Below are 115,343 nucleotides of genomic sequence, written 5' to 3'. Positions count from 1 at the left end.
GAAGGCCGAACTGCGCGCCCTGACCCCGGACAACTACATCGGTAACGCGATCGACCAGGCCAAAGACATCTAGGCAGGAGCAACACCATGGATATGCTTGCCGGGCTGACAGCCAATGAATTTCTGCGCGACTACTGGCAGAAAAAGCCACTGGTTATCCGCCAGGCGTTTCCCGGTTTTCAGTGCCCGGTCAGCCAGGATGAGCTGGCCGGACTGGCCTGCGAGGAAGCCGTTGAATCCCGCATCGTCATCGAGAACGATGCCGGAAAACCCTGGCAGCTTCACAATGGCCCGTTCACTCCCGATCGTTTCAGCGAGCTGCCGGAGCAGGACTGGACCCTGCTGGTCCAGGGCCTGGACCACTGGGTACCGGAAATCGCTGATCTGCTCGACAACTTCCGGTTCATCCCCAACTGGCGGCTGGACGACATCATGGCCAGCTACGCACCGACAGGCGGTAGCGTTGGGCCCCACTACGATATGTATGACGTGTTTCTGCTGCAGGCCCAGGGCCACCGACGCTGGACCTTCGGCGGACACTGTGACCACAGATCGCCCCGGGTAGAGGGTACACCCTTACGAATTCTGAGCAGTTGGGACGGTGAAGAAACCGTGACCCTGGCGTCGGGTGACATGCTGTACCTGCCACCGGGCGTTGGCCATCATGGGGTGGCGGAAGACGACTGCATTACCCTGTCTGTGGGTTTTCGGGCACCTACCGTCGACGACGTACTGACCAGCTTTACCGACTACCTGAGCCAGAAGGAAAAAGCGGCTGAACATCTGGATGACCCGGATCTTCACGTTCAGGAGAACCCCGGAACCATCGGCGCCGATGTAGTCGACCGTCTCGACGCCGTGATTCGGGAGCAACTCGGTGATCGCCGCAATCTGGCCCTTTGGTTCGGGCAGTTCGCCACCGCCCCCAAAAGCATGGACATCGTCGTTCCTGCCGACGAGCCGGCTGAGCCTGATGATCTGGCCGAAGCCATCCGGGCCGGCGAACAGCTGCGCTGGAACGAAGGCTCCCGCTTCGCTTACCATGAGCTGAATGATGAGACCGCCCTGTTTGTTGATGGCGAACAGTTTCTGCTCAAGGGCGATGCCCGTCCGCTGGCCCCCCTGCTCTGTGCCCGCTCCCGCATTGATATGGCGACACTGGCGGAATTTGCCGGCGACGAAGCCTTGCTGGGGCTGTTAACTAACCTCTACAACCAGGGCTCGATCTATTTCGAGTAAGCCATGGATCTGAGATTTCGAAAATACAGCTGGCAACTGGCACCCGGGTCGGTTCGCGAGATTCGCCAGCGGGTGTTTATCGATGAGCAGAAGGTGCCGCCAGAGCTTGAGTGGGATGACACCGACGAGATTGCTGATCATTATCTTGCCGTCGATGCGTCCAACCAACCCGTGGCCACCGCCCGCCTGTTTTCCGCCCTGGAAGAAACCGGCTACATCGGCCGCATGGCCGTGTTACCGGAAGCCCGGGGCAAAGGTGTTGGAGAAACCCTGCTCAGGCACCTGATCGCCGAGTCTGCCGGCCGTTACCAGGAACTCCGGCTCTCAGCCCAGGAACATGCCACTGGTTTTTACCAACGATGCGGCTTCCACATCTGTTCGCTTACCCCCTATGAGGATGCCGGCATTCCGCACCTCGACATGCGCTGTCTGGCACCGGATCTCGCCCATCGGGCCGGTGCAGGACGCAGCAACCCGTTAATCCTGGGAGCCGATGAGGAATCCTGGCTGTTTGACCAGCCCTCATCCTTCATGAACCTGATGGATTCCCTGGTTGGCCAGGCTGGCCAGCGCCTATGGCTTTACGACCGGATTCTGGACCATGAATTCTACGACAGGCATCGCCTGCGGGAATTGGTCTCTGCCCTCGCCCGTCGCCATCGACTGAGCGAGGTCCGTTTGTTGATTCACGACGACAAGCCATTAGTGCAACGACGACACCAACTGGTAGAACTGATGCGCCGGCTCACCAGCCGCATTGAGCTCCGGCTGGTGAACGAGGACTACCCCATGGAGGATCAGCCCTTCCTGCTGGTCGACCGCCAGGGCGTGTTGTACCGACACAGCTTTGACAAGACCGAGGGCTTTGCCGATTTTTCCGCCGGCCGGCGGGTCCGGCTGATGGAAGAGGCGTTCCAGAAAATGTGGGACGCCGCGCGCCCCTCTCTGGAGTTACGCGAACTACCGCTCTGAGTGGGACACCTGAACCGCCTGAGGTGACTCGAAACTGGCCCCGAATGGCGCAAATTCCTCATCCACTTCTTCCGCCACTTCCACAATCAGTTTGCGCAGCCACTGATGGTCCGAGTTGTGCTGCAGCAGCGGGCTCCAGGCCATCTTGAGTTCAAAGGGCGGAATCTCAAAAGGCGGCACCTTAACCACCAGATTTGGATTATCTTTTTGCAGCCAGGCTGCTCTCGATGGCAGCGTGGCGATCAGATCGTGTTGTTCCGCTAGCAGCATCGCCACCTGATAATGGCGCGTAAACACGGAAATCTGGCGCTTGCGCCCCATTCTGCCCAGTGCCTCGTCCACCCAGCCCAGGCGTTGAACATCCTTCGGATTCACCCCCACCCCGACACCAAAACCGGTCTTGCTGACCCAGATATGGCTGGCGTCCAGATAGGTATCCAGTGTAAACGGCTCTTTCAGGATCGGGTTCCGGGCGTTCATCAGGCACGCAAAGTATTCCGTCCAGAGGGTTTTCTGATGAAACGACTGGGGAATCTTGTCGAAACGGTTAATCGCCATGTCCAGGCGACCCTGCTCCACATCCAGAAAACTGACGTCACTGGGCGTCAGAACATCCAGCGTGACATGCGGTGCTTCCTGTCGGATACGGCGCAACACCCGTGGCATCAGGCAGGATTCCGCGTAATCACTGGCCATGATCCGGAACACCCGCTGGCTCTCACTGGCCGCAAACGGTGTTTTTTCCTGCACCGCCTGCTCGATATCCGATAGAATCCCGCGAACCAGTGGCTGCAATTCCCTGGCCCGCTCGGTGGCCGTCATGCCTTCACTGGTTCGCACCAGCAGGGGATCGCCAAACAGATCCCGCAGCCTCCGCAAACCGTTACTCATGGCCGGCTGAGTGATGCCAAGGTGATTAGCCGCCTTGGTTACATTGCGCTCCCGCAACAGCACATCCAGGTACACAAGCAGGTTCAGATCAACGCGGGAAATGTCCATAGGCAGCCAGACCTCACCGTCAGCAGCAGGGTGTATTATTCATTTCCGCAATATACAGGAATCTGAAAATTCACGTAATAAATGAACCTACTACCCTGATTACAACCTGAAAAGGACGGGATAGCGTATTTCTGCTAGGCTTTCAGGGCGTTACCGAATAATATCAAAACCAATAAAACAAGCCCTCGGGCCAGACGTTCATTCAATCCGGAGCCTAACCCCACACCATGGATACCACTACCATTGTGCTGCTGCTCGCCGCGATCGTCACCGTTTCCCTGGTTATTATCGTTTTCAGCCAGATGCGGGAAAAAGCGAGGATCGAACGCGTTCGCAAAATGACGGCTCAGGAAGATGCCTACAACAAGGCCTACCGCCTGCTTACCGAGATTCCCGGCCAATACCTCACGCCAGACCTCAAACTGTTGCTGCTCAAGCGTATGGAGGATGCCTGTCATGAACTGACTGCGCTGAAGAGTGATCAGCCAGTAAAACAGTGGCTGGAGAATATTGCGCAAACCAAGAAGCAGATTCTGGAAAAGAACGACCAGCGCCCACCCGTAAAAGTCGACTCTCCGGAAAAGTCCACCTACATCAAAGAACTGCTCCAGGCCTTGTTCAAGCTGATTGAGGCCATGCACAAAGCCGGTCGGATAGACTCTGCCACCGCCAAGAAGAATCTGAAGTATGTTCTGTTTCTGGTGCACAAAACCCACGCCGACCTGCACGTATTCCAGGCCCGGGATTTCATTCGCCAGAACCAGATCCGCAAGGCCATTCACGCTTACCACCTTGCCAGCACCGAAATGGGAAAATCCCGGGATAATCCTCTGGCCATGAAAGCGGTGAAGAGCTTCCGTACCCGCATCAAGGAACTTGAGGAAATGAGCACAGAAGGCAAGATGAATGAGGAAAACCATTCCAAGCTGGACAAGGAATGGGACAACTTCCTGCAGGATGACGATACCTGGAAGAAAAAAGCGGATTACGACGACTGAAAGCGGCCCAGTCAACGCTAATGATCTCAAGGATGACGCGCCATCGTGTTTAACAGAATCAGGCAACGGCTCTCCTATCGCCTCACCCGGGACACGGTCCTGGTGGCCATGGTGTTGGGCCTGGTACTGAACCTGATCCAGATCACCCTGGACTACTTCACCGCCCGGGAATCGATGGATCGCGAAGTTCGCGCCCTGATTGAAATCAGCCAGAGCCCGGCCTCCCAGATTGCCTACAACATTGATGTCCGGCTCGCGGAGGAGCTGCTCGACGGCCTCTTGCAACACCCTGCCACCATAGATGCCCGAATTATTGACAGCGATGGCCAGACCATGGCTGCGGCCAGCCAGAGCAGCCCGGTTTCCCGCTATCGCTGGATCAGCGATCTGCTGTTTGGCGCCAGCCGCGTGTTCAATGAGGAACTGCAGGTGCCGCAATTGGCGGATCTGCCTCTGGGCCAGCTTGTTGTAACCATCGACACCTATCATTACGGCATACAGTTTCTCACCCGGGCGACCAATACCCTGATTATCGGGCTGCTGAAAAGCCTTGCGCTCTCCGGTGTACTGCTCGCCATTTTCTATTTTGTGTTGACCCGGCCCATGATGAACGTCATCAACGCCCTCAGTCAGGTGCGGGCAAGTTCTCCGGAGAAAGTCCGGCTTCCGATTCCGGAAAACCACAAAGGTGATGAAATCGGCACCATGGTGGGCATCATCAACCAGCACCTGGAAAACATGGAAGTGAGCGTGGCCAAGCTGCGATCCGCCGAAAGCGCCATGAAAAACTATTCCAGCCAGCTGGAACGGGAAGTGGAGGACCGCACCCGGGAGATATCTGAAAAGAATGAAGCTTTGCTGCGCGGTAACCGGGCGCTGGTCCGCGCCAAGGAAGACGCTGTTCGCAGAGCTCGCGCCCGGGCCAACTTTCTGGCAAGCATGAGCCACGAAATTCGCACACCACTCAACGGTGTTCTGGGCATGCTGGGTCTGGCACTGGAAAGCGAGAAAGACGCAGGTCAACGCAATCGCCTGGAAATCGCTCTGAATGCCGGTGAGAGCTTACTTGGCCTGCTCAACGACATTCTCGACATCTCCAAGGTAGAGGCTGGCAAACTCTCCCTGGAAAGCATTCCTTTCAGCATGAGAAAACTGATTGAAGAATGCGCAACCCTGCACACTCAACAAGCCCGGCGCAAAGGCATTAACCTGGTTAACGAGACCGCGCCGGATTTGCCAGAACATTTTCTGGGGGACCCCACCCGTACCCGTCAGATTCTGAACAATCTGCTCAGCAATGCCATCAAATTCACCGATGCAGGCACAGTAAAGATTCGCACCAGCTGGTCCGGGGGCAGCTTGCGACTGGAAGTCATCGACACCGGGATCGGTATGTCGAGAGAAGGGCTTCACCGGATCTTCTCACCGTTTTCCCAGGCCGATACTGACACCACCCGCCTCTATGGCGGAACCGGGCTTGGGCTGACACTCTGCAGACAACTGGTGGAGCGAATGCATGGCCAGATTCTGGTGGATTCCAAGGAAGGCGCCGGAACCCACTTTACCGTGACCCTGCCGCTTCCGGTACACCAGGGCGATGAGCCGGCGATCGAAGCAGGCGTGCTACGACGCCTGAGCGATATTGGTATTGCCATGGCCCTGCCCCAGAGCAACCCTCACAGACTGGCCATCGAGTCCCAGTTGCGCTCCTGGAACATACCGGTGCGCAGTGCCAGTCGACATCCGGAAGGAATCCTGCTGATTGATGCCGCAAATTCGCCCCGGGAAAGCCTTGCCTTTGCCAATGACTGGCGAGGAGAAGGGGTGATTCTGGCCGATCAGTCCGGAACCGCAACCAGCAATCACCCCAGACACTGCGTCGTGGCACTGCCGCTGCGAAGGGACGACCTGTTCCGATGCCTCTGCGCAGCCGGCGGACTGGATTCGGGTGGGCAATCAACACGCCCGGATCGGTCGCTTGGCACAGGCCAGCCACCGATACCGGCTCTCAACATCCTGTTGGTGGAAGACAATCAGGTCAACCAGTTGGTGGCCAGCAGCCTGTTGAAGAAACTGGGGCACCGGGTAGATCACGCGGAGAACGGGCGCAGAGCCCTTGAGGCACTGCAAAACAAAACTTACGACCTGGTGCTGATGGACTGCCAGATGCCGGTTATGGATGGTTACGAAGCAACCCGTGCTATCCGCCAGAACCCCCAATGGCAGACGCTACCCGTCATTGCGGTAACCGCCAATGTGATGCAGGGCGACCGGGAGGATTGCCTGGCATCGGGCATGAATGACTACATCACCAAGCCCTACAATCGTGACGAACTCAGGGCGGTTATCGCTCGCTGGGCTCCACTGCCTCCAGAATCTCCAACAGACTCCTGAGCTCCTGTCGCAGTGACAGCAATCGCTCCGGATCAATATCCAGACCACACATAAGTCGGCCAGGCACGTTCGCCGCCTTGGCCCGCAGCGCCCGTCCGGCATTGGTCAGCCTCAGCCGAACCACCCGCTCATCCTCGGCGAGCCGAGCCCGTTGCAACAGATCCCGCTGCTCCAGGCGTTTAAGCAGCGGCGTCAAAGTGCCCGAGTCCAGTCTTAATCTGGCCCCCAGGTCGCTGACCCGCGGCTTGATTCCCTCACGGTCCGCTTCCCACATCACCAGCATGACCAGGTATTGGGGATAGGTCAGCCCCAGCTCCTCCAGTAACGGCCGGTACCTGGCAGTCACCGCCCGGTTCGCTGCATACAGTGCAAAACAGATCTGGTTATCAAGCGCCAGTATCTGATCGTTATCTGTCATGGTCAGAGCAATTTCTCGATATCGGCGCGGATGTCGGCCGGCTTCGCCGTTGGCGCATAGCGCCGCACAACCTGACCTTCCCGGTTGACCAGAAACTTGGTGAAATTCCACTTCACTTTCTCAGAACCCATCAGACCTTTGGCCTCACGTTTCAGGAACCGAAACAGCGGATGCGTGCCGTCACCGTTCACCTCAATCTTGGCGAACATGGGGAAACTGACACCGTAGTTCAGGGAACAGAACTGGCTGATGGCATCGTCGTTACCAGGATCCTGATTCATGAACTGGTTACAGGGGAAACCCAGCACCTCAAACCCACGCTCCCCCAATTCGTCATGGAGCGTCTGCAGCCCCTCAAATTGGGGCGTAAAACCACATTTTGAGGCCGTATTTACGATAAGCAGAACCTTGCCCCGATAATCGTCCATTGAAACTTCCTGCCCTTTGATATCTTTGGCACTGAAGCTGTAAATGGTTTCGCTCGCCATGAAATATCTCTCCTGTAGTGGCCGGCTCCGGCCGATTTGTATGAACGACTGATTTACATTGTGCACAATATAATTTCCCACAACAACACCGCAAATTGTCAGTTCGGGTCAGTCTGATGACACATCACTTCAAAGACGGTCCGTAAACTATCCTGATTTGGCCACAATTCCACACAATTGCCCCTGTTACCCCGAGGCGTCCCTCCGCTAGAATAAGGCTTTCGTTCAGAACCTTAGCGAAGGACCCAGGCTCCCATGCAGAACTTTTTCAAATCCGCCAAGCTCGACAATGTCTGTTATGAAATTCGTGGCGTGGTTCTGCGTGAGGCCCGCAGGCTCGAAGAAGAAGGGCACCGCGTTCTGAAGCTGAATATCGGCAATCCGGCAGCCTTCGAGCTCGACGTGCCGGAAGAAATTCAGCAAGACGTCATCTACAACATGCACCAGGCCCAGGGCTACGTGGAATCCAAAGGCCTGTTTTCGGCCCGAAAGGCCGTGATGCACTATTGCCAGCAGCGGGGCATCACCAAAGTCGATATTGATGACATCTACCTGGGCAATGGCGTCAGCGAGCTGATTGTGATGTCCATGCAGGCATTGCTGAACACCGGCGACGAAGTACTCATTCCGGCCCCGGACTACCCGCTCTGGACCGCCGCCGTCACGCTGTCCAGCGGCAAGCCGGTGCATTACCGCTGCGACGAACAACAGGACTGGTTCCCGGACATTGACGATATTCGCAAAAAGATTACCCGTCGGACCCGGGCTATTGTGCTGATCAACCCGAATAACCCGACCGGTGCCGTGTATTCAGAGGAACTGCTACAGCAGGTTCTGGAACTGGCCAGGGAACACAATCTGATCATCCTGTCGGACGAGATCTACGACAAGATTCTCTACGATGGTACCCAGCACACATCCATTGCCTCGATGGCGGACGATGTGCTGTTTTTCACCTACAACGGTCTGTCCAAGAACTACCGGGCGGCCGGTTACCGTTCTGGTTGGATGATCATCAGCGGAGCCAAACACAAGGCCCGGGATCTGATCGAAGGCATCGACATGCTGTCGAACATGCGCCTTTGCGCCAACGTACCGGCCCAACTGGCAATCCAGACCTCTCTGGGCGGCTATCAGTCCATCAACGATCTGGTGGCACCGGGCGGGCGTCTGTACGAGCAGCGCGAGACCGCCTGGCGCATGCTGAACGACATTCCCGGGGTGAGCTGCGTCAAGCCCCAAGGGGCGCTGTACCTGTTCCCAAGGCTGGACCCCAAGCACTTCCCGGTGGTGAATGACGAAAAGCTGGTTCTGGATCTGCTGCTTCAGGAGAAAATTCTTCTGGTTCAGGGCTCGGCCTTCAACATTGATGACAAACAGCATCTCCGGGTTGTTTTCCTGCCCAGAGCGGACACGCTGTCGGATGCCATGGGCCGTCTGGGCAATTTCCTTGAACACTATCGCCAGTAAACCGGAGTCAGTATGGCAGACATTCATGTCGAGGAATTCTACAAGGACGTGGCAATCGCCCTGGTTCAGCTCTACATGTCGTTTCCCCGGCGGGTAAACCTGTTCGTGGAGGATATCGCCGGGCCAGACGAGCCCGACGAATTCGGCCTGCACAGCAAGCGCCACATGGCCTGTTTCGGCGCCCTGCTCTGGCTGTCCGAAGAAGGCCTGCTCCGATACGTGGATACCATTCGCCAGGAAGCTCTGGATCAGGCGGTGCTGACCCGGGAGGCATTTGTTCGGCTCAGCGCCCCGGCCCCTCAGGCGCTTCTGAGGGAACTGTCGGCGGTTTCAAACGAGCCCGAATTGCCGCCTTCTGTTCAGAAAGACTTGTCCACCTATATTCATCTGCTGCGCTCCGCCCTGAAAAGCGGCAGTTCGAGCCGCATAAGTCTGGCGGTGCAATCAACCTTCTTCAACGATTCAGGCCTGCAACCCGTTCATTAAATGGCGTTAAGGTTCTTGAACCGCTGAACCGGATCCACATATATCGGTCAGAAAGGCGATACGTTTCCCGGTAAGCTGATACAGGAAAAAACCATGCGTATTCTGTTGTTTCTGGCCACCAACCTGGCCGTTATTCTGGTTGCCAGTTTTACCCTGCGACTGCTGGGGGTCGATAGTTATCTGGCACAACAAGGCATCGACTACGGCTCGCTACTGGCGTTTGCGGCGGTGTTCGGCTTCGCTGGTGCGTTTATCTCGCTGTTTCTCTCCAAGCCCATGGCGAAGTGGAGCACCAAAGCCAGGGTGATCGACTCGCCTCGCACGCCGGCGGAGCGCTGGCTGGTTGAAACCGTCGCGGAGCTGGCAAAGAAAGCCGGCATCGGCATGCCCGAAGTAGCGATCTTCCCTGCTCAGCAATCCAATGCCTTTGCCACCGGATGGAATAAAAACGACTCTCTGGTGGCGGTCAGCGAGGGGCTGTTAAACCGCTTCGACAAGGACCAGATCCGGGCCGTACTGGGCCATGAGATTGGCCATGTGGCCAATGGCGACATGGTGACTCTGACGCTGATCCAGGGCGTGGTAAACACCTTTGTTATCTTCGCATCGCGGGTGATCGGCTCGTTCGTGGACCGGGTCATCTTCAAGAATGAAAACGGCCATGGTATCGGTTTTTTTGTCGTGAGCATCGTGGCAGAAATCGTGCTCGGCATCCTGGCCAGCACCATCGTGTTCTGGTTCTCCCGTCGTCGGGAATACCGTGCCGACATTGCCGGTGCCCAACTGGCAGGGCGAGGCGCCATGATCAGTGCCCTGGCGCACCTGAAAAAGGAAAGTGAGGTTCCGGATCAGATGCCGGACACCCTGCAGGCATTCGGTATCAACCGGGGCGCCCGCGAAGGTCTGGCAGCAATGTTCATGACCCACCCGCCGCTGGAGGACCGAATTGCAGCGCTACAGAACGCCAAACTGTAATTACACGAAAAAGAGCGCCACACAGGCGCCCTTCTCTTTTGACGGGTAAGACACTCAGGGCGTCAGATCTTCAGTTTGAACCCGATGGCCCTGAAGCTGTCCTGAATCGACTTGCTGCTGCCCTTCAACTGCACTTTCAGGCTCGAGCATTCCCTGCGCACCGGGTAGTCCCTGCGTAGCCTGTCAAAGGCCTGCGCCCGTTCTTCAGGATTACCGTGCATGGTCAGCCGCAGGCGGGCGTCGTCCCGGCGCGGATCGTAACAAGCGCGCAAAGCAACCTGAACGGCCTCATCTTCATCAGCGCTGCTGGTAAAGGACACTTTACTGAGGGCCGGCTCCGGCAGAAATTGTCCGGCTTTCTTGCGCACAGGCAGCCCCAGATAACGACACAAGGCCTGGTAGATCATCTCCGTGCCTTGCATCTTGCCTTCCAGGCTGTAGCCGGCAATGTGGGGCGTGGCCAGCCACACCCGGTCTAGCAGGTCCGGGTTGATTCTGGGCTCATGCTCCCAGACATCCAGCACCACTGTGGGCGAGTCCGCCTGCTGAAGCCGGGCAAGCAATGCCTCTCCGTCTATCACCTCGCCCCGGCCGGCGTTGATCAACAACTGATCCTGCCCAAGCGCCTCGAGCTCGCTGCCCGCGATCATCCGGTTGGTGGGATGGTCTCCAGTTCGCGTCAACGGCGTGTGCAAGGTTACAACGTCACACTCCAGAGCCTCGGCCAGCGGCACAAACTCCTCTGCGTGCTCTTCTTCAGCTTCCTGCCTGGGCGGATCACAGAGCTTTACCGTGAAATCCAGCCGCTCCAGCATTCGGGCCAACTCACCACCGACATTGCCCACCCCGACAATCCCTACCGTCAGGGATGACCAGTCTTCAATACCCCGCTTTTCGGCGTACAGCGACAATACCGAGAGCACATACTCTGCCACACTGACGGCATTGCAGCCTGGCGCAGCGGCGAAACCGATGCCTTGTTCCTGGAGCCAGGTCTGGTCTATGTGGTCCGTTCCAATCGTGGCCGTACCAACGAACCGCACCCGGGCACCATCCAGCAACTGCCGGTCTACCCGGGTTACCGAACGGACCAGAAGTATATCGGCATCCCTTACCTGGTCCGGAGCCAGCGTCCGGCCATTTACCCGGCGAATCTCTCCGATGTCGCCAAAAAAGGAATCCAGTAAGGGTATATTCTCGTCCGCAACGATCAGCATAACAGTGGTCTCACCAGTGACTCTCAATGACGACGTGGTCTGGGCCCGCGACCGCTGTTGCCCTGCGGCCGGCGGCCACCCCGCTTGCGGGTAATCGGCGGGTTATCCATGGCGGCTGTCAGATTCTCATCAGGCACCGCCGTCTTCAGCTTCTGGCTGATGTATTTTTCAATCTCCGGCAGGGCAAACGCGTCCTCTTCACCAGCGAAGCTCACCGATACTCCGGTTTTACCGGCACGGCCAGTACGACCAATGCGGTGAACGTAATCTTCGGCATTGTCTGGCAAATTGTAGTTGAATACATGGGTCACGCCGTTTACGTGGATGCCACGGCCCGCCACATCGGTAGCAACCAGCACCTGAATCTGTCCCTTCTTGAACTGGTCAAGCGTTTTCAGCCGCTTGTTCTGGGCAATCTCGCCAGACATCAACGCCACTTTCACACCCTGGTTTTTAAGATCCTCTTCAAGATCACGGCACTGGTCACGACGGTTGGCAAAAACAATCGCTTTCTCTACTTCCGGCCGCTTCAGGTAATTCACCAGTACCGGCAGCTTTTCGTTATCGGACACCAGGAAAACGGTCTGTTCAACTCGTTCTGCAGTCTTCTGTTCCGGCTCGATTTCGACAAACTCGGCATTGCGGGTCCACATGGATGCCAGGTTGAGGACATCCTGGTTGAAGGTGGCACTGAACAGCAGGGTCTGGCGCTCATCCTTGGGGGTACACTTGCGGATGATGCGCTTGACGTCCGGGATAAAGCCCATATCGAGCATCCGGTCCGCCTCATCCAGAATCAGGATGTCGAGCTGATCCAGAAAAACATCCTGTGAGCCCAGGAAATCGATCAATCGGCCCGGGGTAGCCACCAGGATGTCGACAATTTCGTTCTGCAACTGCTCCCGCTGCTTGTCGTAGTTCATCCCGCCAACCACAGTAACCACATTGTGGCCAGTGTAATGACACAGCTGTTCGGCGTCCTTGGCAATCTGCATGGCCAGTTCGCGGGTGGGCGCCAGCGCCAGAACACGGGGCTCGGAGGCAAAACGCTCTTTCTCGTCGATCGGAGTTTCCAGCAAAGACTGAATCGCGGTAATCAGAAAGGCTGCAGTCTTTCCGGTGCCCGTCTGAGCCTGGCCAATGAGGTCTTCACAGGCCAGGGTCCAGGGCAGCGTTTCTGCCTGAATGGGCGTGCAGTACTCGAAGCCAATTTTGGAAATGGCATCCAGCAGTCGCTTGTCCAGATTGAGGTCGCTGAAGCGTAAATCGCCGGTATGCTTTGGTTCTGATGTCATAGGGGTTCAGGTATCCTTGATTGATCGTATTCCTGCTCTGCAGTTAACAGACGGGTCTTCACTCGAGCCCAGGTTTCATCTATCCGGGCACCAGTGCTGTAAAACTGCAAGAGCGAATCGTAGAACTGCTGTGCACGGCGGGGTAATCCACAGGCAAGGTAATCGCTCGCCTGGTTGAGCACATTCAGGCGGAATGCATCTCCATCGGCAGCGCCTCCGCCGGCGAGGTTGTCGACACTGATGTGAAAGCGGAAGCCGGCCGCCAGGGAAAACAGACACTCTATGGCCTGAGGTTTCACCTCCACCTGCTCAAACGCTTGCTGCTGTTCAGGTGTTCGTCCATCCGGACAGTACCAGTATCCGTAATCGTACATTGTGCGCCGATGCTCACCGGCAATGCACCAGTGGGCAATCTCGTGCAGGGCACTGGCAAAAAAACCATGGGCAAAGACTACCCTGGCAAGACCCTCGGGCTCGCTCACAGGGAGATATTCCGGTTCTTCGCTGCCCCTGACCAGAATCGTCCGGTATGATTCCCGGAACAGGTCATTGAACAGCATGATAAGATCGTCTGGATTGTGATTCATCGGTTGGCTATTGTGCGACTTTAACGCGTCCAATACCAGTGGGAACTTTCGCCACAGCATGGTGTCCACTGGCTTCGAACCAACTTCATGCATACCAGAATCAGGAAATGACCGTATCCATGTCAGCAGTCCAGGCCTTCAGTGCTCCTACGCGAAATCTGTTCTACCATCTTTTGCTTGTGTTGGCAGTGGTTCTGTCGCTGGCGTCTCCCGGCGCCAAGGCTCTGGGGTCCGGCAATGGCAGCCTGTTTGGTAACAGCGAATTTCTGCCGGTAGATGAAGCACTACCCTTTGATTACACCACTGATAACGGGGCTGTGGTGCTGGCCTGGAATATCACCCCCGGCCATTACCTCTATAAGAGCCGCATACAGATCAATGCCGTAACTGATGGTGTACAGGTTGGCGAACCCGGCTTTTCTTTGCCGGGCACGCTGACTGAAGACGAATTCTTTGGTGAGATCACCGTTTTTTTTGATCCGGTCCAGGCCAGGGTACCCATCACCCTGCCCGACGGTGTCCGGGAAGCGGAGCTTCAGGTGACGTACCAGGGCTGTGCAGAGGCCGGGCTTTGTTATCCCCCGCAGACCCGGGACATCTTCTATTACCCTGGTGGCGACGCTGCTGAGACCGCAGCCAACAGCGTGACCTCCGATACCGGTAATGCGGCGCCCGCAGATACCTCCACCGCGACCGGCCTCGCCGGCTTTCTGTCCAGCCAGTCGATCTGGATGATCGCCGGCGTATTCTTTTTGCTCGGTCTGGGGCTGACCTTTACGCCCTGCGTTCTGCCCATGGTACCCATCATCTCCTCCATGGTCTCCGGGCGTAATACAAGAACCACCAGCCACGCATTATTGCTGTCGGGCAGCTATGTGCTGGGCATGGCATTGACCTACGCCGCGGCGGGTGTCATTACCGGCCTGCTGGGCGCCAGCTTCAATCTCCAGGCGCAGCTGCAGTCGCCCTGGGTGCTGAGTGTTTTCGCTGGCCTGTTCGTGGTCTTTGCGCTGTCGATGTTCGACTTGTTCGAAATCCAGCTACCACGTTTTATTCGGGAACCCCTCAACGATGCCAGCCATCGCCTGACTGGTAGCCGTGTCGCCAGCATCTTCGGCATTGGTGCCCTTTCAGCACTTATTGTCTCGCCCTGCGTGTCTGCGCCACTGGCCGGCAGCTTGCTGTACATTTCCACCACTCAGGATGCCGTGATCGGCGGTGTGGCGCTGCTGGCACTGGGCCTGGGCATGGGAGTTCCCCTGATTCTGGTTGCCGTTGGCGGCCGGAAACTGCTGCCAAGCTCAGGGCACTGGATGACCACGGTGAAGCACTTCTACGGTGTCATGCTGCTGGCCGTGGCTATCTGGCTGGTTGAGCGCCTGGTACCGGTCTGGTTCAGCCTGACCATGTGGGGGCTGCTGATTGCTATTACTGGCGTGCAGCTGGGCGCATTCGATGCCGCCAAGGCTGGCTGGCAGCGCACCCGTAAGGGGCTGGGGCTGGTTATGTTTGCCTATGGCCTGGCCTTGCTGGCCGGTGCCGTCAGCGGCGCCAACGACCCGCTCAAGCCGCTGGCGCCCTTTGTGGCCTCCGCGGCGCCGGGACCAGTGGCGGGCGAGCTATCACATGCCAGCTTCCAGCGTGTTGAGGATCCGAACCAGATCCGCACATTGCTGGCCAATGCCAGTGACCGGGGGCAGCCCGTCATGCTGGACTTCTATGCGGACTGGTGTATTTCCTGCAAAGTCATGGAACGCAATGTGTTCAGCGATCCCCAGGTCATCCAGGCACTGTCACCCTACACCCTGCTGCAGATCGACATGACGGACAACACGCCCGCCCAGCAGGCCCTGCTGGATGAACTCGGCCTGTTTGGCCCCCCGGCAATACTGTTCTATCAGGCGAGCGGGTCAGAGCTCAGCAACGCCCGCGTGCTGGGCGAGATGGATCGGGATCAGTTTCTGGAGCACGTGGCCAACGTTGGTCAGAAACTCTGAGTCAGGCGTCCTGACAGCGGCGGATCAGAAACAGGAATTCACCGCCCGCTTCCTGCTGGCTGAGAAGTTCGTGCCCGAGGAACTGGCAGAACCTCGGGATATCCCGAGTGGTTGAAGGATCGGTGGCCACCACCCGCAGCACCTGCCCAATCTCAACATCGTGGATGCGATTGTGCAGCATCATGACCGGCTCGGGACAGAATAGTCCCCGTGCATCCAGTTCTGCGTGATAATCATGATCGGACACGCGTGACCTCCTGCAAGTAGCGTGATTTTTCTGAATCCAGTGCTAAATTATTGTTTATAGCAGCGAAAATAAAGGGAGATTGTCATGATTCGGGTACTTATTGAACGCCATATTGCCGAAACTCTGGAGTCGGCCTACGAAGACCGGGCCAGAAAAGTGTTACAGCAGGCCGTCAGTGCCCCGGGCTTTATCTCCGGTGAGACCCTGGTCGACTGCCGCGACCCGAACCATCGCATCACCCTGGCAAACTGGCGCTCAGAGGCAGACTGGGATCGCTGGTACCGCTCTCCTGAACGCCGGGAATTAATGGCGGAACTCACCCCCATGATGGACCGGGATGAAGCCATTACCGTGCTCCAGCACAGCGATATGCCGTGAATCCGGTGATCAGTCCAGGCGCTCGATGAAGCAGGTTATTTCTTCCCGGTCATGGTAGAGGTGCCGGGCCCGGAGCCGGCAATTGAGCTCGGCCTCTGCCAGCCCCTGCAGCAGTATGTCCCGGCAGATCAGCCACTCCTCATAACGTTTCTTCATAGGTAGCTTGAGATTGAACACGGTGTAGCGACACAGCTTGCCGCCTACCCAGTCCAGCGCCAGGCGCGCTGTTTTTCGGGGCTTGTCGACGATATCGCAGACCATCCAGTCCACGGCCCGCTTCGGGCGCCAGGCGTAGCCATCAGCCCGGACATGCTCAACATGCCCTGTGGCCATCAACTCTGGATTCATGGGGCCATTATCGACCGCCGTCACCATCATGCCCTGCTGTACCAGCTGCCAGGTCCATCCGCCGGGAGCAGCGCCCAGATCCACCGCTTTCCGGCCTCCACCCAGATAGTCCAGATAGCGATCTTCAGGAATAAAGACCTTCCACGCCTCTTCGAGTTTGAGTGCAGACCGGCTTGGCGCGGAGGCCGGCAAGCGTAAACGGGGTATGCCCTGCGGAAAAGGGGATCGATTATTGGCCAGGCTTAACCCGACAACGGCCGTTTCAAAATCCAGCAACAGCAGCTCCAGGCGGTCACCGTTGGCACTGGCCGAATCCGGCGCCAGCAAGCCCGCCTCCCTGAGTCCGCGGGACAGGGGTGCCACCCATTTTCGGGCAAAGTTACCCAGATCGCGGTCTTCATTGGTTTCCGTAAGCCGGGTTTCCAGTCGTGATACCCGGCTCCCTTGCCAATCGCAGCTCCGAAGGAATTCAATAACAGCTCCCACCCGGTCTCTGGTGGGTAACGGGCAATCGCCAATCACCAGAAACCAGTCCCGCACAAAGACCAGATGATCCAACGGAATCTTTTGCATCAATTCAATGGCGGATTCGGGCCCGCCAAGGGTAAACCGCACCAGCCCTGCGTTCCTGACTGGCTGAAAGTAGCCGAACAAGCCACAAGCCGCAGCCGAATCCATCAATTCCTGACCAGCCTCGGTCTCAAAGCCCGGGCGGCACATCAGCATTATCTGTTGCATTCCATAACCTTGTTGGTGACCACTGTCAGGATTCTGACGCACCGACAGCGACAAAACTTGAACGTGTTTAACGGCAGCATTTGTTCACGCTGGCTACACTTTCTGCTTCCCAACGTACCGCCTGGTGGAAAATGCTCCGACTCTGGAACCTGCTCACGGCCTGTTTTCTGGCCACGGCTGGCCTGCTGTTCAGCGGCCAGCTTGCAGCTATGGAACCGTGTCCGGCCCTCAATGCCGCCAGCCCGGACGCCCGCAGCGCTATCAATCACCACATCTGTTTTTACTCAGCCCGCCCGGGTGAACCGGCCCATGCTGCAACAGCACCTGAGGATCTGCCAGCCGAGTTGGCGTGGAGACCAGCCCGGGGCCATGACCTGGTATTCAGCCACACCGATTCCGTGTACTGGATCCAACTTAATGTCCGCAACAGCAGCGCTGAATCCGGTCTCTGGTACCTGAAGCTTCATTACCCGCTGCTGGACGAGGTGACGTTCTGGCAAAAAAGCCGCTACCAAAGCGGTTACAGCCCTGAAGACGCCCGACCTCCGCTGGCGACCGGCGATCTCTTCCCGTTTGCCACAAGGGGCATAGATTACCGTTATTTCCTGCTCCCCGTCACACTGGATGCCGGCGAAAACCGCTCCATCCTCATCCGGGTGCATAGCAGCGGCGCGCTGAATGTGCCCCTGGGCCTGATGACACCGGGCGAGGTCATTGCGGAAAGCAACCATCTCACCCTCATACACGGCCTGTTTTACGGCGCCCTGCTGATACTGGCGGCGTTCAACCTGCTATTGTTCATCAGTGCCGGCACCCGCTATTACTTCTACAACGCCTTTTATATAATCTCGATCGGGATGTTCCTGTTCGCCATGGGTGGATTTGCCAACCAATACTTCTGGCCAGAGAGCTCAGAACTGGCGAACCTCTCCATTCCGTTAACCCTGGCCGTTTGCGCGCTGGCGATGACTCTATTTGGCTGGTCTTTCCTGGAAGTCGGCCCCGACACTCTTTCTGTCAAGGCGCTGAAATCACTGGCCACAGTTGCCGTTGGCGCAGTAGCACTGACGCTCCTGATCCCGTATACCAAGTCCATCCTGATCAATACCGCCCTGGCCTTGACCGTCATTGTGGCGCTACAGGTTATTGCCTACGTTCGCTGGCGCCAGGGATACAGGCCCGCATTCTGGTATCTGGCGGCCTGGATGGTAATGGTTGTCGGGGCACTGATCTATGCCATGGCTGCGTTCGGGTATCTTGGCGATTATCAGGCCCGGGAAGTGATGATGCAGGCGGTTCTCGGAGGCCAGGTGGTCCTGCTGAATTACGCCCTGGTGCAGCGCTGGCGCCTGCTTAACCAGAAACTGCTGGATGTGGAACACCAGGCCCGGACCGAACTGGAACTGAAGGTCCATGAACGCACCGCCCAGCTCCGCAACACCATGCGGGAACTGGAACAGGCAAATCGGAAACTGGCATCGTTAAGCCTCAACGATGCGCTCACTGGCCTGTATAACCGGCGCCACATGGATAATCTTCTACCTGAACTCTGCAGGGAGGCCCGTCGGACCGGGAACCCATTAACTCTGGCCCTGATCGACGCCGATCATTTCAAACGCGTAAACGATACCTGGGGCCACGATTTCGGAGACCAATGCCTGAAACAGATCGCGGGCATTCTGGATGAGCACGTCAAAAGGCCAAGGGACGTAGCCATCCGTTTTGGCGGTGAGGAATTTGCCCTGCTACTCCCCGGAAACAATCTGGAAGGCGCGCGCACGCTCTGTCTCAGCATACTCAAGGCCATGCGGGAAACCGCCCTTATCGCTCCGGACAAAAAGCCTTTCCATCTGACACTCAGCGCCGGGATTGCCGAACTGGGTACGGGGGAGGAGCCATCTGACCTGTTCCGAAAAGCCGATGAAGCACTCTATCAGGCCAAGGGCGCAGGCCGGGATCAAATCATGCTCGCCAATCGTGCCTCAGTAGGTGATCAGAGCACGGCATCGTCGACAAACTGACGCGTCAAAAGCGCTGCCTGCGCAATCAGGTCTGACTGTTGCTCTGGCTGCCGTGCCAGCGGCTGAAAATCGTGATTTCCGCCGTCCAGCCAGCATAGCCGGGTAAGGCCGGGGATCTGACCCTGCGCCTTCAGTTCATCCGGTTTACCGAATGGGTCCCGGGTACCCTGAACCACCAGCAGTGGAACCGCGACCTTCTCCAGGTGTTCAGTGCGCCAACGATCCAGCTTGCCCGGCGGGTGAAACGGATAGCCATAACAGGCAACGCCATCAACCCCCTTACACTCCCCGGCAGCCAGCAGCGTGGCCATCCGTCCTCCCATTGATTTTCCGCCCACCAGCAGCGGAATACGGGTTCCGAGCTCCGCCCTGGCCAGGGATACCTGCTCTCGAAACGCTTCCAGCAATACCGGCTGCCGATCCGGAGGACGTTTGCGGCCATCCTCCCGACGCTTGACCATGTAGGGAAACTCGAACCGTACATTTTCTATGCCTTGCGCTGCGAGAGCCTCCGCTAACAGCTCCATGAACAATGAATCCATGGGCGCTCCGGCGCCATGGGCCAGTATCATTACGGCTTTGGCATCTTTTCCGTAGCCTTTGGTCTTAATTCTTTTCACCAATTTTTCCTCTCGCTCTCCCGTTGCCGATCAAATTCGATGACAGAATGGATCTGGCAAGCCATTAAAGCGTCAATAAAAAGCCATTGAATAGACTTGCAACTTACTGGCCAGCCTATTGATTCCAGCGGATTTGACGGATGTCATAACTTGATCTTGATCATTGCAAAGGAATAATCGTTTCTCCATACTTGCCCCCGCATAATTCCCCATCCTGAACCCATTGGTAAGGCTATGAGCACAGTAAATGCAAACCTGACATACAACTATAAGGTGGTGAGACAATTCGCCATCATGACAGTGGTATGGGGTATTGTAGGTATGGCTCTGGGTGTGCTGATCGCAGCACAGCTGGTTTGGCCATCCCTCAACCTCGACCTGCCCTTTACTCACTTCGGTCGCTTGCGGCCGCTGCATACCAACGCCGTTATCTTCGGCTTTGGCGGAAGTGCCCTCTTTGCAACGTCCTACTACGTCGTTCAGCGGACCTGCCAGGCTCGCCTGATATCCGACGGATTGGCGGCGTTCACCTTCTGGGGCTGGCAAGCGATCATTGTAGCTGCTGCCATCACCTTGCCGATGGGCCTGACATCATCCAAGGAATACGCCGAGCTGGAATGGCCGATTGATATCGCGATTGCGGTTGTCTGGGTGAGCTACGCCCTAGTCTACTTCGGCACGATCACCAAGCGCAGCACGCCGCATATATACGTGGCCAACTGGTTCTACGGCGGCTTCATACTGACTGTCGCCGTTCTGCACATCGGTAACAACATGGCTCTGCCGGCCACCGCATTCAAGTCGTACTCGGCCTATGCGGGCGTTACCGACGCCATGATGCAGTGGTGGTACGGTCACAACGCGGTAGGCTTCTTCCTGACTGCCGGCTTCCTGGGCATGATGTACTACTTCGTTCCCAAGCAGGCCAACCGTCCGGTTTACTCCTATCGCTTGTCTATCGTGCACTTCTGGGCCTTGATCGCTACTTACGTATGGGCCGGTGGCCACCACCTGCACTACTCTGCCCTGCCTGACTGGGCACAGACCGCAGGCATGGTAATGTCCCTGATTCTGCTGGCTCCGTCCTGGGGCGGTATGATCAACGGCATGATGACCCTGTCCGGTGCCTGGCACAAACTGCGTACCGACCCGATCCTGCGTTTCCTGGTGGTATCCCTGTCCTTCTACGGTATGTCTACCTTCGAAGGCCCGATGATGTCTATCAAGACCGTCAACGCTCTGTCCCACAACACTGACTGGACCATCGGCCACGTGCACTCCGGCGCCCTGGGCTGGGTTGCCATGATCAGTATTGGCGCGGTTTATCACCTGATCCCGAAACTCTGGGGCATCCAGGCAATGTACAGCACTGCGCTGATCAACGCTCACTTCTGGCTGGCTACCGTAGGCACCGTGCTTTACATCGCCGCCATGTGGGTGAATGGCATCATGCAAGGTCTGATGTGGCGCGCAGTAAACGAAGACGGCACCCTGACCTACAGCTTCGTGGAAGCGCTTGAAGCTTCCTACCCGGGCTACTTTGTACGCTTCATCGGTGGCGCGATCTTCCTGACCGGCATGCTGATCATGGCCTACAACGTGTACATGACCGTACGCCAGAAAGACGCCGTTGCAGAAGATAATGCTGCGGTTCAGGCGGCGTAAGGGAGAGAGACCAGATGAGACACGAAATAGTCGAAAAGAACCTTGGTCTGATGATCGTGCTGATCGTACTGACCATCAGTGGTGGTTTTCTGGCGGAAGTGGTGCCCCTGTTCTTCCACAAAGAGGTGAACGAGCCGGTCGAAGGCCTGGAGCCTCTGTCCGCTCTTGAACTGGAAGGCCGGGACATTTACATCCGTGAAGGCTGCCACGTGTGCCATACCCAGCAGATCCGTCCGTTCCGGGCTGAGACTGAGCGTTATGGTCACTACTCCGTTGCGGGCGAGTTCGTTTATGACCGTCCGTTCCTGTGGGGTTCCAAGCGTACCGGGCCGGACCTGGCTCGTGTAGGTGGTCGCTACTCGGATGCCTGGCAGCGCCAGCACCTGTACGATCCACGCAGCGTGGTACCCGAATCCAACATGCCTGCCTTCCCGTGGCTGTTCGAGAATCGTGTTGATCACGGTTCCATTGAGTCCCGGATGAAGACGCTGCAGACGCTTGGCGTGCCATACAGCGACGAGCAGATTGCCAACGCAGCGAATGAGATCGAAGGCAAATTTGAAATCGAAGCGCTGGTCGCATACCTGCAGCAGCTGGGTACTGTGATTTCAGAGAAGCGGTGATCCCATGGATATTAATGAGTTACGCGGCATTCACACGCTGCTGGTAATGGCAGCGTTCTTCGGAATCGTCTGGTGGGCGTACAGCGCCCACCGCAAGAAGGCCAACGACGAGGCAGCACACCTCCCCTTCGATGACGACGAAGTCGAAAAGCGTACTCTCGAACAGGAAAAAACGGAGAAGAAACAATGAGTACCTTCTGGAGCATCTGGGTCAGTGTGATCGTGCTCGGTACCGTTTTCGGCTGCTGGTGGCTCCTCTGGGCCACCCGCAAGAGCCAGACAACCGATACTGAAACCGACCGGACAATGGGCCATTCCTTTGATGGCATTGAGGAATACGATAACCCTCTGCCGAAATGGTGGTTCTACCTGTTCGTAGCAACCTGCATCTTCGCCCTTGGCTACCTGGCTCTGTACCCGGGCCTGGGCAACTTCAAGGGTCTGCTGGGATGGACATCCACCAACCAGTGGGAAGCGGAAGTGGCAGCTGCCGAAGAGAAATATGGCGAAATCTATGCCCAGTTCGGCGACACTGCCATTCCTGAACTGGCGCAGAACGATGACGCCATGAAGATCGGCCAGCGCCTGTTTGCCAACAACTGTTCGGTCTGTCACGGCACCGCCGCTCGCGGCCAGGTGGGCTTCCCCAACCTGACCGACGACGACTGGCTGTGGGGTGGTCAACCAGACCAGATCCTGCACAGCATTGCCCAGGGTCGTAACGGCAATATGCCTGCAAAGGGCGTCATGCCGAATATGACCAATGAGCAGGTCGATCAGGTGGTTAACTACGTGCTGAGCTTCAGTGGACGCGAAGAAGATGCCGAGGCGGCCAAAGCTGGCGCCCAGGTGTTCGCACAGGCCTGCGTTGCCTGTCACGGTCCGGAAGGCAAAGGTATGGAAGCCATGGGTGCGCCCAACCTGACCGACAATGTCTGGCTCTACGGTTCCACCTATGAGTGGATCAAGGAGACCGTGATGAACGGTCGCCAGAACCAGATGCCTGCACAAGGCGGTCGCCTGACCGACGACCAGATTCAGATCCTGGCGGCATACGTTTACAGCCTGTCTAACTGAATCCGACCCGGCCAGGCTCGCCCTGGCTTGGTCTTCTCAACCCTGTATCTGCGCCCGCGGGTACAGGCTTGAGAAGATCAGCTGACCCTCCGAGGCCCGCTCCCAGCTTTACCACTCACCGGGAGGTACCCATGAGCAACGAGATTCCGGTCAAACAGGTTGACCCGAACGGCGATTCCTCCAATAACAAGAAAAAGCCAGAAACCGTCGACCTGTACGCCAGTCGACAGAAAATCTACGTCAAGGAAGTCAAAGGCTTTTTCCAGCGAATCCGGAATGTCAGCTTGACCCTGCTGATGGGCATGTACTTTCTCTTCGTTTGGCTGACTCTGGACGGGCAGCCCCTGATTCACTTCGACCTGCCCGCCCGGGAATTCCATCTTTACGGCATTACCTTCTTCCCGAAAGATTTCTTTCTGTTATCCGGCATGCTGATCATTTCAGCGTTCGGTCTGTTTTTCATCACCACCCTGTTCGGCCGCGTGTGGTGTGGCTATACCTGCCCTCAGACCGTCTGGACCTTTATCTTCATGTGGATCGAGGAAAAAGTTGAGGGCAGCCGCAACAAGCGGATGAAACTGGACAAAGCACCCAACTCTGCCGAAAAAGTCACCAAGAAATCGATCAAACACGCACTCTGGCTGTTTGTTGCGCTGGCTACCGGCCTCACCTTCGTTGGCTACTTCTACCCTATCCGTGAACTGATCGTTGACCTGTTTACTTTACAGGCAAACGGCTGGGCCTATTTCTGGGTGGCCTTCTTTACCGTCGCCACCTACCTGAATGCAGGCTGGATGCGGGAGCAGGTGTGCCTGTATATGTGCCCGTATGCCCGGTTCCAGTCCGTGATGTTCGATCCCAACACCCGCGTTGTTTCCTACGACCCCAACCGGGGCGAGCCACGCGGCAGCCGCAAGAAAGGCGTCGAACCCGCCGAAGTTGGTCTGGGTGACTGTATTGATTGCGGCCAGTGTGTTCAGGTCTGCCCCACCGGTATCGATATCCGTGACGGCCTCCAGTACGAGTGTATCGGCTGCGCCCTGTGTATCGACGCCTGCGATGAAGTTATGGAGAAGATGAACTATCCCAAGGGGCTGATTCGCTACACCACTGAGAACGAACTGGAGGGTAAAACCTCCAAACTGCTACGGCCGCGTACCTTTGGCTATGGCGCAGTGCTCTTACTGATGATCAGCGCAATAATTTTCACCATTGCCACCCGGGTTCCGGCCAAGATGGATGTGCTGCGGGATCGCGGCGCGTTGTTCAGCTTTAACGGCGAAGGACGGGTGGAAAACTCGTATACCGTCAAGATCCAGAACATGTCAGAGGTACCACAAACCTTCAGCCTGTCTGTGGATGGCCTTGAGGACATGCGCATTCTGACAGACACCACGGTGACGGTGAGCAGCGGCGAGAACCTCTCCTTGCCCACGGTTGTTGACGTTCCGCCGGAAGCGCTGGTGGACACCAATAACGATATTCGTTTCTACGCCGAATCCCAACCGGATTCCTTGATTAAACTTGAAACTGAAAGCCGATTTGTTGGTCCGAAGCCCCGCTAACAAGAGGGCCCGACAATCGGCTCTGAAGCCATAAACCGAGACAAGACCGCAATGACTGATAACGCAACTCCTGCCCCTTGGTATCGCCAGCCGTGGTTCTGGTTCCTGACCATTTTCCCGCTGGCGTCGATCATGTGGGGGATTACCGCCCTGACCGTGTCTTCCAGCATGGACAATTCGCTGGTGACCGACGACTACTCCAAACAGGGCCGTGGCATCAATATGTCCATTGCCCGTGATGAAAAGGCGGCCGATCTGAAGATGGCGGGTACGCTGAGCCTGAATGGTCGTTCTGCAACACTGGATCTGAGCACCGTGAATGGTGCCGCCGATTACCCGTATCTGGTGTTCAACCTGTATCACCCGACATTGTCTGGTCAGGATAAAACCATCCAGTTTACCCAGGTTGCTCCTGGTCAATACCGGGGCCAGCTCCTTGAGGATGTCAGTGGTCGCTGGTACTACGACCTTCAGGGGCCAGACAACGACTGGCGGGTAAAGGGTGAGGTAAGGCTTCCTTCCTCCACCCCTATACGCATTAACGCAGAAGGCGACGCCCAAGGGTGACCACCCTGAACTGCTTCCATTGCGGAGAACCAGCGGATGGCGAACCCCCGATCACCCTGGAACTGCAGGGACAGCAAAGGCATTTTTGTTGCCAGGGTTGCAAGGCAGTGTGTCAGACCATCCACCAGGAGGGTCTGACCGGTTTCTATGAGTTTCGCACCGAACCCGCCGTTACGCCAAGAGAGCTGACCCGGTCAGAACTCGATCGTATCCGGGAACTGGATCACCCCCTGGTTCAGCAAGCCTTTGTGGCACCAGTCAAGGCTGGCCAGGAGGCACAGCTGCTGATCGGCGGTATTACCTGCGCCGCCTGCATCTGGCTGCTTGAGAATCACATGAAGCAGCAGCCAGGCGTGCAGAGCTTTACCGTAAACCACACCACACAGCGGGCTCGCCTGGTCTGGGCATCGGACAAGGCACGTCTCAGCGACCTTCTGATTGCCATCCACGAACTTGGCTACACCGCCGGCCCCTATCAGGCAGACGAAGCCGAACAGGCGCTCAAGGCAGAGCACCGCTCGATGCTCATTCGTCTGGCGGTGGCCGGGATCGGTTCCTTCCAGAGCATGATGCTGGCCTTTCCCCTGTACTTTGAGCTGGTCAGTGATCTGTCCACAGATTTTGTGGATTTTTTCCGCTGGTTCAGTCTGCTGGTTGCCACGCCGGTGGTGTTCTACAGTGCTCGCCCATTCTTTACCAATGCCCGCCGGGACCTGCTCTCCCGTCATCTGACCATGGACGTACCGGTGGCCATCGCCATCGGGCTTGCCTATGGCGCAAGCGCCTGGATCACGTTGATCGGCGGCGAGGAAGTGTATTTTGAATCCGTATGTATGTTCACCTTCTTCCTGCTGCTGGGCAGATACATTGAAGTTCAGGCTCGCTATCGCGCCGGGCTGAGCGGTAATGCCCTTGCCGGCTTCCAGCCCTCCGTTGCCGCACGGGTTCTGAACGGTGAGGCAGAGATCATCGCCATCCACCAGGTACAACCGGGCGATGTGATCCGGGTTCGGCCAGGGGAAACGCTGCCTGTGGATGGCGAAATCGTTTCGGGAGAATCCACTCTGAACGAAGCCGCCCTCACTGGCGAATATCTGCCGGAAACCCGGAAACCGGGCGACACCGTGCATGCCGGCAGCGTAAACGGGGAAAACCCGCTCGACATACGCGTGACCCATGCCGGCGCCCAGACCCGGCTGTCCGGTATCCTGCGAGTTCTGGATCGCGTGCAGTCCGAAAAGCCGCCGGTGGCCCGAATGGCCGACCGCATCGCGGGCAAGTTTGTTGGCCGGGTGTTGATACTGGCACCGGTAGTCTGGGCCGGCTGGTGGCTGGCCGGGGCCGACAATGCCTTTGACATTACGCTCTCTGTACTGGTGGTTACCTGCCCCTGTGCGCTGTCCCTGGCCACGCCAACGGCGATTACATCTGCCACGGTGCGTTTAAGAAGGCTCGGCTTCCTGCCCACCCGAGGTCACACTCTGGAATCCATGAACACCATCGATACCGTGGTGTTTGATAAAACCGGGACTCTGACCCGGGGAGAGCTTAGTCTGACCGGGCAAGCGGTGTTCGGTAGCCTGGATCAGGACACCTGCATCCGGATTGCCGCGGGGCTTGAAAAGCATTCAGAGCACCCGATTGCCAGAGTATTCCACGAGCAGCCTTCGCTAACAGTGACTCAGGTGCGTAACCACCTGGGCGGTGGCTTGTCCGGGCATTACCATGGCCGGGCGGTCTACATCGGGCACAAAGCCTTTGTCGCCGAGCACACATCGGCAATTGCGCCAGAGGGTGAAGACGCCCAAGGCATGGAAATCTGGCTCGCGACAGACAAGGAATGGCTGGCACGCTTCCGGCTGGATGACAAGATACGGGACGACGCGTCACAGGCCTTGCAGGCGTTACGGAAATCCGGAATAGAGACCTTGCTGCTTAGTGGGGATCGCTCCGGCCACGTACAGCAGGTGGCTCATGCACTGGGCATTGACCGAGCCATTGGTGAAGCCTCACCGGAGCAGAAGCTGGAAGTACTGGAACAGCTTCGCGCGGACGGGCACCGGGTGATGATGGTGGGTGACGGATTGAATGACCTGCCCTCCATGGCCGGAGCCGGTATTTCAGTGGCTATGGGTACAGCGGCAGACCTGACTCAACTGAAAGCCGACGCGGTACTGCTGAATGGCCAGTTGAATTCCCTGGTCGCCGCGATTGAAACCAGCAAGCAAACCCGGAAAATCATCCGCCAGAATATGATCTGGGCGTTCGGCTACAATGTCTGCGCCCTGCCCCTGGCCGCAGCGGGCCTGGTGGCCCCCTGGCTTGCTGCCATCGGCATGTCCCTGAGCTCACTGATCGTTGTGCTGAACGCCTTACGACTCAGCCGGTCCAACAAGAGCACAGCGCATCCGGAGGCCACCCTTGGCGCACCGGAAGCAGCCTGATACCTTGGGCCATACACTTATGAACAGGAGGTTATCGTGCAGATTGTCATGATACTGGTTCCGCTTATGCTCATCCTGGTGGCGCTGGGCGTCCTTCTGTTTTCCTGGGCCGTGAAGAATGGTCAGTACGACGACATGGACGGTCCCGCTCATCGCATTCTATACGACGATGACAAGGATATGATTCCCAAGGAAGCCCGCCGTACCGAACCGAAACCCGACGGCGAGAAAGACGAAGCGGACCAAACCGACACTGATACAGATAAGGGCTGACAGGATAGCGGATGCAGCCTGAACTCTACCTGAGCTACCCCAGTGCCTTCCTGATAGGGCTGCTCGGCAGCACCCATTGTCTGGGCATGTGCGGTGGCATCAGTGCATCACTGTCCATGGCCTTGCCCGTCGGCCAGGGCTTCCGCTTTCGGCAGACCCTGCTATTGCTGGCATTCAACTTTGGCAGGATTGCCAGCTACGCCCTGATCGCAACCCTGATTGCCCTGCTCAGCACCAGCGCCGCCAACCAATGGCGAGGTGCCGGATTGGCCCTGATGACCCTGGCCGGATTGCTGCTGATCATGATGGGGTTATCCATGGGGCAATGGTGGCAGGGTATTCGCTACGTTGAACGGGTCGGGGCGCCGGCATGGCGCTTCCTGTCGCCGCTTACCCGCAAATTCCTGCCGGTGCACAATGGCCGCCAGGCCCTCGCCCTTGGCGCCTTGTGGGGATGGCTGCCCTGCGGCCTTGTATACAGCACACTGGGATGGGCAGCACTTCAACCGACCGTCAGCAGCGCCGCGCTCACGATGATGTTCTTCGGCCTGGGCACCCTGCCGTCGATGTTGGCGACGGGCTTCGCCGCCAACTGGATAAGAGGTCTGAAAAGCAACCAGAGCTTCCGCAAGCTCAGCGGCCTGCTGTTAATCCTGTTCGGCCTCTGGACGCTGCCTTTCCAGGCCCTGCTGAATCACTGACGATCAGAGATTCAGCACGTCCAGCCTGCCAAAATCCTGCTGGGGTTCGGCCGTTTGAACGGCCTGACGTTTACCGCCAAGACGCCGACCTTCCTTGAAATCATACAGTTCCGGATCGGCCAGGTGCGACGGCTCGACATTGCAAAGGGCCCGGAACATGGTTTCCAGACGGCCAGGATGCTGTTTGTCCCAGGTCTGGAACATTTCCTTGATGACCTGTCGCTGAAGGTTTTCCTGGGAGCCACAGAGATTGCAGGGAATGATCGGAAAGTCCCGAAGTGACGCGTAGCGGGCAATATCCTTCTCCCGGGCATAGGCCAGAGGACGAATAACCGTGTTGCGGCCATCGTCGCTGTGGAGCACCGGTGGCATGGATTTGAGTTTGCCGCCGTAGAACATGTTCAGGAACAGGGTTTCCAGCAGATCATCCCGGTGATGGCCCAGGGCAATCTTGGTCACACCATGTTCCTCTGCGAAATTGTAGAGGATGCCCCGCCTCAGGCGTGAACACAGCCCGCAAGTGGTCTTCCCTTCAGGCACTTTTTCCTTAACAATACTGTAGGTGTCTTTCTCGATGATGTGATACTCGATATCCATCGATTCAAGATAGTCTGGCAGGACATGCTCGGGGAAACCCGGTTGTTTCTGGTCCAGGTTCACGGCAATCAGCTCAAAACGCACCGGCGCGCTCTTCTGCAGATTGAGCAGAATATCCAGCATGGCGTAGGAGTCTTTGCCACCGGACAGACAGCACATCACCTTGTCGCCGGCTTCAATCATCGAGAAATCAGCAATCGCCTGCCCAACTTCACGGCGCAGACGTTTCTGCAATTTGTTAAGCTCCAGTTTCTGGCGACGTTCGTAATCAGAAACAGGTGTCTTTTCAGGGCTGACAGTCATTGCTTCGGGCATTCGTTTTCACGCTCACAAGGTAAGTGAGCGGGCAATTATACGCGCCACAAACCATCAGGGACAGGATAGCAACATGGATATGTTGAAATTGACTTCACCACAAGCCACGGGCAAGCGCGCGCTCAACCGTATCCGGAATCGCCACGCCATTCTCAGGGCGGCCAGAGACTGTTTCCAGGAACACGGTTACGACAACACCACCATTCGGGACATCGTCCGCAGAACCGGTCTCGCCGCCGGCACCTTCTACAACTACTTTTCCAGCAAACAGGATATCTTCGCGGCCCTGCTCAGCGATTTCCTGACCTCGCTCAACAACGACATGAGCCAGCAGCGACAATCTGCATCCTCAACCCAGGAATTTGTCTACCGGGCCTATCTGGCGCTTTACAGCGCCACCGCGAAAAATCCGGTGGTGTATGAGCTCGCCCATCAAAATCAGCGCGCCCTCCGAAACCTGTTCGGCTCAGATATTCTGGGCCTGACCATGCTGTCCCTTGAGGAAGACGTTCGCAACGCCATGACCCGTGGGCTGCTGCCGGCAGTCGATGCGGACTATCTTTGCGCCGCGTTTTTTGGCGTGGCCTACGACACCAGCATGCTGGTGGCCAGGCGGGCACATCAGAAGCCGGAACTCGCCCAGGACGAAGCCAGAACAGCGGCTGAGTTTTCCACCCAGCTGTTTCTGGGCGGCTTCCCGGCCCTGACCAGGCTTTCAAGCGAAGGCTGACTGGCATACCATGATGGCCATGACCATCTCCGCAGATAACCAGATACTCGATGACTCACCCGAAGCCCGTGGTGAAGAGCGCAGCTGGCTACAGCAACAGGTGCAGCACCTGTTGGTTGCCGTGGAGCACGAGCTGCGGGCCGCAGGCCCGGCCGGGCTATCCGAGCTGGAGCTAATTCGGGCCTTGCAGGGCGAGCGCTGGAGCCTGATTGGCACCGTCGACTTTCACGAGCCCGATCGACTGTACCCGGTGCATTTCCTGCTGTTCCACGTACTCTACCGTCTGCGCGATCAGATTGCCCTGGAGGGCGAGAGCCTGAATATCTCTCCGCTTCGGCTCAGTATCGGGCAAATGGTGACGCGCACCGAATCAACGGCACTGCCGGATTCTACCGATGCCCTGCGTGAGTTCTATCTGGATCTGTCACAGTACTTTCTCTCCGAAGCCGCCATTCAGGAAATGATGGACAACTTCTGGGCCGGCAACACCCTGTCCCGGCCCGAGCACTCGGAAGCCGCCGAGGCGGCCAGGACGCTGGGTTTCGATGAATTACCGGGGCAGTTCGCTACCGTCAAGAAGCGCTTCCGAAAACTCGTGATGCGTGCGCACCCGGACCGGGGCGGTGATACCGGAGAAATCCAACAACTGAATCAGGCCTTCTCGGTTCTGAAAGCCCATTACGCCTAAATCATCCTACGAGATCCCGTGTGTCAGGAAACAAGACCATGCTTCGAATAAACAAACTGATTGCGTATCCCCTGATCAGTGCCCTGTTGCTGGCCGGAACACAGACTCAGGCCGACCTGGTGGTTCTGCAGTATCACCACGTGGATGACAGTACACCTCCGGCGACCAGCACGTCCCGATCATTGTTTGAGGCGCAAATGAACATGATCCGGGATCTTGACCTTGACGTGGTGCCGCTGGAAGCCGGCACCAGGGCGGCACTGGCCGGCGAACACCCTGACACCAATGAAGTGGCCATTACTTTCGATGATGCCTATGAATCCGTCCATACCTTTGCTGCGCCGTTACTGGACAGGCTCGGGCTTCCATACACTGTCTTCGTCAATACTGACGCAGTGGGCGCCAAGGGTTACATGACCTGGGAGCAACTCCGCACAATGGCAGACAACGAGCTGGCGACCATCGCCAATCACAGTACGGATCACGCTCACCTGGCACCCAGACGGGGTGAACCCGAAGAGGCATGGGAAAACCGGATTACCAGCAGCCTGGACGAGGCTCAGCAAGAGCTGAAGAACCGTCTTGGCGTGGAGGAACCTCTGTTCGCCTATCCCTACGGCGAATTCGATCAAGCCCTGGAACAGAAGCTCAGCGAGAGAGGCTGGCTTGGATACGGGCAACAATCGGGAGCTATCGGACAATACTCAGGTAAAACCCGTCTGCCCCGTTTCCCCATGGCCAATGCCTACGGCCAATTGGGCAGTCTGAAAGACAAACTGATGAGCAAGGCTTTTCCGGTACCGGCCAAAGACCTGCCCGACGGGGTGTTCGAGCAGAATCCGCCGCGTTTGAGGTTTACGCCCACCGATGCCATCAGCCCCTCCCGGCTTACCTGTTTCGCGTCCGGACTCGGTCGAATCAATTTTGAAGTGGTGGGAGATAGCATAGAGGTCCAAGCACCCAAAGCCATCAATAGCCGTCGGTTCCGATACAACTGTACCCATCCAGCGGGTAACGGCAGCTTCTACTGGCTGTCCCAGCAGTGGTTGAATCTGGACGCACCGGAAGACTGATGGTCGCCATCACTCCTCAAATGTCGTGATGCCGATTTCTCCGGTTTCAACGTGTGGAATCGCTTTGGGCGTGTCGCCCGCTTCCGTCACCGTTTGCCCAGCCAGGTCTTCCGGGCGGGTGAATACCACCAGCCAGCGCTCGCCCTGGCCGGGAAACGCCGGCACCCAGCTTTCCAGATACCCGCGACGACGCCAGTTTTCCGGTTCGTAGTTCATAACCAGATCCGTCACTACCCGCACGGGCTGAAAGTCCTTGTCGAGAAATGCCAGGCTTGGTACCAGCACGCCATTGTGGGCGTAGGAACGCAGCCGCATCACAAACCCGGGGACAAAGGTACTGGATGGCAGGGCAATCAGCCGATAGGGCGAATCACCCGTGCTGAAACGGTGGCGGGGCGTGTCTTCCTCAAAATCAACACCAAACTCACGGCCTTCCTGCCACTGCAGGAAATCCCGGGCAGGCAGGGTCTGGCAACAGCTTTCGGCAAATACCCGGAAAAACGAATCCGTTTCCTCAATCCCCAGTATGGCAAAGGCGTCGGGATCATAGCCCTCAACCGGCGTATGGTCATCTACAGTGACCGGCAGGTATACGCTGGCATCGCTGAGCATGACCGGCGCCTGATCCGCCTGTTTCTGCTCTTCGGTTCGCATATCCGGGGTGTAATAGCTGACACGGACAATGCCGTCGGCATCACGCCATGTGAAATAGGGTTGCCGCTGGCCAGGCCGGATAAACCCTTTTTTCGCCAGCTCCTCACCATCCGGATAATTCTCGGTGGTGTATTCGAGGTTTTCTTCCAGCTTTGCGGCGGCGCCGCGGTCGCTGCCAGAGGCCGGCCGATAAGCCTCAGACCCGGAGGCTTCGCCTGAGATGGCGACCGGCTCGGCATCCGGCTCACTTGGGGTGACGTCTTCGCGCTGGGCGTCGGGAATCCGGGAATAACGCACCCTGCCCTGCTCATCCACCCAGGAAAAGTAGCCTTCCCGCTCGGCAACGCCGCTGCTTCCGGTCTGGCAACCTGCCAGCAACGCGAGCGCAAACACACCGACCGCCAGTCCGCTGTATCGACCAAGTCCCATCACAGCCCCCCTGTCAGGATCAGAATTTGGTTCGGAAGCTCAAGCCTGCCATCACCACCCGCAGGGAAGTCTTGATGGTGAGGTCGGCATAGGGGTTATAGATGATGTTGGTGATGTTGTCGCAGTTCACGTTGCAACTGGTGTCGGCCGGAATGGTCTCAATCGATTGCAGATACGACAGGTTCATATCAATTTCCGTGTCCTTATCCCACTTGTACCCCATGCCAATACTGTACAGGTTCGCGCCCCCGAATGGCGCCATAATCGAGCGCTGGTCGTCCGGAATAACCGAGTCCCGGATTTCCACCCCGGCCCGCAGATCCAGACGAGATGATGCATGGAACTCCACACCAAAAGCCCAGTTCCACTGGCTCTTGAAACCCAACGGCAGGCGCAGGGTATCCGAGGTGGCATTGTCCGGCGACAGAATGCGTGCCGCGTTCAGGAACTCGAGGTTACGATCAAACTGGAAATTGAAGGCATCCCACTGGGCAAAATCCGTCCAGCCCACATCCGCGTTCACGGTCAGCTTGGGATGAACATCCACGCTTATACCGGTCTGAAAATGTTGTGGGTAAACCAGATCCATGCTGACATTGCCCGCCTCCCGCGGTGCACCTGAGGGCAGGCTCAGAATGGCCGATGATATGGCGCCCAGAATAGAGCCATTCACACTCTGCCAGAATCCGGACCAGTCATCGGTGTACTGTATCTCGAACTGCCCCTTGAGGTTCATGTCGGCTTCTGAGGTATAACTGGCCCCCCAGCGGAACCAGTCCGTCGGCTCCCACATAACGCCCAGGGCGTAGGTGGGCGAGATGGTTTCCTGCAGATTCAGGCTCATGGCCCCGATATCGTCCCAGGGGCCGACATTACCGCCGCACAACGCAAGCCAGGGCTGCAGGGGCTCGTCACCGCTTTCACAGTTAAAGGCATCCTGCAGAACCTCTGCCACCCCCATCAGCAGGTTTGGCGCCCGCATGTACTGGTCCGCTGCGAAGCCGAAATGCGAGAGATGAATGCCCGCGCCGACAGACCATTCATCATTGATCTCATACCCGACGGTGGGAGACAGGTAGGTGGTCCGCTGGAGGGTGGCCGCCTGGGGCTGGTAGCGACCGGGGTCGTTTTTATCCCGGTAGAAGCCTGCGGCCATCGGCAGATAAAATGCGTTGGCGAACGTCAGCTTCGAACCCGGCGGCTTTATACTGATACCCGCTGATGGTGCAACGGCAGGGCCAGGGGGCATACGAAGAATGCCGTAACCCGGCACATAAAGCGCCACGTTGTTGGTATGACTACTGCTGTTCGCAATCGGGTCGCGCTGCTTTCCGGTTAAAGGGTCTGTTTCGAGCCCGCTGATTCCGAATATCTCGTAATCTTCGTCTGCATAGAAGTCGGCATCAATATCCAGATAGATACTAAGCAGGTTCACCTCAAGCTGGCGCCCGTCGAGCTTGGTCAGGCCCGCAGGATTATAGTGAATGGCCATCAGCCCCGGGGGATCTGCTGTAACGGCGTTACCCAGTGCCAGCGCCTTCGGATGTATCGTCAGGTTCTGCGTCATCTGTGCCTGGGCCCCGCAGGAAACGCCTGCGACCATGGCGGCGGCCAGAAGATGTCGCTTGTGACTAGCTTGTCCCATGAAATCCTTCCCCTTCCCTTGAAACGTCCTCGACTTCAATCACTCTTTGAGGCCAGAGAAATTGATGGGCAGGGATACACCCAGGGAGAAGTCCGGCGCGTCCTCCGTCAAACCGATCCCGAGGCTGGTATTTACAATGGTCATGTCACTGAGACGGGTGCCCAGGGACATACTGAGGAAGCCAGTCATCTGGTCCTGGGCCACGGCCTGGTCACCGTTGGAGAAGGTCAGCACCGTCTCGTCGCTGTAGCTGAGCTGGCCAGACACGCTGAGAGAGATGTCATAGGAAAGCGAATAAGCAAAACCCAGGGACCCGGACAGGCCAAACCCCGGCTCGACTTCTTCCAGCAACCGGGCGCCCCGAACCTGCTCCAGGCCGTCGACGGTCAGATTGTAGGTCGCACTGACAGAACCGAAGACCACGACAGGGTCCAGTACCTTCGACATACTCAGGCCACCGCCCACGGAGTAATAGCCACTGCCGGTGGACAACTGCTCGTTGATGTCAATTTCGTAGGGACTGACGCCGGTTTTACTGTTCAGGGTGCCAAAGAAGGTGGTCGACATCTTGCCAGGCACATAGGCAAACGGCTGCCAACGTCCGGTGAAGGAGATGTCGCCGAAGTCGTAAACGTTCAGCTCGTCCTGGGTGTCGTACTTCACCACCAGTGGAACACGGGTGCCGATCGTCAGGTTATCCAGTAACCCGTAATCGTAGGAAAAGGCATTTGTGAAGTTATGGGTGGCCGATGGAACAACGTCCAGATTACGCACCGAGCCGTTCGATATTGCCAGATCCAGCCGTTGGTCGCCGGTATAGGAATAATCGAACGAATAGTTCAGGGAGTGGGTGCCCTTCTTCTGAAGTGAGTAGTTCTTTTCGGCAGCCTGGAACACTTCCTCCAGCTGTTTGGTAGAATCCTCATCCCCTTCCTGACGCGCCAGTGCCTCCCGCGCCTGATCCACATTCCCTTCCTGAGCCATGGCCATGCCCGGAAGCAGCCCAGCCGCGGAAACAAGGATAAAACCTCGCACAAACCAACGATTCATCCTGACTCCCTACTTTTATTTGTTTTATTCCTGCCCGATCAAACAACCGGGAAAATTAATGACGACGGTAATGGAGCTGTTTGCGGGTATTTTCCACGCTACCGTCCGGATTATTCTTCTGGCGTTCCAGCAAGTTCTGAATGCGTCTCTCCGTTGACTCGTGGAACGCTGGAATCTGCTGCATGGCCAGCAGAGTCATTGTCTGGTCATCCACAAAGCGCAGGTCTTCCTCTTTCAACTCAAGGTTATCCAGGGGTTTGTCGCTGCCCGGGAAGACAATGAACAGTACGTTGTCGTCCCACTTCTCCTGAAACTGCGCCACGGTGAAGGAAATGTTGCCAACCGCCGGGTCAGCCAGATACACACGGCCGTCCCGGATGGTTCTCAACACCACAAAGTGCTTGAAACCGGCGTGATCAATGGGAACGATCGCCGGATGGTCCAGCTCCATAAGGTCTTCTATTTCCGCTTTGAAACCACCAGAGGGATAGCCCAGCGCTGTGACCAGGCGTTTCATATCGAGCATCGAGAAAGCGCGGCGTTCAACGATTCGCTCGCTCTCGCCGTAGTGCAGCAAGCCTTCCATCACCTGCCGTTCAGTCAGAGACCGTCCAACATAAAAATTGAGCACTGTGGTCAGGGCCGCACTGCCGCAACTGTAGTCGTAAGCCTGCCGAACGATATTGCGGAATTTCTGTTCTACCAGGGGTTCGACCCGGGTATCCCATCGAAGCTCGACAGGGCTGGCATCCACCTTCTGCTCCAGAACAATCGTGCCACGATCGAATGGCTCGACCTCGGTGGCTTCCTGCACCATGGTGAACGTGAGAATGGATCCGGCCAGCACCAGCAGCATTTTGGAAAGTCCCTGTTTTTATTAGACGTGCAACTTATCGGGTTACATGTTGTTACCGTACGATACCGAAATCGTAACGGGCTTAAAGATAACTGTGCCTCAAATCTGTCGCTGCAGAAGGGGCCTCCGGGAACCTGTATGAGAACTGGTTCAAGACCGGAGGCAAAGCCATGAAGTGACGGGAAGTGTCAGAGCGTGAATACCAGCCCCAGCAACCCGTAAGTGATGAGAGTGACGACCACAATGCCCATCAGGTTCAGGGCAAAGCCCGCTTTGATCATGTCTGAAATCTGCATGTGACCGCTGGAGAAAACAATCGCGTTGGGCGGCGTGGCCACCGGCATCATGAAGGCGCAGCTGGCTGCAATGGCGGCGGGAACCGTCAGTAGCAACGGTGACACATCCTGCGCCATGGCCAGTGCTCCCAGCAATGGCAGGAACGCCGCAGCAGTGGCGGTGTTACTGGTCACTTCGGTGAGGAAGATAATCACGGCGGCCACAATTACCATCATGACGATGGTTGGCAATGCGCCAGCCACGCCCAGGCTGCCGGCAATCTGTCGCTTGGGCTGATCGCCCATGGCTTTGAGCGTCAGCAAGGCAATACGCCGATGCAGATTCCATCGCTGCATCGCCAGGCCCAGGGTAAACCCACCAAGAAACAGGAAGATGATCGGATTGGCATAAGGTGCCGTGGCCTGTCCTATGGTGCCGAGACCAAGCGCCGGCACCAGAACAATGGGCAACAGGGCTGTGGCCGGAATCGGTATCGCCTCGGTGGACCACCAGGTCGCCATCAACAGCATCAGCCCCAACGCCGCCCAGGCATCAGCGCTCATGGAGCCCGGTGCAGGCAAGACCAGCGTTGCCACGAGGAACGCCGCCCCCAGAATCAGGCCGATTACCTGACTCTTCGGCAGCCCGGAACGGGATCCGTCGTTGCGTTGCACTTCAGCCATTGTTCATCCTGTAGTTTGTGTGGAGGTTGTCAGTCTGCCGCGCAATCTACACAAACCGTGGTATATGGCAATACCTGAAGCCGCCTGGGGTCAATGTCATTACCGCACTGCTCGCACTCGTCGCCGATTCCCTGATCAATCCGCTCAAGGGCGTGATCAATCTGCTGGAGTTCCGCCCGCGTTTCCGCTTCCAGTGAATCCACTACCTCATCGTTCTGGGTCTGGCTCGCCTGCTCTTCGAAATCCTTTTCCAATGCACCCGCTTCCCGGCGCTGATGCGCCTGGTAGCGGGACAGCCTGGCTTCAAGGTCTGCTTTCAGGGTTTCCAGCTCGGATTTTCGGTTTGCCATCGGATGTCTCCCGGATCTATCTGTTATCAGATTAACTATAGACTAGGAGATAGGGTGAAAGCCGGTTTGACGCCTGTCAAAATCATGTCATCGAAGCTGAGCTAAACTACCTGTTCCGACAATCACTACAAAGGAGTTGTAACGAATGAATCAGGATATGATCAACAAGGCCAACCGCCTCAACGAAACCCTTTTCACCCAGTTCAGCAAGGCCGCCGAGATGCAGATGGATGCGTTTCGTCGTTATGCCGATGTTGCCATGGACCAGGCCAGAAAGGTCTCTGAGGTTCGTGATCTGGATGGGCTGAAGCAACTGACCACCGACCAGGCTGAGACCCTCAAATCCCTGAGTGACCAGTTCACCCAGGACTGGAAAGCCTGGCAGGATTACTTCAGCGAAACCCGTGATCAGGTGCAGAAGGTCTTCGAACAGGAATCGAGCGAACCAGCCAAAGAGAAAGCACCAGCCGCCAAGGCCAGCGGTTCCAAATCGGCAGCCTGACAAGCAACACCAAAACCGGTCGGAATGGCACTCATTCCGGCCGTTTTTTTATTCAGAGGCAGGAGAGCCCCATGTTCGGTCTGGATTTCGTGAGCAAAACCGCCACCCATCTGGTGAAAACCTTTGAGGACAACGTCCGCCAGGGCCAGCAACAGCTGGAAAAGTGGCTCGGTGACACCGGCATGATGGAGGACACCAAACTCTCCACACTGAGCGAAATCTCGGACGCCTACCGGACCATGGCCGAGGATCTGCTGCTACACCCGCTGCGGTTCGCCAGTGCTGAAATTGATCTTGCCCGCAAACACCTGGGGCTGGCTCGCTATACCCTGACCAGAATTACCGGCAAACCGATGGAACCGGTTGCCGAGCCAGATCCAGACGACCGGCGCTTCATGGCGGAGGACTGGCACAAGCATCTGTCCTTCGATGTGCTCCAACAGGCCTATCTGATCAACTCCCGAGCCTTTCTGAACTGGGTTGAAGGCATGGAGGGTCTGCCCGGCCCGGGTCGTGACCAGATGCTGTTCTACGCCCGCCAGCTGACGAGCGCGCTATCGCCATCCAACTACCCGCTGACCAATCCCGAGGTTCTGCGGATAACCTGGGAACGCAAGGGCATGAACCTGGTGGACGGCGCCCGCAACCTGGTAGACGATCTACGGCAGAACCCGAACCTGTTCAACGTCGCCATGACCGACCGTTCAGCCTTTGAGGTGGGCGGCAACCTGGCAACAACACCTGGCAAAGTGGTGTACCAGAATGAACTGATGCAATTGATCCAGTACTCGCCAACAACAGACACCGTGGCCCAGCGCCCGCTTCTGATCGTTCCTCCCTGGATCAACAAGTACTACATTCTCGACCTCACCGAACGCAATTCCTTCATTCGCTGGCTGGTAGACCAGGGCCAGACGGTGTTTGTGATTTCCTGGCGGAATCCCGGGCCAGCCCAGAAAAACAGGGGCTGGGACGACTACATGGAGTTAGGCCCGCTGGCTGCCATTGATGCTGTCACTGAAGCGACCGGCGAGCAACAGATGAATGCCATCGGCTACTGCATTGGCGGCACACTGCTCGGAACCACGATGGCCTGGTTGGCGAAAAAGCAACGTAACCCGATCGTCAGTACCACCTATCTGACCACCCTGCTCGACTTCTCGGACCCCGGCGGCATCGGCGTCTTCATTAACGATCACTCGATCCGCGGCATCGAGCGCACCATGGAACGCAAAGGCTACCTGGATGGCCGGGCCATGGCCTTCACCTTCAATCTGTTGCGGGAAAACGACCTGTTCTGGTCCTACTGGACCAACAACTACCTCAAGGGCCTGAAACCGAAAGCCTTCGACCTGCTCTACTGGAATACCGACGGCACCAATCTACCCGCCAGAATGCACAGCTACTACCTGCGGGAAATGTATCTGCATAACCGGCTGGTGCAGCCGGATGCCCTGACGATTGCAGGCGAAGGCATTGATCTTTCCGCCATCAGCGTGCCCTCCTTCTTCCTGTCCGCCCGGCAGGACCATATCGCTAAATGGAAGACGACTTATCGGGGAGCCAGCGTGTACGGCGGCAATGTGCGATTCGTTCTGTCCGGTTCCGGCCATATTGCCGGGGTCATTAATCCCCCTTACAAGGAAAAATATGGGTACTGGACCAATAACCAATTGCCAGGCTCAGCGGATGACTGGTTTGATAGCGCCGAACATCATCCTGGTTCGTGGTGGCCACACTGGCGTGAGTGGTTGACAGCATTCGAAGGAGAGCAAGTCCAGTCCCGTCAGCCCGGGGAAGGCAAGCTTGAGGCGATTGAGGACGCGCCGGGCAGCTACGTAAAAGTTAAGGCATCGGAAGCCGGGGGTTGATAGACTTCAACATAGATGAGCAAGGGCTCAGTTTTATTGAATCCTGCGCAACAGACAGACCAAGAATAACAGGAGCGCCCATGGGGCAGCCGCTTCCGATTTCACGCATTATGCACACGGGCTTCCTGCTTCAGTGTGAGCCGGACACAACCATCGCCGATGCGGCTGCCCGGATGTCCGAAAACTCGGTCAGTTCCATTTTGATTACCGATGGCGGAACGGTTGTTGGTATCTGGACCGAGCATGACGCCCTGGCGATCGACTTTGCAGATCCTGCGAAATTCCGGCAGCCGGTGAGCACAGTGATGAGCTCACCTGTGCTGTCCTTGCCCGAGACACTGGATGCCGGTGAAGCCGCGGTTCGTTTGCGCGATACCGGAAAACGCCATTTTCTGGTGACCAACGGCAGTGGCGAACCGGTCGGGATCCTGTCCCAGACCGATCTGGCCCTCAACCAGGGCCTGGAACCCTACCTGCGTCTGCGAGAAGTGCGGGCGGCCGTACCGCGCCCGCCACTGGTGGTTCGGGGCGACCAGTCCCTGGCGGAAGTGGCCAGTTACATGCATCGCCATCATGCCGATGCGGTGGTAGTTGATTGCGGAGAAGAAGGTCTGGGGATTCTGACCGAGCGGGATATGGTTCGATTTATTGCCCGCCACACCAGCAACACCCTGGTCAACGAACTGGCAACCCGGCCACTGCTGACTGTCAACGAAGACGACCCGCTGATTCACGCCCGCGATCTGCTGATAGATCATCGTATCCGCCACCTGGCTGTGGTCAATCACCTTGGAGAGGTTACCGGCCTGATCGGTTACCACGACATGCTGGCCGGGGCTGAGCAGATGTATCTCGACGATCTTCGGGAGGCCCTGGAACAAAGGGATCAGGCCCTGGCCAAATCCCGGCGTACACTGCAACTGGCAGAGCGCGTCATCGAATCGTCTTTTGAAGGCATTATGGTGACCGACAAGGATGTCTGCATAGAATTCGTCAACCCGGCGTTCACCCAGTTGACCGGTTACACTTCCGAGGAGGTCATCGGACGCTCACCGGAGCTGCTGTCATCCGGGCGCCATGACAGCGAATTTTACCGGCGCATGTGGAACTCTCTGGACACCCACGGCTACTGGCGGGGAGAAATCTGGAATCGCCGGAAAACCGGAGAGCTTTACCTGGAACTCCTGACCATTACCGCCATCACCGATGATGATGGCAACACCACACATTACGCGGGCCTGTTCACTGATATCACGCAAAATCGCAAGAACGAGGAACAAATCCGCCAGCTCGCTTACTACGATGCCCTCACCGGCGTGCCCAACCGGCGATTGCTGGAAGACCGGCTGGATCACGCCATTCGCCATGCCCACCGCAAGGAGATGCTGCTTGCGGTGATGTTTATGGACCTGGATCGTTTCAAGGAAGTGAATGACACCCTGGGCCATGCTGTCGGAGATGACCTGCTGCTTCAGTTCACCGCAAGGGTAAAAGACTGTCTGCGGGAAGACGACACCCTCGCTCGGCTTGGAGGCGACGAGTTTATTGTGCTGCTACCGGAGATGGAACAGCTGTCCGATGTGTTTGCCGTGGCCGACAGGCTGATTGAGGTAAACAAGCGGCCTTATCAGATCAACGGCAACCATATAAACGTGGGTTCAAGCATTGGCATCAGTCTGTATCCGGAAGATGGCACGACCGTACAGGAACTGATCAACGGCGCTGACATTGCCATGTATCGCGCCAAGCGGGATGGCCGGAACCGTTACAAGCTGTTCAACCCTGAAGTCTGCCAGAGCGCCTGAGCTCTGGCGGCGCCGGCCCGCCCAATTCCTACCTTTACTGCTTCATATCAAGCCCCTACAAATTGTTACCCGAACTTCAACTTTAGTCCCATTGTTGCCCGGGCAGTATCCGCTGACACTTGAGTTGCCCAATAAACAATCAAAATAACTGTTTGCAACGCAGCCATACCAGCTGTGCTGCCGTTACGGAGGCCAACGTAAATGAGACCAAGGAACGCGCTGATCTTTGCGACTGTCCTGCTATTATCCAGCACGACCGTCCTCGCCGATACCCTCAAGATAGGTTTGAATTACCCGCAGACTGGAAGATACAAGGACCAGGGCCTTCAACAACGGCTTGGCGCCTATCTGGCGGTGGATGAAATCAACCAGGCCGGCGGCGTTATGGGCCAGCCCCTCGAACTGGTGATTCGCAATACCCGGGGTGAACCAGACCAGGGCGCGAAAAATACCGCCGAGCTGATTGACCGGGAAGGCGCGCAGATGGTTTTCGGTGGTGTCTCCAGTGCCGTTGCTATTGCCTCAGGGAAGGCTGCCAGGGATCGTAACCGCATCTACTTCGGCACCCTGACCTATTCCAATGCCACCACCGGCGCCGAGGGACATCGTTATATGTTCCGGGAGCCCTACAACGCCTGGATGACGGCCAAGGCACTGAGCCAGTACCTCAATCGCAACCACGCCGACCAGAAGTTCTTCTACATTACTTCGGACTACACTTGGGGTTGGTCGGTGGAAGAATCGGTACGCAAGTTTTCCAATACCGAAAACACCGACGTTCACCAGGGCGTAAAAACCCCCTTCCCCCGGGCGTTGATCAACGACTTCCGCGCAGCGCTGGAACAGGCGCAGGAGAGCGACGCCAAAGTACTCATGATGGTGTTGTTCGGCGATGATATGGTCCGGGCTCTGAACCTGGCCTATGAAATGGGTCTGACCGAAAAAATGCAGATCGTCGTACCCAACCTGACACTGGGGATGGTCAGACAGGTTGGCCCGACCATTATGGAAGGCGTTGTTGGTGGTGCTCCCTGGGTCTGGAATCTGCCCTATGAGAACAACTACCAGCGCGGTAAAGACTTTGTTGAGGCCTTCTCAGACCGCTATGAAATGCGCCCCTCCTCCTCCGCGGCCTCAGCCTACAGTATCGTTTACCAGTACAAGGAGGCTGTTGAACGGGCCGGCAGCACCAACACAGACGCCGTTATCCGGGCCCTTGAGGGGCACCGCTACAGCTTCCTGAAAGACGAACAGTACTGGCGCGAGTTCGACCACCAGAATGTCCAGACCGTCTACGTCGTCCGGATCAAACCCCGTGAAACCGTGGTGGCAGACCAGTTCAGCTCTGATTACTTCGAGATTATCGACTTCCTGCCCGGTGATGAAGCCGCACAAACCCGCGAAGAGTGGGAGCAACGGCGCAAAGAGGCAGGTAAGCCCACCCGCCTGTGACCGGGTCGCTTTACCGGACCGGGCAGTTTCCTGATAATCGTTCCATGGCAGGCGTTATGGGCGATTATCAGGAGCACTCAGGCAGTGGCAAATAACAAAGGACTGGTTTCAGGCAACCCTCACACTCCCCCCACTCAATGCGATGTACTGGTGGTCGGGGGCGGCGTAAACGGCACCGGAATTGCCATGGACGCCGCAGGCCGGGGGCTTCGGGTCGTTCTGTGCGAGATGAACGATCTTGCCTCGGCCACCTCCTCGAGCAGCAGCAAACTCATCCACGGCGGCCTGCGCTACCTGGAGCACTACGAATTCCGGCTGGTCAGGGAAGCACTCGGTGAGCGGGAGGCCCTGCTACGAAACGCACCACACATCATGTGGCCCATGCGTTTTCGCCTGCCCCATCAGCCCCATCTGCGACCGGCGTGGATGATCCGCACCGGCCTCTTCCTCTACGATCACCTGGCCAAGCGCGAACTGCTGCCTGGCTCCCGGTCGATTACGTTCGGCCCGGACTCACCCCTCAAACCCGACATCAGCCGCGGATTCGAGTATTCAGATGGCTGGGTTGATGATGCCAGGCTGGTGGTGCTGTCTGCTCGCAAGGCCGCTGAAAAAGGCGCAACCGTATTGACCCGCACCCGTTGTAGCCGCGCCGAGCGCCGTAACGGGCAATGGCACGCCACCCTGGACGATCACCACCGGGACAAACAGTACAATATCCGCGCCAAGGTGGTCGTTAACGCCACCGGCCCCTGGGTCAGCAGCCTGTTCGGTGAAAGCCTGTCTATGCCAGCGCCCAAACAGATTCGCATGGTCAAGGGCAGCCACATCGTCGTACCCAGGCTCAACCAGGATACCGAAGCCTACATTCTCCAGAATGCTGACGAGCGCATTGTGTTTGTGATCCCCTACGAAGACGAGTTCTCCTTGATCGGCACCACCGATGTCGATTACGTGGGCGATCCGTCGCAGGCACGGATTTCCCCAAAGGAAACCGACTATCTGCTGTCCATCGTCAACCAGTATTTCCGCCGGCAACTGTCCGCCACCGATGTGGTCTGGAGTTACTCCGGTGTTCGGCCGCTGATGGACGACGAGGGCGGCACCGCCCAGTCCGCCTCTCGCGATTACTCATTCGAGGTTGATGATCAGGACGGACAGCCCCCTTTGATCTCGGTATTCGGGGGTAAGATCACCACCTACCGGAAACTGGCCGAAGCCGTCACCGATCAGGTCAGTCACTATTTCCCCGGTGCCGGCCGCTCCTGGACGCGTACGGCCGTTCTGCCCGGCGGCGACTTCGATACCCAGGAAAAACTGGCCACCGAACTCGCGGCCGATTTCCCCTGGCTGGAAGATGCAGTGATCCATCGCTTTGTGCGAAGCTATGGCACCAGCAGCTACCACATTCTGGAAGGTTGCCAGAACAGGGACGACCTCGGCCACTGGTTTACCGACACTCTGTCGCGTCGGGAGGTGGATTATCTGATGACCCACGAGTGGGCGATCACACCGGAGGATCTGCTCTGGCGGCGGACAAAACAGGGCCTGTATATCAACGATGAACAACAGCAGGCCCTCAGCCAATACATGCGGCAAGGTTAATGACAACAACACAACTGAACCCCGAACTGACCTTCGTTGACGCCAAAACCACAGCCCCCATTGCCCCGGTGGGGCTGATGGCCAGAGAAAAGTTCAACGATTTGCTACACATCCCCGAGCCGGTGAGCCTGTTACTGGTTACTGCACCGGCGGGCTACGGCAAAACCACCAGTATTGCCGAACGGCTTGACGCCCTTGAGGCAAGAACGGCCTGGTACCGGCTGGAAGAAAGCGACAACGACCCAGGCCGCTTTGCTGCCTACCTGGCGCGAACGCTGAACCGATCCGTTGCCCCGGAGCTCTCTGTTCCTGGCCGGTTGCGGAATGCCGGCTACGATTCCCTTGAAAGCGTCCTGAGCGACCTGCTGGGCGAGCTGCCTCAGGAAGAGGAGCCACTCTACCTGGTACTGGACGATTACCACCTGATCAGTAACCCGGATATCCATCAGGCCATGCGGTTCCTGCTTCGGCATTTGCCCCCGCATCTGACTCTGGTGATCATTTCCAGGACGCTGCCGCCACTTGGCATCGCACAATTGCGAATGAAGGGCCAGATGACGGAGATCACCAGCAAACACCTGGCTCTGGACGCCGATGAAGCTCAGCGTTATCTGGAACAGCGTTTACCCTTTGAGGTGTCCCGTGAGCACATCGAACGGGCCGTACGACGGGTTGAAGGCTGGATCTCGGCACTGCAACTGCTTTCCGCGTCCTCCCATACCAGTGTTGAGTTCAGCGAGTTCGTTGATCAACTGGAACTGGGAAACCATCACATCTTCGAGTATTTCGATGAACTGGTTGGCCAGAGCCTGACCGAGCAACAGCGACGCTTCCTGCTCAGAACCTGCATTCTCGACCGTTTCAATGCCGCCATGGTCATGCGGGTGATGGACGATAACGATGGCCAGTCCCTGCTCAACAGCCTGCTGGCCATGGGCCTTTTTATCATGCCTGCGGATAACGGCGGGCTGTGGTTCCGCTATCATCAGCTGTTTGCAGTGTATCTGCGCCACCTGCTCTCCTGCACAACCCAGGAGAACCAGCGTTCACTGCACCAACGTGCAACCGATGCCTGGCTTGAGCTGAATCACGCCGAGGAAGCCGCCAGGCACGCCGTAGCGGCCGCCGACCCTGAGCGTATACGGCAAGTGCTGGACGAACATGGCCGAAAGTTCTTTACCGAAGGCCAGTTCAGCCTGCTACAGAAGTGCCTGGATGCCCTGCCCCAGTCGTTTATCTCTGAAAACCCGACCTTCACCCTGCTCCGCGCCTGGGTGGCCCAGAGTCAGTACAAATTTGATGAGGTAGAGGATTGGCTGTCCGCCGCTGAAAACCATCTGAAAGCCACCATGAGTGAAGAACAGCAGAAGGCCATCCATGGCGAATTCAGTGCCATCCGGGCCCAGGTTGCCATGAATTACGGCAATGGCAACCGGGCCCTGGCACTGGCATCGGAGGCAGTGGAACAGGATGCACGCTATCTGCCCACCTCCCGGGTGGCCGCAGCCTCGGTGATGGGCGAAGCCCTGTTCGTTCAGGGCGAATTACAGGACGCCCTGGTCCGCATGGAAGACACCGAACACATGGCCCGCAGCCAGTACGCCCACCAGAACGTGATCTGGGCGTTGTGCCAGCAAAGTGAGATCAGTGTTGCCATGGGCCTGCTGCAGAAGGCCTACAACATTCAGGAAAAGGCATTCCGGTATGCGGAAGAGAACCGGCTGAACCACCTGCCCATCCTGGAATTCCTGTTCCGCATTCGCAGTCAGATCATGTGGGAATGGCACCACCTGGAAAGCGCCGAACGCTGCGCCCTGCAGGGTATCGAGATTCTGGAAGCCCAGGGCGAGCGTTGGTTTGTCCAGAGTTACACCACCCTGGCCAAGATTGCCCAGGCCCGGGGCCGCCAAAGCCTTTGCGCCGACTACATTACCAAGATCCAGAAAATGCTGGCTGCCGGCGATTATCACCTTGACTGGGTCGCCAATGCCCACGCCACCATGCTCAGCTATTGGGACGCCGTGCGTGATCAGGATGCCATCCAGCGCTGGCTGACCATTGCCCCGGCCTTTGAGGCGGCCACGGCCACCAACCATTTCCATCAGTGTAATGGCCGCAATCGCGCCCGGGCGCTGATGAGCCTTGGCCAGCTGGCCCAGGCTGAACCCATCCTTCAGTCCCTGCGGGAAGTCGCCGAACGAACCGGGCTCAAAACCGACCTGAACCGCAACCACATTTCGATGGCGCTGCTGTACTGGCAACTGGAAGACCGTACACAGGCGTTGGAACACATGAAGCTGGCCCTTGAGTTGGCCAGCACCACCGGTGCTGTAGGCAGCTTCCTGCGCCTTGGCAAGGTTCTGATTGTCATGCTCAAGGCGCTGATCAACGATGGTCTGATTGAAGGCATGGAACTGCAGCGGGCCGAAAGGCTGATCCAGCTTACACAACAACAGCGGGATTTCAGCCGGGCGATCCGGATTTCCCTTGATGAGGCCATCATCCAGGACATTATCGACCGGCCGGATGTCCCGGAGCTCATCCGTACCTCACCTTTGACCCGGCGCGAGTGGCAGATTCTCAGCCTGATTCACGCCGGCCTCTCCAACGACCAGATTGCCGAGCACCTGAAAGTGGCCTCCACCACCGTCAAAACCCACATTCGCAGCCTCTATCAGAAGCAGAACATCAGCCACCGTTCAGAAGCCATTGAACTGGCCCGGGATCTGCTGAGCAAAATCCAGGGGGAGTAGCCCGCCACCTCGCTCCCCCTCCCTACGCCCCTCTCCTCCCCCCCACCTACGCCAACAAATATTCAGGCAGGAGGATGAAGGGGCGACGCCTCCGTCGCACCATTGATGGGGTGTTATCTGGTGGGAACTCATATCCACCCCGATAAAAAGAATCCATCACCACCAGGGTGTAAGCGAGGCAAGATGATCAGAAATCCAGACTGGTGGCGTGGCGCCGTAATCTATCAGGTTTACCCACGCAGTTTTTACGACTCCAATGGCGACGGTATTGGCGATCTGCCGGGCGTAACCGCCAAACTCGACTACATCGCCAGCCTGAATGTAGACGCCATCTGGCTGTCTCCGTTCTTTACCTCTCCCATGAAGGATTTTGGCTACGATGTATCCGACTATCGAAATGTCGACCCCATTTTCGGCACCCTGTCCGATCTGGACAAGCTGATTGCGGAGGCCCACAAACGCGGCCTGAAAATCATGATCGACCAGGTCCTCAGCCACTCCTCAGACCAGCACCCCTGGTTTGCGGAAAGCCGTCAGTCCCGCACCAACGCCCGGGCCGACTGGTATGTCTGGGCAGACCCCAAACCTGATGGATCCCCGCCCAACAACTGGCTGTCGGTATTTGGCGGCTCGGCCTGGGCCTGGGACAGCCGTCGCAAGCAGTATTACCTGCACAATTTCCTGACCAGCCAGCCAGACCTGAATTTCCATAACCCGGAAGTCCAGGAACAGGTGCTGTCGGACGTAAAATTCTGGCTTGACCGTGGTGTGGATGGTTTCCGCCTGGATGCCATCAACTTCTGTTTCCATGACCAGCAACTGCGGGACAACCCGCCCAGTATGGCTATCAAGGAAGGCTCCATTGGCGTTCGCAAAGAAAATCCCTACGCCTACCAACACCACAAGTTCGACAAGACCCGACCGGAAAACCTGCAGTTCCTGAAAAAACTTCGGGCGCTGCTGAACCAGTACCCGGAAACCACAACCGTAGGAGAGATCGGCGACGACGATTCCCTGCAGACCATGGCCGACTACACCAGCGGCGGTGACAAACTGCACATGGCCTATTCGTTCGATCTGCTGACTGAACAGCATGGCGCCGACTTCTTCCGCAAAACCGTTGATGGTATCGAAAAGAAACTCACCGACGGCTGGCCCTGCTGGGCAATCGGCAACCATGACGTTGCCCGGGTTGCAACCCGCTGGAAGGCAGAATCCAAGGAGCAGCTGAAAGCCTACATGGTCATGTTGCTGACCCTGCGTGGCAGCGTCTGCATCTATCAGGGCGAAGAACTGGGCCTGACCGAAGCGGAACTGCAATACGAGGATCTGGTCGATCCATACGGCATCACCTTCTGGCCGGAGTTCAAAGGCCGGGACGGATGTCGTACGCCAATGGTTTGGCATCATAAGGAAAGCCATGGTGGTTTTTCTGATGCCCGCCCCTGGCTGCCGGTTTATGATGAACACTACAGTGCTGCCGTTGCGCTGCAGCATGCCGAGGAGAATTCGGTGCTCACAGCCTACCGGGCCTTCCTCGGCTGGCGGCGCACGCAACCGGAGCTTCTGAAAGGTGATATCGAATTTCTCGACAGCCCGAGGGACACTCTGGTGTTCACTCGAAGCCACGGTGAACAGACCCTGCTGGTTGCCCTCAACCTGAGCAACCGGCCGGCCACCATATCCTTGCCGTCCGCGGCCGCACCGGTAGAAAGCACACCGGAGTTCATCGGCGGCCAATGGCAAGGTAACGAACTTAAGCTGGAGCCCTGGGGCAGCGACATTGCCCGGCTCTGACTGGTGACTCTACCAACAAAAAGATTGACGTTATGGCCAGTGTAACTCTGAGAAACATCTGTAAAAGCTACGACGAAACCCAGGTTACCCGCAATGTAAACCTGGATATCCAGGACGGTGAATTTGTGGTTTTCGTCGGCCCCTCCGGCTGCGGCAAATCGACGTTACTACGCATGATTGCGGGCCTGGAAGACATCACCTCGGGTGATATGTATATCGGCAACGATCGGGTCAACGACCTGCCACCCAAAGCCCGCGAAGTGGGCATGGTGTTCCAGTCCTACGCCCTGTACCCGCACATGAACGTGGCGGAGAACATGGCGTTTGGCCTCAAGCTCGCCAAAACCAGCAAGGCCGAGATAGACCGCCGGGTTCAGGATGCCGCCACTCTGCTCCAGCTCGACAAACTACTGGAGCGGAAACCCAAGGATCTGTCTGGCGGACAGCGACAGCGTGTAGCCATTGGCCGCACCATCGTGCGTGAGCCCGCCGTTTTCCTGTTCGACGAACCACTTTCCAACCTGGATGCCTCCCTGCGGGTACAGATGCGCATTGAAATCTCCCGCCTGCACAAACGCCTGGGCGCCACCATGATTTATGTCACCCACGATCAGGTGGAAGCCATGACCATGGCCGACAAAATCGTGGCGCTGGATCACGGCTGCATTGCCCAGGTGGGCAAGCCCATGGAACTCTACCACTATCCGGCCACCCGCTTTGTGGCAGGCTTTATTGGCTCACCAAAGATGAACTTCATCGACTGCCAGGTGGCTTCTGCCAGCAGCCAGTCAGTGACTGTCACCCTGCCCGGTAATCATCAGTTTGAATTGCCTGTGAACGGTCACGGTCTGCTGGAGGGCGAGAACGTGACACTGGGTATTCGCCCCGAGCACCTGACCGAAAACCAGGAGGCCGAGATGCACCTGCAAGGTGAGGTTAACGTTGTAGAGCGTCTGGGTTATCAGACCCTGGTGCACCTGGACGTTAACAACGTGGAGGGCGTGCTGACCATGCGCACCAATGGCGGCAACCCCGTTCAGGAAGGCGCACCCATGACACTGGGGCTGAATGCCAACAAATGCCATCTGTTCCGGGAAGACGGCACCGCCTGCCCCCGCCTCTATAGGGAACCGTGCATCGACTTCTAGGGCCCTGCCCGCTTCTGATTTGATCTGCAGTACACTCTCCTTGGCCGGTATTCGTTACCGGCTTTTTTTTGTGCCCCCTACCTTGACCTCACTGGTGACAGCCGGCCGCACGCCCATGTGGGAGGCCCTTTCCAAAACACGCTGTGAATACATCCCTGTACGCTCGGCTCCGCCATCCCTGGCTCCGCACGGTTTTGGAAAGGGCCTCCCACATGGGCGCGCTACATCAGGCGATAGGAAACCGGAACCAAGGGGCTGTGCACCAATGTGTTCGCCAAGGTAAGACGCTTACAAAAAAGCCCGGTCAGCAGGGGGGATAACTCTGACCGGGTCGCGAAAGATAACGCGGGAAGACGCAGGTCGCGTAAGGAAGCCGTGCGGGATCTTCCGCTACGGCCTGGGAGAGCGGGCCCTCGCGGGCCCTGGGAGCAACAACAGAGCTAGCCTTTGACACCACCGGCGGTCAGCCCGCCGACAATCCACTTCTGGCAGTAAAGGAAAATCATGGTTATGGGCAGGCCGGACAACACTGCCGCAGCCGCAAAATCACCCCACAGGTAGTTCTGCTCATAGAGATACTGCTGAGCCCCCACGGCGAGGGTCAGCTTATCGGTATCCACCAGCAGTACCGAGGCCATCGGGTATTCCATGATGGTCATGATGAACGCCAGGATGAACACCACCACCAGAATCGGCACCGAAAGCGGCAGCAGAATGTATCGGAACGCCTGCCAGGTGGTGGCACCGTCAACAATCGCCGCTTCTTCCAGAGAGCGGTCGATGGAATCGAAATAGCCCTTGATGGTCCAGATATGCAGGGCCATGCCACCCAGTGAGGCCACAATCACGGCCCCGTGGGTATTCAGTCCCAACCAGCTCACATGATTACCGATCTGATCGAACAGTGCGTAAAGCGCCACCAGAGACAGCACCGGCGGAAACATCTGGAAGATCAGCATAGACTTCAGCACAAAACCTTTACCGGCGAAGCGCATCCGGGCAAAAGCGTAGGCACTCGTGGTGGACAGCGCCAGAATGAGCACCGACGAAACCACCGCCACCTTGATGGAATTCCAGAGCCACAGCAGGACCGGGAACGGCGGCTGAGTGGTGACGCCGGCTTCATCGGTATAGGGAATCCCGAGCGCCAGATACCAGTGCTCCAGGGATGGATTCTCCGGCAGTAAGCTGCCGGAGGCAAAATTACCACTACGGAAGGAAATGGAGATCACCATCAGCAGTGGGAACAGGATAATCGCAATGAACGCCAACATTCCCAGATGGGAGGCCAGCACACGATACCTGGTGGAGCGAGGTTGAACCATTGCCATGGAAAGCTCCTTACACCTTGATTTTGGACAGTTTCAGGTTGATCAGAGACAGCGCACCCACCACGATGAAGATCGCCGTGGCAATGGCCGCTGCCAGGCCAAAGTTCTGCCCGGAATCCTGGAATGCGATGCGGTAGGTATAGCTCACCAACAAATCGGTGGTACCTGCCGGTGTGCTGGCCCCAATGATGTCAGGGGCACCGCCGGTGAGCAGCGCAATCAGGACAAAATTGTTGAAGTTGAAGGCAAAGCTGGCAATCAACAGCGGCATCAATGGCTTGATGATAAGCGGCAGCGTGATGTTGAACAGATTGTTGATTGGCCCGGCACCATCCATTGCGGATGCTTCATACAGATCCCTGGGGATTGCCTGCAGCAGGCCCATGCACAACAGCATCATATAAGGGTAACCGAGCCAGGTATTCACAATCAGAATCATCGTTCTGGCCAGAGCCGGATCACTGAACCAGTCCGGGCGGACACCAAAAAGTCCTTCCAGTACCAGATTGATCTCACCGAAGTTCTGGTTGAACAGCCCCTTGAATACCAGGATCGAGATAAACGCCGGCACGGCATAAGGCAAAATCAGCATGGTGCGATAGAACCCTTTACCCCGTATCTGATCCCATTGCAGCAGATTGGCCAATACCAGTCCCAAAGCCAGAGTAAACAGCACCGTGGCCAGGGCAAAAGACAGGGTCCAGACAAAGATCTGCAGGAAGGGGCCACTGATGCTCGGGTCAGTGACCACTTTAACGTAGTTGTCCCAACCGATATTTACGGTCCAGCCCGGCACCAGCTTCTGACCATCCGCATTCACATAGAAACCCGTGTCGTGATTGGGGAAGTAGGTTTCACCGGTCTGGTTGTTGGTAAGCGTGCCATTGTCATGGCGGGTAAACTGGGGGTGAATGGCCGCAAAGGAACGCAGGCTCGCCTGGCTCAGTTCACGGTTATCGTCGGTCACGAGTTTGAGTTCCGAGAGCGACTGCCGCAACTGGATGATGTCGCGGATCGCCAACGGCTCTCCCTCAGGCATAGCGTCTGCGGGAAACACCGGGGCCCGGGTTTCTCCGTCAGCGAGGTCCACCGGCGGTGTCACCAGCGCCTGGTGCTCACCCTCCAGATAAAATACGTAGCCGCCCTCCCTCTCGAAGGCTTTGAAATCGTAACGAACGGCTTCCGACTGGTAGGTTCGGCTCAACAGGTTCTCGTTCACCTGCTCAAAGCTCAACAGGTTACTGGCACTGTAGTTAGTGAATCCGATACCGACGGTGTACATCAGCGGGAAAATCACAAATAACCCCATGCCAGCAATGGCAGGGAAAATGTACCGGTGCGCATACAGCCGTTTGCTGACAAATACAGCCACAGCCGAGGCCGTCAGCACCAGGAACAGCATGGCAAACACGAATTCGCGCTGCACATACAGGGCCAGAATCAGGTAGAGCGCAGCGGCAACCAGAGCGGCCAGGGCGCCCCACTTCAGGAATACTCGAATCATGGAAGATCTGCTTTCGAATGCGGGAGAGGACAGGGTTTCCGTTATCATTGTAGTCAGCCCGATTGGCACCGTCGCCCGGCCGGCGACGGCAGGTTCTCAGTCACATCAGGTGTCGGGCGGGGCCTTCCCTGGCCCGTAACCCGAGCGCCGGTCTCAGCGGGTAATGCGCTGGGCGGCTGCGTTCAGGGCATCTTCAACCGGCTGGCGGCCAGAGGTCATGTTCTGGAGCGCGGGCCCCATGGATGACCAGAATGCCCCCATGGCCGGCACATTGGGCATGGGCTCGCCCAGTTGGGCATTCTCGAAGGTGGCTTTGATGTTGGGATCCGAAGAAAGCTCATCCATGAACGCCTTGTTGGCAACTGCGCCCAGAGGAACATCGTCGTTCACCATCTTCAGGCCCTTGACCGAGAGCGCGTAATTCTCCAGAAATTCCACCGCCAGGTCCTTGTTCGGGCTCGCAGAGTTAAGCGTTGCTGCCATCACACCGACCATGGGCTTGCTCGGTTCGCCATTCACCGTTGGCAGTGTGGTCACACCGAAGTTGATACCACTCTTGCGAGCATTGGCCCAGGCCCAGGGGCCATTGATCATCATGGCGGTTTCGCCCTTGTTGAAGCTGGATTCCATAGCACTGTAATCCGCTCCACGGGGCATCACACCCTCTTCGATGAGCCGCACCAGCGCGTTGGCACCGGCCATGGCACCCTGGTTATTTACGCCGGTGTCACTGACGTTAACCGAACCATCGGCATTCTCGGCGAAAATATAGCCGCCATCGGCCGCCAGCATGGGCCAGGTGAAGTAGGTATTGTTGTAATCCCACAGAATCGCCCGTTTGCCGTCCTCCGCCAGGGTCTTGTGTACGGCGGGAATGTCTTCAAAGGCCGTTGGTGGCTCCGGCAACAGATCCTTATTATAGATCAGGCCTACAGATTCAACGGCCATCGGGTAGCCATACTTCTTGCCATCCACGGTGACGGCATCCCAGGTGAATTCGTAGTTGGCGTCGATCACCTCCTGGGACGGCTTGATCTCGGAAATGATGCCACTCTGGGCCCACTCGCCAACACGATCGTGGGCCCAGATAAAGATATCCGGTCCATTGCCGGTAGCGGCAGACTGCTGGAATTTATCGGTGGCACTGTCCGGGTGAGCAACCTCAACCGGAATGCCGGTTTCTTCGGTAAACCAGTCACCGACTTGCTGCAGGCCGTCATAGCCCTTGTCGCCATTGATCCAGACAACCAGTTTGCCCTCCTCAATCTCGGCAAGAGCTGGCGCAGCCATGCCCAGGCTGGCGGCAACCACAGAAATGGCAAGGGTGCTGCGAATAAAGGTTCTACGATTCATCAGGTTATTCCTCTGTGTCTGATTACTTTTTTGTTCTTGTCCGGCCTGCCACGAGGTTGCCTGGCCGGGTCTGACGCAAATCTTTCTTTTGCGAGTCTCCGCACTGTGTTGCAAAACGGTGCTGCAGGCATCACCCCTTATATCATTCCCCGAGGCGTAGTATGGGGGAGTAGACCGGCGTAGAAAATTCCTTCTCCCGGTGCGGGCCGAAGTCTGGTTACATGGCTGCAACAACAACCAGAACCCGTCCGGAGTATCGCGCCATGCAGCCATCCTTTACAACTACAGCCCTATCCACCGTTATTGCCGCCCTTGTGCTGAGCGGTTGCACCAGTACCAGTACCAATAGCAGCACGATACCTGCAGGGCCACAGACTCGCCTGCAGGGGGATACCTTCTGCGAAGCGGCGACCACAGAACTGGTCATCCCCGTCGCCGGCACCTTTTCCGACGGCCAACGGGTTCGCGACTATTACACCGGCCGTACCGCCGTTGTCCGTGACGGCCAGGTCACCATGGCCCCTGGAGAACAGGCCGAAGGACTGGTACTGCTGGAGGCGGCCAACTCAGAAACCGGACAGTTTACCTGGGGTGGCGCGACAGTGTACTTCGCCGTCACTGACCGTTTTGCCAATGGCAACCGGGACAACGACAATAACTATGGCCGAAAACCGGACGGGAAAGACGAAATTGGCACCTTCCATGGCGGCGACTTTGCAGGCCTGGCACAACGGCTCGATTACCTGCAGGCACTGGGCGTAAATGCTCTCTGGATTACGCCACCGTTTGAGCAGATCCATGGCTGGGTGGGCGGAGGTGACCGTGGTGATTTCCGGCATTACGGCTACCACGGCTATTACGCCCTGGATTTCACCGTGCCCGACGCCAACTTCGGTACCCGGGAAGAATTCCGGACTCTGGTGCAGCAAGCCCACCAGCGGGGCATTCGGGTGGTACTGGATGTGGTTATGAACCACCCCGGCTACAGCACACTTCAGGATATGCAAACCTTTGGCTTCGGCTCACTTTACGACGGATTCGAAAAGCACCTGCCCGAGCGTTGGGGAGACTGGAGGCCGGAATCCTGGGAGAACTTCCACGCCTACCACGCGTTCATTGACTATGATCATCCGGACTGGTCCGGCTGGTGGGGCAAGAACTGGGTGCGGGCCGGCATTACCGACTACGAAACGCCGCCGAATGCGTCCATTGATGAAGTGCGTGGTTCTCTGGCTTTCCTGCCGGACTTCAAGACCGAATCTGACCAGGCCGTTGGCCTTCCCGAGTTCCTGAAAAACAAACCGACCACACGAGCCACAGAACTGGAAGACGCCACTGTGCGTGACTATCTGATCACCTGGTTAACGGATTGGGTCCGGGAATTTGGTATTGATGGCTTCCGCGTTGATACCGCAAAACATGTGGAGCCAGAAGCCTGGGCCGAACTCAAGGCAGCCGCCCAACAGGCCCTGGAGGATTATCGTCGAGCTAACCCGGGCGAGGCCCTGCCCGCGGAGGAGTTCTGGATGGTGGCCGAGGTGTTTCCACATTCCGTTCAGAAAAGCAGCTACTTTGACGCTGGCTTCGACGCTGTGATCAACTTCGACTTACAGGAAGAGGCTGCCGCCGGGGCCCGCTGCCTGCCGGCCATGGAATCGGTCTATGCCGATTACGCCAACCGCTTGAATGGCGACGATCCCTTCAATGTCCTGAGCTACATTTCCTCTCACGACACGACCCTGTTCAGCCGTATTGCCGATGGGGATCCACAGCTGCAGAAACGCGCCGCTGCGGCCCTGTTGCTGACGCCCGGCGCTGTTCAGCTGTATTACGGCGATGAATCCGGGCGCGAGTTCGGACCCACCGGTTCGGATGCGCACCAGGGAACCCGTTCGCCCATGAACTGGCAGGCCATCGATTCAGGCCAGGTAAACAGCATCCTGGAACACTGGCGCATCCTGGGACAATTCCGGGAGCGCCATCCGGCCATCGGTGCAGGCAGCCATCGCATGATCAGCAAGAGCCCCTATGTGTTTTCCCGACAATACGGCGATGACCGCGTTATCATTGCCTTTGGAGCCCACCAGCCATGAGTGCAGAACACGGCACCTGGTTACCCGATACACCCCTGATACTTGGCACGATGCGCCTTCTCGACCACCCGGAACTGCTCCGCGCCCGGACTCTTGCGGGCTGGATCAGCCATCAGGTCGACCAGGGTCTTGACGTGTTTGACCACGCCGATATTTACGGCGATGGCGCTTGCGAGCGCCACTTCGGGGAAGCGCTGGCCACAGCGCCGGGCCTGAAACAGAGGGTACGTGTGGTCACCAAGGCGGGCATCGTACCGGGCCATCTCGACACCAGTCGCTGGCAGACCAAGCATTACCGGGCGGAGGCCGACTACTTGCGGCAGGCCATAGATGGAGCCCTGCAACGATTGCAGTTGGAACAGATTGATACCTTTCTGATTCATCGTCCGGACCCACTCATGGATGCCGGGGCGGTTGCGAGCATACTGGAGCAGGCCGTCGCGAACGGAAAGATCAGCCATATTGGCGTGTCCAATTTTCTGCCGGATCAATGGCGATGGCTGCAACAGCACACCTCGCTACCACTGGTCTGTAACCAGTCCGAGCTGTCGCTGGCCCATGCCGATGCGCTTTTCAACGGCCAGCACGACGCCATGCTCTGCGACCGGCTGAGGTGGCTTGCCTGGTCACCGCTGGCCGGCGGACAACTGGCGAATGCCGTGCCGGAGGAGCTGGTGAGCGAGGCGAGAGAGCAAACCGGCCTTTGCCTTAACGGCCTGGCCGTCGCCTGGATCCGTCAGTTACCGGGTAGCCCGATACCGGTGCTGGGCTCCCTGAAACCGGAAAGAATTGCGGCGGCTTCCGCCGGGGCAGGTACATCGCTGCCCCGCCCCTTATGGTATCGCCTACTGGAAGCGGTACGGAGCGCGCCGGTGCCCTGATCGAACATGAATTACCCGGCGAGCACCTCGGCCACTCGCTCCTGCAGGGCTGGTACTACCTCCAGTTCAAACCAGGGATTCTTTCGCAGCCAGAGGTTATTTCGCGGGCTGGGATGGGGCATGGGAATGATCGCAGGCCAGAACTGCTGCCAATGCCGCACATTCTCGGTTACCGCACGCCTTGCGCCTGGAATATGCCAGGCATGAGCGTATTGACCGATCAACAAGGTCAGGCGAATCTCCGGCAAACGATCGAGCAACGCCTGGCGCCAGGCCGGCGCACACTCCGGGCGCGGTGGAAGATCTCCGGATTTGCCTGTCCCCGGATAACAGAACCCCATGGGCAGGATGGCGAGTTTCTGTTCATCGTAGAAGGTATCGCGGGTAATGCCCATCCATTGGCGCAGCCGGTCACCACTGGGGTCATTAAACGGCAGACCGGTTTCATGAACCCGTCGGCCCGGCGCCTGCCCGACGACCAGAATACGGGAAGATTCACTAAGCTGGACCACCGGCCTGGGCTCGTGCGGCAAGGCGCCGGCGCAAATTCGGCAGGCCCGGACCTGCCGGACCAGATCATCAAACGACAGTTCCGCCAGAGTTCTGGTCATACCTCGGGATTGCCCAGTGCTTCCGCAGCCCCCAGCAGACCGGTATAGGCCTCGGTTACCACATAGACTGGCGTGAATTCCAGTAACGGGCGCATGCGCCCCTTGTCTTCAAAGCCGTTACGGAACGGACTCTCCAGAAAAAACTCGAGGAATCTGGGCAGAATGCCGCCACACAGGTATACGCCACCCAGACTCCCCAGCGTCAGCACCGCGTTACCTGCGGTACGCCCAAGAATCTCGCAGAAGTGCCGAAGGGTTTCCCTGGCCAAGGCATCGGAAGCGTCCACAGCCGCTGCCGTGATCTTCTCCGGAGCATCCAGCGGCGCCGCCACACCACGGATTTCGGCGTGGGCCTGATACAGGTTCAGCAACCCTTGGCCACACAGAATCCGCTCAACCGACACCCGCCCAAACCGGGACCGAAGAATGCGTAGCACGTCCATTTCCAGATCATCGGTGGGTGCGAAATCCACATGACCCCCTTCGGTCATCAGCGGCACCCAGCCATTGCGGATCGGTACCAGACCGGAAACGCCGAGGCCGGTACCGGGGCCCATCACCAGTTTCGGCCTGCCAGGGTCTCCCGGGCCGCCACAAACGTGCACCAGATTCGCGTCCGGTACATGGGGCACACCCAGAGCCATGGCAGTAAAATCGTTGATGACCTTGAAGGCCGACCAGCCAAAGGCCTGCCGCACCACCTCAGTATCAAAACGCCAGTGGTTGTTGGTCATTCTCACCTGAGTACCGCGCACCGGAGAGGCCACGGCCAGGCACGCCTGCCTGACGGACGCCACACCCGCACGCTCCAGATAGGCGACCACCGCCTGATCCAGGTTCTCGTAATCGCGGCAGGGCAACACTTCAATGGCCCGTGGTTGCACACTGCCCTGCTCTACCAGGGCAAAGCGCGCATTGGTTCCGCCGATGTCTCCCACCAGAGAGTAGTGTTCTGCTGTCATGCCTCGTGGTTCCAGAAAAAGCTGGCGCCCTGCTCAGGGTTGCTGGCCGAACGGCGGAGCCAACCAAACAGCTCGCGCCCGTAGCCGGTATGATACCCGGACAGATCAACCTTTGCAGGCGTGCGGGCGGCCAGGTCATCATCCTTAACTTTCACGCTCAAGATCCCCTGACGAGCATCCAGAACAACCGTATCGCCGTCTTCAATGAAGGCCAGTGGCCCTCCGTCCAGCGCTTCCGGATAAACGTGGATAGCTGCGGGTACTTTACCGGAAGCACCAGACATCCGGCCATCCGTAACCAGCCCCACCTTGTACCCCCTGTCCTGCAACACCCCCAGGTACGGGGTCAGCTTGTGCAGCTCGGGCATGCCATTGGCCCGGGGCCCCTGAAAACGGACCACCACAATGCAATCCCGGTTCAGATCTCCGGCTTCAAAGGCCGCCTTGAGTTCGTTCTGATCGTTAAACACCACCGCCGGAGCCTCAATGGTATGGTGTTCCGGGGCGACAGCAGACACCTTGATAACGCCCCGGCCAAGATTGCCCTCAAGTACCCTGAGCCCGCCGTCGGGCGCAAAAGGCTCGGAAACGCTGCTGAGCACTTCCGGCATGGCACTTTTCTCAACTGCCGGTTTCCAGACGAGCTTCTCATCGTCGAGTTCCGGCATGCGGGCGTACTGTTCCAGGCCATGACCCATAACCGTATGCACGTCATTGTGCAGGTATCCGCCAGCAAGCAGCTCGCGGATCAGGAACGGCGTGCCACCGGCTTCATGGAAGGCATTCACATCCTCCTGGCCATTGGGATAGATACGGGTCATCGAGGGCACAACCGCCGAGAGCTCGGCGTAGTCGTTCCAGTCAATGATAATGCCGGCAGCCCGGGCGATGGCTATCCAGTGAATGGTATGGTTGGTTGAGCCACCCGTTACCAGCAGCGCCACCAGAGCATTGACGATGCTCTTTTCATCCACCATGTCACCCAGCCCCAGCTCTCCACCGTGGGGTTTCGATAACCGGATAACCTGTTCCGTGGCTGCCCGGGTCAGCGCGTCACGCAGCGGCGTCCCCGGATTCACAAAGGCGGCGCCGGGCAGGTGCAACCCCATCACTTCAACCAACAGCTGGTTGCTGTTGGCGGTGCCATAAAAGGTGCAGGTACCCGGGCTGTGGTACGACTTGCTCTCGGCTTCCAGCAACTCCTCTTTGCCAATCTTGCCTTCGGCGTAGAGCTGGCGAATGCGCTGCTTCTCTTTGTTTGGCAATCCGGAAGGCATAGGGCCGGCAGGTACCAGGATGGTCGGCAGATAGCCAAAACTCAGCGATCCGATGAGCAGCCCCGGAACAATCTTGTCGCAGATCCCCAACAACAGAGTGGCATCAAACATGTTGTGGCTGAGCGCCACCGCCGTGCTCATGGCGATTGTGTCGCGGGAAAACAGGCTGAGCTCCATGCCCGGCTGGCCCTGGGTCACACCATCACACATGGCGGGTGTGCCCCCGGCAACCTGGGCCACCGACCCCATACCATGGGCCGCCTCGCGGATGAGGTCAGGGAACTTTTCGTAGGGTTGATGGGCCGAAAGCATATCGTTGTAGGCGGTTACGATTGCCACGTTGGCCTTGTTCATGAATTTTAGCGTGTCTTTATCAGCCTGGCTGCAGGCCGCAAAGCCATGAGCCAGGTTGCCGCAGGACAGGGAGCTGCGGTGGGGAGACTGAGCCTTGAGGGCAGTCATACGATTCAGGTAGTCCTGGCGGCTTGACCGGCTGCGCTCAATGATTCGCTCGGTCACCTTGGTGATGATGGGATGCATGGCGATCTCCCTTGTCTGTTTTGATTATAAGCTGGCTGCATTTAGATGTAAGTTTACTTACTTTTTTTCGTGAATCCAGCTGTTCAGCGTTCATTTGTTCGTTTTTTGTTGTTATATTTACTACATTGCTCACCACAACCAACAACAAAACCCTGCAAAGGAGCCAGAATCATGACCATCCGCATCGCAATTAACGGTTTTGGCCGAATCGGCCGCAACGTCCTGCGGGCTCTTTATGAAAATAACTACCGAAACCAGATCCAGGTAGTCGCCATCAACGACCTCGGAGACGCCGAAACCAACGCCCATCTGCTGAAGTACGACAGCGTCCACGGCCGGTTCAATGGCGTGGTCAGCCACGATGCCGAATCACTGACCGTTAACGGTGACCGCATCGCCATTACTGCCATCCGCGACCCGAAGTCCCTCCCCTGGCGGGATTTCCGGGTCGATGTCGTGTTTGAATGCACCGGGCTGTTTACCAGCCGCGATAAGGCCGCCCAGCACCTGACGGCCGGGGCCCGCAAAGTCATCATCTCGGCCCCCTCGGCCGATGCCGACGCAACCGTGGTGTACGGGGTCAATCACTCCACTCTGACCGCCGATCACCAGGTCATTTCCAATGCATCCTGCACCACTAACTGTCTGGCTCCGGTCGCCGAAGCGCTCCATCGCGTGGTCGGTATCGAGAGCGGGCTGATGACTACCATCCACTCCTATACCAACGACCAGAAACTGAGCGACGTGTATCATCAGGATCTGTACCGTGCACGCTCCGCCACCCAGTCCATGATTCCGACGAAGACCGGCGCCGCTGCCGCCATCGGCAAAGTCATCCCGGAACTTGCAGGCAAACTGGACGGGCTCGCGGTCCGGGTGCCAACGATCAATGTATCACTGGTTGATTTCGGCTTCATCGCTGGCCGCGATACCTCGGTAGCGGAAATCAACGAGACCGTCCGCGAGGCGGCCCGGAACAATCCGGTACTCGGATTCAACACCGAGAAACTGGTCAGCATTGATTTCAACCATAACGCACTGTCCAGCGTGTTTGATGCAAATCATACTCGGGTACTGGGGCGTCATGTAAAAGTCATGGCCTGGTACGATAATGAATGGGGCTTTTCCAATCGCATGCTTGATAATGCAATCGCTCTTGTCAAAGCCAATCAATAACCTGAATCAAAGGACACTCATCTATGCTCAGGCGCACGAAAATTGTCGCCACGCTCGGCCCCGCCACTGACACACCGGAGTCACTTGCCGCCATCATCAAAGCAGGCGTTGACGTTACTCGCCTGAATTTCTCCCATGGCAGCGCCGAAGAGCACATGGCCCGGGCGCGCCAGGTTCGCGAAGCCGCTGCAGCAGAGGGCCGCTTTGTTGCCCTTCTGGCCGACCTTCAGGGCCCCAAGCTGCGCATCGCGCGGTTCTCCGATAACAAGGTATTCCTGGAAGCCGGACAAACCTTCGTTCTCGACGCCAGCATGGACAAGAATGCCGGCACCGCAGAGCGGGTGGGCATCGACTACGAGCAACTGATTGAAGACGTTGCTCCGGGCGACATCCTGGTGCTGGACGACGGCCGCATCGAGATGGAAGTGATGTCGGTAGACGAGCACAGCATTACCTCCAAGGTGCTTATTGGCGGCCCATTATCCAACAACAAAGGCCTGAACAAGCGCGGCGGCGGGCTGTCTGCCGAAGCACTGACCGAGAAAGACAAGCAGGACATTGTCACCGCCGCCAAACTGGGCGCGGACTATGTCGCCGTCTCATTCGTGCGCACCGCCGAAGATATGCACATCGCACGCAGACTGCTGAGCGAAGCCGGCTCGGAAGCAGGCCTGGTAGCCAAAATTGAGCGGGCGGAGCTGGCACACGACGACCAGGCTCTGGATGAGGTCATCCTCGCCTCAGACGCCGTCATGGTCGCTCGGGGCGACCTGGCGGTTGAGATTGGCGATGCCGAACTGGTCGCGGTTCAAAAGCACATCATCGCCCGCGCCCGGGTACTGAACCGGGCAGTCATCACCGCGACCCAGATGATGGAATCGATGATCACCAACCCGATGCCCACCCGGGCCGAGGTGTCCGACGTCGCCAATGCCGTAATGGACTACACCGATGCGGTCATGCTGTCGGCCGAAACCGCAGTGGGTGACTATCCGAAAGAAGCGGTAGAGGCCATGGTACGCATTTGCCTGGGCGCCGAACGGCACCCCTCAATGCACCAGTCCAAACACCGGATTCATGAGAGTATGGAGCGGGTAGACGAAGCCATCGCCCTTTCCGCCATGTACGCCGCCAACCACCTCCAGGGTGTCCGAGCCATTATCTGCATGACCGAGACGGGCGCGACCCCGAGACTTATGTCCCGCATCAAATCCAGCCTGCCAATCTTTGCGCTGTCCCGCCATCACTCCACCCAGCACCGGGTGGTCCTGTTCCGCGGCGTGCAGACCATACCGTTTGATTCGGCCCGGATTGCCAATGAGCAGACCAATGCGGAGGCGGTGGAGCAACTGCGCAAGCGCGGCGTGGTCGACGAAGGCGATCTGGTGGTGATTACCAAGGGGGATTACGTCAATGCCCAGGGCGGCACAAACACCATGAAAATCGTGCGCGTTGGCAGCGACATCCGCTAACCGACCTGCAAAAAGCTTACCCCGGACACAAGAAACCCACCACAGCGGTGGGTTTCTTTGTTACTGGTTTACAGATCGCTCAGGCTTCCGCTGGCAATCTCCGAAACCGCTTGCCAGTCTTTACCGGCAATAGCCTCTGCCGGCGTGAGCCAGGACCCACCGACAGCACGGACATTCGGCAGCGACAGATAGTCCCTGGCTGTCTGCCGGCTAATGCCCCCGGTCGGACAAAAGACAACATCGGAAAATGGCCCACTGAACGCTTTCAGCGCAGGGATACCGCCCGCCACTTCCGCCGGGAAAAACTTGAACTCCCGATAACCCAGCGCATACCCCATCATCAGTTCGGACACCGTCGAAACCCCTGGCAACAGCGGCGCTTCTGAGGTAACACCGAACTCCAGAATGGCCTCAGTGACTCCCGGAGTAATCACAAACTGCGCACCGGCCGACTCCACTTGCCGGTACTGGGCAATACTGGTAACCGTTCCCGCACCAACCCAGGCTTCGGGAATGGCTTTTCTGACCTTTTCGATGGCACGCACACCATGCTCGGTGCGCAAGGTGATTTCCAGCACCCGGATGCCTCCATCCACCAGTGCTCGACATAGCGGGATGGCATCGTCCGGGTCTTTTATCGCAATCACAGGCACCAGGGGCGACGCCGCCAGAACGGACTGCACCCGCTCGCGATGATAATCCGACAGTTGATTCATGGTGATCTCCTAAAGCAGTTAGCGATGATGGCCGGGCAAGAAACGCGGCGTCACGGGCTCCAGAACACTTCCAGACCGGGTTTCAGAAAGGCCCGCACCGGCATTGCAAACACATCATCCAGAGCCGAACAGGCCCTTCGGAGCGTTTCCAGCTTGTCCTCCCCTTTCAGGTGCAGCGCGGTATAGCGCGCTTGCGCCAGCACCGCCCGGTTCAGCGTCACTCTGCGCTGGGGCTGGGAGTTCGGCGTCATCGCAGCCACCAGGTCGGTATTGGACTCATCCATGGCTTCGGGCAATTCCGGCGCATCCGGAAACAGCGAAGCGGTATGACCGTCACTGCCCATTCCCAGAATCACTACGTCCACCGGCACAGCGAGCACGGACAGCGCCTGTCGAACCGCCTCCAGTCCTTGCTCCGGAGTTTCCCCCGGCTGCTTCAGAGCCAGGTAACGGGCTTTCGCAGCCTTGCCCACCAAAAGGTTGTTTCTGACCAGGGTGGTGTTACTGTCGGGGTCGCCCTCCGGCACCCAGCGCTCGTCTGCCAGCACGACATCCACTCTGGACCAGTCCAGCGCCACCTCGGACAACGCCTTGAAAAAGGGTAAAGGCGTAGAGCCTCCGGACACCACCAAGCTCGCCCTGGGCGCCTGTTCAAGGCGGCGGGAGAGAACATCAGCGACGGTCGAGGCCAGGGCCCGGGCCACGCGCCCGGCATTGTCGTCGGCATGGAACCCGACCCCCTCAGGCAAGCGAATGTCAGGCATCTTCATACCAGCTCCTCCCGTCCCGCGTGATCATGGCAATGGAGGCGACCGGGCCCCAGGTGCCGGCGGCATAACGCTTGGGCGGCTCGCCACTGTCTCTCCAGTTGGCGATGATCTCGTCGACCCAGCGCCAGGCGTATTCTACCTCATCCCGGCGAACAAACAGGTACTGATTCCCCTTCATCACCTCCCAAAGCAGACGCTCATAGGCATCCGGAATCCGTTCCGTTTCAAAGGTTTCGGAGAAGGTCAGCTCCAGCGGCCCCTGCCGCAGTCGCATACCCTTATCCAGCCCCTGATCCTTGGTCAGGATTTTCAGGGCCATACCCTCGTCCGGCTGTAGTCGAATAATCAGTTTGTTGTTGGCCAGATGCTTCTGGTCCGGGTCGAAAATGTAGTGAGGCGCTGGCTTGAAATGGATGATGATCTGGGAAAGCTTCTCCGGCAGTCGCTTGCCTGTACGGATGTAGAATGGCACGCCAGACCAGCGCCAGTTGTCGATCTCGGCTTTCAGGGCCACAAAGGTTTCAGTGGCACTGCCCTTGTTGGCACCCTCCTCCTCCAGATAGCCCGGCACAGGCTTGCCATTGCTGGTGCCCGCGGTGTATTGACCACGCACAACATACCGATCCATCATGTCCGGGGTAATTCGCTTCAGCGCCTTAAGCACCTTTACCTTCTCGTCCCGAATGCTGTCCGCCGACAGGTCTGCGGGTGGGTCCATCGCAATCAGGCACAGCAACTGCAGCAAGTGATTCTGAATCATGTCGCGGATCTGACCGGCCTGGTCGAAATAGCCCCAGCGCCCTTCTATACCCACGCTTTCCGCAACGGTGATTTCAACGTGGGAGATATGATTCTGATCCCACTGGGAGGCGAACAGGTTGTTGGCAAAGCGCAGCGCAATCAGGTTCTGCACGGTCTCCTTGCCCAGGTAGTGATCAATCCGGAACAACTGGTTTTCGTTGTAGACCTCGCCCAGCTCATCGTTGATGACCCGGGACGACTCAAGATCGTGACCGATGGGCTTTTCCACCACCACCCGGGTTTTCTCATTACAACAACTGGTCGCTTTCATATTGCGGGCGATCACGCCATACATTGAAGGCGGCGTGGCCATGTAGACGATGAGCTCGTTGTTGGGTTCATCCCGCCACTCACGCAAAGCCCCATAGCCTTCAGGATCGGTGAAATCCAGCAATTGGTAATCAACCCGCTGCAAAAACGTGTTCGCCACTTCAGCATCAAACTCACTGTCTTTTACATGATGCCGAAGCTTTTCAAGCAGCTGCTCCCGGACTTCTGCTGTTGTTGCCTCCGTACGTGCAATCGCCAGAATGCGACTGCCTTGCGCGAGCAAGCCCGCACGCTCCAGCTGATACAGCGCGGGAAAAAGCTTGCGCTGAGCCAGGTCACCCAGCGCGCCAAAAAGCATGAGGTCACAACGGGTATTGGTATTGTTGACCATTGGTTCCTTCTCTCTTATATCCTGGTGGCGAGCCTATTAAATTGGCACGCCAACGCCTCGATGTAGTAATTTTAAACAAATAATGACATCGTATTTTTAATATTCCAAGAAAAACCTGCCATTTATGACATTTTTACTACCCCAATTCTGACGGAAACGCGGTATAATCCGCAGGTTTTCTCTAATAACGATCGCACAAGATGCAGGGAGTATTCTTCCATGGCCGCTAACCAGGCGCACCGTGACGACAATCTGCTTGAAGACATCCAGGCCCGCCTCGATACCCTGAACAAGTCCGAGCGCAAAGTTGCTGAAGCCATCCTGCGCGACCCCAGCGCGGCCACCCGTTACAGCATCGCCGCCCTGGCGCGAGCTGCCGATGTCAGCGAACCAACCGTAAACCGGTTCTGCCGAGGGTTTTCCGCCACGGGCTTCCCGGACTTCAAGATTCGCCTGGCCCAAAGCATCGCGACCGGCACCCCCTACGTCGGGCAAAATGTTGAGCCAGACGACACCGTTGCAGAGTTCGCCGACAAAATCATGCTCAGCACCATCGCCAGTCTCGACAAGGCACGCCAGTCGCTGGACCCAAAGGCCCTGGCGACCACCATTGACTATCTGATCCAGGCCAAGCAGATCAATTTCTTCGGCATGGGCGGCTCCGCGTCGGTGGCCCTGGATGCCCAGCACAAATTCTTCCGCTTCAACATTCCTGTCATGTCTTACGATGACGCTCTGATGCAACGGATGGTGGCGGCCGGCGCCCAGGTTGGCGATGTCATCGTGCTGATTTCCTACACCGGCCGGACCCGGGAAACGGTTGATATTGCCCGATTGGCTCGCGAAAACGGCGCCACGGTGATCGGTATCACCAACCCTGAGTCACCCCTGGCCGAGTGCTGCACCACGGTACTGGGGGTAACCGCTCCCGAAGACACCGAGGTCTACATGCCGATGTCGTCACGGATTATCCATCTGACCGTCATCGACATTCTGGCCACGGGGGTCACGCTGAAACGGGGCGCGGACTTCCTGGGCCACCTGAAGAAGATCAAGGAAAGCCTGAAAGCCACCCGCTTCCCGCAGGCCTGAAGGCAATAACGTCTGCTGCCTTTTTTCAAGGTAGCAGACACTTTCCGGGAAAGGATCATCCATCTACGCCCCTCCTCCCCCTTAAAACTCACCCCCCAAATTCTTCAAGGCGGAGGATGTACTGACTCCCGCGTTACAACACCATGAAATCCGGTTTCCCAATGTCTGATTGGCAGAAGCTGCACTCAAGGGAACCGGAAGCCTGACCGGGACCTAGAAACCGGAAATTCCGCGTCCCTGACATGCAAGAATGACAAAAACACAGGACTCAAACGATGCACAATAAAAAGCCTCTCTTCGCTAGCAAGCTCCCACTGGCAGCTGCCATCACCGCAGCGGTCATGGCAACACCGGCCATCGCGTTGGACTTCCACGGCTACGCCCGGGCAGGAGCCTCCACCAATATCGGCAGCGGCGGCGAACAAACCTGTTTCGGCAGTGGCGCCAGCGGTCACTATGTAGGCCGCCTGGCTGACGAATGCGACACCTATGCCGAGCTGTCACTGGGCGACGAGCTGTTCAGCCAGGACGGCAAAACCTTCCGCGTTGATTCCATGCTTGCCTACAGTGCTGAGCCCCAGGGCAACGATTACCAGGCACTGAATGGTGGCAACAACATCAGCGGTATCGACTTCGCCAACGAAGAAGTCACCCGCAACAACGCAGACCCGTTCGGCGGCGGTGAGATTGCCCTGAGACAGCTTTATGTGTCTGCCAAAAACGTCGTCGAGTCGCTGCCCGGCGCCACCCTCTGGGCCGGCAAACGCTTCTATCAGCGTAAAGACATCCACCAGATGGATCTCTACTACGTCAACAACTCCGGCTACGGCGCGGGTATCGAGAACATCAAGGCAGGTGCTGGCCACCTGTCCGTTGCCTATACCAATGCCGACACCAGCGACGGTGAAGGCCTGGTACAGAACAACAAAGTTGACGTTCGCTACGCCTTCCCCGTTGCCGGCGGCCACACCCTTGAACTGATCGGCATCTACGCCATGGCGGACCTGACCGACCAGCAGAAAGACGCCGGCATTGAAGACGAGAACGGCTATTTTCTCACCGCCGAGCTGTCATCAGGTGTTATGGGTGGCTTCAACAAGTTCGCCGTGCAGTATGGCGCCGACTCCATGGGCTTCGCCAATGCCGAAGGCAGCAGTGGCGGGCGAGTGGATAACGGCAACGTTGCTGGCTACTTCGAGTCCAGTTGGCGCGTGCTCAATCACGGTGTGATCAAATTGGGCAATAACTGGGATCTGGGGCATTCCGTTGTCTATGAGAAAGCCAAACCCCATGATGCCGGCGCCCGTGATGGTGAGCGCCTGAGCATCATCGCCCGACCGATCTACAACTGGTCAACCGTCATGAGTACCGCGATTGAGATCGGCTACAGCGATACCGACCGCCCCTGGTTCACCGAATCCCAGGACCTCGGGAAAGTGGCCATCGCCCAGCAATGGCAGGCCGGCCCTGGCTACTGGGCGCGCCCCGTTATCCGCGCTTACGCTGCTACCTTCTTCGGAGATGAAGCCGAGGCCGCACGCGGTGGCGAAGGAATCGATGGTGACATCCAGATCGGCGCCCAGATCGAAGCCTGGTGGTAAGGCTCTAAACTCCACACGCTCTACTTGGACCTCCTTCAGGGCCGGCATTTGCCGGCCCTTTTTTTTACCCCTAACCCAATGACATCTACGCCCTGCTGTCACCTACGGCTACGCCCCGAAAATCCGGCCCCGGAGGGATGTTCTCATGCATGCTTCGCGCAACCATGAAGAAGATCCGGAGCGGATCGTCCACCAACAAAAACAATTGGAAAGAGGATGTTGACAATGCCAGACCATAAACGACTCACGGGCGGCATAGTGCTGACCCTTGCGCTGACTCTCACCGGCTGCAACTCCGGCAGTAGCAGCGACTCACCGGCCAACGGCGGAAACACTGGCGCTGACGGCCTGCTCGAACCCGGGGCCAACGAGGCCCTGCTCTATTACAAACGACCGGATGCCAGCTACGACGGCTGGGGCCTGCATCTCTGGAACGATTCAGGCGCCGGTTGTGACGGCCTGGCCCAAGGCGTAGCTACCGAGTGGGACAGCCCGCGGCCTGCTGACGGGGTCAGCGATACCTATGGCGCTTGGTACCGGATTCCCATGCGGGAAGCCGGCAATTGTTTCCATTTCATCATGCATAAGGGTGACGACAAAGATCTCGGCGGTCAGGACCACCGTTGGCACTTTGAGGCACTGGGCCAGCGGGTTTTCACAGTCAGCGGCAGCCCGGAGTTGTCCCGCACACCCATTGAAACAGACAGTGTGGCCATCACTGGTGCGAGTGCCCACTGGGTTAATGAGAACACTCTGGTCTTTGCAGAGACAGAAAACCTGCCCCGGGTTGAGCTCCGTTACGATCACGACGCGAGCATTACCGTGAACGAATCCAGTACTCTGAGCGGCGGCAGCAGCCTGACACTCACCCCCACGACCTTGTCGCCAGCGACGGCAGAAAAGTTTCCGCATCTGGCAGACTGGCCCGCCTATGAAATACAGGCGGATCACAATACCATTCGATCGGCACTGAAAGGTCAACTGATCGCGGCCGCCTGGAACAGTAATGACGAGCTCGTGGTCGCCACGGGCGTTCAGATTCCGGGAGTTCTGGATGACCTGTTCGCCTACACCGGTGAACTGGGCGCCGTCGTTGAGGGAAGTAACGTCAACTTTGCCGTCTGGGCACCCACCGCTCAAACCATGAACATTCATGCCTTTGATGACAACGGCACCCTGCTGCCCGGATATCCGGTTGGGATGACCGAAACCAACGGCGTCTGGACTCACTCCGGTAGCCGGAGCGACTTGCTGGAGATGTACTACCAGTACGAGATCTCGGTTTATCACCCGAGAACCGGCAGCATAGAGACCACGCTGGTGTCTGATCCCTACGCCCTGAGCCTGTCTCGCAACGGCCAGTACGCGCAGGTGGTGGATCTGGCCACCAGCTACAAGCCTACGGGATGGGACAACCTGAACCCGCCCGCGCACACGGCACCGGAAAACACCGTGGTGTATGAGGTTCACGTCCGCGATTTCAGCGCCACCGACGAAACCGTTGAACCAGCCCTTCGCGGCAAGTTCAAGGCCTTTACCGGGCCCGCCGATGGCAGCGTCGACAGCGTGGCACACCTAAAGGCTATGGCCGATGCCGGTGTGACTCACCTGCACCTGCTGCCGGCCTTTGATATTGCCACGGTGAACGAAGATCCGGCCCGGATCGTGGATATTGACGATAACTTTGGCCAGCTGTGCGATCTGTCCGAGACTGCCGCAAACGATTACGCCGACCAGTGCCAGAGCGGAAAAACCATTCGTCAGGTGCTTGAGAGTTTCGACCCACTGACAGGCGATGCCCAGGCTCTATACAACACGTTCCGCAGCCTGGACAGCTTCAACTGGGGCTACGACCCGGTGCACTTCACCGTCCCGGAGGGAAGCTACGCCACCGAAGCCCAGGGCCCGGCACGCATCACCGAATTTCGTGAGCTGGTGATGGCAGCGGCCAACCTGGGACTCAATGTGGTTCTGGATGTGGTTTACAACCACACCAATGCCTCGGGCCTGGCAGACAACTCGGTGCTCGACAAGCTGGTACCCGGCTATTACCACCGCCAGAATCCTGAAACCGGGGCAGTCGAACAGTCCACCTGCTGCGAGAATACCGCCTCTGAGCACGCCATGATGGAAAAACTGATGATCGACTCGCTGGTCACCTGGGCCCGGCACTACAAGATCTCAGGATTCCGGTTTGATCTGATGGGCCACCACATGCTGAGCAACATGGAAAACGCCCTGGCAGCGGTGCAGAGTGTCGACCCCGACACCTATATCTACGGTGAGGCCTGGAATTTCGGCGAAGTTGCCAACAATGCCAGAGGTGAAAATGCCATTCAGGCCAACATGGCCGGAACGGGTATCGGTTCCTTCAATGATCGCCTTCGGGATGCGGTGCGTGGTGGCGGCCCGTTTGATGAAGGTGCCGCCATCCGGGCCAACCAGGGCTTCGGCAACGGCCTGTTCACGCTCCCAAACGACCGCAACAGCGGCAGTGACGAAGAGAAGAACCGCCTGCTGCAGGTGAGTGACTGGATTCGGGTGGGTATTACCGGCAGCCTTTCGGATTTCAGGTTCGAGACGGCCACCGGAGAAGTGAAATCCGGTGCCGAAATCGACTACAACGGCCAGGCCGCGGGATACACAACGGACCCTCAGGAAATCGTCAACTACGTGTCCAAGCACGACAATCAGACACTCTGGGACAACAACCAGTACAAGGCCGACTATACCGCCACTACAATGGAGAGAGCACAGATGCAGGTCGTGGCTCTGGCCCTTCCTGTTCTGAGCCAGGGCATTCCTTTCCTGCACATGGGGTCTGAACTACTGCGCTCAAAGTCCATGGAAAGGGACAGCTACGATTCCGGCGACTGGTACAACGAGGTGGATTTCAGCTACCAGTCCTCGGCCTGGAACAGGGGGCTCCCGCGCCAGGATAAAGATGGCGCCAACTGGGATCTGATCACCGAAGTGATCACCTCTGCCGGCAGCAACGCCAACCCCTCGTCGACGGCGATCGCCTACACCCGCGACCAGGTCATGTCGTTACTCCGGGTACGTAAAAACAGCGCTCTGCTCCGGCTTGAAACCGCTGATGACATCAAACATCGCCTGACCTTTCTCAACACCGGCCCAAATCAGATCCCAGGCTTGATCGCCTTCAGTTTGCTGGATGACGGCACCGATGGCCTTTCCGACCTGGACCCGGCCAACGACGAGCTGGTGGTGGTCATCAACGCCAGCAATAGCACACAGACCCTGAACAATGCTCCTGCGGGCAACTTCACCGTGACGGCGGACACATCGCCCGATCAAGCCGCAAAGGCGAGCAGTGGCGAATTCTCGGTGCCAGGCCTGTCGGTTGCCGTTTTTGCCCGCTGATTGACGGGCGCTAACACAGCCAGAATGCCGAATTTTGCTTCAGATACGAAAAAGGACCCGGAGTTCGGGTCCTTTCTTTTAATCGCTTCGGTCGATCAGTTCCGCTCAATCTCGGCTGTGTTGCGAAGGTACTGCTGGTAGGCGGTGTATTCACGCTGCCCCTCCAGCTGTGCCAGGAAACGCAACAGCTGCTGGTATTCCGCACCTTCCTGATCAACCTCACCCTCGTTGACGCTGGTCAGGACAATAACAGCAGCCTGGTCAGCCGTTACAGCGCGGCCAACGGTTGGCGAGTCACCATCCGGGCGGGCCATAGAAAACACTTCCTGCACCACGCGCGGGCTCAGGCCAGACACACTCCGGCCCTGATTTTCAAACTGCTGCCATTCACCGGCACCAAGTTCGTCAGCACTGGTACCGGATTCAAGCTGAGCCACGAGCTCATCAACACGGGCTGCCAGCGCATCCCGGGTTTCGGTTCTCTCCAGAATCCGACGAATCTCCGGTTCCACATCGGCCAACGCCAACTGGCGCGGTTCATGGTACTCGCGCACCCGGGCAACGACCGATACGTTATCACCCACATCGATCAACTCGGTGTTGTAGCCACCCTCAAGTACATCTTCAGAGAACAGTTGACGTACCAGACCCGCATGATCAAAGGGTGCTGCACCTCCGTCCCTGCTGACACCTTCGACCACCCGAATTTCCAGACCCAGCTCTTCGGCCGGGCCGGCAAGATCGTCGGCAGCGTAGGCCGCATCAGCCAGTTGCGAGCGAACTTCCGCAAAACGCTCACTGGCCCTGGTTCTGGCCAGCTCCAGTCGCAGCTCTTCACGCAACTCGTCAAAGGCAGGCACATCGGAACGACGTACTTCTTCCAGTTTGATCAGGTGAAGACCAAAGCTGGTCTCAACCGGGCCAGAAACCTCGCCTTCTTCCAGCGCAAACAGAGCTTCTTCAAAGGCTTCATCGTAGACACCACGACCGGCAAAACCGAGATCACCACCTTCCTGTGCAGACACGGTATCGACTGAGTATTCCTCGGCCAGGACGGCAAACGACTCACCGTCTTCAAGACGCTGCTGGATGGTTCCGAGAGTCTCCTGCCCTTCATCACCAGCCTCTACCAGGATGTGAGCGGCACGGCGTTCTTCACGTGCGTATTCTTCGGCGCGTTCTTCGTAATAGGCGCGCAATTCGTCTTCGGTAACCTCAAGGGATTCCGCCAGTGCCCCCTGGGACAGGGTAATGTAGGCAGCATCCACCTGCTCCGGCTGACGGAACTGGTCACGGTTCTCGTCGTAGTAGGCCTGTACATCGGCCTCGGTCACATCCACCTTGTCCTGAACACTACTGCCATCAAGGGTCAGCACGCGGAAGTCACGGGTCTGGTTCTGGATGGCCAGCAAATGGGCTGCGTTCTCAGGCGCCACAACACCGGTCTGGGCGATCGCCGCGCGAATCTGGTTGACCACGTAGTTCTTGCGCATGCTTTCGCGGAACTCGGCAACACCCATGCCCAGATTGCGCACTGTGGCTACAAACCGATCACGATTGAACTGACCATCAACCTGAAACTGCGGCATCTGGGTTATCAGGGAATCGATGTCGGCGTCGGTCAGCTCCAACCCCTGGCTCTGGGCATCCTGCGTGAGCACGGCCTGCTGTATCAGCGCGTCCAGTACGTCACGGCGAATCTGATCCTCGTCCAGCAGGGTTTGATCCGGATTCTCCATCTGCATCAGGCGCTGCTGGCTTTCCATCTGTACGGTGCGCAGAAACTCCCGCTCGGTAATGTCCTGACCGTTGATCGTTGCCACTTCTGGCTCCCCAGTGAAGCCGCCGATGATGGCGTCCATTCCCCAGATCGAGAGGGAAATAATCAATAGGCCAACGATAACCTTGGCGATCGTACTCTGGGCGTTATCCCGAATATCTTGAAGCATGTTGTTCTCGAATCCCTGTTCAAGGTTCTGCTGTTGGTAGTGGTGAGGCGAGAGCTGAATGAGCCACCGTTAACACGCAAAAAGGCGCACCCTTACCGGAATGCGCCTTGAATTCTGATGGCAGTTCCCGAAACCGGGAACTGCCAGAGAAAGAACCGTTACTTAACGGCGTCTTTCAGGGCCTTGCCTGCCTTGAATCCAGGCACTTTGGAGGCCGGAATCTTGATTTCTGCGCCAGTCTGCGGGTTGCGACCGGTACGGGCAGCACGCTCTTTCACAGAGAAGGTGCCAAAGCCGATCAGGGTAACCTGGTCGCCTTTCTTCAGTGCACCGGTGATGGAGTTGGTCATGGCATCCAGCGCACGGCCAGCTGCGGCTTTGGAGATGTCTGCGGACTCTGCAATTGCATCGATCAGTTCGGACTTGTTCACACTAAACCCCTTCGATTTCAGGTTGAAGATGTTATAGGTCGGTTTATTTTTTCGCGGACGTTCTCGACTATCGCATAAGCGATGGGAGAATTCCATTCTTCAGTTTTTTTATTCCTTGCGGCATTAAACCGGTGTTCGGAATAGGCACTTACTGCGCGGGAGCCCTTGGTATTGGCTGCTTCACGGCGAAACAGTTATACCAACGGGCTCTCAGGCGTGTCAACAACTCATCCGGTGTTTAATGTGTATTTATGCGCTCTGCAGCGTCGCCGGAATCATCCGCAGCGGTCGATTTGCCAGTTTCCTTGTCAGCATTTTCCGCCCGGGGATCCGGCTGGTAGGCCAGTGCAATGTCCAGAACCTCATCGATCCACTTGACCGGACGAATCTCCAGGGACTCCTTGATGTTGTCCGGTATCTCTTTGAGATCTCTAACATTTTCATCAGGAATAATGACCGTCTTGATACCACCCCGGTGGGCTGCGAGCAGCTTTTCCTTCAAGCCCCCAATGGCCAGAACCCGACCTCGCAGGGTGATTTCACCAGTCATCGCCACGTCCGCCCGAACCGGAATTCGGGTCAGTGCAGAAACCAGTGCTGTACACATCCCGATACCGGCACTTGGGCCATCTTTCGGGGTCGCACCTTCGGGAACGTGCACGTGAAGATCGTGTTTTTCGTGGAAATCATCCGCCACACCCAGGCCGGCTGCCCTGCTCCGGACCACCGTAAGTGCCGTTTGAATGGATTCCTGCATAACGTCACCCAGAGAGCCGGTTTTGACCACACGGCCCTTACCTGGCGTCAAAGCACACTCTATGGTCAACAGTTCGCCGCCGACCTGGGTCCAGGCAAGACCGGTCACCTGCCCGATCTCGTTGGTTTCCTCTGCCAGTCCGTATTTGAACTTCTTGACCCCGGAGTAATCCTCCAGAAGATCCGGCGTCAGCGTCACAGAGGCCTTGCTGCTGCTCTCTACGTGCTCACGCACCACCTTGCGGCAGATCTTGGCAATCTCGCGCTCAAGGCCCCGCACACCGGCTTCCCGGGTGTAGTAACGAATGAGATCCCGAATAGTCTCTTCCGGCAGTTTCAGTTCGTCCTTGCGCAGACCATTGGCCTTGAGCTGCTTGGGCAGAAGGTAACGCAAGGCAATATTAACCTTTTCATCCTCGGTGTATCCGGGAATCCGGATGATCTCCATGCGGTCCAGCAATGCCGGTGGAATATCCATGGAGTTGGAGGTACATACGAACATCACATCAGAGAGGTCGTAATCGACTTCCAGGTAGTGATCATTGAACGTATGGTTCTGCTCCGGGTCCAGCACCTCGAGCAGAGCCGAGGCCGGATCGCCACGATGGTCCATGCCCATCTTGTCGATTTCGTCGAACAGGAACAGCGGGTTCTTCACACCCACCTTGGAAAGCTTCTGCAACAACTTGCCCGGCAGCGCGCCGATATAAGTCTTGCGGTGGCCTCGTATCTCGGCTTCGTCACGCACACCACCCAGCGCCATGCGGGTGTATTTGCGATTGGTAGCCTTGGCGATGGACTGGCCAAGGGAGGTCTTGCCAACCCCGGGAGGCCCTACCAGGCAAAGCACAGGCCCTTTCACCTTCTTGACCCGACTCTGAACCGCCAGATACTCCAGAATACGCTTCTTCACCTCGTCCAGGCCGTAGTGATCCCGGTCCAGGATTTCACGGGCCTTTTCAAGGTCGTGACGAACCCGACTGCGCTTCTTCCAGGGGACCGCCAGCATCCAGTCAATGTAGCCGCGCACCACGGTAGCTTCCGCGGACATCGGAGACATCATCTTGAGCTTGTTCAGCTCTGCTTCGGTTTTCTTCCGGGCCTCTTCCGGCAGACCGGCTTCCTCAAGCTTCTGCTCGAGTTCCTCGAAATCGTTATTACCCTCACCGAGCTGGCCCATTTCCTTCTGGATCGCTTTCATCTGCTCGTTCAGGTAATACTCGCGCTGGCTGCGCTCCATCTGCTTTTTCACACGGCCACGGATGCGCTTCTCCACTTCGATCAGATCAATCTCACCGTCCAGCTTGCCCAGCAGAAGATCAACCCGCTTACGAACGTCCAGAGCTTCCAGCAACTCCTGTTTCTCGGGAATCCGCATCTCCAGATGCGCGGCCATGGTATCGACCAGACGCTCAAGTTCGTGGATACCGGTCAAAGCATTGGAAACCTCAGATGGCACCTTTTTGGACAGCTTCACGTACTTCTCGAATTCGTCCATCAGAGTCTTGGTGAGGACGTCTTCCTCGCGCTCCGGCAAGGATTCCTCATCCATCAGAATGGCCTGGCCGGACAGGTAATCGCCTTCCTCGATGTCGGAAATGCTGGCTCGGGAATTACCCTCGACCAGAACCTTGACGGTGCCATCCGGCAGCCGAAGCATCTGCAGCACCGTCGCCAGGGTGCCCATGGCAAATACATCCTTCGGGCCCGGCTCGTCGGTGGAGGCATCTTTCTGGGCTACCAGCAGGATTTCCTTGCTGCCCTCCATTGCCGCTTCCAGCGCCTGAATGGATTTTTCGCGGCCCACAAACAGCGGAACCACCATGTGCGGGAACACCACCACATCACGCAAAGGAAGCAGCGGGTATTCGTGCACAGTTTCATCAGGTATACGGGTCATGGGGAATCCTCTGACAGTATTTCTTTCAGCATATCACCCAACATTGGGGCGCTGACAAAAATTGCAATCTTTTTACGATGGGAAATATCAGGGAGCAAACGATAAGGGCCTGAGATGAAAAAGGGGCGTTGAACGCCCCTTTTATGTCACCCGGTATTCTACGCCCTGTGCCCGTTCAGTCTTCGGGCACCGCCTTGGCGTGATCGCTGCTGGCGTAGATCTTGAAGGGCTCGGAATCACCCTTGATCACACTCTCGTCGATCACCACCTTGGAGACATCATGCTCAGAGGGAATCTGATACATGGTATCCAGCAGGGTCGCTTCCATTATCGACCGCAGACCACGGGCACCGGTCTTGCGCTCCATGGCTTTTCTGGCCACTGCGCGCAGGGCGTCTTCCCGGAAGTCCAGCTCCACCCCTTCCATATCAAACAGTTTCTGATACTGCTTGGTCAGGGCGTTTTTGGGCTCGGTCAGAATCTGCACCAGTGCTTCTTCATCCAGCTCAGTCAACGTGGCCACCACAGGCAGACGGCCGACGAATTCCGGAATCAGGCCAAACTTCACCAGATCCTCGGTCTCGACTTCGCGAATGATATCGCCAGTGCTCTTGCTGTCGTCCTGGCTCTTGACTGTAGCCGAGAAGCCAATGGAACTGCGCTCAGACCGTTCCTGGATAACCTTGTCGAGGCCGGCGAAGGCACCGCCACAGATAAACAGGATGTTACCGGTATCCACCTGCAGGAATTCCTGCTGGGGATGTTTGCGCCCACCCTGGGGCGGAACCGAAGCGACCGTACCTTCGATCAGCTTCAGCAAAGCCTGCTGAACACCCTCACCCGAGACGTCCCGGGTAATGGACGGGTTATCGGACTTGCGGGAAATCTTGTCGATCTCGTCGATGTAGACAATACCGCGCTGGGCCTTTTCGACATCGTAGTCGCACTTCTGCAGCAGCTTCTGGATGATGTTTTCAACGTCTTCACCCACATAGCCTGCTTCGGTCAGCGTGGTCGCATCCGCGATGGTAAACGGTACATTCAGCATGCGCGCAAGGGTTTCCGCCAACAGGGTCTTACCGCTACCGGTGGGACCGATCAGCAGAATGTTGCTTTTGCCCAGCTCGACATCACTCTTGCCCTCGCCGTAGCGAAGACGCTTGTAGTGGTTATACACCGCTACAGACAGAACGACCTTGGCGCGATCCTGGCCAATAACATATTCATTAAGAGTCTCTCGAATCTCTGCCGGCGTGGGCAGGCGATCGCTGGCCTCCTCCGGGGCGTTCTCCTGAATCTCTTCCCGGATAATGTCATTGCACAGATCAACGCACTCGTCGCAGATGAACACCGAGGGCCCTGCAATGAGCTTACGGACTTCATGCTGGCTCTTTCCACAAAACGAGCAGTAGAGCAACTTGCCGTTATCGTCGCCTCTGCCGTTTCTTTCATCTGCCATTGAAATACCTCTGTTCTTCGTTGGCCGGCGTCGTCAGTGTGTACGCCGGCCGGTAGTGATGCGATGACTTTCAGTATTATTTATTCGATACACGCTTATCAAGTATTGTATCGATCAACCCGTACTCTTTGGCCTGGCCAGGATCCATGAAATTATCACGGTCGGTATCCCGGGCGATGGTCTCGATGTCCTGACCGGTGTGCTCCGCCAGCAGCTCGTTGAGCGTGTTGCGGATTTTCAGGATCTCACGGGTATGGATCTCGATGTCCGTCGCCTGCCCCTGATAGCCGCCCAGCGGCTGGTGAATCATTACACGGGAGTGCGGCAGGCAGGCACGCTTGCCCTTCGCGCCACCCGACAACAGGAAAGCACCCATGCTGGCTGCCTGGCCGATGCAAAGCGTTGCTACGTCCGGCTTCACGAACTGCATGGTGTCGTAAATGGACATGCCAGCGGAAACAGAGCCACCCGGACTGTTGATATAAAGGTGGATGTCCTTGTCCGGATTTTCGGATTCCAGGAACAGCAACTGGGCAACCACGAGGTTTGCCATGTGATCTTCAACCGGGCCAACCAGAAAGATCACCCGCTCCTTGAGCAGACGGGAATAAATGTCGAACGAACGTTCGCCGCGCGCCGTCTGTTCAATAACAATCGGCACCAGGCCTGAGCTGGTTATCATTGTAGGGCCATCAAACGGTTTCTGCGTCATGTGCGCCTGAACTCCTTATGGACAATGGTTTGGACTCCTGCTTCAACGGGAGCCCGTTGTATTCCGGTACCCCATATACTCTGCCAGCAGATCGCCCAGATGAAAACAGCCGGACACGCCGGCTGCTTCCAGAACACGGCACCGGGCCAGAGCCCGGCGGCCATCAGCGCTGGGGCTGACCGGCCTGAACCGCTTCCTCGTACTTCATCTTCTTCTCTTTTACCTTGGCCGCGCCAAGGACAAAATCAACCACGGCGTCTTCCAGTACAGAAGACTCAACCTGGGCCTTCTGATCCGGGTTGCTGTTGAAGTGTGCAACAACTTCATCCGGCTGTTCATACGTAGAAGCGATCTCCTGGATCTTTTCTTCCACTTTTGCCTCATCAGCCTTCAGGTCGTTCTTCTTGACCACTTCCTGGAACAGCAGACCGGTCTTCACGCGACGCTTGGCCTGCTCTTCAAAGATTTCCTTCGGCAGTTGCTGGAAATCGACCTGACCGCCAAAGCGCTGAACGGCGTCCTGACGCAGGCGATCAATTTCCTGGTCAACCAGAGCCGCAGGTACTTCCAGCTCGGTGGTCTCCAGCAGACCGTCTACAACGTCGTTCTTGACCTTGTTGGATACCGCCTGCTTGAGCTCGCGCTCCATGTTCTTCTTCACTTCCTCACGGAAAGCGGCTTCGTCTTCAGCTTCGATGCCGAAACGCTTGAAGAACTCCTGATCCAGTTCCGGCAGCTGAGGCTCTTCTACCTTGTGGATAGTGATAGCAAACTTGGCATCTTTACCCGCGAGGTCTTCGTTGTGGTAGTCCTCGGGGAACGTGACGTCGATTTCCAGCTCTTCGCCGGCTTTACCGCCCACAATGCCTTTTTCGAAGCCGGGAATCATCTGACCCGAACCCAGGGTCAGGCGATGGCCTTCAGCGGAGCCACCTTCGAATTCTTCACCGTCGATAGAGCCTTTGAAGTCGATAGTCACAATGTCCTTGTTCTTGGACTTGCGCTTGACTTCTTTCATGGTGGCCTGCTGGCGACGCAGGTTATCGATCATATTGTCGATATCCTTGTCGGCAACTTCAGACACCGGCTTCTCAACGTTGATCTTGCTCAGATCACCCAGCTCAATTTCCGGCAGAACCTCAAAAATCGCGACGAACTCGAGATCCTTGCCTTCTTCCATGGTCTTCGGCTCCAGCTTGGGCCAGCCAGCCGGATTGATATCCTGCTCCTGCAGCGCCTTGATGTAGTTGTCGCGCATAGCCTCGCCAACCACTTCCTGGCGGATGCTGTCACCAAAACGACGCTTGACCACGCTCATGGGAACCTTGCCAGGGCGGAAACCGTTCAGGCGCACGGTGCGAGCAGTTTCCTGCAGGCGTTTCTGAACCGCCTGATCGATTTCCTGGGCGGGCACACCAATCGTCATGCGACGCTCGATGTTGGAGGTCGTTTCAACAGACACTTGCATGGAAGTTCCTCAAATTACAGATTCTGTAGGTGAATGAAAATTAAACCAAAATCCCGGCAGGAGCAGCTCACCCCAAAGGGACGCAAAATTAAAAGCCGGTAGTTTATCACGGTTTGCCCCGCCGAGAGAATCACCCGGCCACCCTGAATATGGGTTTGAGACGCGCCTAACAACGCAGTACGAAAACACAATGGGGACAAATCAGAAAAAAGAAAGGGTGGTGCGAGAGGAGAGACTCGAACTCTCACGGTATTACCCGCTGGAACCTAAAAGAGACACGCTTTTAGGACTCTGTTTTAAATCAGTAACTTACAGGATTTCTTCACACTGAAAATCTACATTTTTGTGTCATTTTGGCACAACTTTGACACACTTCAGGCACCCTGTTTAGCTGCTATTCCTCCTTCCTTTATATAGGTCAAATCGTGGCCATTTTCGGGGGTATTCGGTGCCCTATTCTGCCCCTCTTCGAGTGCCAAAATCGCTAGGTCTAGGTCACCTTGTGAGAGGTGCGCGTAGCGTAGTGTTGTGGTGATGACACTGTGCCCTGCTAGTCGTTGCACATGAGTTATCGGCACTCCCCGTTGTATCAATCTTGTGCAGAATGTATGCCTACATACATGGGGCACGTACTGGGGATCATTAGATAACCCTAAGTAATCTCTTCCTCTGTTCCAGAAATGAGTTAACCGGTAGTTTGTCCAATCTGGAAACAAACGACTATCCGGGGCTCTATTCTCTTTTCTATCTTTAAAAATCTCTCTTACTTTACTCACCAAAGGTACAGACCTAGCTTTACCGCTTTTCGATTCCCAAACGGTCAAATGAGTATCGGTTACGTCTCTAACTGTAAGCCTCCATAGCTCTGATAGTCGTAGGCCAGTATTAATTAAGATGGTCACAATATCTGCAACCTCTGATTGTATAGTCATTAGATAAGCAATCATTTCTTTTTCTTCCTGATCAGTTATCCATCTAATACGATGTTCTGCCTCTTTATATTTTGGTATTTCAAAATCGAAATCTTTGGGTATGTAACCTCTCTTTTTCGCGTACTTTATCATGACACTCAAAGATGAATACTTACGATTTAAAGTTGCTGGTGATACTTCCTCGTTTTCCTCCTGCATCATCACAGCTACGTCATCAATTGCTCTTTGTGAGATATGCTTTACTAGTGCATCAGCCCCTAATATCTCTACAATGGTTTTACTATTGATTTCAGCCGTTGATGTAGATTTCTGTTTACTCCACCGATTCCGCATTACTTCCTTTCTTAATTGTTCCCATGTAATGCTATCGGCTTCTTTTGCTTTACCTCTTTTCCTGTCGTCTACTGGCTCCCCTTTTGCGTGTCTTAGCTTTGCTTCTAACTCCCATCTTTCAGCTTCTACACGGGTTTTAAAGGATTTTCGATACCGCTTATCTAGAGTAATAGCCACCTGATAGCTATTACCCCTCTGCTTTATGGGCATAGTCTCTATCCCTCTGGTTTGTTGAGATTTTTAAAGAGCAATGACGCATATAACGCCATGGAATTAATTATTGCATGACACACTTTTCGGCACAAACTTAATTAGCAAAGGATCAATGCTTTAATTATCAGATATTTACAGCTTTACACGCTGGATGATCAAACAAATTCAAGAACTTACAAGGCGTTTTTCCATAAATACCCTTAGCTAAATAAGGGTAAAATTAATGTCAGAACAACAATCACGCTTAGTCATCACGATTGATGCACAAGACTCAGAACAACAAGCCAGAGATACCGCTAGAGCCCTGCAAACTCTGGATAAAGCAGGCATCAGTGCCAGTGCATCGGCAGCCAAACTAAGCAAACAATCCAAAGACACAGCAGACGATTTAGACAAGGTAGATAAATCAAGTAAAAAGACCGGTAAGAGCGTCAAAGAGCTATCCGGTTTTATGAGTACGCTTGCGGGTGTAGCAGCCGGTATCGGCTTTACATCCATGATCAAAGGATCGATCAACGCCGGGGCACAGTTAGATATCCTTTCTGAGAAACTAGATATCTCAGTAGAGACACTAAGCCGTAACGCCTATGCCGCAAACACACTAGGTATCGATCTAGACAAACTGGGTGATATCTATAAGGACGTATCAGACCGCATTGGTGACTTTGTTTCGACCGGTGGCGGGCCGATGGCTGATTTTTTCGAGAACATAGCGCCATTGGTGGGGGTGACAGCAAAAGAATTCCAGAACCTCAACAGCGCCGATGCATTACAGCTATATATTTCGTCTCTGGAAAAAGCCGGTGTAAGTCAGGATCAGATGCGTTTTTACCTAGAGGCGATGTCCGACGAGGTGTCAGCACTGCTACCACTGTTAAAAGATAATGGTAGAGCAATGCGTGAGCTAGGCGACGAGGCAGAGTCTGTAGGGGCGGTGCTATCTAAAGACTTCACGGAGCAGGCACGGGAGGCCGACAAAGAATTTAAACGCCTACAGGCGTCTATGTCTGCCCTGACCAATGATCTAACCATAGCGCTTACCCCTGCCCTTATCGACGGGGCTCAATTCCTGAGAGAGAACGCAGACACCATAGCCACCGTGATTACAGGTTTAGGGGCACTGTACGCAGGTATCAAAGCCGTAACGGCTGCACAGATAGCCTTTAACTTTGCCGTCAAGGCAAACCCACTGGTTAAGGCAATAACGTTAATCACCACTGCCGGGGCAGCTATCTACACCTACTCTCAGTTTGCAGACGATGGTAAAGAATCAACTAAACAATTAAATGAAGAAGTGAACAAACTACGTGAGAGCCTAGACGGTTTATCACGTGATCAACTCACCTCTAAGAAAGCCACTCTAACCGCAGAGCTAGAGGCACAGCAGGTAGCAGCACAAGCACTCAAGGATGAACTAAGAGAGATTCAGCAGACCCAGATAAAAGATCAATCAGGGCCTGCTAACGGTATTCTGGGCGGCACAAGCGCTAGAGCATTAGCTGATTACAGTGCTAATCAACAACGTGTTAATGAGCAACTGGAAGAGCGCCAAGCCGCTATCACTCAGATTAGCGCAAAGATTGGGGTACTGGACAAGCAGCTTGAAGCACTTGATGCCAACAGCCAGAGACGACACCAAACCAGCCAGCGTTTAACCAAGGTAGAGCAAGACGCATTAGATAAGCGTGTTGATTCTGCACGATCAATGTACGACAAGTTACGCCAAGCGTTTAACCCTGCCGGGGTAGCGCTGGATCAGTTTGATAGTCAGGTTGCTGACCTTAACTTGCTACTAGATCAGGGGCAGATATCACTAACCGATTACACACAGGGTTTAGAGCAAGCACGTAAAGAGTACAACGATGCCGCGAGAGCCGCAGACCCTTACCTGTCCCGTGTCGATGAGTTAAACGATAAGTACGTTAAGCAATCAGAAATCCTACAAGCTCTCAAAGACAAAAGAGACGCGGCTAACCTAACCGGCCCTAATGCTGGAATCATTCAGACCGGTGCAGGTATGGCCGTCAGGGATGCCGTAGATGCAGGTAAGCCAGATGTACAGGGTATTGATCCGAGCATCGGCGGTGCCTTTGGTGAAGCTAACAGGCTGCAACAGCAACAGGCACAAGTAGACATATGGTATACGCAGCGCATAGAGCAGCTACGCCAGTTTGAGAATACAAAGTCAGAGATATCAGCACAGGCCGCAGAGGAACGATTACGACTAGAACAAGAACGATCACAAGTACTGTTACAGCTAGACCGTCAGGAACAGATGGCAAGGCTACAGGGTACGGCTGATTTGTTCGGAAACCTTGCTAACATCTCCGCTACTTTCGCGGGTGACAGCGCCGGGATTACAAAGGGCCTGATACTGTTTCAAAAGGCGGCATCGATCACTAAATCCATCATTGCCATACAGACCGGTATTGCACAGGCAGCGGCTGTGCCCTTCCCGGCTAACATCCCCGCCATGGCATCGGTAGCGGCTGCTACGTCTGGCATTGTATCGACGATATCCAGTGTTGCCGCTCCTAATGCACCAACGTTCAAAGCCAGCAACTATGCCGGTACGTTTGATAAAGGCGGTAGCATCAGTGCTAACGAGTGGGGTGTTATCTCCGAGAGAGCGCCAGAGGTGGTTAACGGTGCTTTGGTCTACGGTGCCTCAGAGGTTGTGAGCAGCAAAGACACCCGTAAGATGATGGGCGGTACTAACATCAGTATTCCCGTATCTATCACCGTACAGGCTCAACAGGGCATGTCAGATGATGAGGCACGTAAGCAAGGCCGTGTAATGGGCGCAAGCTTTGAAGCCCAGATACGTAAAACGGTAATGGATATGACCCGCCCCGGTGGTGAGTTGTACAACCGCTAAATTCAATCTTGGCTATACTGAGGTAATGACTTCCTCTTACGTACGATCAAAACCATAGAGATCAAGGCAACAGCTAATGGAGGCATCAACATGGATGTGAGTCCCAGAAAAATCATCTTGTTTTTGATAGAGGCGACGACATTAGGTCTACTTCTATGGATCACAAAAGTCGCGGCTGGCGGCTTGATTCCTTACCTGATCCTAATCTTCACAATAGGTTTTGGCCACGGGATCGTAATCAAACATCAAAGGTTACTCCTAACCTTTATGGCCGACATCGCAGCAGTAGGATTACTTGCAATCGGAGTGTTGCTACCGATTGCAATAGATGCCTCGTTCCACATATTAGTAAGTGAATTTCTAGCTACAGAATTATTCAACTTTTCGTTGACTCTAATAGGTATCGCTTTGCTGATGATAACGGGAAGCTATACGGGATCAGCGATCAGAGAACGGATTGACATAGCGAGAGAAGATCCAGTTGCGCTAGTACGCTCATATCACCTTGACGATGAAGACCTCGACCAACACATCAATGTCGATGACGACGTGCCCCCTAGACCAGCAAGCCCAGCTAGAAGACCTAAAATAAAACAGGAGCATGACAAAACAATTCCTGCAAGCGCTGAAGAAATGGAGCCCCCCACCAATCATGAAAGGCACAAACCCACTAAAGACGATGAATGGTTGGTAGCAAGGCACAGAACCCGCATTGAGCTGATTAGAGGCTACGTCCATGCCCTTCAGCCAGTTTTGGTGTTTATTGCCGCTATATTCGGTGCCTATCTTACATACCTAGGCAACAAGGGTTGATCGATTTGAAAGGCCATCGTGTCTGTTAGATATATTATCTGTTGTGCATCTCTATAACCCACTGTTTTTATTATAAAAGGAAGCCATGAGACACAAGGATGTGTCTTTTTTGTGTCAAATCACCGTGAAATCACCCTGTTTTGATTCTCCCCTGCCCCATGCATTGGTGCTATCTGGTAGTCTTCTACAGAAACGCTTTCATACACTGGCTTAGAGGACAGATATGGAAATCATACCGGACAAATTTTATGCACCTGCGACCAGATCAGCCCTCTCGCTGCTAAAGGATGCTGTTGAACTTAGAAGAGATTACAAAATAGGTCAGTTCCTCAAAGCTGTTGATTATTGCTATGAGAGAATGTCAGTTGATAACAGCATCAAGATTCAGGAATTCGTAAACGAAGAAAAAACGCGGGAATTTCTTGAAGAATATGCAAGGGCTATAATCAATACACCTAGCACCATTACACTAAAAGCGTTGGCCATATTATATAGCGATTACAACAATTACGATTTCTCTCATAATTTAAAGATACGATTTGTAAACTGCATCAACGGGCTAGATGACTTAAAAGTCAACTTATTCATTAAGTTAAGTAAAATAAAAACAGTCAGAAGACTGCCAGTATGTGACATAATATCAGTATATAACGAAAACTTTGAACAACTTGATTTAGGCGTTGAAATAGACGAACTATTAGCATATAGCGAAGATTTTTTAAGGCGGGGATTAATTCTAAGAGACCCAAGGATAGAGCCGGACGCAAAGTTTTATAGACCTCAAAACGAAGATTGGTCAATCGTATTTGGTCTGAGTGCAACACAAAGACGATATGCCAGCCTTTTAGAGTTCGCCAAAAACTTGAGCACAGACCTATAAGAACTTTGATCTAATATTTACACAGCATGGAGATACAGCCCGTGTCATTGGAAGTCATTAAAACCCAGATGCGACAGTTTCTAGCATCCAAAGAGCCAGAAGTTTTAGCCGTCCGGGGTGATTGGGGGGTAGGGAAAACTTTCACGTGGGATCAGACTCTAAACGAGGCTCAAGCTTTAAAACAATCCGGCGAAGACCCTAACGCTATTGGGTTAAACTACTACGCTTACGTGTCTCTTTTTGGTATTTCCAGCCTTCAAGACTTACGAACAGAAATAGCTTTCAATAAATTAAATACAATTGATCTCAAACACGCCGAAGGTGTCAAAAAGTTTCAACAGGCATCTGGAAAATTCTTGCCTAAAATCGTCACACAGGCTCTTAAGTATGCAGGCATAAGTGCCGGAACTTTGGTTGATACCATGTTCGCATCTATGTCTAATTCAATGATACGAAATACCATAGTATGCATAGATGATTTTGAGCGTTGCGACATTCCGGAAAAGGAAACACTAGGCTTTATAAACGACCTTAAATGTAAACGCGGCTGCAAGGTTGTATTGCTTTTAAATGATAAAGTAACCAACGATTTTAAAAGCTATCGCGAGAAAGTTATAGACTACGATCTAGAGTTTAAGATAAACCCCAACGAAACCGAGAAACTACTTAGAAAAGACGCTGAAGATGATGAGCTTATAAGCTTAGTTTTCGACAACTGTCGAAAACTCAAGGTTACGAACCTAAGAATAATAATAAAGACTTTAAATTTACTGAGCCAAGCTAGAAATCACCATAATCTTGAAAATTACTCCATAGATGTTCAGCTTCAATTCATTAAAACTCTAACTTTAGCCAACTACTGTTTTTATGGGCACGATCCAGACGCACCAACAATAGAATTTCTAACTGATATTGAAACCAGACATAGCACAAGAATTTCTAGGTTGATGTCCGAAAAAAATAGAACAACTGAGGTTTCAGAAGAGGAAAGTTTAAAAGAGAAAAAATATAAAAGATGGGAAAGATTTCTAGAAAGTTACGATTACTCTACAACAGACAAATTTGACGAGGAAATCATAAACTCTGTGATTTCTGGATATATTGACAAAGAAGATTTCTCAAGCATTGCCAAAATTACTGAGGAGCTTTTCAATGAACAACTCGCATCACAGGATATACAAGACGCAATAGACTCATTCTATACCTCACTCATGGATGAAGCTCAAGAAGAAACCTTCTCAAAACACCTTAAAAATTGCATCATAGAGAATATAGAGAACGCAAGACCAAAAGATATCAACAATGCATACGTAATATTGAAACGACTGAATAGAAAGAGTTTAACTTCTGAATTTATCGATCTATATATTAAAATCTATAAGAATAGCCCAAAACACTTTTCCTTTGAGGGCTATCCACGGGGCTATGATTGGGATATAGATTTATATCCTATAATGAAAAGAGCATACGAGGACGCAATAAAAATAAAACCACCAAAAGATACCTTTAACGATCTTTTGAGAAAAAAAGACCCTATACCATCCGAATTAGATATAAAGTCACTAGAGCACTTAACCCACATACAAATAGAAGAACTAATAAGATCGAAAAGCAATAACGAATTTCGACATACTGTTAAGCTACTATTGCTTTTGAACTCACATGACACCAGACTAAATCATATCTATGACAGCACAATAAAAGTACTGCATATTATAGCTTCTGAGTCAGAGCAAAAAAGGATGCTAGTGGAACATTACGGGGTAATGATAGGTGACCCACCGAGTCAATGAAAAAAAGGGGGCTAAATGCCCCCTTTGTCTTTATTCTTTCCAGCTTGCTACGGTGTCAGCCCCGTACTTTTCACGCCACTCTTTCAGCGTCTTATGGTTACCACCAGCGGTAACTACCTTTTCGCCCGTGTGAGGGTTAGTCCATGTGCTAGGAGTACGCTTAGAGCGTCCGCTAGGTGCTACCTCACCACCAATAATCTTAGCTACATCCTTTGCGTCTTTGGCGTGTTCATCCATCAGCTTTTCAAGCGCGGCTTTAAACTCTAGCTCTTTTTTCAGAGCCGGGGATGATTCCATTTTTTCAATTTCGGCTTTGAGATTTTCCAGATCAGACAGGGCATTGTAGTACTTAGCGATAGTTACGCTCATCTAATTAACTCCAAAACAATTAATGTCACGGGACTTATAGCAGAGGCATACCATAAATACAACTAACTATAATAATAAAATAGGATTACAAGCACATGGTAGACGTATTACCAGACATTGGCAGACATCCAGACTATGGGCTGTCTAGATCAACACAACACAACGTTACCCGCGTCAGGTTTGGCGACGGCTACGAGCAACGCAGACCCACAGGCATTAACCCCAGTACCAGAGTATATAACGTCACTTGGTCTCTACTGGATCAGGAAGAGTACGACATACTCTATGATTTTCTTGCCTCACGTAAGGGGGTTTACTCGTTTGTATGGACAGTGCCCGACACAGGCGAACAGGTACGCGTAGTGGCCGATGATATCAGTGATCAGTACACCGGCTATAAGACATACACAGTTACGTGCACACTACGTGAGGTGCACGAAAAATGAACAACATCATAGCTACTACCAGTCAGCAAACCGAACAAAGCCCCATCGTTACCCTGTACGAACTAAACCTGACAGACCGTGGTGAGGGTATTTTCAGGTTTTGTAATTTGATCGATTTTGATGCTCCGGTTAAGTACAACGGATACGAGTACATCCCCTTACCTATCGATGTCACGGGCTTTAAGTTTTCCGGGCAAGGTACGATATCCAGACCAAAATTAAAAATAGCTACCCTTGATCTATCGATTAGGTCATTAGTCATTAAGACAAAACTTAATGGCGTACCCTTTCGAAGAATCAGAATACATGCTGACAATCTTGATAATGGTATAGACCCTAATCCTTTTGCTACATACACAATTGATTACTACGTAGTAGATAGACGCACTCAGCACACACGGGAATTGGTCGAGTACGAATTAACAACCGAATTTGACAGAGAGGGCAAGAAAATACCGGGCTGGGACATCCTTAAAAATGCCTGTACACATGTCTACCGCTCTTACAACCCGGATACGGGCAATTATGAGTATAGCGGCACCACCTGCCCTTACACAGACAATCGGTATTATGACACGTTCGGAGTAAATCAAACCGACCCAGCTAAAGATAGTTGCGGTAAGCGATTAGCAGACTGTCAAAAACGTTTCCCTGATCAGCCCCTGCCATACAAGGGATTTCCGGGGGTAGTGAAAAGATGATGTTTGATCAATACAAAAATTACATTAAAGAAGAGACGCTTAAAGAGTATCCTCTAGAGGCAGTCTTTTTAATTACTAAAAATGGATGTAAGAAAGTAGACAATATTGCTAAAGACCCAGAGTCTAGTTTTTCAGTTAAGACTAGGGACATTGCTAACGCTCAGAAAGAGGGATTACTAGCAGTTGTTCATAGTCACCCTGACTACCCCGCTTACCCATCTCATGCGGATATGCAGACCCAAATAAATTATAAAATTCCGTTTGGTCTATTGGCTACGGACGGTAAGTCTACAACTGATCTGATCTGGTGGGGAGATTGCGTGCCTGTTCCTGACCTTAAGACCCGTACGTTTAGATATGGGGTGACTGATTGTTGGTCATATATCAGAGATTATTACAAAATAAATCTAGGGATCAATTTAAAAGATTACGCCCGAGAATGGGATTTTTGGAAAAATGGAAATGATTTATATACCACAAATCTTAATGATGCAGGGTTTTACAAGATAGATGACATTAAAAACATCAAGCCTAACGACATATTTTTATGTAATTACAGATCACGCATCCCTAATCATGGTGGCATTTACATAGGTGATGGTTTGATTAGTCATCACATGACATCACGTGATGCTATTGATATTTCCCGGCATCCATCAACAGAGCCATTACATAGACACCGTAACCATATATCAGCGGTATACAGATTCAAGGATTACAAGAATGATTGATATACATCTACACGGATCATTAAAAACAGAATTCAAAGGCAAATTTAGATTAGCGGTTGATTCCCCGGCAGAGGGGATTAGAGCTATCTGTTGTCAGTACCCAGATTTTGAGCGAAAGATCAGGTACGGGAACTGGCAAATAGTAGTCGGTGATCTAGACAGCGAAAATTACATTAAAGACGAAACCAAAATTAATAGCCGTTTTGGTCATCACGATCAGATGCACATTCTACCAGCCGCACAGGGGGCGGGTAATGCATCTACGTGGCTAGGTGTTGCTCTAATCGGTGCATCGTTTTTCATTCCAGCGACCGGGTTAGCTGTTGCAGGTATGACCGTTTCCGCTACTACCGTCGGTTTTGTTGGTGCTGCACTGGCGACCTATGGTGTTTCTAAATCTCTGACTGATATGCCCTCCTATGATGCCGGTAGCCGGGAAGAAGTGGCACAACGCCCATCCTTTACTTTTGATGGCCCCACTAACACAAGCTCTGAGGGCTTAGCTGTACCAATCGTGATTGGTGAGGTGTTAACCGGCTCTGTTGTTGTTAATGCAGGCTTGTCAGTAGATCAGTTACCGCCTGACGAGTGATGTTCTTAGTTCCTGATAAATAAAGTAAATATCAGGATAAAAAGAATGTCAGATAATCAAAAAATAATCCCTATCACTGGTGCAGGCGGTGGAAAAGGCGGCGGTAGTAGCCGTACCCCCAAAGAAGCGCCGAATACCCTACGATCAATACAATACGCGGAATTACTGGATGTGATCAGCGTTGGCCCCTGTGAAGGGCTTGTAGACGGCGCTAAATCGATCTACCTAGATGATGTCCCAATACAAAACCCGGACGGTAGCTATAACTTTGATGGTGTTGCGTGGCAACACCGGGAAGGTTACCCATCACAGGCCCCGGTGTCTGGCTTTCCAGCGATTGAAAACACCCAAGCCGTCAACATCGAAATCACATCTGCTACTAGCCCTATCCAGTCTGTGACCGACCTCAACGCGGACTCGGTACGTGTCACTCTGCGAGTACCCAGACTAACCAAACAAAATCTTAAAAATGGTGATACCAACGGCTACGAGGTAACACACGCCATCGATGTTAAAGCAGATGGTGATATCTGGCGGACGCCTCACATAGACACGATAAAGGGTAAATGTACCGTTGATTATCAACGAGCTTACCGTGTCCGCTTGACGGGTACAGGCCCTTGGCAAATCAGAGTCAGACGCACTAGCCCGGACTCTACCGGATCAAACATCGTTGACCGTGTGTGGTGGGACACAATGACCACCATCATTGATCAACGCATGACCTACCCTGATACCGCTTATGTAGCGCTACGTGCAGACGCTAAACAATTCGGCGGCAAAATTCCCAGCCGTAGTTACAAGTACCGGGGAATCATCGTTGATATCCCCTCTAACTACGATCCCTACACTCGCACTTATACCGGTGACTGGGACGGCACCTTTACTAAGGGATGGACTAATAATCCCGCGTGGATTTTCTATGCACTCGCTACTAACAGCGAGTGGGGCGCGGGTATGGGCTCCGTTGATCGTTGGTTGCTCTACCGCATTGGTAAGTATTGTGATGAGTTGGTGCCAGACGGCTACGGCGGTCAAGAACCCCGCTACACGATCAACACCGTTTTAACCAAAAAAGAAGACGTACACAAAGTACTGACCTCTTTAGCCTCCGTTTTTAGAGCAATGGTCTACTACGGCACCAGCAATGACACAGGCAGTGTCATACCCGTTGCAGACATGCCGAAAGACGTTATCGCTACCTTTGGTGCGGCTAACGTAATCGATGGGGTTTTCGAGTATCAGGACGCCTCAGAGCGCGTCAGATACAACCGCATAAAAGTTAAATACAACGATCCTGACAACAAATTTAAGCCAGCAACAGAGGTAGTAGATGACAATGACTCGCTACGCTTTGGGATCAAAGAAAAAGAGATTACCGCCTTCGGCTGTTCATCCCGTGGACAAGCTAGACGCCTTGGTTTATGGGAGATGTACACCGCAGCACATGAGACCGAAACCGTCAGCTTTGGTGTCGGCAATCACTACGCAGATTTACGCCCCGGTGACATCATTGCTGTCAACGATCCTGACTTGCAGGGTGTGCGCCTTTTCGGTCGATTAAGCCAGACAGGTACAGATACCCTAGTACTGGATGATCTACCGCCATGGGACGAGGGGCAAAACTGGCGTATCACCGTCACCCTACCGGACGGACAAAACCAGACGGCAACCATAGCCAACTATCAAGATACCATCGTTACGCTTGATACCCCGCTATCTGATACCCCTGTCGATAACGCTACATACCTACTGAGTGCGGACAATCTAGAGCCTCGCTTGTACCGTGTGCTATCCAGTGACGAGCAAGACAATCACACGTTTGCAATCACCGCGTTAGAGTACTGGCCACAAAAATTTGCAGCTATTGATCACGGCGTAGAGTTCGAGGAAAGCTTTAAAGATTTAATCCCGACTGGCCGTGTATCCCCTCCCCTGTCTATCAACATAGAAACCCACACGGTGTTAGACGGTGGGGTAAATCGTCAGATGTTAACCGTGGGCTGGACAGCCTCAGATGATCCCCGGATCGTTGGTTACTATGTATCTCACCAAGGGCCAGATGATTACGATTTTAATGACCCAATCTATACCACTGGTTATACCCATACCTTTAAAAATGTATTTGAAGGTGAACACACAATAAAAGTAATTGCTGTTGACAGCTTAGGCGACCAATCATTACCGGTACAACAATCTACCACCATCAATAACCTCTTAGAGCCAGTAAACATCAGCAATATTGATTATGATGTTGGCAACTATGAGATTAGATTGACCCCCAGAGCGACACGTGATCAACAGTATCAATTTTGGCGTAGCTTGACTGCCTTGCAGACCGGTGACATTGAGTCTAACGCAATCAATCTGGGTACGATGTCTGTATTAGTGGATACTAGACTTACTCCTAACACCACCTACTATTACTATGTACGTGCTGTTAATGCGTATGGATTTAGTGATTGGTATCCTATCAATCTCACAACGACTAAAGACCCTAGTACGATTATAGATGTTATAAGTGGTGAGATACGTAAGACTGATTTATATACCGATTTAATTAGTGATATTGACCGTGGAGTTAATGCAGATCAGGCACTGATAACAGTTGATCAACGGGTTAGCGGCTTAGAGGGACAGTATACCGTCAAAATTGATAACAACAATGCCGTTACCGGTTTTGGTTTAGCTATTGATGACAACAATCAATCATTGTTTGCAGTTAATGCAGATCGATTTGCTATATTTAATACTAATTCCGCATCTACTACCATGCCGTTTATCGTTGACGGCAATGAAACTTATATGGATGCGGCATTTATCAAAAAACTAGATGCAGGAAAGATTACCTCTGTGACCGGTAATTTCACCGAAATATTGATTGGTGATGGTGAAATTGGCATGGCTAAAATCACCGACATTCTAAAGTCAGATGATTTTGTTTCCGGTGCTTCAGGATGGCAATTAAATAAAAATGGTACATCAGAGCTAAATAATACTGTTATCCGTGGTAGCGCAGAGATCACCAGCGGTACATTAGACCCTAACATAGTAGTTGATGGTGATACCTTAGCGGCCATAAAAGCGTCTGGAATTGATGCAAAAAATACGGTTGATGGTTGGGTTAGACCGGGCACTACGCTCATCAACGGTAATAAAATATATACCGGTGATGCTTACGTAGACACTCTACAGATTAAAGGACAAGCGGTAACGTTCTTGCGGGGTGTATCTACTACCGGCTCAATTGGCGGTAGCGGGACAAGTTGGACTACCGCTCAAACCCTGAACTTTAACCATACGGGAGCGCCGTTAGCTCTATGGCTGGGCTTCGAATATGGCGGATCAACAACAGGTCAAAGAATCGAGTTTCGTATTCGTATAGTCAGCACAGCGGGGGATATTTTAGTTCCTGATAGACTGATTGCTGCTGCTAATCCGCAAGACGTAGAGTTTGGTTTATCGTTAGCAATAGTTGGCGGTTACCATGCAGCATCTTTTTATATCCCGTCGCGTGCACCAATTACCGGCGTTAGATTCCAGTTTCGATTTACTGCACTAAATTATCAGGGTGGCAGTGGATCAGTTACCAAACCATCTTTTATGTTATTGGAGGCAAAACGATGATAAAGCGATATGCTGCGTATGACGATGACGGTAAAATACTCCATGAAATTTTGTGTGGAGAGGATGAAGCAAAGCTTCAAGAACTCCCTACACTGCTTATGAGTGATGAAATAACGGCTGATCATTTTTTTGTAAAAGATGGACAATTTATAGCTAAGCAACAACTCTCATTATCGATCAATAAATCAATCATTGCCGCTGACGGCGTTGATACTATCATTATTAACAACATCCCAGTTAATACAACTGTTACATGGTTGGATAGCCAGCAAGACACTATTACTGACGGGACTTTAGAAATAACATCTGACATGGCAGGTGATTACAAAATTATTTTAGACCACCCTCACTACTTACAGGAGACAATAAATTTTGAAGCGAGAAATTAAATTAAATCCAGATAATAAACCATGTACTCTAGATGATTTAAAAAAGTATCGGGATCAGATGCAAGTAGAGCCGGTTGATACTAGTTTCGGTGTTGTTGATGCTGACCCTGAATCCCTCGCTACTATGCAATCAGTAATTGATAATTTTGATGCAATCGGCAACACCATTGATTGGACACTAGCAGACAATACGTCTGTAACAGTTAACCGTGATGATTTGCATTCGATGTATGATCAAGCATATCAGTCTATGACTTTGCGTAAAGTGGCCATCCATAACGCATACAATAAATTTAAAAATCAGTCTACCTACCCGCTTTTGAGAGATATTAAAAATTTATCGTTTTGGCTAACCAATCAATCATAAATACATTTAGATAATTAATAATATAGGTCTAAATGTGAATGATATCATTAATCGGTACAATAACTGATCCTCTCAATCAACCAATACAGACAACTATACGCCTTATCCTCAAAGGCGTAAAAAATCCCTACTACAACCAGCCTACCGACTACGTGACTAACAGTGATGGTACATACAACATCACTGTTAACTACGGAACCTATGATATCTACATAAAATCAGATAGAAAATTTTATCTGATAGCTACTGCTGTAAAAATCGATGATAGCACTGTAGCCACATCCATTAATGACCTAGTACAAAAATAATAAAAAAGGCGTCAAAGAATGGCTTATAAAAATTTTACCGGCACCTTGCGTGATGCCAATAACAACCCGATACCTTTAGCTGCAATCAAATTTACGGCTACGGCTACATCAGACGAGGTTTTACAGTCAGTAACTGCAACTGTAAAAACTGACATCAACGGTCACTATGATTTAAATCTAAATCATGGGCGCTACGAAATCAGTATAAAAACCAAAGAGAGCAAGTCTTTTTACGTATTAGTAAAAGATATTGTTATAAATTCTGAAACTGTAGAGACTGATTTAAACAGTCTGATATCTAATTTCAACGAAACTGATTTACTTACCCCTGCTCTACTAACAGAGATGCGCAATCTTGACGCATCTGCTAGAGACAGTGCAGATATGGCCGCAGCATCAGCACAAGCCGCTGCTAATAGCCTATCCGGCGTTAAGTACACCGGCACATGGGATGCAGCAACAGGACAACTACCAGACACAACAAATCTAACACAGGGCGCGATGTACGAGGTTACCGGCGCGGGTAATGTGAATGGTGTGGATTATAAAGTTGGTGACCGTATCATCTACAACGGTACTGACTGGGATCATATCGATATAGTAGTTAATGTAACGTCCGTATCCGGAAAAACTGGCGCGGTTACGCTCACTAAAGAAGATGTCGGATTATCTAATGTTCTTGATGTAGCGAGTTATAGCAAAACAGAAACCAACGATCTTTTAAACACAAAGCTTGGTAAAGATGACAATGCAAAAAGCGCTGATAAGCTAACTACACCCCGGACGATTACGTTAACCGGTGATATCTACGGTGTTGGTACGTTTGACGGATCAGCCAACATCACAATTGATAGCTCTTTGATGGCTAATGGCCACACGCATACAATTAGCACGGTTGAGGGACTAAGCGACAGTCTTGACAGTAAAATCAATGCCGTAAATGGATCAGCATCTGATCTTACACTTGGTAAGACACTTAGTGTTGTTGATTACTACAGCAGTCTCAATGCCGGGACAGGCGTTAAAATATACGCTCAAGATGGCATTTTAAAAATAGAAAGCAATTTCAATGAGTCTAACCCTTTAGATTTAACAGTAGACGGCAATAGCGTCTATCACACGGGCAACTTTGACCCAACAACAAAGGCAAACACTACCGGTACATACGATATCCGTGCTACTGCAACCACTAAAGAGGATGTCGGATTATCTAATGTTCTGGATGTAGCCAGTTATAGCAAATCAGAAACTGACACTCTCGTTAGTCCAAAACTAGACGCCGATAGACTAATTGATTTTGTACAATCCCAAGGTGACATACAGCTATCAGATGCAACCATACCGAGCCTAACCAAATTTCTAAATGAAAACGAAATTGGGTACACCCGTGGTCAAGTTCCAGACGACTACGTGTCCGGGGAGCTACGCTTAGTCGTTGACGGCCAACTATCAACACAGGTTTATCGTCCCGTGGATAGTTTTGTACCGCTGGCGGGAGATGAGGTTTTTGCGGTCAAAGATATCGTCGTCGGAGTAATCGCAGACAATCAGCCGTTGATGGAGAATTTTTGTAAATTCTACGGCTACCCGCAAGCCATTAACAGCTTGTGGGATGTAGAAGCGGCGGCAGAATTTTACAGTCAGTTTCACGGTGTTGTGTGGGGCGACGGCTACGGAGAGCCAACACACCCAGAAAATGCGGTTACCGCACAGATTGCCGCACGTCTTAAGCAGCTACGCCCTAACGTTAAGATTTTTGGCTATGTACCAATTGGCCTTGATCCAGCGTGGCCTGATTCCAACTATCCGCTTGAGACCCTTTATCAACGCATAGACAACTGGCAAGCAACCGGCGCTACACACATTTTCCTTGATGAGTTCGGGTACGATTACTACATCACCCGTGACCGCCAAAACGCACTAGTGCAGTACTGCCACGACAAAGGTATGTATGTCTGTGCCAACTCATGGTCTGCCGATTACTGTTTTTCGAATCAAAACATAATCCTAGATTGGGCTGACAACTTTGAGGGCAACCCCAATTTACTACCCAGCCTGTTAACAGATCAGGACTACATCCAGTTTGAGAACGTGCTTTATAAGTACCATCATGAACCCGGAGAAGGCTCTTATGCAGACCCTGATCAATGGGTTAACGACAATCAGCGAATCGTTGACATGTACGAGTACATGTACCAGCCACAAGCCGAGTTTAACGGACAGTCTTACTATCAGGTCTACGGCACCAAAGGCTACGCACTAGACGCAGTACTTAATTACGACAAGAAAATGTACGCGGAGAGTTACCTAGTAGCGCTAGCACTGGGTATGCACGCACACGCGGCATCTGTTGCATTCTGGGGGGCTGGATCAAGCACATACTACACCTACCCTACACCAAAGCTTAGAGCTAACAGCCGTGCAGCGTTGCGGGAAGCACAGCCATCAGATTATGCAGACACCTACATTGGCCGTGTCCGTACTCAGGTTGGCCCGGACGAAATCGAAGTTACGTGGATACAAGACGTGCCAGAACGTAATTTTGACGAAACGTCAGTAAGTGACGGCCTAGACCCCAAATTACACATCTTTGCTGTTGAGATACCACCAGACACCACGGTGTTAACCGATGGTTGGTTTACCCTCACGCTTGGTGACAGCACAGATGATGCCTACGGCTTGAGCGTGTCAGTAACAACAGCAGACACTCAGCAGACACTGTTAGATAAGATTGCTAATTACTCGTACTCAGTGCAAGTGCTAGATGTATATGACGTTACCCGCGAGACTAATAGAGTCGTTTTTACATCAAAAGAACCCCATACCGAAGAAAAAGAAACATGGTGGGTGTGGCACACAGAAGGGATGCTATCTAACACTATTGATAGCTTTACGATGATACAGGTGGGCTCTAACGGCCTTTCAAAAGATTTTCGTGAGGTACGCTTAAATGGCACCGCTGTAGATTATGGCTTTGGCCCCTACTGGCGTAGACCCCGACAAGTGGACGAAGGTTATATCTATTACGATACAACTAATCAGCGAAACATAATCTACCACAACGGCAAATGGCTAGACTTGCAGGGTAACCCCGCTGACGCATACGTAAAGTACTACAATGCGACCGAAGTTAACGACCTAGTTTTTAATGCGTCTCCAACCGAGTCTATTGTACTGATACCAGCGTCTAAGCCTGTACCTACTGGCTGGGCAATCTGCGACGGTACTAACGGTTTACCAGATTTAACCACTGCCGCCCCGGCAGGCACTGTATACATAATACATTTAACGACACCAGTATAAGATTATAAAAATGATTGACCCAATAACAACAAAAATAATAACCGGAATAATACTGCTTTTAATATCAACTATTGTCGGCTACCTCGTTTATCACAACAAACGTAAAGATAGCCGCATAGATGACATAGATAAACGTTTAAAAGATTCAGAAACTAAGATAGCGGTTATCTATGAAAAAATACAAACGATAGAGTCTACTTACCCGATTTTACAAGATATCAAATCTCAGCTTAACGATGTATCAACCTCAATACGAGTTATAGAGACTGATCTAAAAAATCTCAATAAAGCATCTGACAAAGCAGACAAAGACATAGACGATTTATTTAAGTTGCATTACCACAGGCGCGCAGATGACCCAAAATAAAAATAAAAACACTGACTATAAATCAAGAAAATTTTTGCTTTGTCTACTAGTACTGATAATTGGCACTGCCGGACTGTTTACCGGCTTTCTGGCCGGTGCGGAGTTTGTAAGCCTCTGCGTCCTGTCACTCACGATCTACACAGGCGGTAACGTGCTGCAAAAGGCAAAGGTGCACGATGATAGCGTTTAAGCCTCTCCTATCGTTCCTATTCAGGACGATGCCGCTATGGCTACCGGCTGTGCTGGCCGGGGCACTTGCTTGGTATGTACAGGATTTGCGTGTAGAGCTATCAGAGACGCAACAAGAGCTATCCCAGTTGCAGGCTAAAGCAGTCACAGACGATGCTCTACAGGCGGTTAAATCCGACATCACAGCCGTTAACGTGGCATTAGAGCGTCAGATAGCAGCCAGCAACGCGAAGGTATCCCAGTCTCTTAACACGATCCGGGCACAAGTTGAGGCTAATGGTAGCGATGTAGAGCGTATACAGATGCAACTACACCCCCGAGTCAGTGACGAGATCGATAGAGTGATCTGTGAGAGGGGGTATAAGCCATGCGACTGATTACCCTGATACTGGTGTCTGTATTGCTGGTAGGCTGTCAGACCGTCTATGTCTATCCTGACAATCCTTTTCCGGCTGATCTTGATCTAGAGGATTGTGTCTACCCTATGCGCGCATCAGATGATGATGCCGCCCTTGGTGATGCGTATGTACAAGCACTGGGACAAATTGAACTGTGTAACGGCAGGCTTGAGGGAGTAAGAAAAGCCAAAAAAGCATACATGATTCTGGCAGATTAAACGTTTATTGGATAGGATACTACAAAAGTAAATCCACAGTAGGAAACATTACCATTCATGAAACAAAAAATCTCATTTGTAATATCAGGAATTAGCGGAATTATTGCTGTTTGCATCTCAATATGGGGACTAATTGACACTCTCGACAGCTACCGAATTAAGGGAGAGCCACTGTTTTTTGCCTTACTACTTTTTGTTTTAGGGTGCTCAGTAATCTACACATCTTATACTGCATGGGCCTATGCAACAGGTGGCAAGGTTGATGGTGAGGATAACTCACTTATGGCCCTGCAACTTAAGAAGAAACGTCTATCATTAGAGAAAGAAATAAGCGATTTAGAAGAGGAAAAAAGAAAACGGGAGAATGCAGCCTCAACTGATCAAGTAGGCTAACCTTTATCAATATCTATATCATCCAGACCTGCCGATTTTAGTTTTACAATGTTTCCTATTTGCCAGTGTTTTACCTCTAATGCTTTGGTGACACTGGCAAACTTGTTACGTACCAGCGCAACACGATTGATGATCATCATTAGCTCTACTACGTCTGTCTCACCATCTATGTATTTCTCGACATCACGACTGCCTAATGTCCTATTATAATGCTCTAGATACTGTCTGTAGTGATGACTACGTGTCGCTTTAAGCTTGATGTTGTAATGCTCTAGTACCGCTTCTATCTCCTGTAACTGACTAAACCGCTTATCTGTAATTGCTGGCATCTGTCTAGCCAGCTTTTCAACGTGTCCATCAATCCCCAATTCTGATTTTGCTTGCTCAGCTTGTGCTAGATACTCACTGCAAAATCTATCAATCTGTGTATCATCCTTCTCTAATATTTCTAACCAATTCATTTTATTTTTCTCCTATCAAACAAGTATAAATATTTATGTCCATTATCCAACGGACAATTGATCCGGCCAACTACCCCGGATCATAGCAAGTAGAACAAACCTCAGAGCTTTGGGCGGCTTCTGGGGTTTTGTTCTTTTTAAAACTCCACTTTTTGCAAAGTTTTCTACATTTTTTGAATTCCACTATAAATATAATTAGATGTTGACAGATTCTGAACCTGTGATATCAATTAATAAACCTTAGAAAATTTATATCTATTAGGACAAGGCAGCATATCCCGGTAGTTACCCGATAAAAACGGTAGGGATAGCGGAACCTGAAATGTCTAGTTAGATTGACACAAAAATGATAAGGATTGATTACTTAAGTAATCGGATTAATATAGATTGACTACTTGCTACTATATTAATCTCATCAGATGATGATCTAAGCCCGTTGGATAAGCGGTCAGATATAAGAGGGGTACAGGCCAACCGCCCCCACCTAAATCGCCATTAGGTATCTAGCAAGTAGGGCTAACCCAGTTAGCACACTGCCCTAACCTACCAGTCAATCAACTAGCAACAGCCAATTAAAGGTAAATTGGTGAAAGACACACAGACGGCCAAAATCTCTGTGTAGTTAGCCGGTTAAGGCATAGGTAACCACCTCCCTTAATTCTTTTTAAAAGACGTACTAAGGGCGAAGCTATGTCTTTTAAAATGTTTCTTAAATTTTTAACACCTCCCCTCTTCTAAAAAATATAATTTCATGAGCCAATGCGAGTGAAATTATGGTGTGGATCGACTGCAAGGAGATACGCACTTATTAATATTGATTGCGTGTTATTCGCTATCGCTCTTAACCCACAAAAAATAATGGTTTCGTTGACTCAACCATTATTTTATTTCTTCCTATAAATACAATTATTAATCACTCAAGGAGAAAATATCATGGCACGACTAACAGCACAGCAATTAGCAACATTAGGCATTAAATCAAAAGATCAAAATAAAGCACCTGAGAAGCCACAGGACAGCGATACAAAAACAACTGATACCAATACATCAGATAATCAAGATGCATCACAAGACGTATCACAGAGCGCTACAGCACCGAAGAAAACCACAAGAAAAAGAACACCCAAGGCAACGACTAAGGACTAAAAATAATGATTAATTACGTGACAGTATCAGATGTAGATACATACGCACAAAATGTAGCTGACTGGACATCACTAGATACAGATACAAAAGATAAGCACGTATATACCGCTAATATCTATCTCAACAACAAAAAATTGGTGGTCATAGATGCTGACAATATCCCAGATCAAGTGGTCAGGGCTGGATGTGAATTAGCACTAATAGACATGTCAGACGGCATCTATAAAGCGGATACACCCGATGTAACCAGCGAGTCGGTTAAGTTAGGATCACTAGCCGTATCTACGTCTTATAGCAACAACACATCTGATAACAGCGCACAGCTTAATTTTGTTGATGCGTTGCTTAAGCCATATATCCCATCTGGTAACGTTTTTTCACTTAACAGGGGCTGGTAATGGCTGATTTGTATCAAAAATTTAAAGCAGGGATTGAGAAAGCAGAGAAAGCCACAGGTAAGACACTCTATAAGCCATTTGTAGCCGTCAGAGCAGGCATATTAGACCCTGTGACTGATACGACTACCCCAGCGCAGGAAATCACCGGGAAAGCGATTACAGAGAGCTATACAGCAGCAGAGATCGACGGCGACTTGATCAAGTCAACTGACTACAAGATGACTGCACTTATACCCGATCTGTCCGCGCCTCTAGCCATCGGTGACATCATTGATGGGGCACGTGTACACGATCTTGACTACCAGCCAGCAGACCCCACTGAGGCCATAGCTGTAACACTACAGATGAGGCGTCTATGAGTTGGAACATTAACCCATCAGATGCCTATCTACGACTGGCAAAGGAGACCACGGACAAGGAATTACGGGCAAAGGCACTAGTAGCATACGATTTGATCAACCTACGCTCTCCTGTCCTGAACGGTACTTACAGAGCTAGTCACATCGTCTCTATCACTCCTGACTACAGCTATGACCCGGACAAGACCACCCCGGACGATCCAGACATCATTAACTTGCCTGATACTCGCATTATCTACATCCAAACCAACAGCCCGTACGCGGAAGTGATCGAAAACGGCACGGAAAACAGAGAGCCCGTCTTAGTCTATAAGACGGCATTTGACGAAATATCTAAATAATCCCATGACATCCAGATCAAAAACCAAGGGCAACACTTACGAGCGAGACATAGCTAAAAAACTCACAGAGACCTACAGTCAGACATTCGTCCGGGTGCCCACCTCGGGCGCATTCGTGGGCGGCGTCAACGCACACAGAGCCGCAACACTAGATCAACACCAGTTGGCCGCACGTAAATCAGACGTGCAGGCCCCGTCCGGGTGGCACATCAACATAGAAGTAAAAAACTATGCTGACTTGCCCTTTCACCAGCTATTCAGGCGCTGCAATCAGTTAGACACGTGGATTGATCAATTAGAGCAAGTGTCCTGCCCCGGTGACGTAGACATTATATTTTTTAAGATCACTCGCAAAGGACAATTTGTCTGTGTTAAGCACTACCCCGGCTTAGATACATCCAACTCCCTACCTTACCGAGATTATTTTATTTTCGATCTAGACAATTTTTTAGAAAAAAATGCTGAATCTCTAAAATTAGCCTGCCTCCAACTATAAATATAATTACGTTGTCATTTTTTTGTACATTCTCCTATTCATGCCCCTTAATCGGGGCATTTTTTATTGTCTTTTTTTCAAAAATCGCATTTTTTGCAGCTTTTTGAGCATTTTTTGAATATCTAAATAAATACCAGTGATCAATTAATAAAAATAGGAGAATTAAGATGATCACACAAAAATATTTAAAAGAATGCTTACATTACAACCCAGATACTGGGATATTGACTTGGTTAGAGCGTCCTGCACACCATTTCAAAACAAAATTATCTCAAAAACGTATTAACAGTAGATTTGCTGGTACTCAAGCCGGATGTACAGCAGAGACACATAAAGATTACATCAAGCACTTTATCCGCATCGACAGCAAACTATACACAACATCTCGTGTTATCTGGTTATACATGACTGGTAACTGGCCAGAAAATAACGTCGATCACATAGATGGTGACCCTACAAACAACAGATGGGAAAACCTAAGAGACGTACCACAAGCCGTGAATTTAAAAAATAAAGCGGTGTATAAAAACAACAAATCCGGCATCACTGGCATATTGATTAAGCCAAACGGAAAATATCTAGCATACTACAGTAAGGACAACCGACAGTATCAGCGCACCTTTTCAGACTTAGATATAGCTATTGATTGGCGCACATCCAACTTAACAGACGTTGGTGGTTACAGCGACAGGCACGGGAGGACTATCTAATGTGGTGTGCGTTACTAATAATACTCTCTGCCATACTTTCCGGCTGTGCATATTTTGTTCACAAAGATCAAAAGCAGCTACGCAAAAAAATTGATCACAATATTGACTTCTAAACAAGCCCGCTTAAGCGGGCTTTTTATTATCTATAAATAAAATCAGATATTTAATAAATTAGGATAACACCAGATGACTGATAATAATGATAAAAACGATCAGTTAGCCGATAACATCACAGCACAATACATAGGACAACTAGACACTAACGGTGTGCCATTTGACCCGTCTATACACCGCACACGCAAAGACGGCGTACCGCAAAAAAGTAAATCCGGTGGCTGGGTTAAGCTAAAAGCAGACCCAAAGCCAATTAATACCAAAAAAGGGCCAAAGCCCGGTACAGCGTCTACTTACGGCAGACCACCCGGATCATACAAACTACCAACGACTGACCCAGAAGAAAAAAAGAAAAAGAAAAAAACGGGCAGACCATCCAACGCTGAAATACAGCAAGCTTACAAAGAGATGTTTAAAAACTCGGTCATAGATTACGAAGATATGCCCATGGTCAATATTTGGGCAACCGCATTTATTGGCGCTAATGGCCCTCGTTTGCTTAAAAAATATTTTTCCGGTGATCTAGACAAAGATCATCCCATCAGCCGCACTCTTAACACATTGGTTAAATGGGGCGAAAGGGAATATCAGATTAAACAGCAGTTGCTGGCATACGAAAAAGACGCAGAGCGCGGAAAAGTAGATTCAAACACTGAAATTAATTTTAATCTTAATGTGCCGTCCGATCAGTTACAGACTTATAAAAAAGACTCTGATCAAGACGATGATACAGAAAATAATAATAAATAATGAAATTTGATATAAATTTATCCCCGAAGCAATCAGAAATATTTGCACACCCTGCTAGACATAAAGTAGTTGTTTGTGGTCGAAGATTCGGAAAGTCATACTTGGCAATAGTTTGGATTATCTATCAGGCACTTAAGGCCGGTAACGGCACTGTACACTACTATATTGCGCGGGATTGGGGGCAAGTACGCCGCGTTGCATGGATACTTTTAAAACAACTCACAAAGCCAATACAAGCCCGCAAACCGTCAGAGTCAGAATTTAAAATAGTCCTTAAAAACGGCGCTGTTATACAACTAATGTCCGGCCACCGTGACAACATGGACAGTATACGTGGTGTGACACTGCATAGTGCTGTACTGGACGAGTGCGCCTTTTGTGTCTCTGATCTGTGGGATGAGATCGTAAGCCCATGCTTTTTGACGACATCAGGCCCTGTACTCTTTATCACGACGCCAAAGGGCCACAACTGGGTAAAAGAGCTATACGACAACGCCATAACTGATAAGCCCGGATGGGACGATTGGCACGGCTGGCGCTTGAGTAGCTTGGATGGTGGTCTATTCCCGGCAAGTGAGTACGAGAAAAAGCGACTTACGACAAACCCTGTAAAATTCGCACAGGAATACGAAGCATCCTTTGACGCTGTGCAAAACCGCGTCTACTCGCTCTTTGATTACGTCGATCACGTGCGCAGCAATCTTGCCAGCGTCAGCGACACTAACACCCTGCACATCGGCCTAGATTTTAATAGAACTCCGATGACGGCTGTAGTTGGCATCAAGGCCGGTCAGCAATTCCATGTGGTTGATGAAATAAGTTTAGAAAATTCATCTACCCGCGAAATGGCAGACGAAATAAGGCTTAAGTACCCCAATCACGTTATCTACATCTACCCGGATAGCTCCGGTAAAGCAGAGAGTGCTGTAGCGGGTGATACCACTAACTTTACAATTTTAAAAGAAGCAAAATATAACTATCACTTAGTAGTTGATGACAGTAACCCAAAAGTTATAGACCGCATCAACGAAGTACAAAACATGCTGTCAGATAGCGAGGGTAATGCAAGATTGTTTGTACATCCCCGCTGTACGAATTTAATTAAAACACTAGATAACCTGCAATTTAAACAATCTAAACACAGCAACGTTAAGCGTGTGGACAAGCAAAATGACCTAGACCACATGCACGATTGTCTAGGCTACGTAATACATCAGCTATACCCAATGCGCGAACAAATGACTAATTGGAGAGTCAAGGGTGTTGCAGCATAAATAATTAAAAATAATAAAAATAAATTAGGAATACCAAATGTCTAAAAAACACCCCGTAGAGACAACCCACCCAGACTACGATTATCACAGTGACGACTGGGATTTGATCGAAGATTGTATTGCAGGCGAAAAAGCGATTAAAGCAAAAGGTAAAATATACCTGCCCTCTAACCTAGTCAGTGATGCACAGTATAAAGTTTATCTGTCAAAAGCATCATTTACGCCATACGCCGAGGCTACATTAGAGTATTTGATGGGCTGCGTCTTTCGCAAACCGCCCGAAATCATACTACCTCAAAATCTTTTATATCTTAATGATGGTAAAGTATCTACCCTACCGCTTGATCAGATCATACGTAACACTACGCGTGGCGTCTTAAAACAAGCGCGCTACGCACTATTAGTAGATATGCCGGATGTACCCCGACAACGTACATTACTTGATGACATGCAAGGTAAGTATAAGCCACAGATACTATGCTATCCGGCTCAATCTATTATTAACTGGCGGGATGATGAATCACTAATAGTACTACGTGAGCAATATACAGTTGATAAAGATGATGGCTTTGGTATTGATAGAAAATATCAATACCGGGAATTGCGTCTAGAAGATGGCTATTACATACAGCGCTTGTGGCGTGAGGGTGAGGTAGTAGCGGTTTACGAGCCTAGAGACGCTAACGGCAAGCGCTTAACTGTTATCCCCATCCAGTTTGTGGGCTCTCGTGACAATACCCCATCAGTGGATAAATCCCCAATCCTTGGGATGGCTCAAAAAAATATAAAAATCTATCAGGATGATGCAGACATACAGCGTGTTAATCACTTGTACGCTAACCCCACTGTAGTTGTTAAGACAAGCCTTAACTACGATAACTTTTTACTTGCTAATGGCGGGAAGCCAGCAGACCCGCAAAACGGCACCCCGGCAGAACACGTAGAACCCGAGTTTGGGACAGGCAAAGGCTACTTTTTAGGCCCAGATGGCGATATCAAATTAACCTACTTACCACCTGATCAACTCGTCTTTGCTGTACAAGATCGAAAAATAAACGAGCTAATAGCGATTGGCGGAAAAATCATAACTCCGTCAGTACATAACACGACTGCCACTGAAATTAATCATAAGCACCGGGGCGAGGTGTCAATACTAGATCAATGCGTAGGCAATATTACATTAGCTATTAATACAGTCTTGCAGTACGTATGCCTGTTTACTGGTGACTCTCCGGAAAAAGTCTATGTAGATGTAAACCGCGATTACTACGAGACCCCACTTGATCCGCAAGTGTTGATGGTACAACTACAAAACCTACAAAACGGCGCAATCGGTATGACTGATTATCGTAACTTATTGCGTAAACGTGGATTAATTGAGGCTGACAGATCAGATACAGATATAGATCAGGATACCGCCCATAGCGTAGGTGGATTTGAATTAGAATAATAAATGAGCAGCAATCAATACTTATCAGATGTATACAGCCGTAGGCAAGTTTATCTAGACCGATATAACAGACAACACGCGCTTAACCTCAAAAGCTATGTTAATGACGCCTTGAGGGCGTCATTAGACTGGTACAAAGATCAAGACATCTCTGACTGGCAAAGACCACGACTAGAAGGCCGTATAAGCGGCCTGAAAGCCGTACTAGAGGAAATATATAAAACCTTTGGTGATGACTTTATCGCTGATACGGGAGAGCTAATACAGTCTGAGTTTGAATTTACAGCAGTGGCTTTAGAAAAAGCGATAGCAGGCAACTACACGGCATCAATACCTAATTGGGAAATCATCTATCAGATAGCAACAGAGCAGCCCCTACGCCTAAAAAGCAAGTTACACAACATACCTGACGCTATCGCAAAGTACACCGCACACCAACAGCGCAAGATCATTACTAGTGTACAGGCCGCAGCGGAAGAAGGCTTAACACTTGATCAAGTTAAATCCCGTCTTACGTCAGTCGGTGTAGAGAGTACGCGAGAGGCAGAGACACTAGCCCGCACGATTAACAATCACGTCACTACAACAGCTCGTAACGAGGTGTTGAGGGCTAATGATGATGTGTTAGAGGGCTGGCGACTGGTAGCCACACTGGATAGCCGCACTACTCCCATTTGTGCAGCCAAAGATAATCAGGTCTATGGATGGGACGACAGACAACCCCCGTATCACCACAACTGCCGCTCTACTATCTCCCCGGTAGTGAAACAGGAGTACAGCCGCAACATCACCGGCACCCGTGCCGCACGTGGTGAATCCGGCAAGACAGAGCAAGTTAACGCCAACTTAAGCTATGAGACGTGGTTAAGACGCCAGCCCGCAGAGTTTCAGCGCGACGTGTTAGGCCCCGGTAAGTATGAGCTATTCACCAAGCACAAATTAAGTCTAGAAAAATTTGTCGATTACAACGATGCCCCGCTGTCTATCCAGCAGATTAAGCTACGAAACAATATAGCGCTCTCCGAATAAATATAAATAACTAAAACAATTAAATAAAATTGGAGACAATAAAAATGAAATACAAAATTAGCAAAGACGAATTTGAAAAACTGAGCGAAGAACTACAAGCAATCTACACCGCTGACGGTGATGATTTTGTTTTGGTGGTTGAAGATATGCCGAAACCCGAAACCAAGCAAGACGATAGCAAGGCTAAGCAACTAGCTCAACAACTACAAGATTTACAGACTAAGTATGACACTCTAGTGTCAGAGCAGGCGCAGAAAGAAGAACAAAAAGCACAGGATAACGGCGATTTTGAAAGTCTTTATAAATCCAGTGAGCAAGACCGAGAACAACTAAAACAACGAATCAAAGAAATGGAATCTGAACGCGCAAATGAAAAACGGGAAGCCGCAATCTCTAAACTCGTATCTGATAATAAGATCATAGATGAGTTTAAACCTTTGATTTCTCGCCATTTCTCTGACCGTGTTATGTACAAGGACGGCAAGCTAGTTGTTACAGACACAGATGGTAATCCAACTGTATCTACTCTAGATGACCTCGTTGCCGAGGCTAAGACTCAATACCCCAGTATGTTTGCTGGCTCTGGTGCTACTGGTGGTGGTGCGCTTGGCGGTGATAGCAAAACTGTACATAAAAAATTAGATGAATATAGCCGCGAAGAACGCGCAAAACTGCCCGTCGAAGAACTAGAGCGACTAACCAAAGAATACGAAGAATCCTTACAGGATAAATAACTATAAATAATTAAGAACACGCATTAACAATAAAAACAATAAAGGAATCATCATAATGACTACCCGACTATCTAATGTGCAGATCGAACAGATGTACGCATCTGAGAGAGTGCTTTTAAACGGCACTAACTCTGACGATTATGCAATTTTAAACTCCCCCGCTGTAAAAATCCTAAGCGGTGTATCCAAAGAAATTACATCTACTGCAAAAGTTGTTACAACCAATTTTTGGCACAACCTAGCGCGCTCTGGCACTGTTAACACTAGCTCTGACGATCCAGCGCAGAAAGGCGCAGTTAACTCTGTGAGCCAGCGTCAGCTAACCATGGCGGTCTACCGCCCTAACTCTGGTGCGTCCGTAATGGACATGGTAGACGAAATCAAAGCAGGTGAAGCACTTGCAGAAGCCGCACGTTTCAACCGTGAAATCCTCTTAGCCAACCGCGAAGACGCAGTTATCAACGCTCTGATTGGTGCCACCTCTGCCGATCCATCCCGCGTACGCAACATTTCCCAGACTACCGGCGCATCTACTTTTAACTTTAATGAGCTAAACAAGGCTAAAGGCATTCTGGGCCACAAGCGCGGCACTCTACGCACCCTACTCGTTAATGCCGAGGGTATGTCCGCTATTCGTCAAAAACTCGCTGAAGACAAGCGCGACGTTAACGAAAATGCCGATGGCTCTATCAGCTTTGGCGGTATGCGCGTAATTGAGAGCCCATATCTACCTGAAACCAAGATCGAAGCAGGTAACCCGCTAATCGGGCAAGGTGATATCGCTGAAGGTGACGTTATTGCTACTGCTTACCTTGTCGGTGATGGTGTTGTAGGTATCGGTAACGGCACTCCTGCTAACCCATACGAGTACGAGCGTGATCCATCCTCTGGTAACGGTGGCGGTCAAGGCACTATGTGGGATCGTGAGACTTACGCTCTAACTGTTGCGGGCTTTTCATGGGCAACTACTGACGGCGTAACCTCTGCTGCTGACTATGCAGACCCTGCTAACTGGACGTACAAGCTAGATGACAAAAAAATGTGTCCGCTTGTCGGTTTCGTTTTCCGCGTCCCAGCCGCTGACGTAGTAACTGTTTAATCCCAAACAGCCATAAAAATATCTCCTGTTTTTACCCGCCTCGTGCGGGTTTTTTGTTCGCTAAATATCTCTAGCACATGGAGATATAAAAATGAAAATCGCTAAAAACTTTACACTAGAGGAATTTTTAAAATCAGATACTGCTGATCAACACAACATCACTAATGACATTGATGACCTACAGCACTTAGTCAATCTAACCGCACTTACAAACACTATCCTACAACCCACCAGAGACCACTTTAAGCAGTATTTAATCATTACTAGTGGTTACCGTAACAATCAGGTTAATCGTCTTGTAAGCGGTTCTCAGACCTCCCAACACCGCACCGGACAAGCTGTAGATTTCTACGTAAAAGACAAAAAGTCGAAAGACGTAGTTATGTACATTGCTGCAAATTATGATTTTGATCAAATGATCTATTACACAGCAACAGGGCACATACACCTATCTTACACTTTTGACTCTAACCGTAAGCAACTAATGATCAACAGAGACGGAAAACTAGAGACATACAATATCAACCACTTCTCTTTTCAAAAATTCGAAATCAAAAACAAACCACACTAACCTCGAACCTTCCAGAAATAGTCTCTAGACCTAGCGGGGCCACTCAGATCAATATCAACTAAAAGGCCATCCTCCGAACAATCGCCAATATATTTGTTAGAGCATATCAACCTAAATCCCCGACTACCTCTCAAATCGGTTTCATGCTTAAAGATATGCGAATTACCATAGACATCTTGGCAGACAGTTATAAATGCCGAAATAACCTCATCGGAAGAATAGTGTAATACCAAAAGCATTTCTTCATGAGCAGCCAATTTATGGATATCAGGATAAACCCTATAACATAAACCACTATCAAGCTGCATATACATAATTACATTTAGTGCTGTGCCAATACCCGCATTTTCTATACTAGCCTCAATAACTCCACTGGCTTCACCTTTATCAATATAGCACTCAAACATTTGAAAATTTCTATTTTTTCTTGACGCTACGTCAGACATCACTAAAACAGGTCTTACCGCTTGATGTCTTTCTTTCTGGGAACGTTCTCGTGTTTCCCTGACATTTTTGTCGAACAAATACAATGTAATTCCAATACTAAATAAACCAAGCATAAAAGGAGTATAATACCTGAGTATCTCTTTAGTCTCCCATTGAGCTAAAGTTGAAATCCCAACCAAAATTAACGTTATTGATAAGACACCAACTACACACCACCCAAGCGCAAGCCAAAATTCTTTAGCGACCTCTATCAATTCTTTGAATATTGCTTTTAATTTCATAACTAATCAGCCAAAATCCCAAAATATATAGATACGACAACCTAAATAATACCATGTTGACAAAACAAAAATCTATGAGATAAAAGAAAAAAGGAGAAAAACAAAAATGACAAACTATATAGACACAATCAAAGCACTACACAGAAATAGATCAACAAAATCACTGATACGTCAGATCATACGCTTACATAAAAAGCAATCGACCGAAGAACAAAGAGAAGAAATAGAAACACTCTTATTTGTCGTAGAAGACGAAAATACAATCTTAGAAAAACACTACTCACAGCTATTAGATGATGTGATTGATGACTCTATAAACCAACTATCCGAACCAGAGTTATTGGAGTTTTTCACTCGCTACCCTGACCCCAGATATCTAATCAAACTCAACCCGGAAAAGCTCACAGAGTCATTTAAAGAAAAATGGTTAGAGATACAAACTAATAACTATGACTATATGATCAGTGTTATCACAGCAGTACAACAACGCATAGACGTTTTAAACCGATCCCTCAATCAACACCATAAAAACTCAAACGCTTATAAAGAAGAAAAAACTTACGTAGACTACTGTAAGCAAAGAGTCAGCAACACTAGATCATTATTGATATCACTAAGATAATAGCCATGCACGAAATACAAAAACACATAGATCATCTTAAGCAGCACTGGGATAGACTCACTTACGACTCTCTACCACAAAATATAAAAGATGATCCTTTATTCAAAAAAGCCATCAACTATTTAAAACTTAAATACGGCTCTCTATCTGATCCAATCATGCTAGATGATGATTACTACATAACTCAAGACATCTATCAACACAGATCAAGGATCATAGAGGTAAGGACGGGAGAAGAAAAAGAATCCTCTGTGGATGACTTCACTCAATCAACGGGCTTAATATTTTTAGATAATCATTTTTATCTATACAGCAAAAAAGATAGGTTTTTCTATAAAGGAGAAATAACACCAGACGAAGAAATAAACATCTATAAATAGATTTAACATAAGTGTATAACTCATTTAAAATGGTGAACAAAGTTGTTAATAATTACCTCTTTCGGTGTCGTGTATAGTATTGCGTAAATCTCCTGTCTCCTGCCTCTCTCCTCACGTTTACGCTATACATAGACACCTTCTAACCCGCAACATCACAAGGGTTTAAGGCATTGTCTCATATCCAACAATCAACACCCTTTGCCATGCACCCCCACTGGTATTAATGGTTATACTTTATATTAAGAAATGAACCACTGTTCACACCTTCACACTTTCTATCAAACAGATATACCTCACTGGTTTTAAATTTTTCCCCCACTGGTGAATCAAAAATACCCCACTGGTGAAACAAAAATCCCTCATCTCATCCCCATAAAGTCACCCTGAAAAATATCCAACAATAAATAACTATAACTAAATCAGGATAATCAAGAATGACTTACAACGATTTTCGACAGAT

General features: G+C 53.3%; 102 protein-coding genes (1 of these 102 running past the window's edge). 67 read left to right on the top strand and 35 right to left on the bottom strand.

The features are described 5' to 3' along the window. The 3 genes in view from purB to ACF8YQ_RS07085 are tightly spaced (at most 14 nt apart) and all read left to right on the top strand, a layout consistent with a single transcriptional unit that may run on beyond the window. Positions 1 to 73, top strand: the final stretch of a protein-coding gene (gene purB, locus ACF8YQ_RS07095) for an adenylosuccinate lyase (protein WP_141066874.1). Its footprint begins 1,295 nt before the window's first position; 73 of the gene's 1,368 nt are visible here — the last part of the coding sequence; its start codon lies off the left edge, out of view; the stop codon is at positions 71 to 73. A 14-nt stretch (positions 74 to 87) separates the two neighbouring features. Beyond that, a complete protein-coding gene (locus ACF8YQ_RS07090; RefSeq protein WP_396623012.1) occupies positions 88 to 1,239 on the top strand; it encodes a JmjC domain-containing protein in 1,152 nt (383 codons plus the stop codon). Between the two features lie 3 nt (positions 1,240 to 1,242). After that, positions 1,243 to 2,211, top strand: coding sequence for a GNAT family N-acetyltransferase (locus tag ACF8YQ_RS07085; protein WP_396623011.1), 969 nt, complete (start codon positions 1,243 to 1,245; stop codon positions 2,209 to 2,211). Here ACF8YQ_RS07085 and ACF8YQ_RS07080 read toward each other — a convergent pair. Next, complete coding sequence (locus ACF8YQ_RS07080) at positions 2,200 to 3,210, bottom strand: LysR family transcriptional regulator (protein ID WP_396623010.1); 1,011 nt, start codon at positions 3,208 to 3,210, stop codon at positions 2,200 to 2,202. The genes ACF8YQ_RS07085 and ACF8YQ_RS07080 overlap by 12 nt on opposite strands. 227 nt (positions 3,211 to 3,437) lie before the next feature. On the opposite strand from ACF8YQ_RS07080, the gene ACF8YQ_RS07075 reads away from it, so the two are divergent. Continuing rightward, on the top strand, positions 3,438 to 4,208 hold the full coding sequence (locus tag ACF8YQ_RS07075) for a hypothetical protein (protein ID WP_224848767.1): 771 nt from the start codon (positions 3,438 to 3,440) through the stop codon (positions 4,206 to 4,208). Between the two features lie 45 nt (positions 4,209 to 4,253). After that, positions 4,254 to 6,602, top strand: coding sequence for an ATP-binding protein (locus ACF8YQ_RS07070; RefSeq protein WP_396623009.1), 2,349 nt, complete (start codon positions 4,254 to 4,256; stop codon positions 6,600 to 6,602). Here ACF8YQ_RS07070 and ACF8YQ_RS07065 read toward each other — a convergent pair. After that, positions 6,553 to 7,020: a MarR family winged helix-turn-helix transcriptional regulator gene (locus ACF8YQ_RS07065; RefSeq protein ID WP_396623008.1), complete on the bottom strand. Its 468-nt coding sequence runs from the start codon at positions 7,018 to 7,020 to the stop codon at positions 6,553 to 6,555. The two genes, ACF8YQ_RS07070 and ACF8YQ_RS07065, sit on opposite strands and share 50 nt — an antisense overlap. A gap of 2 nt (positions 7,021 to 7,022) precedes the next feature. Beyond that, positions 7,023 to 7,508, bottom strand: a complete 486-nt coding sequence (locus tag ACF8YQ_RS07060; RefSeq protein ID WP_222180078.1) for a glutathione peroxidase — start codon at positions 7,506 to 7,508, stop codon at positions 7,023 to 7,025. A gap of 255 nt (positions 7,509 to 7,763) precedes the next feature. On the opposite strand from ACF8YQ_RS07060, the gene ACF8YQ_RS07055 reads away from it, so the two are divergent. The 3 genes from ACF8YQ_RS07055 (at position 7,764) to htpX (ending at position 10,439) form a co-directional block, all read left to right on the top strand. After that, positions 7,764 to 8,978 carry a pyridoxal phosphate-dependent aminotransferase gene (locus tag ACF8YQ_RS07055; protein ID WP_396623007.1) on the top strand — a complete coding sequence of 405 codons (1,215 nt, stop codon included), beginning with the start codon at positions 7,764 to 7,766 and terminating at the stop codon, positions 8,976 to 8,978. A 12-nt stretch (positions 8,979 to 8,990) separates the two neighbouring features. Continuing rightward, the gene (locus ACF8YQ_RS07050; protein WP_011785253.1) at positions 8,991 to 9,464 is read left to right on the top strand and encodes a hypothetical protein; all 474 of its coding nucleotides are present in this window, start codon (positions 8,991 to 8,993) and stop codon (positions 9,462 to 9,464) included. A 93-nt stretch (positions 9,465 to 9,557) separates the two neighbouring features. Beyond that, the gene (gene htpX / locus ACF8YQ_RS07045) at positions 9,558 to 10,439 is read left to right on the top strand and encodes a protease HtpX (protein WP_396623006.1); all 882 of its coding nucleotides are present in this window, start codon (positions 9,558 to 9,560) and stop codon (positions 10,437 to 10,439) included. A gap of 62 nt (positions 10,440 to 10,501) precedes the next feature. Here htpX and pdxB read toward each other — a convergent pair whose 3' ends face one another. From pdxB to ACF8YQ_RS07030, 3 genes are read right to left on the bottom strand one after another with little or no spacing between them, the layout of a single operon-like run. After that, on the bottom strand, positions 10,502 to 11,656 hold the full coding sequence (gene pdxB / locus ACF8YQ_RS07040) for a 4-phosphoerythronate dehydrogenase PdxB (RefSeq protein ID WP_396623005.1): 1,155 nt from the start codon (positions 11,654 to 11,656) through the stop codon (positions 10,502 to 10,504). Positions 11,657 to 11,679: 23 nt separating this feature from the next. Beyond that, positions 11,680 to 12,951: a DEAD/DEAH box helicase gene (locus tag ACF8YQ_RS07035; RefSeq protein ID WP_014421207.1), complete on the bottom strand. Its 1,272-nt coding sequence runs from the start codon at positions 12,949 to 12,951 to the stop codon at positions 11,680 to 11,682. Next, on the bottom strand, positions 12,948 to 13,511 hold the full coding sequence (locus tag ACF8YQ_RS07030; protein WP_227499482.1) for an elongation factor P hydroxylase: 564 nt from the start codon (positions 13,509 to 13,511) through the stop codon (positions 12,948 to 12,950). Before ACF8YQ_RS07030 ends, ACF8YQ_RS07035 begins: the two co-directional genes overlap by 4 nt. A gap of 146 nt (positions 13,512 to 13,657) precedes the next feature. Between ACF8YQ_RS07030 and dsbD the strand changes: the two genes are divergently transcribed. After that, positions 13,658 to 15,535: a protein-disulfide reductase DsbD gene (gene dsbD, locus ACF8YQ_RS07025; protein WP_396623004.1), complete on the top strand. Its 1,878-nt coding sequence runs from the start codon at positions 13,658 to 13,660 to the stop codon at positions 15,533 to 15,535. Between the two features lies 1 nt (position 15,536). Here dsbD and tusA read toward each other — a convergent pair whose 3' ends face one another. Next, positions 15,537 to 15,782 carry a sulfurtransferase TusA gene (tusA, locus tag ACF8YQ_RS07020; protein WP_014421203.1) on the bottom strand — a complete coding sequence of 82 codons (246 nt, stop codon included), beginning with the start codon at positions 15,780 to 15,782 and terminating at the stop codon, positions 15,537 to 15,539. An 84-nt stretch (positions 15,783 to 15,866) separates the two neighbouring features. On the opposite strand from tusA, the gene ACF8YQ_RS07015 reads away from it, so the two are divergent. Continuing rightward, positions 15,867 to 16,160 (top strand): antibiotic biosynthesis monooxygenase family protein, encoded by a 294-nt coding sequence (locus ACF8YQ_RS07015; protein ID WP_396623003.1) that lies wholly within the window; start codon positions 15,867 to 15,869, stop codon positions 16,158 to 16,160. A gap of 9 nt (positions 16,161 to 16,169) precedes the next feature. Here ACF8YQ_RS07015 and rlmM read toward each other — a convergent pair whose 3' ends face one another. After that, positions 16,170 to 17,246 carry a 23S rRNA (cytidine(2498)-2'-O)-methyltransferase RlmM gene (rlmM, locus tag ACF8YQ_RS07010; protein ID WP_396623002.1) on the bottom strand — a complete coding sequence of 359 codons (1,077 nt, stop codon included), beginning with the start codon at positions 17,244 to 17,246 and terminating at the stop codon, positions 16,170 to 16,172. Positions 17,247 to 17,377: 131 nt separating this feature from the next. Between rlmM and ACF8YQ_RS07005 the strand changes: the two genes are divergently transcribed. Next, positions 17,378 to 19,267: a diguanylate cyclase gene (locus tag ACF8YQ_RS07005; protein WP_396623001.1), complete on the top strand. Its 1,890-nt coding sequence runs from the start codon at positions 17,378 to 17,380 to the stop codon at positions 19,265 to 19,267. Here the strand turns inward: ACF8YQ_RS07005 and ACF8YQ_RS07000 are convergent. Further along, entirely contained in the window at positions 19,240 to 19,887 is a 648-nt protein-coding gene (locus ACF8YQ_RS07000; RefSeq protein ID WP_396623000.1) for an alpha/beta family hydrolase, read from the bottom strand. The genes ACF8YQ_RS07005 and ACF8YQ_RS07000 overlap by 28 nt on opposite strands. 234 nt (positions 19,888 to 20,121) lie before the next feature. On the opposite strand from ACF8YQ_RS07000, the gene ccoN reads away from it, so the two are divergent. The 9 genes from ccoN to ACF8YQ_RS06955 all read left to right on the top strand — a co-directional run bounded on the left by ccoN (position 20,122) and on the right by ACF8YQ_RS06955 (position 28,802). Further along, a complete protein-coding gene (gene ccoN / locus ACF8YQ_RS06995) occupies positions 20,122 to 21,552 on the top strand; it encodes a cytochrome-c oxidase, cbb3-type subunit I (RefSeq protein WP_396622999.1) in 1,431 nt (476 codons plus the stop codon). Between the two features lie 14 nt (positions 21,553 to 21,566). Beyond that, positions 21,567 to 22,175, top strand: coding sequence for a cytochrome-c oxidase, cbb3-type subunit II (ccoO, locus tag ACF8YQ_RS06990; protein ID WP_011785265.1), 609 nt, complete (start codon positions 21,567 to 21,569; stop codon positions 22,173 to 22,175). Positions 22,176 to 22,179: 4 nt separating this feature from the next. Then, positions 22,180 to 22,365 carry a CcoQ/FixQ family Cbb3-type cytochrome c oxidase assembly chaperone gene (locus ACF8YQ_RS06985; RefSeq protein ID WP_011785266.1) on the top strand — a complete coding sequence of 62 codons (186 nt, stop codon included), beginning with the start codon at positions 22,180 to 22,182 and terminating at the stop codon, positions 22,363 to 22,365. Then, positions 22,362 to 23,252: a cytochrome-c oxidase, cbb3-type subunit III gene (gene ccoP / locus ACF8YQ_RS06980; protein ID WP_011785267.1), complete on the top strand. Its 891-nt coding sequence runs from the start codon at positions 22,362 to 22,364 to the stop codon at positions 23,250 to 23,252. Before ACF8YQ_RS06985 ends, ccoP begins: the two co-directional genes overlap by 4 nt. Positions 23,253 to 23,383: 131 nt before the next feature. After that, positions 23,384 to 24,817, top strand: a complete 1,434-nt coding sequence (gene ccoG, locus ACF8YQ_RS06975) for a cytochrome c oxidase accessory protein CcoG (RefSeq protein WP_396622998.1) — start codon at positions 23,384 to 23,386, stop codon at positions 24,815 to 24,817. A gap of 51 nt (positions 24,818 to 24,868) precedes the next feature. Then, positions 24,869 to 25,384 (top strand): FixH family protein, encoded by a 516-nt coding sequence (locus tag ACF8YQ_RS06970; RefSeq protein WP_014421197.1) that lies wholly within the window; start codon positions 24,869 to 24,871, stop codon positions 25,382 to 25,384. Further along, the gene (locus tag ACF8YQ_RS06965; RefSeq protein WP_396622997.1) at positions 25,381 to 27,828 is read left to right on the top strand and encodes a heavy metal translocating P-type ATPase; all 2,448 of its coding nucleotides are present in this window, start codon (positions 25,381 to 25,383) and stop codon (positions 27,826 to 27,828) included. The genes ACF8YQ_RS06970 and ACF8YQ_RS06965 overlap by 4 nt, the downstream gene beginning before the upstream one ends. 36 nt (positions 27,829 to 27,864) lie before the next feature. Next, a complete protein-coding gene (gene ccoS / locus ACF8YQ_RS06960) occupies positions 27,865 to 28,101 on the top strand; it encodes a cbb3-type cytochrome oxidase assembly protein CcoS (RefSeq protein ID WP_396622996.1) in 237 nt (78 codons plus the stop codon). An 11-nt stretch (positions 28,102 to 28,112) separates the two neighbouring features. After that, positions 28,113 to 28,802 carry a sulfite exporter TauE/SafE family protein gene (locus tag ACF8YQ_RS06955; protein ID WP_396622995.1) on the top strand — a complete coding sequence of 230 codons (690 nt, stop codon included), beginning with the start codon at positions 28,113 to 28,115 and terminating at the stop codon, positions 28,800 to 28,802. Between the two features lie 3 nt (positions 28,803 to 28,805). Here ACF8YQ_RS06955 and ttcA read toward each other — a convergent pair whose 3' ends face one another. Continuing rightward, positions 28,806 to 29,714, bottom strand: coding sequence for a tRNA 2-thiocytidine(32) synthetase TtcA (gene ttcA / locus ACF8YQ_RS06950; RefSeq protein WP_396622994.1), 909 nt, complete (start codon positions 29,712 to 29,714; stop codon positions 28,806 to 28,808). A gap of 73 nt (positions 29,715 to 29,787) precedes the next feature. Here ttcA and ACF8YQ_RS06945 point away from each other — a divergent pair, with 73 nt between their 5' ends. The 3 genes from ACF8YQ_RS06945 to ACF8YQ_RS06935 are packed head-to-tail and all read left to right on the top strand — an operon-like array spanning position 29,788 to position 32,205. Then, positions 29,788 to 30,444: a TetR/AcrR family transcriptional regulator gene (locus ACF8YQ_RS06945; RefSeq protein ID WP_396622993.1), complete on the top strand. Its 657-nt coding sequence runs from the start codon at positions 29,788 to 29,790 to the stop codon at positions 30,442 to 30,444. Between the two features lie 19 nt (positions 30,445 to 30,463). Continuing rightward, a complete protein-coding gene (locus tag ACF8YQ_RS06940) occupies positions 30,464 to 31,132 on the top strand; it encodes a DNA-J related domain-containing protein (RefSeq protein ID WP_227499484.1) in 669 nt (222 codons plus the stop codon). Positions 31,133 to 31,170: 38 nt separating this feature from the next. Then, positions 31,171 to 32,205: a polysaccharide deacetylase family protein gene (locus ACF8YQ_RS06935; RefSeq protein ID WP_396622992.1), complete on the top strand. Its 1,035-nt coding sequence runs from the start codon at positions 31,171 to 31,173 to the stop codon at positions 32,203 to 32,205. Between the two features lie 9 nt (positions 32,206 to 32,214). On the opposite strand, the gene ACF8YQ_RS06930 is transcribed toward ACF8YQ_RS06935, so the two are convergent. The 6 genes from ACF8YQ_RS06930 to ACF8YQ_RS06905 all read right to left on the bottom strand — a co-directional run bounded on the left by ACF8YQ_RS06930 (position 32,215) and on the right by ACF8YQ_RS06905 (position 38,148). Continuing rightward, positions 32,215 to 33,288, bottom strand: coding sequence for a MalM family protein (locus tag ACF8YQ_RS06930; RefSeq protein WP_224848809.1), 1,074 nt, complete (start codon positions 33,286 to 33,288; stop codon positions 32,215 to 32,217). A 19-nt stretch (positions 33,289 to 33,307) separates the two neighbouring features. Continuing rightward, entirely contained in the window at positions 33,308 to 34,933 is a 1,626-nt protein-coding gene (locus ACF8YQ_RS06925; protein ID WP_014421190.1) for an OmpP1/FadL family transporter, read from the bottom strand. Positions 34,934 to 34,972: 39 nt separating this feature from the next. Then, the gene (locus ACF8YQ_RS06920; RefSeq protein WP_022991794.1) at positions 34,973 to 35,983 is read right to left on the bottom strand and encodes a hypothetical protein; all 1,011 of its coding nucleotides are present in this window, start codon (positions 35,981 to 35,983) and stop codon (positions 34,973 to 34,975) included. Positions 35,984 to 36,038: 55 nt separating this feature from the next. Then, the gene (locus ACF8YQ_RS06915) at positions 36,039 to 36,839 is read right to left on the bottom strand and encodes a C39 family peptidase (RefSeq protein WP_011785280.1); all 801 of its coding nucleotides are present in this window, start codon (positions 36,837 to 36,839) and stop codon (positions 36,039 to 36,041) included. A gap of 188 nt (positions 36,840 to 37,027) precedes the next feature. After that, positions 37,028 to 37,798, bottom strand: a complete 771-nt coding sequence (locus tag ACF8YQ_RS06910; protein ID WP_396622991.1) for an SLC13 family permease — start codon at positions 37,796 to 37,798, stop codon at positions 37,028 to 37,030. A gap of 29 nt (positions 37,799 to 37,827) precedes the next feature. Then, on the bottom strand, positions 37,828 to 38,148 hold the full coding sequence (locus ACF8YQ_RS06905) for a TraR/DksA C4-type zinc finger protein (protein ID WP_113879042.1): 321 nt from the start codon (positions 38,146 to 38,148) through the stop codon (positions 37,828 to 37,830). A 145-nt stretch (positions 38,149 to 38,293) separates the two neighbouring features. Here ACF8YQ_RS06905 and ACF8YQ_RS06900 point away from each other — a divergent pair, with 145 nt between their 5' ends. The 8 genes from ACF8YQ_RS06900 (at position 38,294) to malK (ending at position 51,081) form a co-directional block, all read left to right on the top strand. After that, positions 38,294 to 38,650 (top strand): phasin family protein, encoded by a 357-nt coding sequence (locus tag ACF8YQ_RS06900; RefSeq protein WP_224848819.1) that lies wholly within the window; start codon positions 38,294 to 38,296, stop codon positions 38,648 to 38,650. A gap of 71 nt (positions 38,651 to 38,721) precedes the next feature. Further along, complete coding sequence (locus tag ACF8YQ_RS06895; RefSeq protein ID WP_396622990.1) at positions 38,722 to 40,521, top strand: PHA/PHB synthase family protein; 1,800 nt, start codon at positions 38,722 to 38,724, stop codon at positions 40,519 to 40,521. Between the two features lie 80 nt (positions 40,522 to 40,601). Beyond that, positions 40,602 to 42,326: a diguanylate cyclase domain-containing protein gene (locus tag ACF8YQ_RS06890; protein ID WP_396622989.1), complete on the top strand. Its 1,725-nt coding sequence runs from the start codon at positions 40,602 to 40,604 to the stop codon at positions 42,324 to 42,326. Positions 42,327 to 42,527: 201 nt separating this feature from the next. After that, complete coding sequence (locus tag ACF8YQ_RS06885; protein WP_396622988.1) at positions 42,528 to 43,778, top strand: ABC transporter substrate-binding protein; 1,251 nt, start codon at positions 42,528 to 42,530, stop codon at positions 43,776 to 43,778. An 84-nt stretch (positions 43,779 to 43,862) separates the two neighbouring features. Continuing rightward, complete coding sequence (glpD, locus tag ACF8YQ_RS06880) at positions 43,863 to 45,383, top strand: glycerol-3-phosphate dehydrogenase (protein WP_396622987.1); 1,521 nt, start codon at positions 43,863 to 43,865, stop codon at positions 45,381 to 45,383. Further along, complete coding sequence (malT, locus tag ACF8YQ_RS06875; protein ID WP_396622986.1) at positions 45,383 to 48,136, top strand: HTH-type transcriptional regulator MalT; 2,754 nt, start codon at positions 45,383 to 45,385, stop codon at positions 48,134 to 48,136. The genes glpD and malT overlap by 1 nt, the downstream gene beginning before the upstream one ends. 183 nt (positions 48,137 to 48,319) lie before the next feature. Then, positions 48,320 to 49,933: an alpha-glucosidase family protein gene (locus ACF8YQ_RS06870; RefSeq protein ID WP_396622985.1), complete on the top strand. Its 1,614-nt coding sequence runs from the start codon at positions 48,320 to 48,322 to the stop codon at positions 49,931 to 49,933. A 32-nt stretch (positions 49,934 to 49,965) separates the two neighbouring features. Further along, complete coding sequence (gene malK / locus ACF8YQ_RS06865; RefSeq protein ID WP_224848841.1) at positions 49,966 to 51,081, top strand: maltose/maltodextrin ABC transporter ATP-binding protein MalK; 1,116 nt, start codon at positions 49,966 to 49,968, stop codon at positions 51,079 to 51,081. A gap of 440 nt (positions 51,082 to 51,521) precedes the next feature. On the opposite strand, the gene malG is transcribed toward malK, so the two are convergent. The 3 genes from malG to malE all read right to left on the bottom strand — a co-directional run bounded on the left by malG (position 51,522) and on the right by malE (position 55,269). Next, positions 51,522 to 52,412, bottom strand: coding sequence for a maltose ABC transporter permease MalG (gene malG, locus ACF8YQ_RS06860; protein ID WP_288373606.1), 891 nt, complete (start codon positions 52,410 to 52,412; stop codon positions 51,522 to 51,524). A gap of 10 nt (positions 52,413 to 52,422) precedes the next feature. Next, the gene (malF, locus tag ACF8YQ_RS06855; RefSeq protein WP_396622984.1) at positions 52,423 to 53,916 is read right to left on the bottom strand and encodes a maltose ABC transporter permease MalF; all 1,494 of its coding nucleotides are present in this window, start codon (positions 53,914 to 53,916) and stop codon (positions 52,423 to 52,425) included. Positions 53,917 to 54,069: 153 nt separating this feature from the next. Further along, positions 54,070 to 55,269, bottom strand: a complete 1,200-nt coding sequence (malE, locus tag ACF8YQ_RS06850; RefSeq protein ID WP_396622983.1) for a maltose/maltodextrin ABC transporter substrate-binding protein MalE — start codon at positions 55,267 to 55,269, stop codon at positions 54,070 to 54,072. Positions 55,270 to 55,490: 221 nt separating this feature from the next. On the opposite strand from malE, the gene ACF8YQ_RS06845 reads away from it, so the two are divergent. Then, positions 55,491 to 57,362 (top strand): alpha-amylase, encoded by a 1,872-nt coding sequence (locus tag ACF8YQ_RS06845; protein ID WP_396622982.1) that lies wholly within the window; start codon positions 55,491 to 55,493, stop codon positions 57,360 to 57,362. Next, a complete protein-coding gene (locus tag ACF8YQ_RS06840; RefSeq protein WP_396622981.1) occupies positions 57,359 to 58,243 on the top strand; it encodes an aldo/keto reductase in 885 nt (294 codons plus the stop codon). Before ACF8YQ_RS06845 ends, ACF8YQ_RS06840 begins: the two co-directional genes overlap by 4 nt. 11 nt (positions 58,244 to 58,254) lie before the next feature. On the opposite strand, the gene ACF8YQ_RS06835 is transcribed toward ACF8YQ_RS06840, so the two are convergent. The 3 genes from ACF8YQ_RS06835 to edd are packed head-to-tail and all read right to left on the bottom strand — an operon-like array spanning position 58,255 to position 61,633. After that, positions 58,255 to 58,854 (bottom strand): uracil-DNA glycosylase family protein, encoded by a 600-nt coding sequence (locus tag ACF8YQ_RS06835; protein WP_396622980.1) that lies wholly within the window; start codon positions 58,852 to 58,854, stop codon positions 58,255 to 58,257. Next, on the bottom strand, positions 58,851 to 59,816 hold the full coding sequence (locus ACF8YQ_RS06830; protein ID WP_396622979.1) for a glucokinase: 966 nt from the start codon (positions 59,814 to 59,816) through the stop codon (positions 58,851 to 58,853). The genes ACF8YQ_RS06835 and ACF8YQ_RS06830 overlap by 4 nt, the downstream gene beginning before the upstream one ends. Then, the gene (edd, locus tag ACF8YQ_RS06825) at positions 59,813 to 61,633 is read right to left on the bottom strand and encodes a phosphogluconate dehydratase (RefSeq protein WP_396622978.1); all 1,821 of its coding nucleotides are present in this window, start codon (positions 61,631 to 61,633) and stop codon (positions 59,813 to 59,815) included. Before edd ends, ACF8YQ_RS06830 begins: the two co-directional genes overlap by 4 nt. Positions 61,634 to 61,804: 171 nt before the next feature. Between edd and gap the strand changes: the two genes are divergently transcribed. Beyond that, positions 61,805 to 62,809, top strand: a complete 1,005-nt coding sequence (gene gap / locus ACF8YQ_RS06820; RefSeq protein ID WP_396622977.1) for a type I glyceraldehyde-3-phosphate dehydrogenase — start codon at positions 61,805 to 61,807, stop codon at positions 62,807 to 62,809. A gap of 23 nt (positions 62,810 to 62,832) precedes the next feature. Next, complete coding sequence (gene pyk / locus ACF8YQ_RS06815) at positions 62,833 to 64,281, top strand: pyruvate kinase (protein WP_396622976.1); 1,449 nt, start codon at positions 62,833 to 62,835, stop codon at positions 64,279 to 64,281. Between the two features lie 68 nt (positions 64,282 to 64,349). Here the strand turns inward: pyk and ACF8YQ_RS06810 are convergent, their stop codons facing one another. From ACF8YQ_RS06810 to zwf, 3 genes are read right to left on the bottom strand one after another with little or no spacing between them, the layout of a single operon-like run. Further along, positions 64,350 to 64,997 carry a bifunctional 4-hydroxy-2-oxoglutarate aldolase/2-dehydro-3-deoxy-phosphogluconate aldolase gene (locus ACF8YQ_RS06810; RefSeq protein WP_396622975.1) on the bottom strand — a complete coding sequence of 216 codons (648 nt, stop codon included), beginning with the start codon at positions 64,995 to 64,997 and terminating at the stop codon, positions 64,350 to 64,352. Positions 64,998 to 65,047: 50 nt separating this feature from the next. Beyond that, positions 65,048 to 65,761: a 6-phosphogluconolactonase gene (gene pgl / locus ACF8YQ_RS06805; RefSeq protein WP_396623283.1), complete on the bottom strand. Its 714-nt coding sequence runs from the start codon at positions 65,759 to 65,761 to the stop codon at positions 65,048 to 65,050. Continuing rightward, positions 65,754 to 67,229: a glucose-6-phosphate dehydrogenase gene (zwf, locus tag ACF8YQ_RS06800; RefSeq protein WP_396622974.1), complete on the bottom strand. Its 1,476-nt coding sequence runs from the start codon at positions 67,227 to 67,229 to the stop codon at positions 65,754 to 65,756. The genes pgl and zwf overlap by 8 nt, the downstream gene beginning before the upstream one ends. Positions 67,230 to 67,448: 219 nt before the next feature. On the opposite strand from zwf, the gene ACF8YQ_RS06795 reads away from it, so the two are divergent. The 3 genes from ACF8YQ_RS06795 to pulA all read left to right on the top strand — a co-directional run bounded on the left by ACF8YQ_RS06795 (position 67,449) and on the right by pulA (position 73,306). Beyond that, positions 67,449 to 68,321 carry a MurR/RpiR family transcriptional regulator gene (locus tag ACF8YQ_RS06795; protein ID WP_206851643.1) on the top strand — a complete coding sequence of 291 codons (873 nt, stop codon included), beginning with the start codon at positions 67,449 to 67,451 and terminating at the stop codon, positions 68,319 to 68,321. A gap of 275 nt (positions 68,322 to 68,596) precedes the next feature. After that, on the top strand, positions 68,597 to 69,922 hold the full coding sequence (lamB, locus tag ACF8YQ_RS06790) for a maltoporin LamB (RefSeq protein WP_396622973.1): 1,326 nt from the start codon (positions 68,597 to 68,599) through the stop codon (positions 69,920 to 69,922). Between the two features lie 225 nt (positions 69,923 to 70,147). Further along, positions 70,148 to 73,306, top strand: coding sequence for a pullulanase-type alpha-1,6-glucosidase (gene pulA, locus ACF8YQ_RS06785; RefSeq protein WP_396622972.1), 3,159 nt, complete (start codon positions 70,148 to 70,150; stop codon positions 73,304 to 73,306). Positions 73,307 to 73,401: 95 nt separating this feature from the next. Here the strand turns inward: pulA and ACF8YQ_RS06780 are convergent, their stop codons facing one another. From ACF8YQ_RS06780 to ACF8YQ_RS06750, 7 genes are all read right to left on the bottom strand, one after another. Continuing rightward, entirely contained in the window at positions 73,402 to 75,255 is a 1,854-nt protein-coding gene (locus ACF8YQ_RS06780; protein ID WP_396622971.1) for a SurA N-terminal domain-containing protein, read from the bottom strand. A gap of 158 nt (positions 75,256 to 75,413) precedes the next feature. Then, positions 75,414 to 75,686 carry an HU family DNA-binding protein gene (locus tag ACF8YQ_RS06775; protein ID WP_008174603.1) on the bottom strand — a complete coding sequence of 91 codons (273 nt, stop codon included), beginning with the start codon at positions 75,684 to 75,686 and terminating at the stop codon, positions 75,414 to 75,416. 238 nt (positions 75,687 to 75,924) lie between these two features. After that, positions 75,925 to 78,342 carry an endopeptidase La gene (lon, locus tag ACF8YQ_RS06770; protein WP_224848911.1) on the bottom strand — a complete coding sequence of 806 codons (2,418 nt, stop codon included), beginning with the start codon at positions 78,340 to 78,342 and terminating at the stop codon, positions 75,925 to 75,927. 175 nt (positions 78,343 to 78,517) lie between these two features. Continuing rightward, on the bottom strand, positions 78,518 to 79,801 hold the full coding sequence (gene clpX, locus ACF8YQ_RS06765) for an ATP-dependent Clp protease ATP-binding subunit ClpX (protein WP_011785317.1): 1,284 nt from the start codon (positions 79,799 to 79,801) through the stop codon (positions 78,518 to 78,520). A 76-nt stretch (positions 79,802 to 79,877) separates the two neighbouring features. After that, positions 79,878 to 80,513: an ATP-dependent Clp endopeptidase proteolytic subunit ClpP gene (clpP, locus tag ACF8YQ_RS06760; protein ID WP_396622970.1), complete on the bottom strand. Its 636-nt coding sequence runs from the start codon at positions 80,511 to 80,513 to the stop codon at positions 79,878 to 79,880. Between the two features lie 163 nt (positions 80,514 to 80,676). Next, positions 80,677 to 81,981 carry a trigger factor gene (gene tig, locus ACF8YQ_RS06755; protein WP_023009947.1) on the bottom strand — a complete coding sequence of 435 codons (1,305 nt, stop codon included), beginning with the start codon at positions 81,979 to 81,981 and terminating at the stop codon, positions 80,677 to 80,679. 374 nt (positions 81,982 to 82,355) lie between these two features. Beyond that, positions 82,356 to 83,456: a tyrosine-type recombinase/integrase gene (locus ACF8YQ_RS06750; protein WP_396622969.1), complete on the bottom strand. Its 1,101-nt coding sequence runs from the start codon at positions 83,454 to 83,456 to the stop codon at positions 82,356 to 82,358. A 226-nt stretch (positions 83,457 to 83,682) separates the two neighbouring features. Between ACF8YQ_RS06750 and ACF8YQ_RS06745 the strand changes: the two genes are divergently transcribed. From ACF8YQ_RS06745 to ACF8YQ_RS06730, 4 genes are all read left to right on the top strand, one after another. After that, positions 83,683 to 86,337, top strand: coding sequence for a hypothetical protein (locus ACF8YQ_RS06745; protein ID WP_396622968.1), 2,655 nt, complete (start codon positions 83,683 to 83,685; stop codon positions 86,335 to 86,337). A gap of 90 nt (positions 86,338 to 86,427) precedes the next feature. After that, positions 86,428 to 87,150, top strand: a complete 723-nt coding sequence (locus ACF8YQ_RS06740; protein WP_396622967.1) for a hypothetical protein — start codon at positions 86,428 to 86,430, stop codon at positions 87,148 to 87,150. A 223-nt stretch (positions 87,151 to 87,373) separates the two neighbouring features. Beyond that, positions 87,374 to 88,030 (top strand): hypothetical protein, encoded by a 657-nt coding sequence (locus ACF8YQ_RS06735; protein WP_396622966.1) that lies wholly within the window; start codon positions 87,374 to 87,376, stop codon positions 88,028 to 88,030. Positions 88,031 to 88,071: 41 nt separating this feature from the next. Then, positions 88,072 to 89,823, top strand: coding sequence for a hypothetical protein (locus ACF8YQ_RS06730; protein WP_396622965.1), 1,752 nt, complete (start codon positions 88,072 to 88,074; stop codon positions 89,821 to 89,823). A 30-nt stretch (positions 89,824 to 89,853) separates the two neighbouring features. Here the strand turns inward: ACF8YQ_RS06730 and ACF8YQ_RS06725 are convergent, their stop codons facing one another. Then, positions 89,854 to 90,192, bottom strand: coding sequence for a histone-like nucleoid-structuring protein, MvaT/MvaU family (locus ACF8YQ_RS06725; RefSeq protein WP_222562537.1), 339 nt, complete (start codon positions 90,190 to 90,192; stop codon positions 89,854 to 89,856). 95 nt (positions 90,193 to 90,287) lie between these two features. Here ACF8YQ_RS06725 and ACF8YQ_RS06720 point away from each other — a divergent pair, with 95 nt between their 5' ends. The 11 genes from ACF8YQ_RS06720 to ACF8YQ_RS06670 all read left to right on the top strand — a co-directional run bounded on the left by ACF8YQ_RS06720 (position 90,288) and on the right by ACF8YQ_RS06670 (position 102,221). Further along, positions 90,288 to 90,638 carry a phage tail protein gene (locus ACF8YQ_RS06720; RefSeq protein WP_396622964.1) on the top strand — a complete coding sequence of 117 codons (351 nt, stop codon included), beginning with the start codon at positions 90,288 to 90,290 and terminating at the stop codon, positions 90,636 to 90,638. Continuing rightward, positions 90,635 to 91,339: a phage minor tail protein L gene (locus ACF8YQ_RS06715; protein WP_396622963.1), complete on the top strand. Its 705-nt coding sequence runs from the start codon at positions 90,635 to 90,637 to the stop codon at positions 91,337 to 91,339. Before ACF8YQ_RS06720 ends, ACF8YQ_RS06715 begins: the two co-directional genes overlap by 4 nt. After that, the gene (locus ACF8YQ_RS06710; RefSeq protein WP_396622962.1) at positions 91,336 to 92,070 is read left to right on the top strand and encodes an NlpC/P60 family protein; all 735 of its coding nucleotides are present in this window, start codon (positions 91,336 to 91,338) and stop codon (positions 92,068 to 92,070) included. The genes ACF8YQ_RS06715 and ACF8YQ_RS06710 overlap by 4 nt, the downstream gene beginning before the upstream one ends. Further along, positions 92,063 to 92,662, top strand: coding sequence for a hypothetical protein (locus ACF8YQ_RS06705; protein ID WP_396622961.1), 600 nt, complete (start codon positions 92,063 to 92,065; stop codon positions 92,660 to 92,662). The genes ACF8YQ_RS06710 and ACF8YQ_RS06705 overlap by 8 nt, the downstream gene beginning before the upstream one ends. 45 nt (positions 92,663 to 92,707) lie before the next feature. Beyond that, on the top strand, positions 92,708 to 96,289 hold the full coding sequence (locus ACF8YQ_RS06700) for a host specificity protein J (protein WP_396622960.1): 3,582 nt from the start codon (positions 92,708 to 92,710) through the stop codon (positions 96,287 to 96,289). Further along, the gene (locus ACF8YQ_RS06695) at positions 96,286 to 96,678 is read left to right on the top strand and encodes a hypothetical protein (RefSeq protein WP_396622959.1); all 393 of its coding nucleotides are present in this window, start codon (positions 96,286 to 96,288) and stop codon (positions 96,676 to 96,678) included. Before ACF8YQ_RS06700 ends, ACF8YQ_RS06695 begins: the two co-directional genes overlap by 4 nt. Further along, entirely contained in the window at positions 96,662 to 97,045 is a 384-nt protein-coding gene (locus tag ACF8YQ_RS06690; protein WP_396622958.1) for a DUF4376 domain-containing protein, read from the top strand. Before ACF8YQ_RS06695 ends, ACF8YQ_RS06690 begins: the two co-directional genes overlap by 17 nt. 326 nt (positions 97,046 to 97,371) lie before the next feature. Beyond that, the gene (locus ACF8YQ_RS06685) at positions 97,372 to 100,656 is read left to right on the top strand and encodes a prophage tail fiber N-terminal domain-containing protein (RefSeq protein WP_396622957.1); all 3,285 of its coding nucleotides are present in this window, start codon (positions 97,372 to 97,374) and stop codon (positions 100,654 to 100,656) included. Between the two features lie 10 nt (positions 100,657 to 100,666). Then, on the top strand, positions 100,667 to 101,023 hold the full coding sequence (locus ACF8YQ_RS06680) for a hypothetical protein (protein WP_222562547.1): 357 nt from the start codon (positions 100,667 to 100,669) through the stop codon (positions 101,021 to 101,023). A 556-nt stretch (positions 101,024 to 101,579) separates the two neighbouring features. Then, positions 101,580 to 101,828, top strand: coding sequence for a hypothetical protein (locus tag ACF8YQ_RS06675; RefSeq protein WP_396622956.1), 249 nt, complete (start codon positions 101,580 to 101,582; stop codon positions 101,826 to 101,828). A gap of 57 nt (positions 101,829 to 101,885) precedes the next feature. Beyond that, positions 101,886 to 102,221 (top strand): hypothetical protein, encoded by a 336-nt coding sequence (locus ACF8YQ_RS06670; protein ID WP_396622955.1) that lies wholly within the window; start codon positions 101,886 to 101,888, stop codon positions 102,219 to 102,221. On the opposite strand, the gene ACF8YQ_RS06665 is transcribed toward ACF8YQ_RS06670, so the two are convergent. Further along, positions 102,218 to 102,682 carry a hypothetical protein gene (locus tag ACF8YQ_RS06665; protein ID WP_396622954.1) on the bottom strand — a complete coding sequence of 155 codons (465 nt, stop codon included), beginning with the start codon at positions 102,680 to 102,682 and terminating at the stop codon, positions 102,218 to 102,220. The two genes, ACF8YQ_RS06670 and ACF8YQ_RS06665, sit on opposite strands and share 4 nt — an antisense overlap. A gap of 933 nt (positions 102,683 to 103,615) precedes the next feature. Between ACF8YQ_RS06665 and ACF8YQ_RS06660 the strand changes: the two genes are divergently transcribed. The 12 genes from ACF8YQ_RS06660 to ACF8YQ_RS06605 all read left to right on the top strand — a co-directional run bounded on the left by ACF8YQ_RS06660 (position 103,616) and on the right by ACF8YQ_RS06605 (position 113,153). Further along, a complete protein-coding gene (locus ACF8YQ_RS06660; protein WP_396622953.1) occupies positions 103,616 to 103,828 on the top strand; it encodes a hypothetical protein in 213 nt (70 codons plus the stop codon). 5 nt (positions 103,829 to 103,833) lie between these two features. Then, positions 103,834 to 104,226: a DnaT-like ssDNA-binding protein gene (locus tag ACF8YQ_RS06655; RefSeq protein WP_396622952.1), complete on the top strand. Its 393-nt coding sequence runs from the start codon at positions 103,834 to 103,836 to the stop codon at positions 104,224 to 104,226. Then, positions 104,226 to 104,585, top strand: coding sequence for a hypothetical protein (locus tag ACF8YQ_RS06650; RefSeq protein ID WP_396622951.1), 360 nt, complete (start codon positions 104,226 to 104,228; stop codon positions 104,583 to 104,585). The genes ACF8YQ_RS06655 and ACF8YQ_RS06650 overlap by 1 nt, the downstream gene beginning before the upstream one ends. Further along, complete coding sequence (locus ACF8YQ_RS06645; protein ID WP_396622950.1) at positions 104,582 to 104,926, top strand: hypothetical protein; 345 nt, start codon at positions 104,582 to 104,584, stop codon at positions 104,924 to 104,926. Before ACF8YQ_RS06650 ends, ACF8YQ_RS06645 begins: the two co-directional genes overlap by 4 nt. A gap of 663 nt (positions 104,927 to 105,589) precedes the next feature. After that, positions 105,590 to 106,132, top strand: coding sequence for an HNH endonuclease (locus ACF8YQ_RS06640; RefSeq protein ID WP_396622949.1), 543 nt, complete (start codon positions 105,590 to 105,592; stop codon positions 106,130 to 106,132). A gap of 186 nt (positions 106,133 to 106,318) precedes the next feature. Then, on the top strand, positions 106,319 to 106,996 hold the full coding sequence (locus tag ACF8YQ_RS06635) for a hypothetical protein (protein ID WP_396622948.1): 678 nt from the start codon (positions 106,319 to 106,321) through the stop codon (positions 106,994 to 106,996). Next, complete coding sequence (locus ACF8YQ_RS06630) at positions 106,996 to 108,270, top strand: terminase large subunit domain-containing protein (RefSeq protein ID WP_396622947.1); 1,275 nt, start codon at positions 106,996 to 106,998, stop codon at positions 108,268 to 108,270. Before ACF8YQ_RS06635 ends, ACF8YQ_RS06630 begins: the two co-directional genes overlap by 1 nt. A 37-nt stretch (positions 108,271 to 108,307) precedes the next feature. Beyond that, entirely contained in the window at positions 108,308 to 109,720 is a 1,413-nt protein-coding gene (locus ACF8YQ_RS06625) for a DUF4055 domain-containing protein (RefSeq protein WP_396622946.1), read from the top strand. Between the two features lie 3 nt (positions 109,721 to 109,723). Continuing rightward, positions 109,724 to 110,749 carry a phage minor head protein gene (locus ACF8YQ_RS06620; protein ID WP_396622945.1) on the top strand — a complete coding sequence of 342 codons (1,026 nt, stop codon included), beginning with the start codon at positions 109,724 to 109,726 and terminating at the stop codon, positions 110,747 to 110,749. Positions 110,750 to 110,793: 44 nt separating this feature from the next. Continuing rightward, positions 110,794 to 111,483 carry a hypothetical protein gene (locus tag ACF8YQ_RS06615; RefSeq protein WP_396622944.1) on the top strand — a complete coding sequence of 230 codons (690 nt, stop codon included), beginning with the start codon at positions 110,794 to 110,796 and terminating at the stop codon, positions 111,481 to 111,483. 55 nt (positions 111,484 to 111,538) lie between these two features. Then, on the top strand, positions 111,539 to 112,582 hold the full coding sequence (locus ACF8YQ_RS06610; RefSeq protein WP_396622943.1) for a hypothetical protein: 1,044 nt from the start codon (positions 111,539 to 111,541) through the stop codon (positions 112,580 to 112,582). A 91-nt stretch (positions 112,583 to 112,673) separates the two neighbouring features. After that, positions 112,674 to 113,153 carry a D-Ala-D-Ala carboxypeptidase family metallohydrolase gene (locus ACF8YQ_RS06605; protein WP_396622942.1) on the top strand — a complete coding sequence of 160 codons (480 nt, stop codon included), beginning with the start codon at positions 112,674 to 112,676 and terminating at the stop codon, positions 113,151 to 113,153. On the opposite strand, the gene ACF8YQ_RS06600 is transcribed toward ACF8YQ_RS06605, so the two are convergent. Then, on the bottom strand, positions 113,150 to 113,881 hold the full coding sequence (locus ACF8YQ_RS06600) for a hypothetical protein (RefSeq protein WP_396622941.1): 732 nt from the start codon (positions 113,879 to 113,881) through the stop codon (positions 113,150 to 113,152). The two genes, ACF8YQ_RS06605 and ACF8YQ_RS06600, sit on opposite strands and share 4 nt — an antisense overlap. Positions 113,882 to 113,987: 106 nt before the next feature. Between ACF8YQ_RS06600 and ACF8YQ_RS06595 the strand changes: the two genes are divergently transcribed. Both ACF8YQ_RS06595 and ACF8YQ_RS06590 read left to right on the top strand, forming a co-directional pair. Beyond that, on the top strand, positions 113,988 to 114,503 hold the full coding sequence (locus ACF8YQ_RS06595; protein ID WP_396622940.1) for a hypothetical protein: 516 nt from the start codon (positions 113,988 to 113,990) through the stop codon (positions 114,501 to 114,503). A 5-nt stretch (positions 114,504 to 114,508) separates the two neighbouring features. Next, positions 114,509 to 114,883: a hypothetical protein gene (locus tag ACF8YQ_RS06590; protein ID WP_396622939.1), complete on the top strand. Its 375-nt coding sequence runs from the start codon at positions 114,509 to 114,511 to the stop codon at positions 114,881 to 114,883. The last annotated feature ends 460 nt before the right edge of the window (positions 114,884 to 115,343 follow it).

This window comes from Marinobacter sp. W-8 (genome assembly GCF_044342215.1).
GTDB classification, from domain to species: domain Bacteria; phylum Pseudomonadota; class Gammaproteobacteria; order Pseudomonadales; family Oleiphilaceae; genus Marinobacter; species Marinobacter nauticus.
This window is presented reverse-complemented; position numbering and strand designations above follow the sequence as displayed.

Coding starts and splice junctions, on each gene's coding strand:
- ACF8YQ_RS07090 (WP_396623012.1), top strand. CDS start 88: ATGGATATGCTTGCCGGGCTGACAGCCAATGAATTTCTGCGCGACTAC.
- ACF8YQ_RS07085 (WP_396623011.1), top strand. CDS start 1,243: ATGGATCTGAGATTTCGAAAATACAGCTGGCAACTGGCACCCGGGTCG.
- ACF8YQ_RS07080 (WP_396623010.1), bottom strand. CDS start 3,210: ATGGACATTTCCCGCGTTGATCTGAACCTGCTTGTGTACCTGGATGTG.
- ACF8YQ_RS07075 (WP_224848767.1), top strand. CDS start 3,438: ATGGATACCACTACCATTGTGCTGCTGCTCGCCGCGATCGTCACCGTT.
- ACF8YQ_RS07065 (WP_396623008.1), bottom strand. CDS start 7,020: ATGACAGATAACGATCAGATACTGGCGCTTGATAACCAGATCTGTTTT.
- ACF8YQ_RS07060 (WP_222180078.1), bottom strand. CDS start 7,508: ATGGCGAGCGAAACCATTTACAGCTTCAGTGCCAAAGATATCAAAGGG.
- ACF8YQ_RS07055 (WP_396623007.1), top strand. CDS start 7,764: ATGCAGAACTTTTTCAAATCCGCCAAGCTCGACAATGTCTGTTATGAA.
- ACF8YQ_RS07050 (WP_011785253.1), top strand. CDS start 8,991: ATGGCAGACATTCATGTCGAGGAATTCTACAAGGACGTGGCAATCGCC.
- htpX (WP_396623006.1), top strand. CDS start 9,558: ATGCGTATTCTGTTGTTTCTGGCCACCAACCTGGCCGTTATTCTGGTT.
- pdxB (WP_396623005.1), bottom strand. CDS start 11,656: ATGCTGATCGTTGCGGACGAGAATATACCCTTACTGGATTCCTTTTTT.
- ACF8YQ_RS07035 (WP_014421207.1), bottom strand. CDS start 12,951: ATGACATCAGAACCAAAGCATACCGGCGATTTACGCTTCAGCGACCTC.
- ACF8YQ_RS07030 (WP_227499482.1), bottom strand. CDS start 13,511: ATGCTGTTCAATGACCTGTTCCGGGAATCATACCGGACGATTCTGGTC.
- dsbD (WP_396623004.1), top strand. CDS start 13,658: ATGTCAGCAGTCCAGGCCTTCAGTGCTCCTACGCGAAATCTGTTCTAC.
- ACF8YQ_RS07015 (WP_396623003.1), top strand. CDS start 15,867: ATGATTCGGGTACTTATTGAACGCCATATTGCCGAAACTCTGGAGTCG.
- rlmM (WP_396623002.1), bottom strand. CDS start 17,246: ATGCAACAGATAATGCTGATGTGCCGCCCGGGCTTTGAGACCGAGGCT.
- ACF8YQ_RS07005 (WP_396623001.1), top strand. CDS start 17,378: ATGCTCCGACTCTGGAACCTGCTCACGGCCTGTTTTCTGGCCACGGCT.
- ccoN (WP_396622999.1), top strand. CDS start 20,122: ATGAGCACAGTAAATGCAAACCTGACATACAACTATAAGGTGGTGAGA.
- ccoO (WP_011785265.1), top strand. CDS start 21,567: ATGAGACACGAAATAGTCGAAAAGAACCTTGGTCTGATGATCGTGCTG.
- ACF8YQ_RS06985 (WP_011785266.1), top strand. CDS start 22,180: ATGGATATTAATGAGTTACGCGGCATTCACACGCTGCTGGTAATGGCA.
- ccoP (WP_011785267.1), top strand. CDS start 22,362: ATGAGTACCTTCTGGAGCATCTGGGTCAGTGTGATCGTGCTCGGTACC.
- ccoG (WP_396622998.1), top strand. CDS start 23,384: ATGAGCAACGAGATTCCGGTCAAACAGGTTGACCCGAACGGCGATTCC.
- ACF8YQ_RS06970 (WP_014421197.1), top strand. CDS start 24,869: ATGACTGATAACGCAACTCCTGCCCCTTGGTATCGCCAGCCGTGGTTC.
- ACF8YQ_RS06955 (WP_396622995.1), top strand. CDS start 28,113: ATGCAGCCTGAACTCTACCTGAGCTACCCCAGTGCCTTCCTGATAGGG.
- ttcA (WP_396622994.1), bottom strand. CDS start 29,714: ATGCCCGAAGCAATGACTGTCAGCCCTGAAAAGACACCTGTTTCTGAT.
- ACF8YQ_RS06945 (WP_396622993.1), top strand. CDS start 29,788: ATGGATATGTTGAAATTGACTTCACCACAAGCCACGGGCAAGCGCGCG.
- ACF8YQ_RS06940 (WP_227499484.1), top strand. CDS start 30,464: ATGACCATCTCCGCAGATAACCAGATACTCGATGACTCACCCGAAGCC.
- ACF8YQ_RS06935 (WP_396622992.1), top strand. CDS start 31,171: ATGCTTCGAATAAACAAACTGATTGCGTATCCCCTGATCAGTGCCCTG.
- ACF8YQ_RS06930 (WP_224848809.1), bottom strand. CDS start 33,288: ATGGGACTTGGTCGATACAGCGGACTGGCGGTCGGTGTGTTTGCGCTC.
- ACF8YQ_RS06925 (WP_014421190.1), bottom strand. CDS start 34,933: ATGGGACAAGCTAGTCACAAGCGACATCTTCTGGCCGCCGCCATGGTC.
- ACF8YQ_RS06920 (WP_022991794.1), bottom strand. CDS start 35,983: ATGAATCGTTGGTTTGTGCGAGGTTTTATCCTTGTTTCCGCGGCTGGG.
- ACF8YQ_RS06915 (WP_011785280.1), bottom strand. CDS start 36,839: ATGCTGCTGGTGCTGGCCGGATCCATTCTCACGTTCACCATGGTGCAG.
- ACF8YQ_RS06910 (WP_396622991.1), bottom strand. CDS start 37,798: ATGGCTGAAGTGCAACGCAACGACGGATCCCGTTCCGGGCTGCCGAAG.
- ACF8YQ_RS06905 (WP_113879042.1), bottom strand. CDS start 38,148: ATGGCAAACCGAAAATCCGAGCTGGAAACCCTGAAAGCAGACCTTGAA.
- ACF8YQ_RS06900 (WP_224848819.1), top strand. CDS start 38,294: ATGAATCAGGATATGATCAACAAGGCCAACCGCCTCAACGAAACCCTT.
- ACF8YQ_RS06895 (WP_396622990.1), top strand. CDS start 38,722: ATGTTCGGTCTGGATTTCGTGAGCAAAACCGCCACCCATCTGGTGAAA.
- ACF8YQ_RS06890 (WP_396622989.1), top strand. CDS start 40,602: ATGGGGCAGCCGCTTCCGATTTCACGCATTATGCACACGGGCTTCCTG.
- ACF8YQ_RS06885 (WP_396622988.1), top strand. CDS start 42,528: ATGAGACCAAGGAACGCGCTGATCTTTGCGACTGTCCTGCTATTATCC.
- malT (WP_396622986.1), top strand. CDS start 45,383: ATGACAACAACACAACTGAACCCCGAACTGACCTTCGTTGACGCCAAA.
- ACF8YQ_RS06870 (WP_396622985.1), top strand. CDS start 48,320: ATGATCAGAAATCCAGACTGGTGGCGTGGCGCCGTAATCTATCAGGTT.
- malK (WP_224848841.1), top strand. CDS start 49,966: ATGGCCAGTGTAACTCTGAGAAACATCTGTAAAAGCTACGACGAAACC.
- malG (WP_288373606.1), bottom strand. CDS start 52,412: ATGGCAATGGTTCAACCTCGCTCCACCAGGTATCGTGTGCTGGCCTCC.
- malF (WP_396622984.1), bottom strand. CDS start 53,916: ATGATTCGAGTATTCCTGAAGTGGGGCGCCCTGGCCGCTCTGGTTGCC.
- malE (WP_396622983.1), bottom strand. CDS start 55,269: ATGAATCGTAGAACCTTTATTCGCAGCACCCTTGCCATTTCTGTGGTT.
- ACF8YQ_RS06845 (WP_396622982.1), top strand. CDS start 55,491: ATGGCTGCAACAACAACCAGAACCCGTCCGGAGTATCGCGCCATGCAG.
- ACF8YQ_RS06840 (WP_396622981.1), top strand. CDS start 57,359: ATGAGTGCAGAACACGGCACCTGGTTACCCGATACACCCCTGATACTT.
- ACF8YQ_RS06835 (WP_396622980.1), bottom strand. CDS start 58,854: ATGACCAGAACTCTGGCGGAACTGTCGTTTGATGATCTGGTCCGGCAG.
- ACF8YQ_RS06830 (WP_396622979.1), bottom strand. CDS start 59,816: ATGACAGCAGAACACTACTCTCTGGTGGGAGACATCGGCGGAACCAAT.
- edd (WP_396622978.1), bottom strand. CDS start 61,633: ATGCATCCCATCATCACCAAGGTGACCGAGCGAATCATTGAGCGCAGC.
- gap (WP_396622977.1), top strand. CDS start 61,805: ATGACCATCCGCATCGCAATTAACGGTTTTGGCCGAATCGGCCGCAAC.
- pyk (WP_396622976.1), top strand. CDS start 62,833: ATGCTCAGGCGCACGAAAATTGTCGCCACGCTCGGCCCCGCCACTGAC.
- ACF8YQ_RS06810 (WP_396622975.1), bottom strand. CDS start 64,997: ATGAATCAACTGTCGGATTATCATCGCGAGCGGGTGCAGTCCGTTCTG.
- pgl (WP_396623283.1), bottom strand. CDS start 65,761: ATGCCTGACATTCGCTTGCCTGAGGGGGTCGGGTTCCATGCCGACGAC.
- zwf (WP_396622974.1), bottom strand. CDS start 67,229: ATGGTCAACAATACCAATACCCGTTGTGACCTCATGCTTTTTGGCGCG.
- ACF8YQ_RS06795 (WP_206851643.1), top strand. CDS start 67,449: ATGGCCGCTAACCAGGCGCACCGTGACGACAATCTGCTTGAAGACATC.
- lamB (WP_396622973.1), top strand. CDS start 68,597: ATGCACAATAAAAAGCCTCTCTTCGCTAGCAAGCTCCCACTGGCAGCT.
- pulA (WP_396622972.1), top strand. CDS start 70,148: ATGCCAGACCATAAACGACTCACGGGCGGCATAGTGCTGACCCTTGCG.
- ACF8YQ_RS06780 (WP_396622971.1), bottom strand. CDS start 75,255: ATGCTTCAAGATATTCGGGATAACGCCCAGAGTACGATCGCCAAGGTT.
- lon (WP_224848911.1), bottom strand. CDS start 78,342: ATGACCCGTATACCTGATGAAACTGTGCACGAATACCCGCTGCTTCCT.
- clpX (WP_011785317.1), bottom strand. CDS start 79,801: ATGGCAGATGAAAGAAACGGCAGAGGCGACGATAACGGCAAGTTGCTC.
- clpP (WP_396622970.1), bottom strand. CDS start 80,513: ATGACGCAGAAACCGTTTGATGGCCCTACAATGATAACCAGCTCAGGC.
- tig (WP_023009947.1), bottom strand. CDS start 81,981: ATGCAAGTGTCTGTTGAAACGACCTCCAACATCGAGCGTCGCATGACG.
- ACF8YQ_RS06750 (WP_396622969.1), bottom strand. CDS start 83,456: ATGCCCATAAAGCAGAGGGGTAATAGCTATCAGGTGGCTATTACTCTA.
- ACF8YQ_RS06745 (WP_396622968.1), top strand. CDS start 83,683: ATGTCAGAACAACAATCACGCTTAGTCATCACGATTGATGCACAAGAC.
- ACF8YQ_RS06740 (WP_396622967.1), top strand. CDS start 86,428: ATGGATGTGAGTCCCAGAAAAATCATCTTGTTTTTGATAGAGGCGACG.
- ACF8YQ_RS06735 (WP_396622966.1), top strand. CDS start 87,374: ATGGAAATCATACCGGACAAATTTTATGCACCTGCGACCAGATCAGCC.
- ACF8YQ_RS06725 (WP_222562537.1), bottom strand. CDS start 90,192: ATGAGCGTAACTATCGCTAAGTACTACAATGCCCTGTCTGATCTGGAA.
- ACF8YQ_RS06720 (WP_396622964.1), top strand. CDS start 90,288: ATGGTAGACGTATTACCAGACATTGGCAGACATCCAGACTATGGGCTG.
- ACF8YQ_RS06715 (WP_396622963.1), top strand. CDS start 90,635: ATGAACAACATCATAGCTACTACCAGTCAGCAAACCGAACAAAGCCCC.
- ACF8YQ_RS06710 (WP_396622962.1), top strand. CDS start 91,336: ATGATGTTTGATCAATACAAAAATTACATTAAAGAAGAGACGCTTAAA.
- ACF8YQ_RS06705 (WP_396622961.1), top strand. CDS start 92,063: ATGATTGATATACATCTACACGGATCATTAAAAACAGAATTCAAAGGC.
- ACF8YQ_RS06700 (WP_396622960.1), top strand. CDS start 92,708: ATGTCAGATAATCAAAAAATAATCCCTATCACTGGTGCAGGCGGTGGA.
- ACF8YQ_RS06695 (WP_396622959.1), top strand. CDS start 96,286: ATGATAAAGCGATATGCTGCGTATGACGATGACGGTAAAATACTCCAT.
- ACF8YQ_RS06685 (WP_396622957.1), top strand. CDS start 97,372: ATGGCTTATAAAAATTTTACCGGCACCTTGCGTGATGCCAATAACAAC.
- ACF8YQ_RS06680 (WP_222562547.1), top strand. CDS start 100,667: ATGATTGACCCAATAACAACAAAAATAATAACCGGAATAATACTGCTT.
- ACF8YQ_RS06675 (WP_396622956.1), top strand. CDS start 101,580: ATGCGACTGATTACCCTGATACTGGTGTCTGTATTGCTGGTAGGCTGT.
- ACF8YQ_RS06670 (WP_396622955.1), top strand. CDS start 101,886: ATGAAACAAAAAATCTCATTTGTAATATCAGGAATTAGCGGAATTATT.
- ACF8YQ_RS06665 (WP_396622954.1), bottom strand. CDS start 102,682: ATGAATTGGTTAGAAATATTAGAGAAGGATGATACACAGATTGATAGA.
- ACF8YQ_RS06660 (WP_396622953.1), top strand. CDS start 103,616: ATGGCACGACTAACAGCACAGCAATTAGCAACATTAGGCATTAAATCA.
- ACF8YQ_RS06655 (WP_396622952.1), top strand. CDS start 103,834: ATGATTAATTACGTGACAGTATCAGATGTAGATACATACGCACAAAAT.
- ACF8YQ_RS06650 (WP_396622951.1), top strand. CDS start 104,226: ATGGCTGATTTGTATCAAAAATTTAAAGCAGGGATTGAGAAAGCAGAG.
- ACF8YQ_RS06645 (WP_396622950.1), top strand. CDS start 104,582: ATGAGTTGGAACATTAACCCATCAGATGCCTATCTACGACTGGCAAAG.
- ACF8YQ_RS06640 (WP_396622949.1), top strand. CDS start 105,590: ATGATCACACAAAAATATTTAAAAGAATGCTTACATTACAACCCAGAT.
- ACF8YQ_RS06635 (WP_396622948.1), top strand. CDS start 106,319: ATGACTGATAATAATGATAAAAACGATCAGTTAGCCGATAACATCACA.
- ACF8YQ_RS06630 (WP_396622947.1), top strand. CDS start 106,996: ATGAAATTTGATATAAATTTATCCCCGAAGCAATCAGAAATATTTGCA.
- ACF8YQ_RS06625 (WP_396622946.1), top strand. CDS start 108,308: ATGTCTAAAAAACACCCCGTAGAGACAACCCACCCAGACTACGATTAT.
- ACF8YQ_RS06620 (WP_396622945.1), top strand. CDS start 109,724: ATGAGCAGCAATCAATACTTATCAGATGTATACAGCCGTAGGCAAGTT.
- ACF8YQ_RS06615 (WP_396622944.1), top strand. CDS start 110,794: ATGAAATACAAAATTAGCAAAGACGAATTTGAAAAACTGAGCGAAGAA.
- ACF8YQ_RS06610 (WP_396622943.1), top strand. CDS start 111,539: ATGACTACCCGACTATCTAATGTGCAGATCGAACAGATGTACGCATCT.
- ACF8YQ_RS06605 (WP_396622942.1), top strand. CDS start 112,674: ATGAAAATCGCTAAAAACTTTACACTAGAGGAATTTTTAAAATCAGAT.
- ACF8YQ_RS06600 (WP_396622941.1), bottom strand. CDS start 113,881: ATGAAATTAAAAGCAATATTCAAAGAATTGATAGAGGTCGCTAAAGAA.
- ACF8YQ_RS06595 (WP_396622940.1), top strand. CDS start 113,988: ATGACAAACTATATAGACACAATCAAAGCACTACACAGAAATAGATCA.
- ACF8YQ_RS06590 (WP_396622939.1), top strand. CDS start 114,509: ATGCACGAAATACAAAAACACATAGATCATCTTAAGCAGCACTGGGAT.